The sequence below is a fragment of the Variovorax dokdonensis genome, assembly GCF_030316895.1.
GTDB classification, from domain to species: Bacteria; Pseudomonadota; Gammaproteobacteria; order Burkholderiales; family Burkholderiaceae_C; genus Variovorax; species Variovorax dokdonensis.
This window is the reverse complement of sequence record NZ_JASZYV010000001.1, coordinates 398,225-510,221: the sequence shown is the minus strand read 5'-3', so window position 1 is coordinate 510,221 and position 111,997 is coordinate 398,225. Positions and strand designations below refer to the sequence as shown.

The following is a 111,997-nucleotide window of genomic DNA, read 5'->3' as shown; positions in this document are numbered from 1 at the left end:
TCGGGCAAGTCCGTGTCGGCATTGGCGCGCTTCTTCAAGATCGCGCCCGAGGAAATCCTGGTCGTGCATGACGAACTCGACATCGTGCCCGGGCAGGCCAAGCTCAAGTTCGGCGGCAGCCACGCGGGCCACAACGGTTTGCGCGATATCCACGCTCAACTGGGCACGGGCGACTACTGGCGCCTGCGCCTGGGCATCGGCCACCCCGGCGCCAAGTCGGAAGTGGTGAGTTGGGTGCTGAAGAAACCGCTGCGCGAACACCGCGAGGCCATCGACGAAGCCATCGACCGCTCGCTACGCGCCGTGCCTCTGCTCGTCGACGGCGAAATGGACAAGGCCACCGTGCAAATTCACACCAGCAAGCCGCCGCGGCCCAAGCCTCCGAGAAAGCCTGCTCCAGACGACGCGCCGACCACCCCACAATAGGGGACATGCGCGGCACCGCTCGGCTGCCCGCATGCACAAGAAAACAAAGGGAGGAACTTCATGGACCAGCCGTCTCGCGGCTGGCCAGCGCGAGCATTCGCGCCGGCCATCGCCACATTGATCTGCATTGCCAGCCCCATCGCTCAAGCTGCCATCTGGCGCTGCGGCAACAGTTATTCCGACATACCGTGTCCGGACGCTGTCCGCATCGACCCCAGCGGAACGGCGCCCAGCGCCGAGCAAAAGCGCGAGGCCGACGAGGCCACACGCAAGAACGAGGCAGCGGCGCAACGCATGGAGCGCGAGCGTCTGCGCCTGGAAGCCGCAACAGTTGGCCGGGGCGCGACGATCATCGGCGAGGCGCCGAAGCCACCTTCAAGCCATAAGCACGAACTCAAGACGCTGGGTGCCGCGCCCATGAAAAAGTCAGGCAAGGCGCGCAGCCGGCCCGGCACTGAAGACTTCGTTGCAACGGCCGAGACGGCCGAAAGCAAGTCCGGCAAGTCCAGCAAGAAAAAGTCCAAGGCGAAGACGGAAGATTGATCGTCGGGCAACGCCGATCAGCCCTGGGACGGCAATGACGTCGCAGCGCCGGCGTCTGCCCGGCTGCCGGTCAGGCGATCGAACTTCTGCCACAGGGTCTCGCGCGTCTCGACGTGCTGCGGATTGACCGGAATGCAGGCAACGGGGCAGATCTGCACGCACTGCGGCTCGTCGAAGTGGCCCACGCATTCGGTGCACTTGTGCGGGTCGATCTCGTAGATCGACTCGCCCATCGAAATTGCATCGTTGGGGCACTCGGGTTCGCACACGTCGCAGTTGATGCACTCGTCGGTGATCATGAGGGCCATCTCGCGATTATCCCCGCCCGAGCGGTGGCGTGTACGAGGGGCAACCGAAAGGCCCGCCCCACCGGGTGCAATCCCCGGGCATGCTTGTTGCACGCCTCGGTTATGCTGCGCCCCGCCCTATGAGTCTGTTCCTGTTCAAGCGCATCCTCACGCTGGTTGCCACGCTCATTGCCACATCGGTCATCGTCTTCCTGGTGCTTGAGATCCTGCCCGGCAACGCCGCGCAGATGCTCATGGGGGCCGATGCTTCCCCAGATGCCGTCGCCGCACTGGCGACGAAGCTTGGGTTGGACCAGCCCGCCTGGACACGCTATTGGCACTGGGTCGCTGGTCTCCTGACCGGAGACCTGGGCAACAGCTATGCGTATGGCTCGCCCGTTTCCGAATTGGTGCTCGAACGCCTGTCGCTGACCATTCCTCTGGCCGTGATGGCGATGGGCCTGACCACGGTGCTGGCGCTGATCGTGGGCGTCACGGCGGCGGCGCGTCACAACAAGCTGGGTGATGTCGGACTCATGGGCCTGGCGCAGGTGGGCGTCGCGATTCCCAATTTCTGGTTCGCGATCCTGCTGATCCTGCTGTTCTCGGTGAAGCTGCAATGGTTCTCCGCAGGCGGCTTCGACGGGTGGGGTGAAGGTGTGGGCGCCGGGATCAAGGCGCTGCTGCTGCCCGCGCTGTCACTGGCTGTGGTGCAGGCGGCGATCCTGGCGCGCATCACGCGTTCGGCCGTGCTCGAAGTGATGCGCGAAGACTTTGTCCGCACCGCCCGTGCCAAGGGCGTGTCCCAACGCGCCGTGCTGTGGGGCCATGTGCTGCGCAACGCCATGATCCCGGTGGTCACGGTGATGGGCTTGCAGTTTTCCGAGCTGCTGGCCGGCACCATCGTGGTCGAGAACGTGTTCTCGCTGCCCGGCCTGGGCAAGCTCATCTTCCAATCGATTTCCAACCGCGACCTGATCGTGGTGCGCAACTGCGTGATGCTGCTGGCGGCGATGGTGGTCATCGTGAACTTCATCGTCGATGTGCTCTATGCGGCGATCGATCCTCGTCTGAAAGCCAGCGATCTATGAGCAGCGTGTTGCCTAACGGCTCGCAGGCCGCGCCGCTCATGGCCGCGCCTGGCTTCTGGCGGCGTGCCCTGCGCCATCGCAGTTTCGTGATCGGCGGCGTGCTCACGCTGCTGCTGATTCTGGCTGGCGCGTTGTCCTATGTGTGGACACCCTGGTCGCCCTACGAGATGGACATCGCCTCCAAGTTGCAGCCGCCCAGTGCTTCGCATTGGCTCGGCACCGACGTGTACGGGCGCGATGTGGTTTCGCTGCTGCTGGTGGGCGCACGCGCTTCGATCCTGGTGGGCGTCATTGCCGTCGGGATCGGGCTGGTCGTCGGCACAGCGCTCGGGCTGCTGGCATCGGCCCGGCGAGGCTGGGTCGAGGAAGGCATCATGCGCCTGACCGATTTCTCCCTGGCGTTCCCAGCCATTCTGTCGGCGATCATGATGACCGCGGTGTTCGGGCCCGGCATCGTCAACGCGATCATCGCGATCGGCATCTACAACATCCCCACCTTTGCGCGCATCACGCGGGCATCGGCAAACGCGGTCTGGGCCCGCGAGTACGTCGCCGCGGCGCGCGCCTGCGGCAAGGGTGCCTTCGCCATCACCATGCAGCACGTGCTGCCCAACATCTCGGCCGTGCTGATCGTGCAAAGCACCATCCGCTTCGCGATCGCCATCCTGGCGGAAGCCGCGTTGTCGTACCTGGGCCTGGGCACGCAGCCTCCGCAGCCCTCCTGGGGTCGCATGCTCGCCGAGGCACAGACGATGATGTGGCAGGCGCCTCTTCTTGCCGTCTTTCCTGGCGTGGCGATCGGCCTCGCCGTGCTGGGTCTGAATCTCCTTGGCGACGGCTTGCGCGACCTGCTCGACCCACGCCTGGCCAGGGAACGCTGATCTCTTCCGGACACCACCTCCACCGCATGCCTTTGCTCGAAGTCGACGATCTTCACGTTGCCCTGCGAACACCACGCGGCCCGGCCGAAGCGGTGCGCGGCATCGGCTTCACGCTCGAACGCGGCGAGACGCTGGGCATCGTGGGCGAATCCGGCTGCGGCAAGTCGATCACGGTGCAATCGCTGATGGGCCTGTTGCCGTCCAGTGCCAAGGTGAGCGGAAGCATTCGGTTCGACGGCCGCGAACTGGTGGGCTTGCCCGAGCGCGAAATGTGCAAGATCCGAGGCGACCGGATCGGCATGATCTTCCAGGAGCCGATGACGGCGCTGAACCCGGTGCACACGATCGCACGCCAAGTGGGCGAGCCCTTGCGTCTGCATCGCGGGCTTTCGGCCCAGGCCGCGCGCCAGGAGGCACTGCGGCTGCTCGAGCGCGTCGGCATCCCGGATGCAGCATCGCGCCTCGACGCCTATCCGCACCAGTTTTCCGGCGGGCAGCGCCAGCGCATCGGCATCGCGATGGCCTTGGCCTGCGGCCCCGACCTGCTGATCGCCGACGAGCCCACCACGGCGCTGGATGTGACGATCCAGAAGCAGGTGCTCGACCTGATCCGCGACCTCGTGGCCGAACGCGGCATGTCGCTGATCCTCATCTCGCACGACCTGGGCGTGATCGCGCAGACCGTTTCGCGCATGCTCGTGATGTATGGCGGCAGCATCGTCGAAAGCGGCGCGACGGGCGATGTGTTTGCACGCCGTGCGCATCCGTACACGCAAGGGCTGTTTGCCGCACGGCCCGCGCTGGGCGCGCCGCGCGGCCTTCGTCTTGCGACCATCCCCGGCAGCGTGCCCGAGCTGGTGGATCTTCCCGCCGGCTGCCCCTTTGCGGGGCGCTGCGCCTTCACCATCGACGCGTGCCACGCCGTCCGCCCGCCGGCCGAAATGGTGGGCGTGGACCATGCGGTGCGATGCATCCGGCTCGATGCCGTGGAAGCCGCGCAAGCATCGACACACACTGGCGCCGAGGTCGTCCGATGAGCAGCGCGCAGCCACATGTGCCGCTGCTCGAAGTGCAGGACCTGGTGCGCCACTACACGCTGCCGCGCGAAAGCCTGTTCGCGCCCGCACCGAAGGTACAGGCGCTCAATGGCGTGAGCTTTTCGCTCGAAGCCGGACGCAGCCTCGGCATCGTGGGCGAATCCGGCTCCGGAAAGTCCACCATCGCACGACTGGTCATGGCGCTGGATCGGCCCACCTCCGGCAGCGTCCGACTGATGGGGCGGGACCTGCACCGCTTGCCGCGCGATCAGCTGCAAGCGGCACGGCGCGACATCCAGATGGTGTTCCAGGACCCGTACGGCTCGCTCGACCCGCGCCAGACCGTGGAGCGCATCGTTGCAGAACCTCTGGCGGCGCTGTCGCAGAGCACGCGCGCGCAGCAGCGCGAACGCGCCGCCGAATCGTTGGCCGCCGTGGGCCTGCGCAGCAGCGACCTGCACAAGTACCCGCATGAGTTCTCGGGCGGGCAGCGCCAGCGCATTGCCATTGCCCGAGCGCTCATCACCAGGCCCAGCCTGATCGTGGCCGACGAGCCCGTGAGCGCGCTCGACGTCTCGGTGCAGGCCCAGGTGCTCAACCTGATGCAGGACCTGCAGCAGCAGTTCGGCATCAGCTACTTGCTCATCAGCCACGACCTGGCCGTGGTCAACCACCTGTGCGACGACGTGTGCGTGCTGCATCGGGGCCTGGTGGTCGAGCGAGGCGCGCCCGGCGACCTGTTCGCCCATGCGGAGCACCCGTACACGCAGGCCTTGCTGGCGGCCGTGCCGCGCGCCGAACCTCCGTCGGTTCGCAAGATGTTGTAACTTTCGCCCAACCCCACTCGACGATTCTGGAGTCCATGACATGTTGAAACGCCGTACCCTCCTTGCTTCCGCCGCCATCGGCGCCTTGCCCCTGACGGCCGTCCCGGCCTTCGCGCAATCCGACAAGAGCTCGATGGTGCTGGGCATGACGCTGGAGCCGCCAGGGCTGGACCCGACCGCCAACGCAGCAGCCGCAATCGGCGAGGTCGTGCTCTACAACGTGCTGGAGACGCTGACCAAGATCCATGCCGACGGCAAGGTCACGCCGCTCCTGGCCGAAAGCTGGGAAGTCTCGCCAGACCTGAAGACCTACACCTTCAAGCTGCGCCGCGGCGTCAAATTCCAGAACGGCGAGCCGTTCAACGCCCAGGCGGTCAAGTTCTCGTTCGACCGCGCTGGCGGCGAGAAGAGCACCAACAAGGACAAGCGCACCTACGCCAAGCTGAGCACGCAGGTCGCCGACGACTACACGGTCGTGCTGATCAACAAGGAGATCGACCCCAATCTGCCCTTCCTGCTGGGCCAACCCACCGCCGTGATCGTCGAGCCCAAGAGCGTCGACACCAACGCCACGCAACCGGTGGGCACCGGCCCCTACAAGCTGCAGAACTGGGTCAAGGGCTCCTCGCTCGTGCTCACGGCCTGGGACGGGTTTCGCAATCCGTCGTCGATCAAGCTCAAGCGGGTCACCTTCCGCTTCATCTCCGACTCGGCCGCGCAGGCGTCCGCGCTGCTGGCCGGCGACGTCGACGCCTTCCCGCGCTTCACCACGCGTGCAGTACCGCAGTTCCAGAACAACCCGCGCTACCAGGTGATCCTGGGCGGCTCGCGCGCCAAGACCATCATGTCCATCAACAACAGGAAGAAGCCGCTGGACGACGTGCGCGTGCGCCGCGCGATTGCGGCAGCCATCGACCGCAAGGCCGTGATTGCCGGGGCAGCCGATGGCTTCGGCGTTCCCATCGGCAGCCACTACGTGCCAGATGCGGCCGGCTATGTGGACACCACCGGCATCAACCCCTTCGACCCCGAAAAGGCCAAGAAGCTCCTTGCCGAGGCCGGCGTGAAGACGCCGCTGGAGCTGACCATGACGCTGCCGCCCCCGCCCTATGCGCGCCAGGGTGGCGAAGTGATTGCAGCCATGCTCGCCAAGGTGGGCATCGTGGTGAAGCTGCAGAACGTCGAGTGGGCGCAGTGGCTGAGCGGCACCTATGGCGGCGCGCACAACTACGACCTGACCATCGTCTCGCACGTCGAGCCCTTCGACCTCGACAACTACACCAAGCCCGACTACTACTGGGGCTACGACAGCAAGGCCTTCCGCGACCTGTACGACAAGATCATGACCACCGCCAACGAGGCCGAGCGCAACAAGCTGCTGGGCGACGCGCAGCGCATGATCGCCACCGACTCGGTCAACGCCTTCCTCTACCAGCCGCAGTTCCCGACCGTGGCCAAGAAGGGCGTCAAGGGCCTGTGGACCGCGATGCCGATCTTCTGCAACGACCTGTCCTCGATGAGCTGGTGAGCGCGACGTGCATGAATTGAGTGCAACCGAGCTGGTCGCGGCCTATGGCCAGCGCCGGCTGTCGCCGGTCGAAGTGACCCAGGCCGTGCTCGACCACATCGAGCAATGGGAACCCCAACTGCAGGCCACCTGGCTGCTGCGGCCCGAGCAGGCGCTGGCGCAGGCACGCGATGCCGAGGCCCGCTGGCAGCGCGGCGAGCCGCTCGGGCCGCTCGATGGCGTGCCCTTGTCCATCAAGGAGAACATCGCGACGCGGGGCGACCCGCTGCCTGCGGGCACGGCGGCGGTCGACCTGCAGCCGGCCGCGGCCGATGCGCCGCCAGCGGCGCGCGTGAAGGAAAGCGGCGCGGTCGTGTTGTGCAAGACCACCATGCCGGACTACGGCATGTTGTCGTCCGGGTTGTCGAGCTTTCACAAGCTGGCCCGCAATCCCTGGGACTTGACGCGGACGCCCGGCGGTTCGAGCGCCGGTGCGGGCGCTGCAACGGCGGCAGGCTACGGCCCGCTGCACCTGGGCACGGACATCGGCGGCTCGTTGCGCCTGCCTGCCAGCTGGTGCGGCGTGTTCACGCTCAAGCCCAGCCTGGGCCGCATTCCGATCGACCCGCCCTACATGGGGCGCGCCGCCGGCCCGATGACGCGCACCGTCGCCGATTCGGCGTTGGCCATGCAGGTGTTGTCGCGGCCCGATGCACGGGACAGCATGAGCCTGCCCGCGCAGGACATCGACTGGGCCAGCGTCGCCAGCGTCGGCCCCGAACATCTGCGCGGCGTGCGCTTTGGGCTTCTGCTCGATGCCGGCTGCGGCCTGGCCGTCGAGCCCGTGGTGCGTGCCGCCGTCGAGCGCGCCGCCCGCCAGCTCGAAGAGGCCGGCGCCATCGTCGAGCCGATGCTGCCCTTCATGTCGCAGGCCATGCTCGACGGCATGGACCACTTCTGGCGCATGCGTTCGCTGATCGACATGCGCGCCTTGCGGCCCGAGCAGCGCGCCAAGGTGCTGCCCTACATCCGCCAGTGGGCCGAGAGCGCAGCGGAGTTCAGCGGCGAGCATGTGTTCCGCGGCTTCAGCCAGTTCCATGCGACGCGCGTCGCCGCCGTGTCGGCCTGCGCCCGGTTCGACTATGTGCTCTCGCCGGTGTCGCCGAACATGCCGGCGCCCGCGGACTGGCCTTCGCCCACCAACGACCCGCTGCGGCCGCTGGAGCACATCGGCTTTACCGTGCCGTTCAACATGTCGGAGCAGCCTGCTGCGTCCATCAACTGCGGCTACGACAAGGGCGGCCTGCCCATCGGCCTTCAGATCGCGGGCAAGCGCTTCGACGATCTGGGCGTGCTGAAGGTGTCGCGCGCCTACGAACAGGTGCGCGGCGAGCAGGCGCCCTGGCCGCAGCCGCCGCGCGGCTGAGCGGCGTCCGTCGTCGGCGTGGCGGCGGGTCCTCTCAGATCACCCGCGCTTGCGCAAGCGTCGACAGCTGAGCCTCGTCCAGGCCCAGCGCGCGGTACACCTCTTCGTTGTGCTGCCCGGTGCGCGGGCCGGTGCCGGCAGGACGAACGCCTTCGCGTCCCACGAAGCGGGGCACGGGCGCAGGTGCCGGCACGTTGCCGAACTGCTCGTCGGGCAGGTCGATGAAGGCGCCGCGCGCCTGCATGTGCGGATCGGCCTGCAGGTCGACGATCGAATACACCTTGCTGTAGGGAACCTCCTCGCGGTCCAGGCGCTGAGCCAACTCGGCGAAAGGCATCGAGACACACCAGTCGGCAATGATCCGATCCAGCGCTTCCAGATGGGCCAGGCGCGCAGCGTTGTCCGAGAAGCGGGGGTCGGTAAGAAGGTCTTCGCGGCCGATCGCACGGCAGATGCGCGCGAAGATCGGTGCGCCGGTGCCGACCAGGGTGATCCACACGCCGTCTGCCGAGCGAAACACGTTGGACGGCGCCGTGTAGGTCGCGCGAGAGCCGGTGCGTTCGCGCACCACGCCGCCGATGCGGTGTTCGGCGGCCAGCGGATCGAGCAGTCGCGACATCGCCTCCGTGGCCGACAGGTCGATCTCCACCCCCTTTTGACGATCGTGGGGCAAGGCGTTGCGCTCGGCCAGCGCGGTCGCGATGGCGAACGCGCCGAACAGCCCGGCGACCACGTCGCCCAGCGGATAGTTCATGTGCTGCGGCGGGCCGCTCGCCTCGCCGGTCAGGTGCGTGAAGCCGCTCATCGCCTCGAAGATGCGCGCGAAGCCGGGGCGCCGCGCATACGGCCCCGTCTGGCCGAAGCCCGTCAGGCGCAGCACGATCAGGCGCGGATTGGCTTCGTGCAATGTGGCGATGTCCAGGCCCCAGCCGTCGAGCGTGCCGGTGCGGAAGTTCTCCACCAGCACATCGAAGCCGGCGATCAGCTTGAGGAACAGTGCGCGGCCCTCGGGCTTGCGCACGTCCAGCGAAATGCCCTTCTTGCCGCGGTTGGCCGTCTTCCAGAACAGCGGGTGGCCCTCATGGACCGGCGTCAGTCCGCGCAAGGGGTCACCCCCGCCCGGCAGTTCCAGCTTGACCACCTCGGCACCCATGTCGCCGCACAGCGTGGCCGAAAACGGCGCCGCCAGCACGGTCGCCATGTCGAGAATACGCACCCCGTGCAGGGGTGCCTGGGCTGTCGTGGCGTTCATCAATTGCTCTTGAGGTCCACGCGCTTGAGCACCGGGTCCCAAGCCTGGCGATCGGCAGCGACGCGCTTGGCATAGGCCGCCGGCGACGGATCCTGCGGCGAGGCGCCCAGCTTGGCGAGCTTGTCCTTCAGCGCCGACGACTTCATCGCCTTGGTCAAGGCAGCGCGCAATGCGCTCATCACATCGTCGGGCGTCGCCTTGGGAGCCACGATGCCCATCCACAGGCCGCTGTCCAGGCCCTTGAGGCCGAGTTCCGCGAAGGTCGGCACATCCGGCACCGCTGGGGATCGCGTCAGGCCGGTCTGCGCCAGGATGCGGATCTGGCCGCTGCTCATGTAGGGCAGCGTGCCGCCGAGGTTGTTGCACATCACCGGGATGTGCCCTGCGATGACATCGTTCACCGCCGGAGCGTTGCCCTTGTAGGGCACGTGCTGCAGCTTGATGCCCGCCTGCTCGTTGACCATCTCGCACACCAGGTGCGACGGCGTCGCGACGCCTGCCGATCCGAAGGACAGCTGGCCCGGCTTGGCCTTGTCGGCGGCGATCAGGTCAGGAAGCTTCTGGTAGGGCGTCTTGGCATTCACGGCGATCACGTTCGGCAGGTCGGCCACCAGCCCCACCGGGGTGAAGTCGTCCACGGGGTTCCAGCTCAAGCCCTTGTGGACATAGGGCAGGAAGATGTTGGTCAGCCCCGCCATCAGCAGGGTGTAGCCATCGGGCGCGGCCTTTGCCACGACCTCGGAGCCGATCAGGCTGCCAGCACCCGCACGGTTTTCCACGACGATGGGTTGGCCCAGGGCGTTGCCCATCTCGACGGCCACTTCGCGGGCGACGAGGTCGGTGCTGCCGCCGGCCGCGAAGGGCACGACCAGCTTCACCGGCCGGTCCGGATATGCGGCCAGCGCGATCGAGGCGGCCAGGCCCAATGCCAGGCCTGCCGCCAGGCGCGAGAGTGTCTTGTTCAGTGGTTTCATCTTCAGTCTCCAGGTCTAGGTTTCAGGTGCTCTTGAGAAAGCGGCGGCCGAGCGTCGCGCGATGCAGTTCCGACGCGCCGTCGTAGATCCGGAAGGGCCGCAGTTCGCGCAGGATCAATGCGACCGGCGAGTCGTCTTCGGACATGCCCAGCGCGCCGCACAGTTGCGCGGCGCGATCGGCGATTCGGTGGAGTGCCTCCGACACGAACACCTTCGTCATGGCCGACTCGGTCTTCACCGACGTTCCTTCGTCCATGCGGCGGGCGCAGTCCAGGCTCATCAGGCGGCTGGCGTGCAGGTCGATGTGGCAGTCGGCCACCATCGCCTGCACCTGCTGCAGGTCGGCCAGGCGATCCCCGAAGGACGAGCGCTCGCACACATAGGCTTGCGCCGCCTCCAGCGCTCGGCGCGCGCGTCCCATCAGGCGCAGGCAGTGCGACAGGCGTGCCGGCTCCAGTCGCTGCTGGGCATAGGCGAAGCCCTGCCCCACTTCGCCAAGCACGGCATCGCCTTCGACGCGGCAGGCACGGAACCGAAGCTCACCGTGCCCGCCCACCGCATAGGGGTCGATGGCCTTGATGGCGCGCACCAGCGAAAAGCCGGGGTTGTCCGCATCGACGATGAACTGCGTGGGACCATCTTCCGTCTGCGCGAGCACGATGCAGAACGCCGCGCCGATGGCGCCGGTGATGAACCACTTGTGCCCGTCGATGACCCAACCGCTTCCGTCGCGCCGGGCCGTGGTGCGCAGCATGGACGGATCGGAGCCCGCACCGGGCGCCGGCTCCGTCATCGCGAAGCATGAGCGGATGCGCCCCTCCGCCAGCGGAGCCAGGTAGCGTTGCTGCTGCGCGGGCGTGCCCTGGCGCAGCAGGCTGATCATGTTGGGTTGGTCGGGCGCGGCGCAGTTGAGCGCGGCCGGGCCCAGGTAGCTGCGGCCGGCTTCCTCGAAGACGGCGGCACGCTCGACCCAACCCAGGCCAAGCCCGCCCTGCGCCACCGGCATCTGCGGCAGGTACAGGCCCAGTTCCCGGGCGACGGGCCGCAGCCGGGCCAACGCGGCATCCATGGCCTCGGGGTCGTGCACATGCGCGGGCGACTCCATCGGTATGCAGTGCCGATCGACGAAGTCGCGCACATGCGCAACGTTCACGTTGCCTTGCGTCATTTCGCGCCCGCTTCGCGCAGCGCCAGCTTGGCGATGTTGAGCTGGTGGATCTGGCTCGTGCCTTCGTAGAGGCGGAACAGGCGCACATCGCGGTAGTAGCGCTCGATCGGGCTGAAATTGGCCACGTAGCCCGAGCCGCCGAACATCTGCACCGCGCGGTCGGCCACGCGTCCGCACATTTCCGATGCGAAGTACTTGCACATCGATGCGGTCAGGGCGACGTCTTCGCCTCGATCCCGGGCCCGCGCCGCCTCGAGGATCATCGATCGCGCCGCGAAGATGTCGGTGCGGCTGTCGGCGATCATCGCCTGCACCAGCTGGAACTCGGCGACGGCCTGGCCGAACTGATTGCGCTGCGAAGTGTGTGCAATCGCCAGGTCGAGCATGCGGATCGCCGGTCCCGTGCACAAGGCGGCCAGGTGGAGGCGCTGCTTGTTCAGCACCTTCATCACCGTCTGGAAGCCGGCGCCTTCGCGCCCGCCGATCAGTTGGTTTTCGTGCACGCGGCAGTCGTTGAAGTGAACGTCCGAAACGAACGAGCCCGCCTGGCCCATCATCCGGTACGGGTCGCCGGTCGTGAGCCCAGGGCCGCGCTCCACCAGGAAGGCCGAGACGCCCTTGCTGCCCTTTGATCCCTCTTCCGTGCGGGCGATGACGGTGAACACGTCGGCCACCGGTGCGTTGGTGATGAAGCGCTTGCTGCCGTTCAGCACGAAGTGGTCGCCATCGCGTCTGGCGGTGGTCTGCACGTTGCTCGCCTCGGAGCCGGCCTGCACTTCCGTCAGCGCAAGACAGCCCGTCAGTTCACCGGTCGCCATGCGCGGCAGCCAGCGCTGCTTCTGCGCTTCGGTGCCGTCGGCCACCAGTGCCTCCGAACCGATGCCGGTGTTGGTGCCCACCCGGGCGCGCAGGGCCACGGACGACTGCGACAGCTCCATGGCGCAAAGCACCAGTTCTTCGGTGGTGAGCCCCAGGCCGCCGTAAGCCTCGGGAATGCTCCATCCGAAGTAGCCCTTGCGGCGAAGCTCATCCACCAGCTCCGGCGGAATGTCGTTCTCGCGGCCGACCTGATCTTCCAGCGGATGCCAGCGCTCGCGGACGAATTGGCGAATGTCGGCCAGCAGGGCCTGGAGTTGTGCGTTGTCTCGAATCATGGTGGGCGGACTGTATGAAGGAGGTTCACAATCGCCGGCACGGTGTTTCAAATATTGAAATCACGATTCAATCCATGGCGCGTCCCACCCAGAATCGCTCGCAGGCCTACTCACCCATTCAGAACATGAAGGATCACGAGGATCTGCGCCGCATTCGAGAAGACGACCCCTACTTCGCCGGTACGCTGGCCAAGGGCCTGCTCATCCTGCAGAGCTTCGTGGGCGATCCGCGCCCGCATGCCAACAGCGAATTCGCGGCCAAGCTGGGGCTGTCGCGCCCCACCGTCTCGCGCCTTTGCCGCACGCTGCTGACCATGGGCTTCCTGGATCACGACGAGCGGCTCGACCGCTACTTCATCGGCCCGGCCGCCGTCGCCTTGGGCTACCCCTATGCCATCAATACGCCGATGCTCGGCATGGTCCGGCCGGCCATGCAGCAACTGGCCGACCGCATCGAAGGCGCCGTGTCGGTGGGCGTGACGATGGATCTGGACGTGGTCTATCTGGAAACCTGCAGCCATGAGGACGGAACGCTCAAGCGCCCCGGCGTGGGCGCCGTGCGCAGCATCCTGGAAACCGCGATGGGGCGCGCCTGGCTGGCGCAGCTGCCAGCCGCCGAGCGGCAGCAGTTCCTGGAGAGAGCGCAGCGCGAGCGGCCCGACGAGTTCGAGCGCTGCAGCGAGGGGATGCGCGAAAGCCTCGCCCACCACACAGAGCGCGGCTTCGCGATCAACTGGGGCGATGCCGGCTTCGGCGTGCTTGCCGTCGGCGTGGCATCACGACTCCAGCACGGTCCGCGCAGGCTGCTGTTCAACTGCGCCGTGCCTGGTTTTCACTGGAAGCGCTCCGAGATGATCGACAAGATCGGCCCGAGCCTGGTGCAGCTCGTAGGCGCCGCCGATCGGCAGGCGGGGCTGCGCTAGCCGCCTTCGAACGCTGTCTTCAGCTTGGCGATGTCGAGCTTGATCATCGTCATCATCGCGTCCGATGCGCGCTTGGCCTTGGTTCGATCGGGGTCGGCCATCATGTCGACGATGACGGTCGGCGTGATCTGCCATGCGACGCCATAGCGATCGCGCAGCCAGCCGCAGGCTTCGGTCTTGCCGCCGCCGGCCAACAAGGCATCCCAGTAGCGGTCGATCTCTTCCTGCGTCTCGCAGTTCACGACCATCGAGATTGCGTGATTGAACGACTCGTCGTACGCGGCAGACATGGCGGTGAACGACTGCCCGAAGAGCACGAAGTCGACCACCTTCACCGAGCCGGCGGGGCCGCTGGGCGAATCGCTCGGCATGGTCACGACGCGCCCGATGTGCGAGTCCGGAAAGATGGAGACGTAGAACTTCGCGGCTTCTTCAGCGTCTTTGGCATACCAAAAAAACGGAGTGATCTTCTGCATGGGCGACTCCTTTGGCTTGGAGGTGGACATCGAATCTCCAACCCTCGAGCGTGCCACTGATTCGCCCCGAGCGCACCTGCTGCCGCGCGCCATGCCCGGGCGCTGGTTGTCGCGTCAGGCCAGCGCAGCAGCCTGCGGTTGCTCGGCGATCTCGTCGGTGACGATGTCGAAGCGCTCCAGCTTGCTGTTGCCAAAGAACATGGTGATCGGCACGTCGGCAGCATCGCGCCCGTGGGCAACCGGAATCCGTCCGATGCGGGGCGTGTTGTGGCGCGCGTCGAAGGTGTACCAGCGATCGCCCAGGTAGACCTCGAACCAGGCGCTGTAGTCCATCGGATAGGGCGCGATCGGGACGCCGATGTCGCCCAGGTAGCCCGTCACGTAGCGAGCCGGGATGTTCATGCACCGGCACAGGGCCACGGCCAGGTGGGTGAAATCGCGGCACACGCCTGTGCGCTCGCGGAAGCCATCCACCGCGGTGCGGGTGCTGCGCGCATTCTGGTAGCTGAAGCTCAGGTGGCCGTGGACGAAATCGCAGATCGCCTGCACGCGAGCCCAGCCAGCCGGCACATTTCCGAACTGCTGCCATGCGAAGGCCAGCAACTCGCTGTCCACCTCGCAATAGCGGCTGGGCAGGAGGTATTGCAAGGTGTTGGTTGGAAGCTGATCGAGCGGGCACTGCTGCGCGTCGGCGGCGACCACGTCATGAAGACCTGAATCGCGAATGACCGCCTGGCTGCGCAACCTGATGCGCCCGATGCCGGGGGGAACCTGCACACGTGCGCACTTGTTGTCGAAGCCGTCCCGGTAATGGTCGACCGAGAGCCCCGGCGTGATGCTCAGGTGCTCGCCATCGACAAGGTCGTGGGCGCGGGTGGGATGCACCTGCACCAAAAAGACCAGCGCACTGGGGGCAGTGCTGGCTTCAAGCGCAAGTTCGATGTCGTAGCCGATTTTGATCAACATGGTGGCCCAAGCATGCGCGCGGCCCGGCCACCGCGACATGGCCGCTCAGCCCGGATTCACGTAGTCCATTGCCGATGCACTTGTGTACTTGGCGGGCGCTTTAATGCACCAACCAGGCGCGCAGTGCGTCGTTGACCGCTTCAGGCTGCTCCAGGGTGCTCAGGTGCCCGCTGTCCGCGAAGACCACCAGTTGCGCACCAGGCACCCGTCGCGACATCTCTTCATGCACGGCCGGCGGCGTGAGCACATCCTGCGCGCCGCACGCGACAAGGGTGGGGCAGGTGATGCTCGCCAACGCCTCGCGCTGGTCGGGCCGACCGATGATGGCGTTTTCCTGGCGGATGAACGCCTTGGGCCCCACGTTGCGCGCCATGGTGCGCACGAGGGCGGCCAGCCGATCGTGATCGCGCGCCTGCGGCCACACCAGGCGCGGCAACAGCAGTTCGGCCACCGCCTGCATGCCCTCGACCGGCGCCAGGCGCATCAGGTCGTGCCGTTGGGCGGTGGCGGCCTCGGAGTCGGCTACGGCGTTGGTGTCGAGCAGCGCCAGTCGCTGCACACGCTCGGGCGCAAGATGGCACACGCGCTGGGCCACGTAACCGCCCATCGACAAGCCTGCGAGCGCAAAGCGCTCGAACGGACATTGCTCCAGCAGATGACGGGCCATGCCGTCGACCGTGTCCTGCCGAGTCGCATCCGCCACCCAGCAGTCGGCCACGTCGGCCAGGCCCTGCACCTGGGGCGACCACAGCAGCGCGTCGCAAAGAAGACCGGGAACGAGGACCAGGGGTTGGAGCGTGGGCGAAGTCATGCCGCGCAGTATGGCGGCAGAATGCCTGCATGCACCAGGACAGCCTCGGCAATCCCCTCACGCTCGACGATGCCGCGAGTCTCCTCGCGGTCAACGACTTCGTGGAAGGATTCATCGCGAGCGAGGCCCGCGCCGCGAACGTGCTGGCGGCGGCCCAGGACGAAAGCCCCATCGTGCAGGCGTATTGCGCGGCGCTGCACCTGTTCGCCGAGTCGCGCGATGCGGTGCCCAATGCCCTGCCCTATCTGCGCAAGGCGCAGGCAGGCGCGCAGCGGGCCACCGCGCGCGAACGCCGCTTCATCGCCGCGCTGGACGCTTGGGCCCAAGGCGACCTGGCGCTGGCGGTGGCGCTGCACCAGGAGCAGGCACAGGAATTCCCGCGCGACCTGGCATCGCTCAAGCTCGGCCAGTACCACGCATTCAACCTCGGCGACAACCCGGCCATGCTGCGCATGTCGCTCACCGCCCTGCCCGCCGCGGCCGATGTTCCCTATGTGCACGGCATGGCGGCCTTCGGCCACGAGCAGTGCCACCGGCTTCGCGAGGCGCGGGCCTGCGCGCTGCATGCCATCGCCATGTGCCGCAAGGAACCGTGGGCGCACCATGCACTGGCCCATGTGATGCTGACCGAAGGCCAACTCGAAGAGGGCCTGGGGTTTCTGCAGGATGTGAGCGACACGTGGACGGGCCTGAACTCGTTCATGTACACCCACAACTGGTGGCATGCGGCCCTGTTCCTGATCGACCTGGGTCGCGAGGACGAGGCATTGGCCGTCTACGACACCCACGTCTGGGGCGTCGAGAAAGCGTATTCGCAGGACCAGATCGGCGCCGTCTCGCTGCTGGCGCGGCTCGAGCTGGCGGGCCTGCAGGTCGGCGCGCAGCGCTGGGCCGAGCTGGCGGACTGGCTGGCCGTGCGCCAGCAAGACCACGTGTTGCCCTTCCTCGATCTGCAGTACCTCTATGGGCTGGGACGTGCCGGTCGGACCGAGGCCGACGTGCTGCTGGCCAACATCGAGCATTTCGCGCCGCGGGCGCCCGCCTCGCAACGCGACACCTGGGTCCAGGTGTGCGTGCCGGCGGCGCGCGGTCTGCTGGCGCATGCGCGGGGCGATCTGCGCACCGCCATCGACCAGCTTGGCCTGGCATTGCCCAGCCTGTCTCGCATCGGCGGCAGCCACGCGCAGCGCGACCTGTTCGAGCAGATCCACCTCGACGCGTTGGCGCGCGGCGGTAATCCGCGGGAACTCGGCGCGGCGCAATCGCTGTTGCAGCAGCGGCTCAATGCGCAGCCGATGTCGCGCCGGCTCGCGCGCCAGGCCGATGCGGCCTATGCGACGTTGGGCTTGCCCGCCTCGGGCGGCGCCACGTAGCGCTTCTGGTCGTACACCGGCTGCGGCGGCATGTCCGCCAGGTGCAGCGTGTCAGCCCAGGCGATCACCTCGATCCTGGCCGGGTCATCCGCATCCGGCAGCCGTATGCGGTTGAAGCCGGCGTTGGGGATGTCGCTCTGGCGCGGGCCGCCAAGGCCAAGCCCGCGCGCCGTGCGCCACACCATGTCGAGCACGCCGCCATGGGTGAACACCAGCACCGTCAGCCCCTGATGCTCGTGGGCGATGGACCGCAGGGCGTCCAGCACGCGCGCATGGAACTGCCGCGGCGATTCGCCCTGCGGCATGGAGAAGTCTTCCTGGAACTTGAGCCAGTCCTCCCAGGCGCGCGGATGCTGCGCCTGGATCTCGTCCGCCCGCATACCCTCGACCGCACCGAAGCTCTGCTCGCGCAGGCTCACCGTCGTCCTTACCGGCAGCGACAGTTGCAGCGCGGTCGGCGCAGCCGTCTGCTGGCATCGCATGAGGTCGCTGCAGACCAGGTGATCCGCAGACTCCTGCGCCATGCGCAGCCCCAGACGCCGGGCCTGCTCGTGGCCGATGTCGTTGAGGGGAACGTCGATGTGGCCCTGAAAGCGCAGTTCGCGATTCCAGTCCGTCTCGCCGTGGCGGATCAGGATCAGGTCGGTGGACATACAGTGGCATCCATTGTCCACTCGCCCGGGGCAGGCCCATGACGAATGCAACTGAATAGTCGGGCATTCGGTCGTCGAATGTGGCTTGCGCGCGCCACGGCGGCGCAGCCGCATGCAGCCTCAGCCTCTAGGAGCGAGCGTCCATCACCAATTGGGTCTGCGTCACGACCGCGCACAGCCGCCCGCCGGCATTGCGGATCGAGGTTTGCCAGACCTGCGTGGTGCGGCCCTTGTGCAGCGCAATCGCTTCGCCGGTGACGGTGCTGCCCACCGGCGCGCCGGCGATGAACTTGGTGCTCGAATCGGTGGTGGTAGTCATCTTGCCGGGCGGCAGGTTGATCACCGTGCCCACCGCGCCGAGCGTGTCGGCGAACGCCATGTACGCGCCGCCATGCAGGATGCCGCCGGCCGTGCAGAGGTCCGGCCGGACATCCAGCGTAGCCACCACGCGGTCGGGCTCCAGCACGGATATCTCCACCCCCATGAGACCGGGGAACAGGGGTTGCAGGCGCTCCTGCATGGCTTTGACGTCGAACATGCCTTGTGGGTCCTTTCGTTGGTACGCGCTGGCTATTGCTTGAGGATGAACTGGTTGCGCAGCAGCACCTGGGCGCCGCGCAGCTTGTCGCGCACCAGGGCGCGCATGGTCCAAGTGCCCGCGGGCTCGTCGGGTCGAGCCTCGAAGGCGATCACCGGCGCACTCATGTAGAGGCTGCGGGCGCCGCCGCTGACCGGTCCGCGCAGGCAGGCCAGATCGCTCTGGCGCAGGACGACCTGGCCATCGGGCCGGGTCAATTCGAGGGCGCAGCCGACGTCGGCCTGCTGTTCGTTCAAGGCCGGATTGCCGACCAGGATCAGCGCGAACAGCTTCTTGCCCCGACTGACCTCGTTGGCCTCGTTAAGGCTGGCGACGCCGTTGGCGGGCTTTTCCCACCTCTCCTTCCAGTCGGCATCGGGCGTGAACAACAGCCACGCGCCGAATCCGTTGCTGCTCTTGCGGTTGTCGGCATCCGGCACCGGACGACCTTGGGCGTCCTTCCAGAAGGTCTGGTCGGCGCCTATGGATGCGGGCGGCGTGGATGACACGGGCGCAGAAGATGCGCCTGGGCCCGCTGGCGCCGGCTTGGCCGACGCTGTGGAATCCGCTGCCTGGCGCTTGGCCGCATCTTGCGCGCAGCCCGCCAGTGCCACGGCGAAGGCCAGCGCACAGGCCTTTGCGATTCGGTTCATGGGCATGTCTCCGGATTCGGGACGCTCCAGCATAGACCAACTCGCGGCCTTATCCGACACGCCAGTGAGCCTTTGTGCGGCAGGCTCACAGGGTTTTGCCCGCCATGCCCACTCCATGAAAAAAACCGCAGCCGTCGACCACGGCGAATTCCAACGCCTCCTGCGGCGCAACATCATGCTGCCGATGATCGGCGGCATCATCGGTGCGATCGTCTTCGTCGCATTGATCGCCTATCTACTGTCGCTGATCGGCTGGGTGGAGCACAGCGACCGCGTGAGCCGCACGTCGGCCGACATCCAGCGCCGCATGGTCGACATGGAGACCGGCATGCGCGGCTACGTGATCAGCGGCGACACGACCTACCTGCAGCCCTACGAAAGCGCGCAGCCGCGCGTCGAGGCCGACCTGGGCACCTTGCGCGGCCTGGTGGCCGACAACAGCGCGCAGCAGGAGCGCGTCGAACGCATCCGCACGCTGAATCAGGCCTGGCAGAAGTTCGCGGCGGAGACCATCGAGCTGCGCCGATCGGGCGGCGATGCCAACAGCAGCGTCTCGCGCGGCCGCGGCAAGCGGTTGACCGACGACGTGCGCGAGGAGTTTGCCGCTTTCGACGACACCGAGCGGAGCCTGCGCAGCCAGCGCAGCGACCAGGCCAATCGCACCGCCATCTTCGTGGTCGGGTTGTTCGTGCTGCTTACCTTGGGCAGCACCGCGCTGCTGGCGATCTTCGGACGACGCCAGCTCATGACGCTGTCGCAGTCCTACGACGCCGCCATGAAGGAACAGCAACTGCAGTCCGAAGCGCTGCAGGAGCAGGCGTGGCTGCGCAGCGCGCAGGCCGAGCTGGTGGTCGATCTGGCAGGTGAACTGTCCGCAACCGAGATCGGGCGCAAGACGCTGGCATTCTTCTCGCGGCGCATGGGCAGCGCGGTCGGCGCCCTGTACGTGCGCGAGCGCGGCGGCATGCTTCGCCGCAGCGCCAGCTATGGCTTCTCCGATGAAGCCGAGGGGCGACCCCAGGTCTTCAGCGCCGACGCCAGCCTGATGGCCCGCGCCGCCGCCGAGCGCCGCCTCGTGATCATCGATCCCATCGAAGCCGACTACCTGCGGGTCAACACGGGCCTGGGCGAGATGGCGCCCAAGGCCGTCGCGCTGCTGCCGGTTTCGCATGAAGGCGTAGTCAACGGCGTGATCGAACTGGGTCTTCCGTCTGCGCCTGCCGCGCGCGACGAATCGCTGATGAAGCTGGTGGAAGGCTCGGTCGGCAGTTCGCTGTCCGCCGCCGTGTATCGGGAAAAGCTGCAGGGCGCCCTGGCCGAGACCCAGCAGCTCAACGAGGAACTGCAGGTGCAGCAGGAAGAGCTGCGCACCGCCAACGAAGAACTCGAAGAGCAGTCCCGCGCGCTGCGCGCGTCGCAGGCCCAACTGGAGAACCAGCAGGCCGAGCTGGAGCAGACCAACACTCAGCTTTCCGAGCGCACCGAAGCGCTCGACCTGCGCAACGCCGCACTGCGCCGCGCGCAGCAGGACCTGGAAGACCGCGCCGCCGAGCTCCAGCGGGCGAGCCGCTACAAGTCGGAGTTCCTGGCCAACATGTCGCACGAGCTGCGCACGCCGCTCAACAGCGCGCTCATCCTGGCCAAGCTGTTGGCCGACAACTCCCCAGGCAACCTGACCGGCGAGCAGATCAAGTACGCGGAGTCCATCTACAGCTCGGGCAACGACCTGCTGACGCTCATCAACGACATCCTGGACATCTCGAAGGTCGAGGCCGGCAAGATGGACCTGACGCTCGAGCCGCTGCCGCTGGAAGCGCTGGCCCAGCGGCTGCAGAGCACCTTCGCGCCGCTGGCAGCCAAGCGCGGCCTGAACTTCCGCATCAACCTGCGTCCGGGCGCGCCCGAGTCGTTGCACACCGACCGCCAGCGCGTCGAACAGGTGCTGCGCAATCTGCTGTCCAACGCCGTCAAGTTCACCGAGCGCGGCGAGGTCTCGCTCACCATCAGCGGCGAAGGTCATGGCGGCGCGCGCTTCGACGTGGCCGATTCCGGCATCGGCATTCCGGCCGAGCAGCAGGAGGTGATCTTCGAAGCCTTCCGCCAGGCCGACGGCACCACCAGCCGGCGCTATGGCGGCACCGGGCTGGGCCTGTCGATCTCGCGCGACCTGACGCACCTGCTCGGCGGCGCCCTGTCGGTGGCCAGCACGCCGGGCCAAGGCAGCACCTTCACGCTCAGCCTGCCGGCGGTCACACCCGATACGGCGCCGCATGTCGTCTCCACGCTGACGCCCCTGCCTGCACCCGCTCCGCGCGCCGCTGCGCCGACAGCGGCCGCCGCTGCGGCAACGGCGGCTGAAGCGGCGCATGGCCAGGTCGGCATCGGGCATGGCATTCGCAACATGCCGACACCGCTGGACTTCGAAGACGACCGCGCGCTGCCGCCCGACGACACGCGACGCGTGCTGGTCATCGAAGACGAGCCGCAGTTCGCCCACATCCTCTACAACCTGGCGCACGAGCGCGGCTATCGCTGCCTGGTCTCGCAGGGCGGCGCCGACGGCATCGAGATGGCGGCGCAGCATCGGCCCGACGCCATCCTGCTGGACATGCGCCTGCCCGACGGGCCCGGTCTGGGCGTGCTGGAGCGCCTCAAGAGCGACCCGCGCACGCGGCACATTCCGGTGCACGTGGTCTCGGCGCTCGACAGTTCCGAGGCGGCCCTGCACATGGGCGCCATCGGCTATGCGCGCAAGCCCATCTCCAGGGAGCAATTGCACGAGGTGTTCAAGCGGCTCGAAGAGAAGCTCACGCAGAAGGTCAAGTCGGTGCTGGTGGTGGAAGACGATCCGCTGCAGCGCGAAGCCGTCATGAAGCTCATCTCGGACGACGACGTGCAGATCACCGCCGTCGAATCCGGCGAAGAAGCGCTCGCGTTGCTGCGCGAACGGGTGTTCGACTGCATGGTGACCGACCTGCGCCTGTCGGACATGCAGGGCAGCGAGCTGCTCAAGCGCATGTCCGTGGAAGAGATCGTCTCGTTCCCGCCGGTGATCGTCTACACCGGCCGCAACCTGACGCGCGACGAGGAGATGGAACTGCTGCGCTACTCGCGCTCGATCATCATCAAGGGCGCGCGTTCGCCCGAGCGCCTGCTCGACGAAGTGACGCTGTTCCTGCACAAGGTGGAAAGCGACCTGTCGAGCGAACGCCAGAGCATGCTGCGCGCAGCGCGCGGGCGCGATCGCGTGTTCGAAGGCCGACGCATCCTGCTGGTGGACGACGACGTGCGCAACATCTTTGCCCTGACCAGCGCGCTGGAGCAGCGCGGCGCGGTGGTGGAGATCGGCCGCAACGGGCGCGAGGCACTGGAAAAGCTCGACCAGATCCCCGACATCGACCTCGTGCTGATGGACGTGATGATGCCGGAGATGGACGGTCTGGAAGCCACCCGCAGGCTGCGCCAGGACCCTCGCTTCACCAAGCTGCCGGTCATCACCGTGACCGCCAAGGCGATGAAGGACGACCAGGAGCAGTGCCTGGCCGCCGGCGCCAGCGACTTCCTGGCCAAGCCGGTGGACCTGGACCGTCTGTTCTCGCTGTTGCGCGTGTGGATGCCGCGCATGGAGCGCCTCTGATGTCGAGGCCGGACCGCTCCCGCGATATCGCCCACGCCGTTCGGCTGGATGCTGCGGCGGCCGAGCTGCGGGGCGGTGCGGCCACGCCGGGCGAAGACGACAAGGGCGTGCTCAGCGCGACCGACATCGAACTGCGCCTGCTGATGGAAGCCATCTTCCTGCGCTACAGCTATGACTTTCGCGACTACACCGGCGCCTCGCAGAAGCGGCGGGTGAACTACGCGCTGGGCCAGCTCGACGTGCCCAGCATTTCGGCACTCCAGGAGCGGGTGCTTCGCGAGCCGGCGATGTTCGCCCGACTCCTGCAATACCTGACCGTGCCGGTGAGCGAGATGTTTCGCGATCCGTCGTACTTCCTGGCGCTGCGCACGCAGGTCGTGCCGCATCTGTACACCTACCCCTCGGTCACGGTGTGGGTGGCTGGCTGCAGCACCGGCGAGGAGGTGTATTCGCTGGCCATCCTGCTGCGCGAAGAGGGCCTGCTGGAGCGCACGCGCATCTACGCCACCGACATCAACCCCGAATCGCTCGCTCAGGCGCGCCAGGGCATCTTTCCGCTCGAATCCGTTCGCCGCTACACCGAGAACTACCAGCGCTCGGGCGGCAAGCGGGCCTTCTCGGACTACTACACGGCCGCGTACGACGCCGCCCGCTTCGACCCCTCGCTGTGCGCCGACGTGATCTTCGCCGACCACAGCCTGGCCACCGACAGCGTCTTCGCCCAGACGCAGTTCATCAGTTGCCGCAACGTGCTCATCTATTTCAATCGCACGCTGCAGGACAGGGCCTTGGGCCTCTTTCACGAATCGCTGTCGCACCGCGGCTTCCTGGGGCTCGGCTCCAAGGAAAGCATCGACTTCTCCAGCAGCGCGGGGCGCTTCGACACACTGGCGCGCAGCGAGAAGATCTACCGGAAGGTCACATGAAGCCGCTCGCCCGGCCGACGAAGGCCCACCGATGAATGCCGTCCTGAATGCGCGCATGCGCGACATCGAACTGGTGGCGATTGGCGCGTCGGCGGGCGGCGTCGATGCGCTGCTGACCTTGCTGCAGGACCTGCCGTCGCCATGGCGCCTGCCGGTGGTGGTCGTCCTGCACCTGCCCGAGGGGCACGAAAGCCGCCTGCCCGCGCTGTTTGCAGAGCGCACCCGCGTGGCCGTGCACGAGGCGCACGACAAGCTGCCCATCGAGGCGGCCTCGCTCTATTTCGCGCCCTCGGGCTATCACCTGTCGGTGGAGCGCGACCGCTGCTTTTCGCTCAGCTGCGAGCCACCGGTGCTGTTCTCGCGGCCCTCGATCGACCTGCTGATGATCTCCGCCGCCGATGCCTACGGGCCGGCGCTGGCCGGCATCGTGCTCACCGGCGCCAACGAAGACGGGGCCCGAGGCCTGCTGTCGATCCGCAATGCCGGTGGCCTGACCGCCGTGCAGGACCCCGACACAGCCCTCTCCCCCACCATGCCGCAGGCCGCGCTCGCACTGCACGAACCCGATGTGGTGAGGCCGCTTTCGGGCCTGCGCGAATTCCTAGTTCAGATGGACCAAGCCCATGCCCAGTGAGGTCGAAAGCAAGCTGCTGATCGTCGACGATCTGCCCGAGAACCTGCTGGCACTCGATGCGTTGATCCGCGGCCACGGCCGCCGTGTCTTCAAGGCGCAATCTGCCGAAGAAGCGCTGGGGCTGATGCTGGCTCACGACTTCGCCCTGGCCATCCTCGACGTGCAGATGCCGGGCATGAACGGCTTCGAGCTGGCGGAACTGATGCGCGGCACGGAGCGCACGCGGCACATTCCCATCATCTTCGTCAGCGCAGCCGGGCGCGAGATGAACTACGCCTTCAAGGGCTACGAAAGCGGCGCTGTCGACTTCCTGCAAAAGCCGCTCGATCCGCATGTGGTGGCCAGCAAGGTCAATGTGTTCGTGGAGCTGTATAGCCACAAGAAGGCTTTGCGGCGCGAAGTGGACGCACTGGCCACTCTGCACCGCGAGCAGGAGGCGCTGGTGGAGCAGCTGCAGGCCACGCACCGCGAACTGGAGCGCGCGGTGCGCATGCGCGACGACTTCATGTCGATGGTGTCGCACGAGCTTCGCACGCCGCTCAACACGCTGTACCTCGAAACGCAGGTGCGCAAGCTTCACCTGAGCAAGGGCAACACGGTTCACTTCGGGCCGGACCGGCTGCCGGCCATGATCGAACGCGACCAGCGCCAGATCCAGAGCATGGTGCGCCTGATCGACGACATGCTCGATGTGACCCGGCTGCGCAGCGGCGCGCTCACCATCCAGCCCAAGCCGACCGACCTCGTCTTCCTTGCGAGGGCCGTGGTGGAGAACCTGTCGCAGCAGGCCGAGGCCGCCGGTTGCGCGGTGAGCCTGCACGCGCCGGAAAGTGCGCCGGGCAGTTGGGACGAGTTCCGCATCGAACAGGTCATCACCAACCTGCTGACCAATGCGTTGCGCTACGGCGGCGGCCTACCGGTGGAGGTCAGTGTCCATGCGGCTGGCCAATGGGCGGTCGTTTCCGTGCGCGACCATGGCTGCGGCATTGCCGAGGAAGACCAGCGGCGAATCTTCGAGCAGTTCGAACGCACCGAGGAAAGCCGGCGCAAGGCGCCTGGACTGGGCCTGGGCCTGTACATCACGCGCCAGATCGTGCTGGCCCACGGCGGCGAGATCGAGGTGCAAAGCGCCCCTGGCGAAGGCGCCACGTTCACGGTGCGGCTGCCGCTGGGCGCCGCGCTGCTCAAGCTGGCGCCTCCGGCACCACCGGTGCCTGCTGCGGAGCCCGCCAAACAGTAGGCGCGCTCCTACACCCGGTCAGCAACGCCGCGCTTACACTGATTCCATCCATGAGCCTGAATGTATTGATCGTTGACGACAACGAGGCGGCAGCCGATTTGCTGCAGGAATTGCTGCAGCTGCAGGACCACAGTGCCCGTTGCGCGTACACCGGTCAGCAGGCACTCGACGCGGCCGATGGTGTCGACTTCGACATCGCGCTCGTCGACCTTACCCTTCCTGACATGCCCGGCACGGCCGTCGCCCAGCGACTGCGCACCGCACCCCACAGCGGGCGGCCGATGCTGGTGGCCGTGTCCGGCTATGCGGCCAACGAAACGACCCGCGGCGTGTTCGACCACCATCTGCAAAAGCCGATCGACTTCGAGGCGCTCGACCGCATCCTCGCCAGCGTTCACTGATCGCTGATCAGGCGCGCGCCCCGCGCGCCCTGACCGTCGCCTCGATGCGGGTTCAGTGACCCGCCACACCTTCGGCCGCCGTGGCCTTCTGATGCAAGCCGAATTTGTCGACCATGGTCGACGTCGCTTCGCTCATGCCCACGACCTCGACCGCCGTGCCCTGGCGCCTGAACTTCATCACCACCTTGTCCAGCGCGTAGACGGCGGTGATGTCCCAGAAGTGCGCGTGGCTCACGTCGATGCGCACCGACTGCAGGGGCGCCTTGAAGTCGAAGCTCCTGGCGAACGACTCGGCGGAAACGAAGAAGACCTGCCCGTAGACCGTGTAGGTCAGGCCTTTGCCCTCGTCAAAGGGCTGGCTCTGCACGCGGAGCACCCGCCCCACCTTCTGCGCGAAGAAGATGCCGCTGAGCAGCACGCCGACGAACACGCCCTTGGCCAGGTCGTGCGTGGCCACGACGACGGCCACCGTGGCCAGCATCACGATGCTCGAGCTTGGCGGATGGCGGCGCAGGTTGCGGATGGACGCCCAGTTGAAGGTGCCGATCGACACCATCACCATCACCGCCACCAGCGCGGCCATGGGAATCTGCTTGACCCAATCGCCCAGGAAGACCACGAGCACCAGCAGGAAGCCCCCGGCAAACAGCGTCGACAGGCGCCCGCGTCCACCTGACTTCACGTTGATGACGGACTGCCCGATCATGGCGCAGCCCGCCATGCCGCCGAGCAGGCTCGACGCGATGTTGGACACGCCCTGACCCACGCATTCGCGGCTCTTGTTGCTGTCGGTGTCGGTCATCTCGTCGACGATGGCGGCGGTCATCATCGATTCCAGCAGGCCCACGACGGCCAGCGTGATCGAGTACGGGAAGATGATGCGCAGCGTTTCGAGGTTGAAGGGCACGTCGGGCAGCAGGAACACCGGCAGGCTGTCGGGCAGCGCGCCCATGTCGCCCACGGTGCGAATGTCCAGGCCCAGCACCATCGACACGGCGGTCAGCACCACGATGCACACCAGCGGCGACGGCACGGCCTTCGTCACGCGCGGAAAGAGATAGATGATGCCCAGGCCACCCGCCACCATCGCATACACCGACCACGGAACGTTGACGAGTTCGGGCACCTGCGCCAGGAAGATGAGGATGGCCAGCGCATTCACGAAGCCGGTCACGACCGAGCGCGACACGAAGCGCATCAAGGTTCCGAGCTTGAGCAGTCCTGCTCCGATCTGCAGCAGGCCGGTCAGCGCCGATGCGGCCAGCAGGTATTGCAGCCCGTGCTCCTTGACCAGGCCGGCCATCACCAGCGCCATCGCGCCGGTGGCGGCCGAGATCATGCCCGGCCGCCCGCCGGAGAAGGCGATCACCACCGCGATGCAGAAAGAGGCATACAGCCCCACCTTGGGGTCGACGCCGGCGATGATGGAAAAGGCGATCGCCTCGGGAATGAGGGCCAGGGCGACCACCGTGCCCGCCAGCAGATCGCCGCGGACGTTGGACAGCCAGTCCCGCCGGATGTTCTGAAGATTCATGATCAATGACGAGAGCGCAAGAGCACGTCGCTGCGGCTGGCAGCGAGCGCAGACGTGCGCGCTCAAACGAGAGAAGAAAAGACGCTTCGAGGGCGTCGCGGCACATCAAGGCCCCGCAAGAGGCCGAGGCCCATTCAAGGCGGTGTGACCGAGAAGAAGTAACCGAGCGGCAGCGTGCTCACCGGCGAAGGCGCCGGCTTGCGGTAGGTGTGGGGGCCCGAATGCTGCATTGCCGCATTTTATCCGGCCCCTGATTTCCACCGCTGGCGGTGCGGCATGCCTGATCCGCGCAGCTTCTTGCTCATTCATTGCCAGGCGTAGTTCGAAAGCGGCACGCAGGCGAGCTTGCCGCTACGCTCGGACCATGATCGAGCCAACGCCTCTTTCGCCGGCCTCGTCCCGCACGACGGCCGCCTTGCCGGGCAGCGACAACCCGACCCAGATCCTGCTGCGGCGCGCCGAACTCGCGGCCTGCATCGCGCGCATGACGACGGGTGACGGCGCCCACGAGACCGCCATTCCCCGCCTGCGGCTGATCCGGGCCACGTCGGCAAGCGAACTCAACCACACGCTGCACGAGCCGGCCATCTGCCTGCCCGTGCAGGGCCGCAAGCGCGTGTTGCTGGGCGACGAACTCACGGTGTACGACACCGAGGAGTTCCTCGTCGTCTCGCAGGACGTTCCCATCTCGAGCCAGGTGATGGACGCCACGCCCGAATCGCCCTACCTGTGCGTCAAGATCAGCTTCTCGCCCGGCGAGGTGGCCGCCCTCCTGCTGGACCTGGACCGCGAAGTCCAGCCCCGTGCATCGACTTCGACCGCGCCTTGCGCCCGCGCGCTCTACACGTCGCCGACCACGCTGCCGCTGCTCGACGCCATGCTGCGTCTGGTGCGCCTGCTCGACACCCCGCAGGACATCGGCGCCCTCGCCCCGTTGGCGGTGCGCGAAATTCTGTACCGCCTGCTCACCAGCCCCGAGGGCTGGCGGCTTGCGCAGATCGGCCGGCCGGATGGCCAGGGGCCGCGCATCGCCGAGGCCATCGGCTGGCTGCGCCACCACTATCGGGAACCGCTGAAGATCGACCAGCTGGCCCACAGCGTGCACATGAGCGGCTCGTCGCTGCATCGGCACTTTCGGGCCGTCACGGCGATGAGCCCGCTGCAGTTCCAGAAGGCCCTGCGCCTGCAGGAAGCGCGGCGGCTGATGCTGGTGGACGGCGTGGATGCCACCAGCGCCGGATACCAGGTCGGCTACGAGAGCGCCTCTCAGTTCTCACGCGAATACGCCCGCATGTTCGGTGCCCCACCGGCACGCGACATGCGCCGCATGCGGCAGGACGCGCTGGATGGCGCCACCGGCCAACCCTGAGGGCGCAACGCGCGCCAGGACAAACACCCATCGAACACACCCCCTGAAAGGAAGCACACCATGCGACTCAAACCACTCGGAAGCACCGGCCTCTTTGTCTCCGAACTCTGCCTGGGCACCATGACTTTCGGCGGCCAGGGGGAGATGTGGGGCAAGATCGGTACGCTGCAGCAGGCCGATGCCGATCGCCTCGTCGGCCGCGCGCTGGATGCGGGCATCAACTTCATCGACACGGCCGACGTGTATTCCGAAGGCGTCTCGGAGCAGATCACCGGCCAAGCCTTGCGCAACCTGAAGGTGCCGCGCGAGAACGTGGTCGTGGCCACCAAGGTCTACGGCGAAACCGGCACGCGCGCCGCCAACTCCCGAGGCATGTCGCGCTATCACATCATGGACGGCGTGAAGGCCAGCCTGAAGCGGTTGCAGCTCGATCACATCGACCTCTACCAGATCCACGGCTTCGATCCGGCCACGCCCATCGAGGAAATGATGCGCGCCATGGACACGCTCGTGCAGCACGGGCACGTGCGCTACGTGGGCGTGTCGAACTGGGCCGCCTGGCAGATCGCCAAGGCGCAAGGCATTGCCGAGCGGCTGGGCACGGCGCGCATCCAGTCGCTCCAGGCCTACTACACGATCGCAGGGCGCGACCTGGAGCGGGAACTGGTACCCATGATGCAAAGCGAAGGCGTGGGCCTGATGGTCTGGAGCCCGCTGGCCGGCGGGTTCCTGTCGGGCAAGTACGACCGCAAGGACAACAGCACGAGCGAGGCCGGCAGCCGCCGGGCCAGCTTCGACTTTCCGCCGATCAACCGCGAACGCGCCTACGACTGCATCGACGTGATGCGCGGCATCGGCGAGGCCAAGGGCGTTTCGGTGGCACAGGTGGCACTGGCGTGGCTGCTGCACCAGGATGCGGTGAGCAGCGTGATCATCGGCGCCAAGCGCATCGAGCAACTGGAAGACAACATCGCCGCCACCCGGGTGTCGCTGTCCGCCGATGACCTGGCGGCGCTGGACAAGGTCAGCGCGCTGCCGGCCGAGTATCCGGGCTGGATGTTCATTCGCCAGGGCGAAATGCGACGGGCGCAGTTGGCGGCGGCACGGGTGCGGCCGGCTGCCTGAGTGCGGCAATCGCGCTCGAACTTCGGTACGCCGCTTTCGGGCGCTCGTGTCAAATGAGGTAGACAGCCTTCGCCAGCGCTGCCATAGTGGCCGCAAGCACCCGCGCGAAGACAACGCGTCCCAGGGCCACCAGGGGCGTGCGACGCGGGCCGATGTCTCACTTGCGGACTGGGGTGAAGACCATGCGATCGCACGAAAAATTGCGCGCTGCGCTGCTCGATGACGGCCCCAACGCGCTGCTGTCGTATTTGAATGCCGGTGTTCCACACCGTTACACCGCCCTGTATCGCTTCGAGGGCGACCTGCTTCGCAACGTGGCCCTGTGCGACAAGCAGGGCAAGATCCGGCCGGACTTCCTTCTGGCCGTTCCATTCAGGCACAGCTTCTGCCAGTTCGTGCTGCGCGACCAGGCCTTCCGGACCGACGATTCGCGATTCGACAAGCGGCTCGACGGCAATCCGTATCAGGGCCTGGTCATCTCGTACCACAGCGTGCCCGTCTCGATCGACGGCAATGCCCTGTGGGGCACGCTGAGCCACTTCGACATGCGGCGGCATCCGCTGGCCGACTCGGAGTTCGACCTGCTGCAGGCCGCGGCGGGCCTGCTGGGCAGCTACATCACGGAGTCGGTGGAAGACTGACGCTCGCTCAGTCGGCGTAGACGCCCGCGGCCTTGATCACCGGGCCGAAGCGTGCCACTTCGCTTTCCACGAACTTCTTGTGCTCGGCCGGCTCCACGCGCTTGTCGCTCACCACCACGGCGCCCAGGCCTTCCTGCTTCTTCACGAAGTCCGGATCCTTCAGCGCCACCTTCAGCGCCTCGTTGATCTTCTTGGTCACCGCCTCGGGCGTGCCCTTGGGCGCATACAGGCCGTGCCAGATCGTCACCTGGAAGTTCTTCAGCCCCGACTCGTCCAGCGTGGGCAGGTCCTTGAGCGCCGGCGTGGTCAGCCGCTTCATCGTCGTGACCGCATAGGCCTTGACCTTCTTGCCCTCGATCTGGCCGGTGGTGTTGGTGGTCTGGTCGCACAGCAGGTCGATCTGTCCGCCGATCAGATCGGCAATGGCCGGCGCGGTGCCCTTGTACGGCACGGTCGTCATCTCCGCCTTGAGCTCGCTCTGGAACAGCAGCCCGCACAGGTGCGAGGCCGAGCCGATGCCCGCGTTGCCCAGGTTGACCTTGCCGCCGGACTTGGCGATCCATTCGCGCAGTTCCTTGAAGTTGTTGGCCGGCAGGTCGGGCTTGCCGATCAGCGTCATGGGCACGTCGTTGACCATGCCCAGGTACTCGAAGTCCTTCTGGTAGTCGTAGCTGAGCTTGCGGTACAGCACCGGGGTGGTGGCCATGCCCACGTGCGTGAGCAGCAGCGTGTAGCCGTCGGGCTTGGCGCGTGCGACCTTGGCGTTGCCGATGGTGCTGCCGGCGCCGGCGGCGTTGTCGATCACCACGCTGGTGGCGCCCAGGGGCTTGCGGATGGCTTCGGCCAGGTCGCGTGCCACGCGGTCGGTGGGGCCGCCCGCGGCAAAGGGCACCACGATGGTGACGACCTTGTCGCCGGGGTAGTCCTGCGCCTGTGCGGTGCCGAAGGCGGCCAGTGCCAGCGCGGCGCCGATGAGGGTCTTGTTCATGGTCATCTTTCAAGTCTCCAGTTGGTATTCGAACTTCAACGCGGCGGCACGCGCGCCGCGAGCGGCTGTGGCTTCCAGTCGGGGCGGATGTGGCAGCCGTTCTTGCCGTCGCCGTCCCAGCGCGGCTTGAGGGCTTCGCAACGCTGTGCCAGCGACTGCGGCGTCGGCTTTTCGCCGCGATCGATCCAGGCCAGCATCGCGTCGAACATGGCCACATATTCGGAGTCGCTCAGGTAGCTGTGCTCCTTCTCGTCGGAGAAGAGCTGCACCAGCTGGTCGGCGGTGCCCGCCCCTTCGCGCTGAGCACGGTACACACCTTCCAGTTCGACGAAGGCGGTAGGGTCATCGATGGCGTGCAGCGTCAAGGTCGGCAGCCGTGTGCGGCCGCTCGGACGGCTGTCGACCGCCAGCGCGCCTTGCGCCTGCGGATCGGCCGCATAGCGCGCCACCATGCCATCCAACGGCTTGCCGTTGACCTGCCCGGGGTAGAACACGCCCGTGTTGCCGAAGGGGGTTCGGCCGTCCAGGCGCCCCTGGGTCAGGTCCTGGAAGAGCCAGGTGGCCCAGTTCATGTGACCCTGGAGCGAACGCTCCGGGATCTTCACCGCGCCCAGGATGGTGGCCATGCGCGCGTTCTGCTCGGCGCTGCGCTGCGCCTTCGGCGTACCGAGCCCGGTGCATTCCTTGACGCGGGCGGCGAGCTCCTGGCGCGTGAGCTTCGAATCCTTGGGCAGGCCCATCCAAAGCGGGTACTGCGCTTCATCCGGGCGAGGATGGTTGGCGCACACGGCCTGGTAGACGGCGCGCAGGTCCAGCCTGAACTCGTAGGCGCTGTTGCCGCCGCCGAGCACGCCGCTGGTCAGCAGCACGCCGTCGTACGGGCTTGGCTTGCCGGGCACGGGCGCATAGAGCTCGGCACCGATCGACGCCACCGCGCCACCATAGCTCTGGCCATGCAGCAGCGTGTGTCGCGGCTGACCGAAATTTCGAACGAAGATCTGGCGCAGGCGCTCGGTGTCTTCGGCCGCCATGGTCACGCCATAGCCGCCGCGCCGGTAGGTGGATCCGGCCCAGGCATGGCCGGCCTGCACGGTGACGGCCCAGCGCTTGAGGTCCGCCTCGCTGCGCTCCAGGCGCGGCGCGCCGGTTTCGGGACCGCCATGGGCATGCATCACCAGCACGCCGGTGCTGCGCTGCCATTGCTGGGGAATGGCGATCCAGTAGAAGGCGCCTGCGCCGTCCGAGCCGGTGTAGCAGCGCGTGCCCTGCGGCACTTCCTTGGGGCAGGTGGCGGCCTTGGGTGCAGTGGCCGCCGCCGGCCGGGCCTGCGCAGCTTGGCGGGCCTGCACGGCCGCAGGCAGCAGCGCGAGCGGTGCGAGGGCAAGGCCCAGGACAAGCGCAACGCGCTTCGGTTTCGAAATCATCCGCAAGGTGTTCATGTCAGTGCCGCACTCCGAGTTCGAAAGCAGGATGGGTGGCGTCGCCCGCCGCAAAGGCCAGGATGCCGCCGTTGAAGATCATCTGGCCCGGCCGAGCCGCGTCGGCCTGCGCGAGGCCGAGCACCGGCGCGTCGTAGCTCAGCGTGGCTGCGGCGCCGCCCAAATCAAGGCTGGTGCCGGCCAGCGTGGCGTCGCGCAGATCGCCTCGGCTGCTGGCGACGGCGTAGCTGCCGTCGGCCGAACCTGGCGTCAAGGTCAGCTGCGTCGCCAGCAACCGCATGCCAGTGCGCGTGCCGTCACGCAGCAAGTGCATGTGAACGAGGGTGCTGCCCGCCATGCCGATCACCATCGACCCCGACAGGCTTCCCCCGCTGGTGGTGGCGCCGCCGGTGGGCGAGGTGGTGAAGGCATCGAAGGCCCGTCGGCCCGCGGCGCGGGCGATGTAGCCCTTCTCGGTCTGCGTGCAGGCGGCGTCGTAGATCATGGCGCCGCCAGTGACCGGATCGGCGCAGTACTGGTAGGTGCCGGCATTGCGCAGGCGCACGGCCAGCACCGTCGGCGTCTCCGCGGCGGCACCGGCTTGCTGGACGCCCACCGCGTTCGCGATGAGCGCGGCCGGGTTGAAGACGGTGGGGCTGGCCTCGTTGTCCCAGGTGTTCTGGAAAGCCAGCAGTGGCGCAAACGAGCCGCCCGAAGGTGCGGCCACGCCGCCCAGCAACACGCCCCCGGTGGCCAATGTGAACACCGCGCCGCCCTCGCCGCTGTCGTAGCTGCACTGGCCCCTGGGCATGAGCGTGCCGCTGCGGGTGGTGCCGGCGGAGCGTTGCGCACTGGCTTCCACGGTGATCGTGTAGGCCAGCGTGGCAGGGTCGATCTGCACGCTCAACTCTTCGCCCAGCGTGTTGCCGCCCTTGTAGCTGGCCACGGAACCAGGCAGATAAGGGCAGGCGAGCGGGTCGGGCGTTTCGCTCACGCAGCTGTAGTTGACGGCTGCGTCCTTGCTGCCGCTGCCGCGGTACTTGGGCCACGATGGGTAAAGACACAGCGGACGCGTGCGGCCGTAGGTGCCGGCCACGGCATCGACCGCCACCGCGGTGCCGGGCGCCAGTCCCTTCTCCACCCACGCTTCCAGCGCGGCCAACGAATCCCAGTTGGGAATGAACACGCCCGTGCCGTGGCCCATGCCGGGCACGGTGTAGAAGCGCACGTGGGCGTCCATCGCTGCCTGGCCCACGGTCGCGGCCAGACGCTGGTGGTAGTCGATGGTGGAGTTGGGGCTGATGACCTCATCGGCCAGCCCATGCAGGAGGATCAGGCGCCCGCCTCGTGCGAAGAAGGGCGAAAGATCCGCATCCAGCGCATCGGTGGCGGCAGACACGTCCTGCACGCGCTGGGTCCATGCGCCCGGGTTGACGGGATCGAAGCCGAGCGAATCGAAGGCCGCGTCACGGGTGACGAAGTACTTCGCCCACTGGTCGCCCGTCAGGTACATGTTGGCGTCGGCGGAAGTGGCAGGGTTGCCCGGCACTGGGCGCGTGCCGAGATCCCGCGTGGTGAAGGGGCCGGCCACGAGCGCGCCTTCGAGCAGGTTGTAGCCACCGGCGCGCGTCACGCCGTGGGCCAGCGGATAGCCCAGATCGAGCGGCGACTCGACGGTGCGAACGGTGGCCAGTTGCACATCCGACAGGCAATCGTTGCCCGTGTCGGCGCCGCCGGCGCAGCGCAGGCTTGCCAGCACCTGCGCGTTGAGCAGGCGGCAGCTTTCGACATTGCTGACGATGCCGTCGGCGACGCCATCGAGCCCGTCGCACGCCGCCAGCGCGGCCTGCTGCACGCGCAGCGTCTTGCTCAGGTTGAGCCAACCCGCACCGCCGTTGGCATAGAGCGCGCGGCCAAGCGCCACGTTCGACAGGCGCGTGCCCGAATAGTTGAGCGCCGGCTCGTTGGCGATCACGCCGTCGTAGTCCTGCGGCCAACGCTGGATGTAGCCCAGCGCGTCGCGGCCGCCGGTGGAGGTGCCCAGGAAGTAAGCCTTGGCCGCCGGCTCTCCGTAAAACGCGGCCAGCAGCTTGTGGGCCACATCGTGCGTCTTCTTGAGCGACAGGCCGCCGTAGTTGGCCAGTGCCTCGTCGTCGGCGGCGAAGCGCGCATCGGTGATGCTGGACGACTGGTGCCCGGAGTCGTCGCCGTACGTCGCATAGCCCAGCGCGAGCGGCGCCGGCTTGTCGATGGGGCCGAAGCGGATCTGCTCGGTCCCGTCGATCAGCCGGCCGTTGAAGCCGCCGCCACCGAACTGCATCGCCTTGCGATTCCATGCCTGGGGCAGGTTCAACGCGAAGTTGATGACGGGCGACGACGGGTTCATCGGCGCGATGGTGCCGCGCACCTTGCAATAGCCGCCGAGCGCATTGCCGGCGGCGTCGGCCGCGATGGCGGTGGCCTCGGTGACGGTGGCACTGCCGCTGGGCACGCCGATGTCCGCGCCGGCCACCTGCATGCCGGCCAGGTCGGCGCACGCGAGGCGCGCCGTCGGCGGCGGCGGCGCTGGCGGGGCTGCATCGGTTTCGTCCGGATCGCCGGGCGCGGGGGTCGGCGTTCCGGAGCCGCCATCAGCCACCGGCGATGCGGGCACGGATGCGCCGCCAGAGTTGCTGCTGCTGCCGCCGCAAGCGGACAGCAGCGCCAGGCAGGCGCCCATGCACAGGGCGGCCGAAGCGCGAAGCATGAATTCACTGGATGGCGCGTGGCGCATGGTCTTGTCTCGTCCTTCGTTGTTCTGTCGCGGCGATCCGCGCGGCCTCGCATGGGTCGCTTGTCACCGGGGCGGACGATAGGGGCGCATGTGACATCGGGTCAAATAAAATGATCGGGTAGTTCCAATACGAAAAACATATGGAGACGGGCGATGGACCTTCGTGCCCTGCGCTACTTCGCGGCGGTCGCCGAGACCGGCCACATGACCCGCGCCGCCGAACGCCTGGGCATCGCGCAGCCGCCGCTGTCGCAGCAGATCAAGCAGCTCGAACGCTCGCTGGGGCTTGTGCTCTTCAAGCGCCATCCACGCGGCGTCACGCTCACCGAGGCCGGCCGCCTGTTCCAGGCCGAGGCGCTTCGCCTGCTCGACGACGCTCAGGCCATGCGCGCACGCATGAAGCGCGTGGCCGAAGGGCAGGCTGGCGTACTGCGGGTGGGCTTTACCAGCTCGGCGGCGGCGCACCGCTTCGTGCCCGACGCGCTGCGCGCGTTCCGCCAGTCGCACCCGGGCATCGAACTTCAGCTGCGTGAAGCCAATGCGGCGGGGCTCACCGATGCGCTGGCCTCCGGCCGCCTGCATGCCGCATTGCTGCGCCGCCCGGTCGCACGCCCCGATGGCCTGCGGTTCGAAACCCTGCTGCGCGAGCCATTGGTGGCCGCGCTGCCCGTCGACCGCTTGCCGCCTCCATCCAACGGCCGCGCGAAAGCGCTGCCGCTCGCGCGGCTGTGCAACGAGCCGCTGATCCTGGTGCGCCGCCCTGGCGCGCCGGGCATGTACGCCGACCTGCTATCGCTGTGCCACGCGCAGGGCCTGGCGCCGCAGGTGGTCGCCGAAGTCGATCGCATGATGACCAACCTGAACCTGGTGGCGGCAGGCGTCGGCGCATCGGTGGTGCCGGCCTCGATGGCCGGCGTGCACCCGCATGCGGTGGCCTACCTGCCGCTGGCCGGCTGCGAGACGCTCGACGCGCCGCTCACCCTCGCCTGGCGCGAAGGCGAAGACAGCCTGCCCGCCCAGCAGTTCCATGCGTTGCTGCAGGCCCGGGCCAAGCCGCCGGCAGCCGGCTCGGCAAGCGGCCCGCGACGCAGGAAGGTGCCGGCATGAGCATGAGCCGCCGCGCCGTGCTGCGTGCCTGCCTCGCGCTGGGCGCGCCTTCGCTGCCTGCGGCTCGCGCGGCAGACTGGCCCAGCCGCCCCTTGCGGCTGCTCGTGGTCTATCCGCCTGGCGGTGTGTCCGACGTGATGGCACGCGCCCTGGCCGGCCCGTTGGCCGACGCGCTCGGCCAGCCCGTGGTGGTGGAGCATCGCGCGGGCGCCGGCGGCAGCGTCGGCCTGGATGTGCTCGCGCGGGCGAGTGCGGACGGCTACACGCTCGCGTTCTCCGCAATAAGCCCGATCGCCCTGCATCCGCTGGTCGCCCCGGCCGCCCTGTCGGACCGCGTGCAAGCCGTGGTGCCGGTGGCCGGCGTGATGCGAACGCCCGTCCTGGTGGTGGCCACGCCGGCGTTCAACGGACACGATTTCGCAGACGTGCTCATCCAGGCCCAGCACGCGGGGGGCCGCCTGCGCTGGGCCACATCGGGCGTGGCGACGACGGGGCATCTGGTGCTGGCGCAGGTGCGTGCGCTGGCCGGCGTGGACATCACGCACGTTCCCTACCAGGGCGGCGGCCAGCAACTCAACGACGCACTGGCTGGCCACTTCGAGCTGCTGTCGACCAATGTCGCCGCCCAACAGTTGCGCTACATCGAAGGCGGTCGGCTGCGAGCGCTCGCGGTCGGTGCGCCGCAGCGCCTGGCCGCGCTGCCGCAGGTGCCCACGCTGGCCGAGCTGGGCTTCGAGGCAGCGAACCGCGATTCGCTGTTCGGCATCTTTGCGCCGCCGGGCACGCCTGCATCGGTGGTGGGCCGGCTCAACGCCGAGGTGCGGCGCATCGTGGCGTCCGCGCCGATGCGCGACTACCTGCGCCGGTCGTACAACCTGCCGGCCGCCGGCAGCGCCGAAGCGCTGGCCCGCGAGATCGCCCTGGAGCGGGAGCGCAACGGGCAGCTCCTGGCGCGAGAGCCTCGGGCCTTCGAGTAGCCCGCTGGCCGTTGCTCAGTCCACCGTGCTGAGCAACTGGCCGAAGGTCTCCCACTGCGTGCCGGTGAACTTGGCCAGCTGCGCCTGCTTGACCAGGAAGTAGTCCTTGGGCGACGTGTTGAGCGTCATGCCCGGCAGCATCAGCGGCAGCTTGAGGCTCTTGATGCTGGCGGCCTGCTTCATCAGGTTCTCGCGCGAGAGGTCGTCGCCGCAGGCCTTGAGCACGTGCACCATGGTCTGCACGGCGATGTAGGCGTAGAGGTTCGACGCGTCCTTCGGGTCGCCATCGGTGTAGTAGCGGCCCATGAAGGCTCGCCATTCGAGCATGGCGGGATCGTCCTTCCACTGCGGGTCGTTCGGGTCCTTGTAGTACTGCACCGTCAGCAGACCCACCGACTTGTCCAGCCCCGCCGGCGTGAGCACCGAGCCCACCGAGGCACCCACGTTGTTGAGCAGGTGCAGCGGCTTCCAGCCCGAGTCGTAGGCCTTGCGCACCGCCTGCGCCGCGAACTTGGGCGTGGTGATGTTGATGAAGGTGTCGGCGCCGGAGCCCTGTAGCGTGACGATCTGCGAATCGACCGTCGGGTCGGACACCTCGTAGCTGGCCTCCGCGACGATCATCTTGGCGCCCTTGGCGCCCAGGCCGTCCTTCACGCCCTTGAGAAGGTCTTTGCCGTAGTCGTCGTTCTGGTAGAGGATCGCCACCTTGGCGTTGGGCTTTTCCTTGAGCAGGTACTTGGCATAGATGATGCCCTCGGCCTGGTAGCTCAGGTTGAAGCCGATCGTCCACGGAAAGTGCTCGGGGTCGGCCCACTTGGTGGCGCCGGTGGCCAGGAACAAGTGCGGTACCTTCTTGGCGTTGACGTACTTGTGGATCGCCGAATTGCTGGGCGTGCCCAAGGTCTGGAACAGCGCAAGCACCTGCTCCTGCTCCACCAGTCGGCGAACCTGCTCGACGGCCTTGGGCGGGCTGTAGCCGTCGTCCAGGCTGATCAGGTTGATCTTGCGGCCCTTGATGCCGCCCTGCTCGTTGAGCATCTTGAAATAGGCCTGCTGCAGCCTGCCGATGGTGCCGTAGGCCGATGCCGGGCCGCTGTAGGGCATGGTCTGGCCGAGCTTGATCTCGGTGTCGCTGGCGCCGGGCCCGTATTTCTTCTGCGCATGCACCGGAAGCGCGGCGGCCGCCAGGAGCGATGCGCCCGTGATGAGCGCGGTACGTCGATCAGGTCTTGATGTCATGGTGATTTGTCTCCTTCGATCTCAGACGACGATGCAATCGGGCCGGCCCATGACGGCCGCCCCGGGCCAGGAAATCACCGCCCTCGCCTCGCCTGCCACCGCGCGTTCAGGCCGCGCAGCAGACCGGCGACGCCAAAGGGCATCACGTACATGAACACGATCAGGAAGATGCCGTAGATCGCCCACGGCGCGGCCTTGGAGATATGGTCGGCCACGTTGGGAATGAACTGGATGAAAAGGGCGCCGTAGATCGCCCCCTGCATGGAGGCCAGCCCGCCCACCACCACGCCGACGATCAGCGTGATCGACAGGAACACGCTGAACGAATCGGGTGCGACGAACTGGATCACGATCGCCCCCAGCGCACCGGCGATGCCGGTGTACATGGCCGACACGCCGAAGGTGAGCGACTTGATCATCGCGGTGTTCACACCCATCGCGCGCGCGGCGATGGGCTGGTCGCGGATGGCCACCATCGCGCGGCCGATGCGCCCGCGCAGGATGTTCCAGGCCACCAGGAACAGCACCACCAGGCAGGCCAGCACGAAGAAATAGAGCCAGCGGTCTTGCGACAGGCCGGTCCATGCCGGTGCATCGGGCTTGATGATGACGATGCCCATCGCGCCGCCCGTCCATTCCTCCAGATGCTTGTACTTGAGGATCTGCGGCATCGCCACGCCCAGTGCAAAGGTGGCCAGCGCCAGGTAGAGCCCGTCGAGCCGCAGTGCCGGCAGGCCGAACAGGAAGCCCGCCAGCAGGCACACCGCGCCGGCCGCCGGCAGCGTGGCCCAGTAGGGCACGCCAAACTTGTCCATCAGGATCGCCGCCACGTAGGCACCGATGGCATAGAAGGCGCCGTGCCCCAGCGAGATCTGGCCGTTGTAGCCGGTCAGCATGTTCAGGCCCAGCAGCGCAATGGCATAGACCAGCGCCAGCGTGAGCTGGAAGACGCGGTAGTCGCTGAGCACGAAGGGCAGCACGCAGGCCACCAGCAGCGCCGCCGCCAGCAGCACTCGGGTGTGCGTTGCAGGACGCTCCAGTGCCGGGCGAGGCACCGGCACCGCTTTCTGCGAGGGCGACGCCGTGTGCGACGCAGCGCGAACCGTTTCGGATGGACTGGACATGCGTCAGACCCTCGTCACATGGACCTTGCCGAAAAGACCCGAGGGCCGGATCACCAGCACGCCGACGATGAGCACCAGGGCGACCGTCAGCTTGAGGTCGGTGCCCAGGAATGCGCCGACCAGGTTCTCCAGCACGCCGACGATGAAGCCACCGAGTACCGCGCCGCCGGGGCTGTCGATGCCGCCGAGCAGCGCCGCGGCGAAGGCATAGAGCAAGATGCCCGACATCATGTTCGGCTCCAGGAACACGGTGGGCGCCACCATGATCCCGGCGATGGCGCCGATGGCCGATGCCAGCCCCCAGCCCAGCGCCAGCATCCAGCCCACGCGCACGCCCACCAGCCGGCTCGACTCGGGGTTCTGCGCCGCCGCGCGCATCGCCAGGCCCAGGGGCGTGAAGCGGAAGAACACGAACACCGCCAGCAACACCAGCAGCGTGACGCTGATGGCGCCGAGCTCGTGCGAGGTGAACAGCCCGTTGCCAAACAGGGGCTGCTCGGGAAAGGGGCTTGGAAAGGGCTTGATCGTGTAGGTGAAGATCCAGCCCGCCAGGCTGTTGAGGATCACCAGCAAGCCGATGAAGACGATCACCACCGACAGGATGGATGCGTTCTCCACCGGCTGCACCACGATCCGCTCGATCAGCGCGCCCAGCACGAAGGCGATGGCCACGGTGATGAAGAAGGCGCCCCAATAGGGCACGCCGGCATGGATCAGGCTCCATGCGATGTAGGTCGAGAACATGGCCAGCTCACCCTGCGCGAAATTCACGAGGTGCGTGGCCTGGTAGATCATCACCAGCGCCAGCGCCATGCTGGCGTAGATGCCGCCCGTCGCTAGGCCCGACATCACCTGGTGCAAGAGCACGTTCATGGCGCCACCCCTTCCTCAGTAGCCCAGGTACGAACGCCGGATGGCTTCGTCGTTGCGGATGTCCTGCGCCGGCCCCGAGATGACGACGCGCCCGGTCTCCAGCAGATAGGCGGTGTCGGCCAGCCGGAGGGCCAGGGCCGCGTTCTGCTCCACCAGCAGCATGCTCACGCCGTCCTGGCGGTTGATCTCGCCGAAGATCTCGAACAGCTACTGCACGATGCGCGGGGCAAGGCCGAAGGATGGTTCGTCCAGCAACAGCAGTCGCGGGCGCAGCATGAGCGCGCGCGACACCGCCAGCATCTGCTGCTCGCCACCGGACAAGGTTCCGGCCTGCTGCCGGCGGCGCTCGGCCAGCCGCGGGAAGTAGCGGTAGATGCGCTCGTAATCTGCCTCGACCTGCGCCTTGTCGCGACGCGTATAGGCACCCATGCGCAGGTTCTCTTCCACCGTCAGGTTGACGAACGTGCCGCGGCCGTCCGGCACGTGGGCCACGCCCTGGCGCACGATCTGCTCGGTGCTGCGTCCGTCGATGCGCATGCCGCCCAGTTCGACCTCACCGCCGGTCTTGACCATGCCGCACACGGCGCGAAGCGTGGTCGTCTTGCCGGCGCCGTTGGCGCCCAAGATGGTGGTGATGCCGCCCTCCTTCACGCCGAAGTCCAGGCCGTGCAGCACCTTGACCGCGCCGTACTGCGCCTGCAGCTGACGGCAATCCAGCAGCCGCGTCATGCCGCCACCCCGCCCAGGTAGGCCTGCACCACGGTCTCGTTGGCCTGCACCTCGGCCGGCGTGCCGTCGGCGATGACGCGGCCGAAGTCCAGTGCCACCACCTGGTCCGACACACGCATGACCAGGTTCATGTGGTGCTCCACCAGCAGCATGGTCAGCTGCAGGCGTTCGCGGATCGCGCGCAGCAGTTCCATCAGCGCCTCCACCTCTTCGTGATTGAGGCCGCCGGCCGGCTCGTCGAGCAGCAGCAGCTTGGGCTGGCTGGCCAGCGCGCGGCCCAGCTCCACGCGCTTTTGCGTGCCGAAGGGCAGGTCCATCACGCGGGTCTGCGCCACCGATTCGAGATCGAGCAGATGCACCAGTTCATCGGTGCGCTCGGCCAGGCCAGCCTCTTCGCGGCCCACCCAGGGCAGGCGCAAGGCGTTCGACAGAAAGCCGCTCCTGGTGCGGCAATGTCCGCCCAGCATGATGTTCTGCCGCACGCTCATCGTGCGAAAGAGCGCCAGGTTCTGGAAGGTGCGCCCGATGCCGAGCGAGGCGATGCCGTGCGCCGGCGTCTGCTGCAGCGAGCGGCCTTCGAACAGGATGTCGCCTTCGCTGAACTGGTAGAGGCGCGACAGGCAGTTGAACAGCGTGGTTTTGCCGGCGCCGTTGGGGCCGATCAGCCCGACGATGCGCCCGGCGGGCACGGCAAAGCTCACATGGTCGAGCGCGGTGATGCCACCGAAGCGGACGGTGACGCCCTCGACGTTCAGCAGATCGGCACGGTTTGCAGACGAGGCGATGATCGACTCCTGGCAAGACCTGGATCCCGCCCATGCACGGGCGGCGCGATGCCGCTTTCGTGTGTCCGCGCACTGCCTCGTGAGCAGCTGCATCGAACGTCGCGTAACGGCGTGCTACTGGCGGGGCGAAGGTTAGAAGGCACTGCGCCGGGCCGAAACCCGGCAATACCCTGCCCCGGTCTGTCGCCTTGGCGACGCAAGCGGTTTCAGGCGGTGGCGAGGCGGCCGATGCGCCGCGTGCGCATCAGCAGGCCGAAGGCGATCGACATGTTCAGCAGGTTCCAGCCGATGCCGTTGATGAAGGCAGCCTGATAGCTGCCGGTCAGGTCGAACACCTTGCCCGACATCCATCCGCCCAGCGCCATGCCGAACAGCGTGCACATGATCACGGTGCCGACCCGTGCGCCCGCCTCGTGCGCGGGAAAGTGTTCGCGCACGATGATCGCGTAGCTCGGCACGATGCCGCCCTGGAACAGCCCGAACAGCGCCGACACCACGAACAGCGGCACGAGTCCGTCGAAAGGCAGGAACAGCATCAGTGCCAGGCACTGCAGCACCGAGCCGAGCAGCAAGGTGCGCAGGCCGCCGATGCGGTCGCAGATGACACCCGAGATCAGGCGACTCGCGATGCCGAAGGCCAGCATCACCGACAGCATCTGCGCGCCGCGCGCTGCGCCCAGTCCGAGGTCGGTGCAGTAGGCGACGATGTGCACCTGCGGCATCGACATCGCCACGCAGCAGGCGAGGCCGGCCACGCACAGCCATGCCTGCGCGGAGCCGGGGCTGAGGCCGAAGGGCTTGGCATCCGGCGCGGGCGCCTTCGATGGCGCCGAACCGGCCGGCACCGCGCCGCTCGCCGGCGAACGCGCGCGCATGAACAGCGCCAGCAGAACCATGCAGCCGCCGCAGAACAGGCCCATGCCGACGTAGGTCTGGCGCCAGCCGACGGTCTCGATGAAATGCTGGACGATGGGTGGCCACACCGCGCCGGCGATGTAGTTCCCGCTGGCGCACATCGCCACCGCGATGCCGCGCCGCCGCACGAACCACAAGGTGGTGTCGGCCACCAGCGGCGCGAAGGCGCAGGAGCTGCCCAGCAAGCCCACCAGCAGGCCCTGCACGAGTCCGAACGCGAAGATGCCACCCACCATCGCACTGCCGACGTAGCCTGCGGTCAGGCCCGCGGCACCGAGCAGCAGCGCCCACATGATCCCGAAGCGATCCGCCAGCTTGCCCATCAGCACGCCGCCGATGCCGAAGCCCAGCAGCAGCAATGTGTAGGGCAACGAGGCATCCGCACGCGTGGCGCCGAACTCGGCCTGCACCGCCGGCAACATGACCGAGACGACGTACATCCCGCTGCTGCCCACCGTCATGAACAGCATGGTGATGGCCAGCCGAACCCACGCATAGCGTGAATCGGGCAGGTGTTGGGCGGCGGGCATCGCGGTCGCGGACATCGGGGGGCATTGTGCCCCTTGGCCCCGTCAGGGCCGAGGCAGCGAGGCGATGGGCCGATCGTCGAAGGCCGCCAGCAGGACGGCGGTGAGGCCCGCCATCGGCATCGAAGCACCACGGGGGCCCAGCTTGCCGGCGACGCCCGCATCGGCAGCGGGCAGCAGGCCGCGCGAGAAGCCCAGTGCCTCGAAGCGCGCCAGCAGCGCCGCATCGCTGCTGATGACGTGCACGGGCACGTCCCACGACGCGCCTTCGCCGCTCACGGCTGCCCAGGGCTGATGGTCGCCCACCACCAGCGTCACCAATTCGCGCGGCGCCGGCCCCGCCAGATAGCTTCCCAGCCAGTCCAGCGTGGCGCCGATCGATTCCAAGTACGCCGGCCGAGCCTGCGACCAATCGGCCGGCTGCGCCAGCGCGGTCGCGATGTCCTCGGGCGTGTAGGCCTGCGACGTGGCCAGGCGAGCCCAATCGCCGTCGAAAGGCGGCAGCGGACGGAACGGCGCATGGCTGCCCAGCGTCGGAAAGACGATGAAGCGCGGCGCCTGCGAAGCCGTCCGGTGGGCCAGTTCCTGCCGGTGCAGCAGTGCCATGGAAGCCGGGTCGGGGATCTGCCAATAACCGAGTTCAAGGCCCTCGTAGCCGATGCCCTGTGCATCGGCGATGCGGTCGAAGCCGTAGAAGCCGCCCTCCGGCCAAGCGCGTTGCAGGCCCGGCATCCACCCCACGGTGTGCCAGCCTTGCCGATGGAACATCGACACCAGCGAGGGCCGGTCGCTGGACAGCAGGCGCTCGTAGTCGCCTGGGTCGCGCGTGTCCACGCCCGCCAGCAGTGCGGCATGCGCGAGCCAGGACGATCCGCCGAAGGTGGGGGAACGAACGCGCGTCGACACCACGCCCCGGCCTGCGGACTGCAGGCGCTGCAGCAGTTGTTCGCGCGCCGGTGCCAGGGCCTGACGCTGCGCCGCATCGTCCACCGTGCATGCGCCGTAGGACTCCAGAAACACCAGCAGCACATCAGCGCCGCGCAGTCCGGCCAGCGAATGCGCGGCGAAATCCGGGCTGGGCGACAGCGGCTCGGTGGCGCCGGGCCAGAGCTGCGCGGCCAGCACTTGCGCCTGCCGGGCGATGGCCGGTGCGACCGGCCGCGCGAGAGCCTCCGTTCGCCATGCTTGGAAGGCTTCGAGCCGTGTGGCTCCCGGCGCAAATGCCAGGACCAGCAGCAGGATCGAAGCCGCGGCCAGCACGCGTCGCGAACGCGGTTCGGCCAGCCCCGCCGCCACGCCTTGCCAGCAAAAAAGGATGGCCGCATACAACCCCGCCATCGCCAGCAGCAGCGCGAGCACCGCGGCCGCGATTGCCCCGCTCGACCAGCCGGCCAGCGCCAGCACGGACATGGCGTGGCGTCCGTCCCAATAGGGATTGAGTGGCCGGCCGAACACCGCCTGTACGGTCACATCCAGATAACGGGCCAGCACCCACAGCAATGTGACGGCCGCCAACGCGCGCAGCGCTGCCGCGCCCGGCCTGCCGCGCCAGAAGGCAACGATGCACAGCACCAGCAGCGCCAACGCCAGTTCCGGCGAGACTTGCGCCAGCGGACGGGGCCATGGGGTGGGCCACAGGTTGCCCATCGTCAGCAGGCCATTGAGCACGAGCAGGGCCGCCAGCAGCCGCCACCCGCGTCCAGAAGCGAACGCCGGCACGGCCCGAGAACCTGCCGGCCCAGGGTTCATCGGCGAACGGCCTCGAACTCGATGATCAGCGGCACCTCGTCACCCACCCAGCCGTTGGCCACGCCGTAGTTCATGCCGTAGGCGCTGCGCTTGAAGCTGCCGCGCGCCGACACGCCCATCCGGTAGTCCTTGTCGATGGGCGACGGGCCGCTCTGGTTGACGGTGGCTTGCAGGCTGAGCGGCTGCTTGCGCCCGAGCAACTCCAGTTCGCCGTCGATCTTGAATTGGCGATCGCCGGTGCGCTGGGCCGACTGCGCCGTGAAGAACATGCGCGGAAACTCGGTGGCATTGAGGAAGTCGGCGCTCTTGAGGTGCTGGTCGCGCTTGGCATGGTTGGTGAACACGCTTTGCGTATCGACCTCGATGCGCACGTCCGACAACGCGCCGCTGGCTTCGTCGAAGCGATAGCTGCCACGCGCCGCCCGGAACATGCCCAGCACCTTGGCATAACCCAGGTGATCGACCAGGAAGCCCATCGTCATGTGGTCGGGATCGATCTCGAAGCGGGCAGGCTCCGCACGCGCCGCCGACGGTGCCAGCACGAAGAGCGGCAACGAGGCGAGCAGCGCGAAGAGCCAGCCACGCGCCGAAGGCGAACGGGGCATGGCATGGCCGGTCGATGGGCGATGGCGCGGCAGGGTCGAGGTCATTCGGTCTCCTTCGTCGATACGCGTTGGCGGTGCTCCTGGATCAGCCACCGCACGTCGATGGCGAACGACAGCAGCAGCAGGGCCAAGCTGATCGCGGCGATGGCCTGGCTCCAGGGCCGCGCAATGATGGGCCCCAGGCAGACGATGAGGCAGGTGATCTGCACCACGCAGACCGTCTTCCGGCGCATGCTCGGTGGCAGCGGGCGAGACAGCCATGGCCAGGCCCAGGCGGCCGCGACGAAGAGGTAGCGTGCCAGTCCGGCAAGCAGGACCCAGGCGCCGGCCTTGTCCCAGTGCCACACCAGCAGGCTGAGCACCAGGATCATGAAGGCGTCGCTTTCCATGTCGAAGCGCGCACCGAAATCGCTGGCCAGGCCCTGGGCGCGCGCCAGTGGCCCGTCCAGCGCATCCAGCAGCGCGGCCGTGGTGGCGAGCACGATGGCCGCCCAGGCGACGACATCGGGCGGGTGCCAGGCTTGGCCGATGCCGCCGGCCAGCACCGCGATCATTGCCAGCCGAAGCAGCGTCACGCGGTTGGCGGCACCGAAGCGGCGATGCGGCATGTGGCGGGCCAGCCCCCACATCAGCAACGCGCAACCCAGCACGAAGACGGCCAGCGCCTTCAGCGCGAAGGCATGGGCCATCCACCCCGGCACGATCAGGGCGACGAGCACCAGGGCGAGCAGCGCGGCCGTGGCCAACGCCTCGCGCGCGGCGTCGAGGCGCAGGTCATGAAGCGCCTTGGCCTGCAACGACCCGGGTTGAGCGGAAGTGAACTGCACAGCCTATGATCGTTCGCGATGGCGCCAGGCCCAAGCGGCAGCGCATGCAAGTCCACACACGATGCCAGCATATTCATCCCCCGCCGATCGTGCACAGGCCCGCGCTTGCTGGATCGCCGCGCCCGGACGGGCGGAGATTCGCACCGAGCCCGTGGCCACGCCGGCCGAAGGCGAAGTGCTGGTCCGAACGCGCCACAGCGCCGTCAGCCGCGGCACCGAGATGCTGGTCTTCCAGGGCCGCGTGCCGGCCAGCGAGCATGAGCGCATGCGCGCGCCCTTCCAGCAGGGCACGTTCCCCGGGCCGGTGAAATACGGCTACGTCAACGTCGGATGCGTGGAGCAGGGCCCGGCCCACCTGCTGGGGCGCGACGTGTTCTGCCTGTATCCGCACCAGACGCGCTACGTGGTTCCCGCCACGGCGGTCCACCCCTTGCCCGAGGGACTGCCCGCCGCGCGTGCCGTGCTGGCAGCCAACATGCAGACCGCCATCAATGCGCTGTGGGATGCAGCCCCTCGCGTGGGCGACCGCATCGCGGTGGTCGGCGGTGGCGTGGTGGGCCTGCTCACGGGCTGGCTGGCCGCGCGCATGCCCGGATGCGCCGTTCAGTTGATCGACACGCAAGCCGATCGCGCGGCCGTGGCAGCGCGCCTGGGCATGGGCTTCGCCCTCCCCGAGGCGGCCGATCCGGACGCCGACCTCGTCGTCCACGCCAGCGGCCATCCCGAAGGCCTGGCCACCGCACTGCGACTGGCCGCCTTCGAAGCCACGGTGCTGGAGATGAGCTGGTACGGCGACCGGCCGGTCACGCTCCCGCTGGGCGAAGCATTCCACGCGCGGCGCCTTCGCATCCGCAGCTCGCAGGTGGGCCACATCGCGGCGTCGCAGCGTTCCCGCTGGACCCACGACCGACGCGCGGCGCTCGCGCTTTCGCTGCTGGTGGATGCACCGGAACTCGACGCGCTCATCACCGACAGCGCGCCGTTCGAAAACCTCCCGCAGGTGCTGGCCCGACTGTCCGGCGACGCGCCCGGCACCCTTTGCCAGCGCATCGACTATTCCTACGACCAGGATCCTTTCTGATGTACAGCGTCAACGTCCGCGACCATTTCATGATTGCCCACAGCTTCAAGGGCGAGGCTTTCGGGCCCGCCCAGCGCATGCACGGCGCCACCTATGTGGTGGACATGGAATTGCGGCGCCCCGAATTGGACCCCGACGGCATGGTGGTCGACATCGCCCGCGCCACCGATCTGTTGCGCGAGGTGCTGGCCGAGCTGAACCTGCGCAACCTGGACGAGGACCCTGCCTTTGCAGGGCACAACACGACCACCGAATTCATGGCACGCGTCGTGTTCGACCGCGTGGCCGCACGGATCTCGGCTGGCGCACTGGGGCCGAACGCCCGCGGCCTGGCCTCGATGCGCGTGTGCCTGCATGAATCGCACGTCGCCTGGGCGGCGTACGAGGCCGCCCTCTGAGGCTTTGCGCGGAGGCTCGGATGCAGACGGTTCACTTCCTCTACCCCGGCTCGCTGGCGATGCGCACGGGCGGAACGATCTACGACCGCCGGATCGTGGAAGGCCTGCGCGAGTCGGGCTGGCAGGTCCATGCGCAATCGCTGGGCGAAGGCTTTCCGTTTCCCGATGCGGCGACGATGACGCAAGCGCGTGCGCGGGTCGAATCGCTGCCCGACGATAGCCTGGTGCTGGTGGACGGCCTCGCCTTCGGCGTGCTCGACGCCACGGCGACCGAACATGCGGCTCGCCTGCGCTGGATCGCGCTGGTGCATCACCCGCTCGCTCTCGAAGCAGGCCTGCGCCCTTCGCAGCAGCAGGCCTTGCTGGGCAGCGAAAGGCGTGCGCTTGGAACAGCACGTGGCGTGATCGTCACCAGCCCGGGCACGGTGGATGACCTGACGCCCTACGACGTCGACCGGCAGCACGTGCGCGTCGTGTTGCCAGGCACGGACCGCGCCGCGCTGTCGGCAGGCACCGCGCAGGTCTCGCTGGAAACGCCGCTGCAGTTGCTTTGCGTGGCCAGCATCACGCCGCGAAAGGCGCACGCCGTGCTGGTGGAGGCGCTGGCGGGCCTGAAGGATCGGCACTGGCACCTGCACTGCGCCGGCAGCGAACAGATGGATGCCGCCTGCGCCGCGCAGCTTCGCGCCGCCATCGAGTCGCATGGCCTTGCCGAGCGCGTCACGATGCATGGCGAACAGGACGACGACGGCCTGGCTCGGCGCTATGCAGCCGCCGACGTGTTCGTGCTGCCTTCCTTGCACGAGGGCTACGGCATGGCCTTGGCCGAAGCCCTGGCTCGCGGCTTGCCAATCGTCAGCACGCGCGCGGGGGCGATTCCAGGCACGGTGCCACCGGATGCCGGCATGCTGGTTCCGCCGGGCGATGTCCCGGCGCTGCGAGCCGCGCTCGCGCGTGTCATGGACGATGCAGCCTGGCGATCCCGCTTGCACGCCGGCGCCGTCGCTGCACGCCATGCGCTGCCCGACTGGCGCCAATCGGCCGAGCGGTTCGCACTCGCCCTGCAGGACTTCGCGAAGGCACCGCTTCGTTCGGCAACGACCGGAGCAAACGCATGAGCGCGGCCGCCACCGGCTTCGATGCCAAGCCCTTCGACGGCGCCTGGCTGGCGCTGCGCGAACCCTTCGATCTGGCGGCGCGTGCCGGTGCGATGGCGCAGCTCGATCTGCATGCCGCGCTTGCCGGCCGGCGGCACGACGGCCAGCCGCTTCGCGTGCTCGAACTGGGCTGCGGCACCGCTTCCAACTTCCGGGCGCTGGCGCCATGCGTGGGCGCCCTCGAGGCTGGGCGCGAGCAACAGTGGCTGCTGGTCGATCACGACCCCTTGCTGCTGGCCATGATCGGCCCGGCCATGGCGCATTGGTGCGCCGCGCACGGCTTCGAGTGGCACGCCGAGGGCGCGTCACGCGCACGGATCGAAGCCAGGGGCTGGCGTGCCGCGCTGCACTGGCAACAAGCCGATCTGCTCGCGCAGCTCGATGCCCTGCCCTTTGCGGATTGCGACCTCATCACCGCCTCGGCGTTGCTCGACCTGGTCAGCGAAGAATGGCTGGATCGCGTGTTGACGCGCGCCGCCAAGGCCGGTGCGGCCCTTCTCTTTTCGCTGACGGTCGATGGCCGCCTGGCATGGACACCCGGCTTGCCCGGCGACGCGCGAGTGGCCGCGCAGTTCGCGGCGCACCAGCAGCGCGACAAGGGCTTTGGCGGCCGTGCGCTCGGCGCGCGCGCAACGGAGGTTGCCCGGCGCCGGCTCGCCGAACTCGGCCATGCGCAAGCGCAGGCGGCGAGCGACTGGCGGATCGACGCCGCCGACACGGCCATGATGAACGCCATGATCGCCAGCCTTGCCGATGCCGCCATCGAGCAGGCGCCGCCGGCGCGGGCGGAGTTCGAGGCATGGCGCACGCAGCGCTTGGCGCAGGCGACGTCGTCGACTCTGGTGGTCGGGCATGCCGATGTTCTCGCGTGGCCAGGCTGAACTTGCCCCGGCCCACGCAACGCTCAGCGTCTGGCCGCGCTCAGATCCAGATCCCAGAGCATGTCCTGCCCCAAGCTGAAGATGCGAGCCGGCGGGCGCGGGCAGTCGCGCATGCTGGCATGAAGCGGCAGTTGAAGCCCGGGTCTCCCGCCGCCGATGACGACCGGAGCCACGCTCAGGTGCAGCCGGTCCAGGCATGACTGCGACAGGAATCGCGACACCGTGACGCCGCCGCCTTCGACGAAAAGCACCGACAGGCCGCGCGCATGCAATGCCGCCACCAGCGGGGCCATGGCGATGGCGCCCTGCGCATCGACCAGACCCTCCACGCCCAGCACCTGATCGGCGCCCACCCGGCGGGCTGCCTGCGCCGCGCGCGTGGCGTCGCAAGCCAGCAGCGTCGGCGCCTGCCCATCGCTGAGTGCCTTGAGCGTGGTGGCGAGGCCGAGCCCCGGGTCGAGCAGCACTCGCACCGGGTTGGGACCGGGCACGCGTCGGGTGGTGAGTTGCGGGTTGTCCAGTGCGGCGGTTCCGGCGCCGACGATCACCGCGTCGCTCAGCGCGCGCAGCCGGTGCAGGTGGGTGAGCACCTCGGGCCCGTTGACAAAATTGGCGTCGCCGCCATGGGTGGCGATGCAGCCGTTCAGGCTTTGGCCCAGCTGGCCCAGCACCCACGAATCACCACCGGGAGGGCGATCGAGCAGGGGTTTGAGCAGCTCGAACACCTGGCAGGCTTCGTCATCCCAGCCTTGTCCGGCCCTCGACGCCAACTGCCAGCCCTGGCCCTCGGCGTAGACCAGCGCGGCGTCGTGGGCGGCTTGGCGTGCATCACCGCTGCGGCGCGCGTGCGCGACCGCAAGGCAGTCGGGCCAGAGCGCATCGATGCCGTGGACTCGTGTTCCGGTCATTTCCAGGTCGGTGCGTAGTAAGGGTCGCTCGGGTCCGCGCCGAAGGCCTTGCCGCCCCAATGCGCGAGTGCCAGGGCGGCGAGCACCCAAAGCACCGCGACGCCTGCGACGAGGAGCGTTTCGACCCAGGGCGGCGCTTCGCCGCGGCGCAAGCGCTGGCGCACGCCCCGCACCACCGCGCCGGAAGAGAACGACGCCGCCAGAAGCAGCACCGAGCCCGGTGGCGCGCCGGTGAGCAGGCCGGTCGATTGCGCCAGCGACAACCACGTCACCACCGCAGCGATCAACGCACTGGCGCCCAGTCGGATTCGGGAAACGGGCCAAAGCCAAAGACCTGCAGCCGCCACTGCCGCCGACAGCGCCAGCGAAAGCTCGAACAGCAGCGCCGAGCCGGAACGCATGGCCAGCGCCGCCAAGCCAAGTGCCGCCACGACGAGCATCGCAGCCGCGTTTGCGCGGGCCGGCGGCTCGGCCAGCACCGCGCCGATCACGGCCATGCCCACGATCCAGCTGCCGATGCGCGGCAGCATGGGCTGGTTGCCCAGCACGACGATGACGGCCAGGGCCCAGAGCGCGCCCGCGGCTGCCCACTGCAAGCGGGCCGATGCACGCAGCCATTCGGCCACGATCCCCGCAAGGGCCGCAGCGGCAATGATCCACGGGAGCTTTTCGGTGATGGAGAGCGGGCGGCCCACCCAGCCGATGGCGGCGATCGAAGAAAGCACGAGACCCAGCGAAACGCCCGCCGCAGCCCAGCGCGCACCGCTTTCCGGCCCGGCCAGCGTGCGAGCCAGCGCGGCCCAGACGAAAGCCAGCGCGAAGGGCAGCGCCAGGCTCTGAACGAGCGGATGGTGAAGACTCATTGCCCCCTTATGCCGGGGCAAGCGCCGCGCGTCAATCGTTGCGGATTGGCCATGCATGCGCTGCCCCGCGACGCCTACACCCGCGGAGGATCGGTGTCGCGCTCGTAATGGCGATGGCGCGCCAAGGCCTCGGCAAAGGGCTCGATGGTCTTCTTGATGGCGCCAGCGTCCGTGAGGATCAGGCCCGGGTCGGCACTGCCATCGGGCAGCGACATCGGCAGTTCGGCCTGGGTGAGCAAGGCCTGGCCTGCGCCGATGGCCAGGATGGTCTTGCAATGCCGGTACTGGTCCTTGACGAATTCCATCGTCTGCCCGATTTCCGCGAGCGCCTTGACCGCCGCTTCACCGTCGGGCAAGACCAGCGCGTCGAACAGGAAGCCGGGGTTGTTCTCCAGGCTGGCGTCCACTTCGATCCGGCCGCCGTCGCTGGTCGCGAAGGCGCCCAGGTGCGGCCCGACCAAGCGAGGCACGGCGCCCTGCTGCATCAACGCTTCGACCAGCGCGCGCAACGACGCGCCGTCGACGCCGTCGGCCACCAGCAACGCCACCTTGCGCGTGCGGATGCCGCCTTCGCCAGGCCGCGCCATGAGCGACAGCGAAGGCGACTCGTCCACCTCCGGCCGCGGTGGCGACGCCATGGCGCATGGCATGGTCTCCGGCAGTTCCATGCCCAGGCCCTTGGCGACCTTTTCGGCCAGGGCGTCCGAGACGTTGCGCAAGCTGGCCACCATGCGCGCACGAATTGCGGGCACCGTCACCTTCGACAGCTCGAAGCGGAAAGCGGCGGCAATGTGCGCCTGCTCGACCGGGGTCTGGCTCTCGTAGAACAGGCTGGCCTGCGTGTAATGGTCGGCAAACTTCTCGGGCTTGACGCGCACCTTGTCGCTGTCGGCTTCGGCATCCATGCGCGCCTTGACGCTCATGAAGCCCTGCGCGGCACCAGCCTGGAAGGGGCAGCCGCCGCCGAGCGAATTGGGCTCGTAGGCCACGCGCCCGCGATGGATGGCCTGGCGGTGCATGCCGTCGCGCTGGTTGTTGTGCACCGGCGCCAGCGGCGCGTTGATGGGCAGTTCGTGGAAGTTGGGGCCGCCCAATCGCGAGATCTGCGTGTCCACGTAGGAATGGATGCGGCCGGCCAGCAGCGGGTCGTTGGTGAAGTCGATGCCGGGAATCACATGCGCGACGCAGAAGGCGACCTGCTCGGTTTCGGCAAAAAAGTTGTCGGGGTTGCGGTCGAGCACCATGCGTCCGACGATGCGGATCGGCGCCAGTTCCTCGGGCACGATCTTGGTGGGATCGAGGATGTCGAAGCTGAAGCTGTCGGCCTCCTCCTGGGTGAAGACCTGCAGGCCGAGTTCCCATTCCGGATACTCGCCCGCGTCGATCGCCTCCCACAGGTCACGCCGGTGAAAGTCGGGGTCGGCACCGGAAATCTTCACTGCCTCGTCCCAGACCAGCGAATGCGTGCCCAGCTTGGGCTGCCAATGGAACTTGACGAAGCGCGCTTCTCCCTTTGCGTTGATGAGCCGGAAGGTGTGCACGCCAAAGCCTTGCATCATGCGCAGGCTGCGCGGGATGGCGCGGTCGCTCATCGCCCACATCATCATGTGGGTGGATTCGGGCATCAGGCTGATGAAGTCCCAGAAGGTGTCATGCGCCGAGGCTGCCTGCGGCATGCCGTGGTGCGGCTCGGGCTTCACGGCGTGGACGAGATCGGGGAACTTCATCGCGTCCTGGATGAAGAACACCGGCATGTTGTTGCCAACCAGGTCCCAGTTGCCTTCGTCGGTGTAGAACTTGACGGCAAAGCCGCGCACATCCCGCGCCGTGTCCTTGGAGCCGCGCTCGCCGGCGACGGTCGAGAAGCGCACGAACACCGGCGTGCGCTTGCCCTTCTCGGCGAACGGCGCGGCACGCGTCAGATCCGTCGCGGGGTCGGTGCATTCGAAGTAACCGTGCGCGCCAGATCCGCGCGCATGGACGATGCGTTCCGGGATCCGCTCATGGTCGAAGTGGGTGATCTTCTCGCGCAGGACGAAGTCCTCCAGCAGCACGGGGCCCCGTGCGCCGGCCTTGAGCGAGTTCTGGTTGTCGGCCACCGGCACGCCCTGGTTGGTCGTCAGGCGTTGTCCGCCGCCATCGGCGCGCACGCGCTCCAGCGAACCGTCGGGCCCGCTGGTGCCGGGCTTGGGCGGCCGGCCGGTCTTGTCGGAGGCGTTGCGTTCGGACAAGGTGCTGGACGCGGCCAGTCCGGGATCACCCGATGCGGTCTGGCCCGCTGGCGTCTCCAGCGCATTGGCCTCGCCATGCTCCTTCGCCTTGTTGGCGTTGAACGGCATCTCGGCGGCCAGGTCTTGCGTCTGCACGGCGCGTGTTGCGGGCAGGTCGCCCTTGGCGGCTGCGGGATCGGTCGGATGTGCGGGTGCGCTGTCGGTGTTGCGTGCGGCGGCGCGAGCGGCGGCGATGTCCGGCGTCGCGGCCGAGCTGGGCTTTCTGGGCATGAAGGGTCTCCGTGGGGGGTGAGCGGCTGGTTCGCCGAAATCGCTCTTCAGCCTAAGGACGACCCGATCCCCCGCGAGTAGGACGAGCGCTCACCCCGACGGCAACGGATGCCGCGTGCACGTGCGGTTACATGCTCGAAAAAGCCCCCGACGCGGCAGCGGTCAGAGCGCAGGCATGTCGGCCTCGCCGTCATGCAGCCATGCGTGGATCAGCGTGTACGAGACGGCCAGCAGCACCGGTCCGACGAAGACGCCCACGAGGCCGAACGCAAACAAGCCACCGATCACGCCGGCGAAGATCAGGAGCAGAGGCAGATCGGCACCCCGCTTGATGAGCCAGGGACGCAGGAAGTTGTCCATGGTGCCGACGATCAGCGTCCACACGGCCATGAAGACTCCCCAGCCGGTGTCGCCATTCCAGAACACCCAGATCGTGGCCGGCAGAAGCACCAGCGTGGGCCCGAGCTGGATGATGCACAGCATGAACATGACGGCCGTGAGCAGCGCCGCGAGCGGCACACCGGCCACGGCCAGCCCGATCCCGCCGATCACGGCCTGCACCAGCGCCGTCACGCCCACACCCAGGGCAACGCCGCGGATGGCCTTGCCGGCCAGCACGACCGCCTCCTGGCCGCGCGTGCCGGCCACGCGCCAGCCGAAGAGCTGGACCACGCGCGCGGCGGCTTCGCCGCTGGCGTACATCACGCCAGCGATCACCACCGTCAGCAGGATCTGCACAGTGAGCGCGCCCACCACCCCCGCCTGCGACAGCACCCATGTCGTGACCTGCGACAGATAAGGCGTGACGCGGTGCTGAAGGCCCGCCATGCCCGAGGCCACGAGCTCGTCCCACATGCTGCCGAGCTTCGCGCCCACCAGGGGCAGGTTGCGCAGCCAGTCGGGCAGATGCGGCGGGCCCTGATCGATCAGCGAGCGCACCCAGCGGTAGGCCACATCGGCATGCTCGGCCACGGTGGAGATGGCCATGGTGAGCGGCAGCGCAAACAGCAGCAGCAGGATCAGCACCATCGCCACCACCGCCAGCGCGCGGCTGCCCCAGAGCCTGGCCTGGAACCACAAGAGCGCCGGCCAGCTGGCCACCACCACCATGGCCGCCCAGATCGTCGCGCCAAGAAACGGCCGCAGGATCCACAGCGAGGAGCCGATCATCAACGCGATGCACAGCACGCTGAAGGTGATCTTGGCCAGGTCGGTACGGGGTTCTGTCATGGTGTTATGCGCTCCTCTTGCGGCAGCATCGTAGCCCAGCGCACAACGCAATTGGCCCCTTGCGATGAGGAGGAAGCGCGCGGGCGGCACAAGGCCGCCGCGCGCCAGCCAACCGCCTGGCTCAAGCCAGCGCGCGAAGCTCTCGCAGGGCGACCGAGAGCATCGCCGCGTCCGGTGTCGGAACGGCTCGCAGTTCCGTCATCAGCCGCTCGGCGCGCTCCAGCGGACGCGCATTGGCATCGAGCCACGCCTGCACCTTCGCGTCTGCCTCGACCGGCCCCTCGGCGGCGAGCACGGCGCCCGTGATGCTGCGTTCCAGCGCTGCCAGGTCGTCCTGCATGGCCCCGCGCGCGAGGATTTGCCAGTGCGCATCGCCCGGCAACGCGCCGATGCGATCGCGCAGCCATGCCGTTCCCAGGCGGTTGCCCAGGACGAAGAACACCTCCGCCACGGTCTCGACAGGGCTGCGCGCGCTGCCGGCCAACTCGGCAATGTCGAGCGTGGCGTTGAGCGAATCGAACGTGGCCACGCGCTCGGCCAGTTGGCGCGGCACACCCGCATCGGTGTACTGCGCCACCGCGGCCTCGTCACGGGCGCGCTCGCCCGCATCGAGCAATTGCGGCAGCCGGGCGGCCAGTGCCTCCACGTTGGGCTTGAAGTGCGCGATGACATCGGCGATGGGTTCGGCCAGGCGGCGCGAGCGCAGGAACCACTTGGTGGCACGCTCGAGCTGGCGGCTGCAATCGATCAGCAGGCGCGATTGCACGGCGTCTTCCACCTGGTTGTCGAGCTGGTCGACCGCCTCCCACAGGCCCACCATGCCGAAGATCTCGCGCGCCATCAGGTAGGCGCGCACCACTTCGTGCGCACGTGCGCCGGTCGTCTCGGACAGCCGGTGCACGAAGGTGCTGCCCACGCGGTTGAGCGCGCTGTTCGTCACGTGGGTGGCGATGATCTCGCGCTTGAGCGGGTGCCGCTGCATGTAGGCGGCAAAGCGCTCGCGCAGCAGCGTCGGGAAGTAGCGCGTCAGCGCGGTGGCCACCCAGGGGTCGTCGGGCAGCGGCGACTCGAGCAGTTCGTCGTACAGCCAGATCTTGCTGTAGGCCAGCAGCACGGCGCGCTCGGGCGTGGCCAGGCCCTGGCCCGCTGCGCGGCGCTCGGCCAGTTGCTCGTCGGAAGGCAGGAACTCGATCGCACGATTGAGCCGCCCCGCCTTTTCCAGGAACTGCATGAAGCGTGTCTGCGCGTCCAGCAACTGGGCGCCGAGGCGGCCGGTGACGGACAGCACCTGCGTCTGGTAGATGTTGTCCCGCAGCACGAGGTGCGCCACCTCGTCGGTCATCTCCGGCAGGATCGCGTTGCGCTGCTTCTCGGTCAGCTCTCCCTCCGCAATGGGCAGCCCCAGCAGGATCTTGATGTTGACCTCGTGATCGGACGTATCGACGCCGGCCGAGTTGTCGATGGCGTCGGTGTTGATGCGTCCGCCCGCGCGCGCGAACTCGATCCGGCCGAGCTGCGTGCAGCCCAGGTTGCCGCCTTCGGCGAACACCTGGCAGCGCAGCTCCCGGCCGTTGACGCGCAGCGCATCGTTGGCGCGATCGCCCACCTGCGCATGGCTTTCTTCCGTGGCTTTCACGTAGGTGCCGATGCCGCCGTTGTAGATCAGTTGCACCGGCGCCTTGAGGATGGCATTGACCAGCGCCGTGGGCGTCATGTGATCCACCGCGGCGTCGATGCCCAGCGCCTCCTTCACCTCGGCGGTGAGCGCGATGGACTTCGCACTGCGTGCATGCACGCCGCCGCCCTTGGAAATGAGCGACGCGTCGTAGTCGGCCCAGGAGGAACGCGGCAGCGCGAACATCCGCTCGCGCTCGGCAAAGCTGGTCGCCGCGTCGGGCGAAGGATCGAGAAAGATGTGCCGATGGTCGAAGGCCGCCACCAGGCGGATGTGGCGCGACAGCAGCATGCCGTTGCCGAACACATCGCCCGACATGTCGCCCACGCCGGCCACCGTGAAGTCCTGGCTCTGCGTGTCGATGCCCAGTTCGCGAAAGTGCCGCTTGACCGATTCCCACGCGCCCCGCGCCGTGATGCCCATCGCCTTGTGGTCGTAGCCGACCGAACCGCCAGACGCAAAGGCGTCGCCGAGCCAGAAGCCGTACTCGGCGCTGATGCCGTTGGCATAGTCGCTGAACGTGGCCGTGCCCTTGTCGGCCGCCACCACCAGGTAGGGATCGTCCTCGTCGTGGCGGCGCACGTCCGGCGGCGGCACGATGGCGCCACCCACGCGGTTGTCGGTGATGTCCAGCAGGCCGCGCAGGTAGTCCTGGTAGCAGGCGACGCCTTCTTTCATGAAGGCTTCGCGATCGGCCGGCGACGGCGCGCGCTTGAGCACGAAGCCGCCCTTGGAGCCCACCGGCACGATGACCGTGTTCTTGACCATCTGCGCCTTCACCAGGCCGAGCACCTCGGTCCGGAAGTCTTCCGGCCGGTCGGACCAGCGCAGCCCGCCGCGAGCCACCCGGCCGCCGCGCAGGTGCACGCCCTCGAAGCGGGTCGAGTAAACGAAGATCTCGAACATGGGCTTTGGCTCGGGCAGCTCGGGAACGCTGCGCGAATCGAATTTGAACGAAAGGAACGGCCTGCGCTTTCCGTCGGCGTCGCGCCGCCAGAAGTTGGTGCGCTTGGTGGCCAGGATCAGCGCGAGGTAGTGGCGCAGCACCCGGTCTTCCGACAGGTTGGCCACCTGCTCCAGCGAAGTTTCGATGGCGCTCACCTGCGCCATATGCGCGGATGGATCGGCGCCCTTTCCGCTGGCGACGCTCGGGTCGAAGCGCATCTCGAACAAGGCCACCAGCTGCTGCGCGATCGCCGCATTGGCCACGAGCGTCGATTCGATGAAGGCCTGCGACAGCGCAAAGCCGGTCTGGCGCATGTACTTGGCGTAGGCCCGCAGCACCACGATGCGATGCACCGGAATTCGGGCGGCCAGCACCAGGCGGTTGAAGTCGTCGTTTTCGACGCTTCCGTCGAAGACTGCGGCGAAGGCTTCCTCGAACACCGGGCGCAAGGCGTCGACGTCGAGCTCTCCGTCGCCCAGCGCGCTTTGCAGCCCGAAGTCGTGCACCCAGATCGGCGCTTCGCCCGGTGCGGCAATGCGGTGCGGGTGCTCGTCCAGCACCTTCATGCCCAGGTGCTCCATCATGGGCAGGCTGGTCGTCAGCACCAGAGGCGCGCCGCGCACGAGCAGCTTGAAGCGCAGATGACCGGGCGCCGCCTCCAGGGGGCGATACAGCGTCATGCGCAGCGACTGGCCTTCGCGCAATTCGTCCATCAGCGCGATGTCGCGCACCGCGGCGCGGGCGCTGAACTCATCGCGATAGCCCGGCGGAAACGCAGCGCCGAAGCGGCGCAGCAATGCGTTGCCGCGGGCCTCGCCCACCGACTCGATCAGCGCCGCCTTGAGGTCGTCCACCCAGCGCCGGGCGGCGGCCACGAGCTGCTGCTCGACCTCCCGCACATCGTAGGGCGGGATCTGGCCGGGCCGGGTCCGCACGGTGATGTGGATGCGCGCCAGCATCGATTCGGAGAAGTTGACGTCGAAGTCCGCGCCCACGCCATTGAAGGCCTGCTGCAGGATCACCTGCCACTTCTGGCGAAGCTCGGTGTTGTAGTTCTCGCGCGGCGCATAGATCAGGCACGAGATGAAGCGCTCATAAGGGTCGCGCCGCACGAAGAGGCGGAAGCGCTGGCGGTCTTCCAGGTGCAGGATGCCCATGGCCGTGGCCAGCAGTTCGTCTGGCCCCGTCTGGAACAGCTCGTCGCGCGGATAGGTCTGCAGGATGTGCTCCAGCGCCTTGCCCGAATGGCTGCCCGGCGCCTGGCCGGCACGCGCCAGCACATCGGCCACCTTCTTGCGCAAGAGCGGAATCTCGGCGGGGCTCGCGTTGTAGGCCGTGGACGTGAACAGGCCCAGGAAGCGATGTTCGCCGCACACGTTGCCCGCGGCGTCGAAGCGCTTGACCCCGATGTAGTCGAGGTAGCCGGGCCGATGCACGGTCGAGCGCGAGGTGGACTGCGTGATGATGAGCAGGTGCGGCAGCCGCGCCTGTGCCCTCACCTCGCGCGGCAGTGCCGCGAAGCTGGTGCCGGCGTCGTTGCTGGCAGTGCGCAGGATGCCGAGCGCCGAGCCAGGCACCACGCGCAGCCCGTCCTCGCCCTCCGGCGTCTGGACCAGGTCGTGGCTGCGATAGCCCAGAAAGGTGAAGTGCCCGTCGGCCAGCCAGCGCATGAAGGCCAGGTCCTCGGCCAGCTCGTCGGCCGGCACCGGCGGTGCCTTGGCTTCGACCTCGGCCAGGACCTCCTGGACGCGCGCCTGCATGGCCTGCCAGTCTTCGACCGCCGCGCGCACGTCGCCCAGCACGCGCCGCAGGTCGGCCTCGAGTTCATGCAGCTGGGCAGGATCGGCGACGCGGTCGACCTCGACATGGATGAAGGATTCGCGGCTCGTGCCTGCGCCGTCGAGCGCCACGAACTGGCCAGCGTCGTCGCGCCGCACAGGCAGAAGCGGGTGGATGATCAGGTGCAGCGTCAGGCCATGCCGGTTGACCTCCATCGTCACCGAATCGACCAGGAATGGCATGTCGTCGTTGACGATTTCGATGATGGTGTGCGTGGACTGCCAGCCGTGCTCGGCCACGCTCGGATTGAAAGCGCGCAGCTTGACGTGCCCCGGTTCGCGCTGCCGCGCGAAGCCCCAATGCGAGAGCGCCGCGCCATACAGATCGGCCGGCTCGCGATCTTCCAGGTCCTCGGGGTCGACGTTGCCGAAGTACTGGCGCGCAAAAGCCTCGAGTTGCTGCGCGGCCTGCGGATCGCCGATCTTGGCTTGGATGAGCGCCGCGACTTCATCGATGCGCGCGCTGGCGCCGGCCTTGTCCTTTTGCATTTTCAAGTTGCCTCCTGATGTTTTGAGTATTGAATCTACGTCGGGTTCGTGTCAGTTCGCCGAATTCCTTCGGCGCAAGCGCGAGCCCGGGCCGCCACTGTGAAAGGCATTGGCTCGAAAGGCAAGCTGCAGTGCCGCAGCCCGGGCACGCCTATGATCGCTCTCGCCTTCGCCACTTGCCATTCCCACTCCGGCCATGCAACGCTTCACCATTTCGCTGGATGACAATCTGGCCCACCAGTTCGACGAGTTCATCGCCGCGCGCGGCTATGTCAATCGCTCCGAGGCGGTTCGAGACCTCATCCGCTCCAGGCTGGGCGACGAATCCATCGCCGGCACGCAGGGGCCGCAGGCGGCAGGACGAAAGACAGGCGCTTCCTGGTGCGTCGCCAGCGTCAGCTACGTGTTCGACCACCATGAGCAGACCGTCACCAGCCGCCTCCTGGACCTTCAGCACGACCACCACGACCTGGTGGTGAGCAGCCTGCACACCCACCTGGACCACCACCACTGCATGGAGTCGGTGGTGCTGCGCGGCCCCACCGCGGCGGTGCGCGCCTGCGCCGACGCCGTGGTCGCGCTGCGCGGCGTGCGCCACGGCCAGGTGAACCTCATCCCGCTGGATGCCGACGGACAGGGGCCGCACCGGCACGACGAAAGCGGCGGCGTCGGGCGCCACGTGCACTTCAAGCCCATCAACTGAACATTCCTGGCACGCGGCCGGCGGCCTCGAAGGGGCCGATTGGCGTATAGCCTTTTGGCGCCAACGTAAGAATAATTTAAATAATGTCTTACATCACGCCTTTGCACCCTCGGCCCGTGCGCGCCATGCATCTGATGCTCGCCACCGCCGTCAGCAGCTCCGTGGCCATGGCGCAGAGCCCGACCGCCAGCCAATTGCCGGAAATCGAAGTGATCGGCCCGCGCGATGCCGCCATCGGCAGCGCCGACAGCGCCAGCGAAGGAGCGCTCGAGCGCGACGCTTTCCAGTCCCGGCCCAAGCTGCGGCCGGGCGACATCGTCGAAGCCGTGCCCGGCGTCGTCGCCACGCAGCACTCTGGCGACGGCAAGGCCAACCAGTATTTCTTGCGCGGCTTCAACCTCGACCACGGCACCGATTTCTCGGTGTCCGTCGACGGCATGCCCGTCAACATGCCCACGCACGGCCACGGCCAGGGCTATGCCGACCTGAACTTCCTCATTCCGGAGCTGGTCTCCGGCGTGCGCTACCGCAAGGGCCCGTATTTCGCCGAAAGCGGCGACTTCTCTCTGGCGGGCAGCGCATCGATGGACTACTTGAGCGTGCTGCCTGCGCCATTCGCACAGTTGGACCTGGGCCAGAACGGCTACAAGCGCATGCTTGCTGCCGGCTCGCGCGTCGTGAACGACCAGGTCTGGATGGCTGCCGTCGAACTCATGGGCAACGACGGCCCCTGGCAGGTGCCAGAGGACCTGCGCAAGGCCAACGCAGTGCTGCGCTTTTCCCAAGGCTCGAAGGCGCGCGGCTTCGCCGTCACCGGCATGGCCTACAAGAGCGACTGGACCGCGACCGACCAGATCCCGCAGCGCGCGGTCAGCAGCGGCGAACTCGATCGCTTCGGCTCGCTCAACCCCACCGATGGCGGCAGCAGTCGGCGCCTGAGCCTGTCCGCGCGTTGGCACGACGACAACGGCCCCGCAGGCCGCACCAACGTCAGCGCCTATGCCATCGACTATCGCTTTGACCTGTTCTCCGACTTCACCTATTTCCTGAACAACCCGATCGATGGCGACCAGTTCGAACAGACCGATCGCCGCCGGGTGTTCGGCGCCCAGGCCTCGCACAGCTTCGCAAACCGCCTGGGCGGCCTGGCCGGTGAGCTGAGCTTCGGCGCGCAGTGGCGCGGAGACCGGATCGGCGAAGTCGGCCTCTACGACACGGTGGCACGGACGCGCACCAACACCGTTCGCAGCGACAAGGTCTCGCAGGATCTGGTGTCGGTGTACGGCCAGCAACTTGTCGGCCTGAGCGATCGCTGGCGCGCCTACGTCGGGCTTCGGGGCGATGCGCTTGCCTACGATGTTCGCGGCCGCGAGCCCAATTACGGAGCCGCCAACAGCGGCAGCGGCGACGACGCCATGGTCAGCCCCAAGGCCGGCCTCATCTTCGCGCCGGCAGCGGCGCACGAGCTCTATTTCAACGTGGGCCGGGGCTTTCACAGCAATGACGTGCGCGGCGCCACCATCCAGACCGATCCCGCCACCGGCGAGCCGGCCGAGCGTGTCCCGGCACTGGTCAAGGGGCTGGGCAGCGAACTCGGCTGGCGATTCCAGCCCAGCGAGCGGCTCAGCCTGACGGCAGCCCTATGGCAGCTGAAGCTGGACTCGGAACTGGTCTATGTCGGCGATGCCGGCACCACCGAGCCCGGCCGCGCCAGCAGTCGGCGCGGCGTCGAAGCCACCCTGCGCTGGCAGCTCGATGGTGCATGGCGACTGGAAGCGGACGCGGCGCTGTCGCGCGCCCGATTCACAGGAACGCCGCCCGACGGCGAGGGGAACTACATCGACAACGCGCCCGAACGAGTTTTCTCGGCTGGTGTTGCGTACGAGAACGGCCCATGGAGCGGCTCGCTGCGATTGCGCTACCTCGGCTCACGTGCGCTGACGACGACCGACAGCGTTCGCTCGAGTTCGAGCACCGTGCTGAACCTGGGTGCCCGGTATGCCGTCACACCGCAACTCACGCTGGGGCTGGACGTGTTCAACCTCACCGACAGCGCAGACAACGACATCGAGTACTTCTATGCGTCCTGCACCTCCGGCGAGGTGGCCAGTGGCGCATGCGGCGGCGGCATCGACGACCGCCACATCCATCCGATGGAACCGCGCACGCTGCGGGTGAGCGCGCGCTGGACCTTCTGAAGACAGTGCTGCCTCAGCCTTTCCAGAAGCGCTTGGCCTGCGACAGGCGGGCCAGCGCATCGCAGCAGGCGCGCGCCTGCACGGGCATCTGCGCATCGAGCCAGCCCACGACGTACCAGGCATGCGGCTCGGCGTCGACGGCCTTGCGGTACAGCGCATGGGCCACCTGCTGGTCGTTGTACGCCCCCAGCTCATCCTGCGCGGGCAGCAGACGCTTCAGATAGCGTGCCAGCTTCTTCGAAGGGAACAGTGGCGCCGCGAACTCGCTGAGATAGCGCAGGCGTTTCGCCCGCTTGCGCACACGATGCTGGGCCTCGACCGGCAGCGATTCGAATCGGCGACCGTCGCGCACCACCTGCCGGTGCAGCTTGTTCAGGCGCTTTCGCACCACGGCGCGAACGGCGTCCAGATCGGCGGCCTGGCCAGGCGCCTCGACATCCGCGGCCCGACTCTCAACACCCGCGCAAAAGCCCAGCATGTCGACCAACGCAGCCTGAAACGCTGGATCGCGAGCAACCTCCGCGGCGGTCTTGGCCGGATCACCCCTCGACGCCACCGCGTTCTGCGCCACTTCGTGATCGAGGTCGACCGGCGGCGCCCCAGCGGCTTCGAGCCTTGGCTGAAGGGCCTTCTTTGCAAGGGCTTGGTCCCGCTGCGCGCCCAGGCACCTGAATGCCTCGACCAGCGGCGGCTCCCATCGAGTCGAGTCGAAGGCGCCGGGTGCCAGCACTTCGAGTTCCCGCAGCGCGGTTCGCGTGCGGCGAATGGCCACCCGAAGCTGATGGATGACGTCTTCGGCCTCGTTGCCACCGGCGACTTCGCTGGCATTGGGCAACAGATGATCAAGGCAGATGGTCAGCACGGCGCGCTGCAGCGCCGGTCCGTCCAACGTTGCTTGCTCACCGCCTCGGAGGTCCCTCGGCGGGCGCATCGGCGCGGCCTTGGTCGCCACGTCCAGCGGCAGTCCACGTTGCACCGCGCAGACGCGTTCTCCCCGCTCCGCCTTGCTTTGAGTGCTCAGCCACAGACCATGCCGCTCGCGCCATCGCGAGGCAGCGGCGACGAGCCCGGATACGGGGCCCTTCACCAGTTCCAGTTCCAGCTCGCACACGCTGGACGCCTGGCGCCGGCCGAGGGGGCCCTCCGGCGCGTAGACCTCGCCGGTGTCCAGCGCCAGTTCGACCGTTGCGCCGCCCACACGGGTGAGCCGCGCGATGCGCCAGATGTCGGTGCAGAAGGTTTCGATCAAAGCCTGCCCGGATTCGGCCAGCACGGCATCGAGCCGGTCGCCGGCTGGCGTCCCACGGTGCCTCGCCGCGTCCACCGCCGGGGCGCTGCTGGCGGGCGACATGCCCAGGTCCACGTTGTGTTCCAACCGCACCATCGGCCCGCCGTCGCCGATGGCCTTGAGCGTCTGCACCCAGCGCCGGCCCTCCTTGCGCAGCCGCAGCGCAATGCGGTTCCTGGCCAGGGCGCCGTCCGGGGTGTCGAAGTAGCGGGCGACCAGATGCGTGCGGATGGCGCTGGCAGTGCGCACTTCCTTTTCGAGTGCGGCAAGCCGCCCGGGCGGGACGTCGAACTTGAGCTCGATTTCGTTCATGGATGGGCAGGATCCGCGGCGGGATCGCGGGCTGCCCTCAATAGTGCCAACTTCGGCGCACAAAGCCATCCGGGTTCGTGTGCGGGCCGGCGCGAGTGCGGGTTAACATGGCATCGGCAGTGCCCGACACGCTGCCCATGCCCTACGGATGAGCCCCATACTTCGTACCTGGACTTTCTGGATTCACAGCGAGCTTCGTGAAGAATGCAGGCTTCACCTCGAGGCAACCAAGCTTCCGGAACTTCGCGCCCAGCCGGGCAACACGCGCGCAGCTGCCGTCTTCAGGGATCTGGACGATGGCACGACCGAGGTGGTCGTGATGTCTGTCTGGGACGACATGGCCAGTATCAAGGCGTTCACCGGCCAGGAGCCGTTGGCCCCCACCATCGATCCGAACGATCGTCCCAAGCTGTTCGACCACGAGCCCCAAGTCCGCCACTACCTCATGCATTCACCGGACAGCGTGCCGGCAGAATTGCTCCGAGGGCTCGGGCTTTAGCCTAAAGCGCGCCGCACAGGGCTACGGCGTAGGCCGCATCGCCGCGGCTATCGTCGAAGCCATTCTTGGAAGGAAGGCGCAGGTCAACCGCAGATCCGCCAGGCAAAGCGCTGCGATCGACCGTGTTGGCAAACCGACGCACTACACCCTTCATCCCCTTGAGCGCGGCGTCCATCGATTGCTGGGCGCTGCGCCGGCGCACCACAACCTCCCGGATGCGGGTGCGATCGTGCCGAACCCACAGTTGGTGATCGCCTTCGACCACGCACAGCGTGCCGTCCTCGCCCTTCAGGACGTTCTGAAATCGCTTCCACACGGCGGCCACCGACGGCTTGATCGCACCCAGTTCGCAACCGCATTCGCTGGCGAATTCGGCAAGTTCGCAGTGGAGTTCCGAGGAAATGCACGACACCAGCTGGCCACCGTCCGGAGAGGGGTCCGCGAAGGAAAAGGAAACGGTGCTCGAATCGGTCTTGTAGAGCTCTTCGTAGCGGGCGCGGGTGTAGGCGTCCCGGCTGGCCGGGTCGACCCAGGCCGGCGACCATGGCAGGACGAAGTACTGCGCTTCGGTCGGGCCGACGATCCAAACCAGGGAAGCCTTGGTCGGTGCGTCCTGGATCCAGTCACGCAGCGACGACATCGCCGTGGCGCGCTCGCCGGGGAAGAACTGGAAGCTCGCTTTTCGGGAAACCTTCGAGCGGCCCCAACTGCGCTGCACTTCGCATGCGATCAACGCCCCGGGTGCCAGATGCACGCGAATTTCGGCACCGCTCAGAAGTTCCTGTATTCCCATGTGCCCATTGGACCCGAGGCCGGCACTTTAGACAGCTCACAAAGTTGATAGGTCCGCAACACGGAAAGGCAAGGCAAGCTTCGGGCCTGGCCCTTTGCCGAGCGCAAGAAAAGCGCCTCGAACGGCCACGAACCTCAGTTGAGCAGCCCGGAAAGCAGGGCCCGCACCACTGCCGCCGTCTTGTTGGCGGCCTTCAATTTGTGAACGACGTTCTTGATGTGAAAGTTCACCGTCGGCACCGAGATCGACAGGATGTCGCCGATGTCCGCAGCGGTCTTGCCGTCGGCGGTCCATTTGAGCACCTCGATTTCGCGCGGCGTCAGCGGCGATTCGAGTTCCACGGCGTAGCGCGGCTTCATCAGGCGCGACAGCGCCATGTGCGCTGCCTGGACCAGCCAGCGCATGTCGCTTTCGATGCTGGCCAGCTCAACGGCGGTCAACGGCTGCGACGAGCGCGACAGCGTGAGCATTCCGCCCACGCCGAAGCCGTCCAGGCTCGATTGCGCCCAGCCGACGCGAAGGCCGTGATCACGGGCCTCGTCCCAAAGGTTGCGGGCGGATTCGAAAACGCCATCCGTCCAGACCAGGGGCTCCTGGCTCAGCCGGCCATGGCGCACGCTCGGGTCGACCTCCAGGTAGCCGGCGGCCTGATAGCGCGCCTGCCAGTCGACGGGGTAGTTGTTCAGCGTGATGACCTTCGGCGCCGACACCGGCACGACCAGCCGCAACCCATAGGCGCAATGCTCGAAGCCAAGCCGACGCGCCTCGGCCAGCAAGGCGTCGAAGACGACGTCTTCCGTCGGCGCGCGATCGAGGGCTCTGAGCAGGTTTTCAGACGATGGCTGCATGGCGGACAGGCTCGGCGCCAGTCTCCGCTACGTCGTGCCGATTCGGCCGGCACGGGCACAGGGAAGGAAGGTCGCCCGAGCAGTTCACGATTCAGGGTCAAACATCAATTTACTGGGATTGTGTTACCTGACTGACAGAAAGATATCAATGCGTCTTCCTCAACGTTGATGGGCCTACGACGAAGTTCATCCCAATTGAGCAATTCGACACGTTTGACAACTTTGAGAGCAGCCTACGACCGAGTCCGGCGATTCCAATCCACCTCTGCGCACAACTTTGTGTAAACAATCAATGCACGAAAGTCACCCGATGAATGTAGTTCAATCCGACGGTTACTTGAGGATGCACGCCCGAGAATTGGGGCGCATTCCACTCACCCACCTCATTTCAAGCCTCGACGACGAGCCTGCCGCCGCCAATGATCGTTGCGAAGGCGCAACGGTGCTGTGTGGATATACAGAGTGGGTGAGCCCCGCAGCGCCCATGCTCAGCATCGGGTGGGACTGGGCTTGGCGCGGTCTGCCCGGCAGAAGTGGCGTCGTACGGCTCGGATTGCCGAGAACCAACATCCTCTTGGTTTCCGAGACCAGTGTGCCCTTACCCTGGGACGACAGTCTGGAGGCCCTGGCGCAATACATCGACGGCATCGACTGGCAGGAAGTGGCGCTGGGCGCCGCCTTCGGCACCCAGCCTCCCGCGGCGACCTACAAGAACTGATAGTTTCCGCGGCACCGGCGGAGGGCTGAAATGTCCCGATACAACACGGGACCCAATGCCATGGAAGTACTTGCCGGACGACCACACGAACTCTCTGCCCAACTTCTTGAAAGCGTCGAGCGCTACCGCTACAAGGTGTTCGTCGAAATGCTCGGCTGGGAGCTGGATACGCCTCCCGGCCTGGAGCGTGACCAGTTCGACCACGCGGGCACGCTGTATCTGGCGGCGCGCGATGAGCAGCAGGAAGTCATCGGCACGGCGCGCCTCTTGCCGACGACGAGCAACTACCTGCTCGGGGACGTGTTTCCCCAGTTGATGGGCGGCGCCACACCGCCGAACGACCCCGAAGTCTGGGAGCTCTCGCGCTTCGCGGCCGTGGACTTCACCGCACCCAACGGCGGCGCGATGGGCCAGTTCTCGTCGCCGGTGGCCGTGGGGCTGCTGGAAAAGTCGATCGAGCTGGCGGCTGCCAATGGCGCCAAGCGTTTGATCACCGTCTCGCCCCTGGGCATCGAGCGCCTGCTTCGACGCGAGGGCTTCCGGGCGCACCGCGCAGCGCCTCCACTGATCATCGACGGCCACCCCATCTTTGCTTGCTGGATCGACGTCGCTCCCCGCAGCGTGCCTGAGCCGCGCCGTCAGGTGGCGCATTGATCGGCCTGTAGGCCCTCGGGCGCCCTACAGCCCCATCCACTGGGAGATGCGCTCGGCCAGCACTTTGGCCCGCGTCGGCTCCTTGCGCGCGCGCTGAGCGGCGACCCATTCGAGCGCCAATGCCACGCGTTCGGCGGCTTCGTCGCCGCGCTGGGCCAATGCGCGCCACTGGGCACTGATTTCGCGCAACTCCGAACTGGTGAGGCGCTGCAGCGGCGGGCCGTCGGGAATGGCCTGCTCTTCCGCGACGCGCCCACGCGGCCGGACGAACGAAGCCCGTTTGGCAGGGCTGCGTTCCTGGCCTTGACCTTGAACCTGCCCGGCCTGTTGCCCGGCGGAAGGGGTGAGCGCTGAGATCTGCATGAATCCTATTTTCTTACCTAGGATCTGCACACGTAACCGCCAAGACGATGTACGCCTAAAGCCATGCCCGGCCGGGCCGGATGCCTGCCATGTCGGTAGCATCGGTGCTTGACTCAAGCTCCAGCACGCCATGACCTCAGCCAGCGCCTCCCCCACTCCACCGACTGACGCACAGAAGTTGCTCATTCTGCGACACGCCGAAGTGCTGGTCACGATGGACGAGCAACGCCGCGAGATCCCGGACGGCGCCGTCGTCGTGCAGGGGCCGGCGGTCGCCTGGGCGGGCGCCACCGCCGACCTGCCCGTCACGTATCTCGATGCGCTGAAGGCAGGGCGCGCCGAGGTCATCGACCTGCACGGCCATGTGCTGATGCCAGGCCTTGTCAACACGCACCACCACATGTACCAAAGCCTGACGCGGGTGGTGCCCGAGGCGCAGGATGCGGAGCTGTTCGGCTGGCTGACCAACCTGTACCTGCTGTGGGCGCGGCTGACGCCGGAGATGATCCGCGTGTCCACTCAGACGGCCATGGCCGAGTTGATGCTGTCGGGCTGCACCACCACCAGCGATCACCTCTACCTGTTCCCCAACGGCAGCCGCCTCGACGATTCGATCGAGGCCGCCAGCGCCATGGGCATGCGCTTCCACGCTGCGCGCGGAAGCATGAGCGTGGGGCGCAGCAGCGGCGGCCTGCCGCCTGACGAGGTGGTCGAAAGCGAGGCCGACATCCTCGCCGACAGCGAGCGCCTGATCGCGCGCTGGCACAACCCGGGTCGATTCGCCATGCAGCGCGTGGTGCTGGCGCCCTGCTCGCCCTTCTCGGTGTCGCGCGACCTCATGCGCGAGTCGGCCGTGCTTGCGCGCGACAAGGGCGTGTCGCTGCACACGCACCTGGCCGAGAATGACAACGACATCGCCTATTCGCGCGAGAAGTTCGCGATGACACCTGCCGAGTATGCGCAGGACCTGGGTTGGGTGGGGCACGACGTGTGGCACGCGCACTGCGTGAAGCTGGACGATGCGGGCATCGCGCTCTTCGGGCGCACCGGAACGGGGGTGGCTCATTGCCCCTGCAGCAACATGCGACTGGCGTCGGGCATTGCCCCGATCGGCGCCATGCGGCGCGCTGGCGTGCCGGTGGGACTGGGCGTCGACGGCAGCGCCAGCAACGACGGTGCGCACATGCTGGGCGAAGCTCGCCAGGCAATGTTGCTCGCTCGTGTGGGCCACGGCCCGGCGGCCATGACTGCGCGCGAGGCGCTGGAGATCGCCACGATCGGCGGCGCCAAGGTCTTGGGCCGCGACGACATCGGCGCTCTGGCGCCAGGGATGGCGGCCGACATGGCGGCCTTCGATCTGCGCGGTGTGAGCCATGCCGGTGCCTGGCACGACCCGGTGGCGGCGCTGGTGTTTTGCCAGCCGGGCCAGGCAGCCCTGTCGGTCATCAACGGCCAGGTGCGCGTGCGCGGCGGCGAACTGGTGGACGTGGCGTTGCCGCCTCTGCTGCAGCGACATCGCGACCTGGCACGCACGCTGTACGACGCGGTGCGCCATCCGCACACGGCCGGATAGGCGGCTCCATCCGGCACCCGCCCGCGCGCTCGGCTCAGGCGCGGCCCGGATCGGCGGTCATTGCGATGCGGCAGGCGCCACGTCGCGCCGCACGCACCGGAAGCCGATGTGCGTGGTCGAGGTGTCCACCGGATGGGCGTGACGTGCCGCCGGGCGGTAGCGGCGGCAGTAGTTGGGCGCGCACAGGTGCGACCCACCCTTGAGCACCTTGCGCGGGATCAGGATGTCCGGCATGTTGGGGTCGTAGCTGGCCTTCTCCTGCCCGCCGCGCGGATTGAGCGGAATGCAGCAGGGTTTGGCGGCATCGGCCTCGTGGCGCGCCGTCCACCAGTCGTCCGTCCACTCCCACACATTGCCGATCATGTCGACCAGGCCGTAGGCGTTGGGCGGGTAGCTGCCGACGGGCGAGGTGCGATCCCAGCCGTCGGGCTTCTGATTCTTGTTGGGGAACTCGCCGTGCCAGGTGTTCGCCATGCGGCGCCCCTGCGGAATGAGTTGCTCGCCCCAGGCGAACTCCCAGTCGTCCTGCATGCCGCCACGCGCGGCGAACTCCCATTCGGCTTCGGTCGGCAGCTCCTTGCCCACCCAGCGGGCATAGGCCAGCGCGTCAGCATGCGACACATGCACCACCGGATGGTGATCCTTGCCCTCGATGCTGCTGCCCGGCCCGTAGGGACGGCGCCAGTCTGCGTCGCGGATGAACTGCCACCACTGCGAAACGTCGCGCCAGTCCGTCACGCGAAAGCGCGGCGGCACGAACACCATCGAGCTGGGCACGAGCATCTCGGGCAAGGCATTCGGATAGTCCTTGGCGTCGGGCGCCACTTCGGCCGTGGTGACATGGCCGGTGGCCTCGACAAAGGCAGCGAACTGCGCGTTCGTGACCAAGGTGCGATCCATGCGAAACGCGTCCACCTTCACGCGATGGGATGGCTTCTCTTCCGGGTAGTGATGATCGGAACCCATGCGGAACGTGCCGCCGGGAATGACGACCATGTCATCGTCGAGCACGGGGGAATCGGAAAGGTCTTTCAGGGTCGGCTCCTGGCGCTGTGTCAGGGCGATGGTGCCACGAACGCATTGCGCCTTGAAAGCAGTATGGACAATGCGCGGATGCACACCACATTGATCCAGGGTGGCCGCGTATGGCGCGGCATCGGCGATTCGACCACGCACACGCAGGACCTTCTTCTGGAGGCGGGCTGCATCCGGGCCATCGGCTCGCGCTTGCCGGTGCCGCCGGGCACGCAGGTGATGGACGCCACGGGGCTTCTGCTCCTGCCCGCCTTCGTCGACGGCCACGGTCATCTCGACAAGACGCTGTGGGGCAAGCCCTGGCAGCCTCACAGCGCCGGCCCGACCGTGGCCGAGCGCATCGCCAATGAACGAAAGCTTCTGGCCGGCATGGACCATGCGCCGCAGGCACAGAGCGAACGCTTGCTTCGTCATCTGGTCACACGCGGCACGACCGCCGTGCGCAGCCACGTGGACATCGGCCCCGAAGTCGGGCTGTCGCACCTGCACGGCGTGCTGGAAACGCGCGAGCGGTGCCGGGGCATCGCCGATCTGCAACTCGTCGCCTTTCCGCAAGGCGGCGTCGATCCACGAACGAATACGCTGGACCTGCTGGACAACGCCGTGCGCGACGGCGCCGAAGCCATCGGCGGCGTCGACCCAGCCACCATCGACGGCCATCCCACCGCGCAACTCGACGGCGTTTTCGAGATTGCCGGCCGTCGCGGATGCGGCGTGGATCTGCATCTGCATGAACTCGGACCGGTCGGCCTGGCGGCCGTCGAAGCCATCATCGACCGCACCTTGGCGCTGGGACTGGCTGGACGGGTGATCATCAGCCATGCCTTCTGCCTGGGCGAGCTTGAACCCGCGCGCCTCGATCCGCTGATGGAGCGGCTGGTCAAGGCCGGCGTCGCGATCATGTCGCACGGACCTGGCGGCAACACACCCAAGCCGCCAGTGCGGCGGCTGGCGGAACATGGCGTGCGCGTGTTCTGCGGCTCCGATGGCGTGCGCGACGCCTGGTCACCATTGAACAGCGGGGACATGCTCGAACGCGCGTTTCTCGTGGCCTACGTCAACGGATTGCGCGACGACGCCGGGCTTGAACTGACATTGCAGATGGCCACCTCGCGCGCTGCCGACGTGCTCGCTCTGGACGCAGGAAAACTGGAACCCGGCGCGCCCGCACACATCGTCGCCGTCGAAGCCGAGACCGCCGCCGAAGCCGTGGCCGCGCATCCGCCGCGCCGCTGGGTGATGCGCGCCGGCCGCGTGATTGCACGCGACGGCAAGCTCGTTGACGGCGTCTGAGCAGGCGGCGCGCAAAACAACAAAGCCGGACTTGCGGCGGTCGCGAGTCCGGCTTCAAAGGTCTGGCCCAACTGCAGCCCGCGAGGCGGGCCACAGGGGCACAAGCCCTGAGGATTACAGGTCGAGCTTCGTGACCTTGGTTCCGTCGATGCTCACATTGGCCATCAGGCCAGCGTTGCTGAGCACGTAGCCCACGACCGGCGCACGGGCGGTCTGCGAATCGATACCGACGTTGGCGCCGGTCTTGAGCAGCGTGACATTGGCATCGGCGCCAGCCGTCCATCCCTTGCTGTTCCTGAACTTGTCCAGGGCTTCTTGCGTCATGAAGAGCACATAGACGGCCTTGGAATCCGCGCCGGCGAGCAGGCCCACCGATGCGGCAGCCGTGCTGTAGTAGCCGTTGGTGGCCGTGCCGACCCGCAGCGCGCCCTCGCCGTAGGAGCCACCGATGCCCAGACCTGCCGACAGGACCGACGGGAACACCAGGACACCCTTGGCCTTGCCCACCATTTCGCGCGAGCCCGGGACCTGCGAATACAGCTTGGACATGGCCGCATCGACGGAGCTGTTGATGCTCTGGCGCTTGGTGGCCGGATCGGCGTCCTTGCCCGCGCTCGTGGTCGTGGTGCATGCGGTCAAGGCGAGCAGCGAGGCTGCGCCAAGGGCAATGAATGTTCTCTTATACATCTGGCTTCTCCTGCGATGAACGTTATGTAGACAGCCGCGTGCGTATGCCGCCGTTATTGGCAGCACGCCCCTCCCGCCCACCTTCGGATGACGGACTTGGCCGGTGCGGCAGGCCGTTTATCGTTCAATCCGGACACAACCGCAAGGGAGCAAACCGAGGACGCGGTGCGCTCCTACGTAAGGACAAGTATCTTGGCCGGGATCAGCTTTCGCGGGCCCGGTCGAGGTTCTCCTGCACCCGGGTCAGCAGCGCCAGCAACTGCTGCTTCTCTTCCTCGCCCAAGCCGTCGGCCGCCACTTGCGCGAGCTTGCGACGCCGGCGCTGCAGCTTCTCGTGCAGCGCCTTGCCTTCGTCGGTCAGCGCAAGCCGCAGGTTGCGCCGGTCGCTGGCGTCGGCCTGCGCTTGCAACAGCCCGCGTTCGCGCAACCCGCCCACCAGGCGCGCCAGCTGACCCTTGTCGCGGCCGGAATGCGTGGCCAGATCACTTTGGGTAGCGCCAGGGTTTCGCGCAAAGAAGCCAAGCACCTTGGCGTCCATGGGAGTGGGCGATCCGGGCAGGTCCTCGACCACACGGTGCTGGAAGGCGCGCACGCGATGCATCACGGCATGAATGGCCTCCAGCACATCATCGGCAGGTCCACGGCCTTTTTGGTTGACATTGTCAAATGTATGTCGCATGATAGATGACATTATCAACCATACATCAGTTTTCCGATCATCCATGTCAAGCAACCCATCCGCAGATCTCGCCGCCGACGCAGCGGCCCTCACCTCACCGTCCGACTCAAGACCCGCCCGACGCGTGCAACGCGTTCGGCACGAATTGCGTCGCCGCGACGTCCGTCTGCTGCGCAAGCAGGCGGTCGGAGACAGCTTTCTGTCCCTGACCTTCACGGGCGATTCGCTGGCGGACTTCGTATCCGACTCTTTCGATGACCACGTCAAGTTCATGTTCGACGACGGTGGCGAAGACATGGTCCGACGGGACTACACGCCACGGCGCTTCGACCGCTCGACCTGCGAGCTGACCATCGAATTTGCACTGCATGGCCATGGCGCCGCAAGCCAATGGGCGCTGCGCGCCGAACCCGGCGTGCAGGCCGTGATCGGAGGTCCTCGTGGCTCGATGATCATCCCGGCGGACTACCACTGGCACCTGCTCGCCGGCGATGCAAGCGCTCTGCCCGCCATCCACCGTCGGGTGGAAGAGTTGCCGGCCGGCACCCGCGCGATCGTGCTCGTACAGGTGCCTGACGCCAGCGACGTGCGCGAGATGAACAGCGCGGCCGACTGCCACTTTCAATGGGTTCATTCAGACGCCGACTGGCTCTCGGCCCTGGCCGCATTGAAGCTGCCCGCCAGCGAGGGCTTTGCGTGGTGCGCCGGAGAGGCGCGCCTGATGCCGCAGGCCCGCGAGATCGTGCTGCAAGGCCATGGCATCCCGCGCGAGTCCGCCCGCGTGGCAGCCTACTGGAAGCAGGGCGCCAGCGAATTCCACGAGCGCCTGGAAGGCTGACAGCCTACGTGCCGCAGAAAGTCTGGTAGCAGGCCGTGACCGAAGGCGGGGCCGCCTCGGCATAACGAGAGCGGGCGGACACCTCGTCGAAGGGGTGGCGCAGGGCTTCCAGCAGATCGTTGAACGGTTGCAGGTCGTCCTTGTCGCTGGCCGCTGCCAGAGCCTCTTCGACACGCTCGTTGCGGGCGATGATCCACGGGTTGACCCCGCGCATTCGCTCGGCGCGTGCATCGGGGCCGCTTTGGCCCGGCGCACGGCCGACATCGTCCTGCGCGCACCGGTTCCGCCACCGTGCCAGCCAAGGCTGCAACGCTTCGGGGTCGGCGAACAGCGTGGTCAACGCCGCTTCGTCGCCCCGGGCCGCATCGCCCAATCGGCGCCAGCCGAGGGTGAAGTCGACCGCCTGTGCGTGCAGCAGCGCCAGCCAGTCCGCCGCCAGCGCGGCGTCGGTTTCATCATGCTCGGGCGACGCCACAACCGTCAGGCCGAGTTTGGCCCGCTGCCCCTCCAGGTGCGCGGCGGCGAACCACTGCGGGAAGGCATCGATCACCTCCGTGACCTGGGCGACCGCCTCTTTCACGCTGGCCTCGTCTTCGGTGTCGGTGGCCAGAAGCGGCAGCAGGGTTTCGCCAAGCCGTGCCAGGTTCCAGCGCGCGATGAGCGGCTGGTTGCCATAGGCGTAGCGCCCGCCTTGGTCGATGCTGCTGAAAACGGCAGCCGGGTCGTATGCCTCCATGAATGCGCAAGGACCGTAGTCGATGGTCTCGCCAGACAGCGTCATGTTGTCGGTATTCATCACCCCGTGGATGAAGCCCACGTTCATCCATTGCGCGACGAGCGACGCCTGGCGACGGGCCACGGCGCGAAGCATCCCGAGGTAGCGGTCGGGCGTGTCGAGCAGTTGCGGATCATGACGGGCCAAGGTGTAGTCCGCCAATTGGCGCAAACGCTCCCATTCGCCGCGTGCCGCAAAGAACTGGAAGGTCCCCACGCGCAGATGGCTGGCCGCAACGCGGGTGAGCACCGCACCGGGCAGCATGCGCTCGCGCTGAACGGCATCGCCCGTGGCGGCCACTGCCAATGCACGCGTCGTCGGAATGCCCAGCGCATGCATGGCCTCACCGATCAGCACCTCGCGCAGCATGGGACCGACGGCCGCCTTGCCGTCGCCACCGCGCGAGAAAGGCGTGCGCCCGGAGCCCTTGAAGGCGATGTCGCGCCGCTGCCCGTGGCGATCGATCAACTCACCAAGCAGCAAGGCGCGGCCATCTCCCAACTGCGGCGAGAAGCCGCCGAACTGGTGGCCGGCATAGGCTTGCGCGATGGGTTGTGCTCCGGGAGGCAAGGCATTGCCTGCAAAGAGTTGCGCGCCGGCTTCGCCACGCAACGCCGAAACAACCAAACCGAGCTCCGCGGCGAGCGCTTCGTTCAGATAGAGCAGCCGGGGCTGAGGTGCAGCCGCCGGCTTCCAGGGCAGATAGAAGCCCTGTAGATCTCGGGCGTAGCTGTTGTCAAAATCAAAGCCGGCGACGGTGTCGAGCGGTGTGGTGGGCGCATCCATACCGGCAGTGTGCCTGCAATCGAGCGCCCTGTCGGGTGCAGGGAAACCAAGCCGCGAACACCGCCCGCTCGGGTGCGACTACCTGGCCGCGAAGCAGTAGAAGCGCCCCGCCCCACCCGTCTTGATGAGGGCTTCCTGACTGCAGCCGGCGCTCTGGTGCGAGAAGTTCCAAGACTTCGCCCATGCCTCGGGCATCGGCCCTTCTCGATCGTGGTGACCCACCACGGCCGACCCGTCCGCCCCGCTCTTGGTCCATGCCCCGCAGGTCGTATCGGTCTGGGGCGCGAACGCGGTGCCGTCGGCGCGAGAGCCTGTCAGGATGTCATGCTCATTGGGCTTGTCGGCTCGGCCGCGAACCGGATTGCCTCTTTCGTCGAGTGCGGTGGCCTTGCTGATGTTGTTGCCGTTGTGCAGGTGGTCGACGTCGCGTGCAATGAGGTCGCCCTTGGCGTTGTACCAAGGACCGCTGCCAATGCGGTCTCGCGCATTGATGGCCGGAACGCCCGCGGACCCGCCAGACGGGAAGGTGGGCGGCACGCTGAGGTAGGCACGCCAGGTCTTGCCGCCCGCGCCGGCCGCGGTCGCCAGTTTCTGGCACTGCGCGTCGGCGCCCGCCAGACCGCCCAGATCGGCGCCCTTGCCGCTGCCCGCGCTGGTGATGAAAAAGCTCATGGGGCCAGATGCCGGTGTCGAGGCACAGGCCGCCAAAAGGGCCGCTGCGCTTGCGCCGAGGACCAAGGCAATCGTCTTCTTCTTGCTGCTTCTGCTCATCATGCTCCTCATGGTTTGTGGTGGAACGCGGCGCAAATGTCGCACCGACACGCCAGCGTGAACGCAATAGGCCCAGACGTTGTGAGCCTTTAGGTTGGTCTGTGGACCTCGTTGGGCGCTCGACCTTCGGACGTCAGACAGTGCGCGGGATGGCCTACGTGCCGAGGGACCTCTTGCACCGCACAGCAGGCGCCGGCTCCTACGCGGAAGTTGAATCGGCCCGTGGATGCTATGAACTCCTCAAAGCAACTTACGGAGATTTCTCATGCGCAAGCTTCTTTCCATTGCAGTGGCCGGCATGTTCGCAGCTGGCGCGGTGCACGCTCAGACCAATCCGCCCGGCTCGGCCGCACCGCCGCACAGCCCTGGCGTTGCCAATAGCAAGTCGCAGCAAGCGGCGGAGATGCACAAGGACCAGCGTGCCGACAAGCCGGTGAATCAACCGGGTGGCGACATGCCCAAGTCGGCGGAATCCACCGGCATGAAGACGGACAAGGCCACCATGAACGCGGACCAGCGCGTCATGACCCGCGATGCCAAGAACCCGGCAGCCGCTCCGGTGAAACAGGGAAGCACGCCGAAGTAAGCGTGTGCCAGCCGTTCTAAGAGGCGGCCGTGGCGATCGAAATCGCCCGGCCTCTCGCGGCTCGGCGCAGTGGCAGTTCACCGGCCTGCGTGGCCCGTGCTCGCAACTGCCCGCATCCGCCCTCCACATCCTGGCCGGCGGAATTTCTGAGTTTGGTCAAGATGCCGCGGCGATGAAGCTGCGCCGCCATTTGCCTGCAACGCTCCCAAGATGGTCGACCGTAGGGTGTGTCAGCGACAACATTGAACGGGATCAGATTGAGAACGCCGTATTTGCCGGAAAGCAGGCTCACCAAGCCTTCGATCTCATCGTTGCCGTCATTCACGCCATCCAACAGCGTCCATTGATATTGAATGGGGTAGCCCGTGGTTCGCGCATAGCGTTCGGCCGCATCTACGAGCTGCTCAGGCGTCAGCCTCGCAGCTCGGGGCAGCAACTCGGCGCGCAGGTCGATCTTGGTCGTGTGCAGCGAAACCGCCAGCGCTGGACGCACACTTGCCTGCAATAGACGGTCGAAGACTCGCGGATCTCCCACCGTGGAAAACACCAGATTCTTGTGGCCGATGCCGCCTGCAGTGCCGAGCAATTCGATTGCCTCGATCACGTTGTCAAGGTTGTGTGCTGGCTCTCCCATGCCCATGAAAACGATCTTGCGAACCGATCGCCGTGCTCTGGCCAGAGCCACCTGCGCGACGATCTCGGCGCTGCCGACCTGCCGCAGCAAGCCATCGCGACCGGTCATGCAGAAACGACACCCCACCGCGCAGCCAACCTGCGAGGAAACGCAAAGTCCTCCACGGGGCAGCAGCACGCTTTCGACCGTCTGGCCGTCATTCAAGGCAATCAGCAGTCGCTCCGATCCATCTTCCGCCTTTTCGACGGTATGGATGCTCGCCAGTGACGCCAACTGTGCCTCGATGTCTGGCATGGCTGCCAGCAGCGACGCCGGAAAGAATGTCGAAGGAAGGCGCCTTCCGCTCTCGCGCGGCAAAGCGTTGGACCAAAGACGCAGGATGCGATGTTCATGCAGCGGTCCCGCACCTGCCTCGCGCAGGCGTGTTCGGAGTTCGTGGAGCGTGACCGGGGCCGAGGTGGGCGAATCTTGTGCCATTTTTGAAGAAGGCCTGGTGCGGCCGAGAGCGAACGAATTCTCGCCGACAGCCTCTCCCGCGTGCTCAAACCTGGTCCGGCTAACGCAACAACGGGGCACCCCATGAATCTGCAACCCTTCAAGTTCAAGCGAATCGCCGCCGTGTGCACCGACTGCGAGGAACGGTCTGACGGCCCGAAACGGCTGGACAGCAAGGGCGTCGTGAAGGACCTGCGACGACGCGCCGTGGAAGCGCCCGAGCGCACGCGTGTGACGCGTACGCGCTGCCTCGGCCTGTGCCCACACAAGGCACTGGCGGCCGTGGTCGTCGGCGAGTCTTTGCCCGCAACGTGTGCGGAGTTGAAGGATGACGCAGACGTAAAGGGCTTTGCACAGTTCGCCTTCGGCCCCGATGTCACGCGCGACTGAGCGCCGCGGGATGTGGGCGGACGGGGACGACGTCGCTTTGGATTGCGGACTACAGGCACAAGGCGCGGCGTTCCACATCGCCCGGCGTTGCAACTCCTTAGCCTTTGCCCGTACTCAACTTCAACGGGAAAACGACGTGGCCAAAGACGAACACACCCAGCTCTGGAAACTTATCCGCAGCGCGAAATTTGCGATGCTCACGCATCGGCACGGCGACGGGCACCTGCACAGCCAACCTCTCACCACACAGAACAAGGAGGCCGATCAGCAGTCGACGCTCTACTTCTTCGTGGCCAGAGATGGCGACATCGTGCGCCACCTGTCGAGCGATCCGAACGTGAACGTGTCGTACGCCAACCTGGATGACGACGACTACGTCTCGATCTCCGGCGTCGCTGCCGTGAGTGAAGACTCAGCGAAGAAGACCGAGTTGTTCAACCCACTCGTGAAGGCATGGTTCCCCGGCGGCGTGGACGATCCCAACCTGGCTTTGCTGGAGGTGCGCATCCAGGCTGCCGAATATTGGAAAGCCAAGGACAGCAAGGTGGTGCAGCTCATCAAGATGGCGGCCGCAGCGGTCACGGGCAAGCCGCCCGCGGATATGGCGGAGCATCGCAAGCTGTGATGCGGCCCACCGAAGCGGCGACTGCGCGAGCCTAGCCGGGCCGGTAAGGAAAAAAAGCGGCCCCCGCCCCTTACTCGACCGTGACGCTCTTCGCCAGGTTGCGCGGCTTGTCCACATCCGTCCCGCGAGCGCAGGCCGTGTGATAAGCAAGCAACTGCAGCGGCACGACATGCAGTAGCGGGCTGAGCGCTCCGTAATGTTCAGGCATGCGAATCACGTGCATGCCCTCGCTCGTCTCGATGCGCGTATCGGCATCGGCCAGCACATAGAGCACGCCGCCTCGCGCACGCACTTCCTGCAGATTGCTCTTGAGCTTTTCCAGCAAGGCGTCGTTTGGCGCGACGGTCACGACCGGCATCTCGCTCGTGACCAGCGCCAACGGGCCGTGCTTGAGCTCGCCGGCGGCGTAGGCCTCGGCATGGATGTAGGTCACTTCCTTGAGCTTGAGCGCACCTTCCATCGCGATCGGATAGTGCAGGCCGCGGCCCAGGAACAACGCGTTTTCCTTGCGAGCAAAGTCCTCGGCCCAACTGATGATCTGTGGCTCCAGCGCCAGCACGGACTGCAAGGCAACCGGCAGGTGGCGCATCTGCTTGAGGTATTGCGCTTCTGATTCCTCGCTCAGGCGGCCCTTCGATTGCGCCAGCGCCAAGGTGAGCAGGAACAGCCCCGCCAGTTGCGTGGTGAAGGCCTTGGTCGATGCCACGCCGATCTCGACGCCGGCCCGGGTGATGTAGGCCAGCTTGCATTCGCGGACCATCGCGCTGGTGGCCACGTTGCAGATCGTCAAGGTCTGTTCCATTCCCAGCGAGCGGGCGTGCTTCAGGGCCGCCAGCGTGTCGGCCGTCTCGCCAGATTGGGAGATGGTGACCACCAGCGTCCTCGGGTTGGGCACCGAGTCGCGGTAGCGGTATTCGCTGGCGATCTCCACTTGCGTAGGCACTTTGGCAATGCCTTCCAGCCAGTACTTCGCGGCGCAGCCGCTGTAGTAGCTCGTGCCGCAAGCCAGGATCAGGACCTGGTCGATGTCCTTGAAGACCCGGTGCGCGCTGGCCGCGGTCTTGCCGTCGGCGCCAACGCCGTCGAACAACTCGGGCACCACGCTTTCGACGCCTTCGAGCGTGTCGCCGATGGCGCGCGGTTGCTCGAAGATTTCTTTCTGCATGTAGTGGCGGTAGGGGCCCAGTTCCGCGGCACCGCTGTGCGCCTGCACGGTGCGCACGGTGCGGGTCACGTTCTTGTGCGCGCGATCGACGATCCAGTACTTGCCCGGCTGCAAGTCGACCACGTCGCCCTCTTCCAGGTAGACGATCTGATCGGTCACGCCGGCCAGTGCCATCGCATCGCTGGCCAGGAAGTTTTCTTCGCCGTTGGTGCCCACGCCGAGAATCAGCGGCGACCCGGCACGCGCGCCGACCACCCGATGCGGTTCGTCGCGGCAGATGGCAGCGATCGCATAGGCGCCCTGCAACTGCCGCACGGTGGCCTTCACCGCCTCGAACAGGTCGCCGTCGTAGTGGCTGTCGATCAAGTGCGCGATGACCTCGGTATCGGTCTGGCTCGAGAACACATAGCCGCGCGCAGCGAGTGCATCGCGAAGCGCTTCGTGGTTTTCGATGATGCCGTTGTGGACGATGGCCACGCGAGCCGGCTTGTTGCTGCTGCCGTCCACCGCCTCGCCCAGGCCGTGGCTGAAATGCGGATGCGCGTTGTGGACCGCCGGCGCGCCATGCGTCGCCCAGCGCGTGTGAGCGATGCCGGTCAGGCCCTCGACGTGGTCGCTCTCCACTTGGCTGAGCAGGTCGGCCACACGCGAAGTGGTGCGTGTGCGGGCGAGTTCGCCCGAATGCACGGCCACGCCGCAGGAGTCGTAGCCACGGTACTCAAGCCGCTGCAGACCCTGGACGAGGATGGGAACGATGTTGCGATGAGAACTCGCGCCGACGATGCCGCACATGTGTTGCCTGCCTTTTTCTATAGCGAGCTTGCGCCCAAAAATTTCTGAATGGGCGGATGGTAGGCTTCACGTCGAGACCATTGCTTTCATTGATAGACCCTCTGCGCAATAATATTTCCATGAACCTCAGAGTTTTTCATTTATTTCCTTTTTGACCACCTGATGGAATCATTCGTCATTGATTCGATCGATTTGCGCTTGTTGCAAGCGCTGCAAGACGACGCCTCTCGCACCAACCAGCAATTGGCAGCGCTCGTGCATGTGTCGCCACCGACTTGCCTGCGAAGAGTCCAGAAGCTGCGGGCAGCCGGCCTCATCGAGCGGGAGGTCGCGCTGCTGTCGCCCGACCGGCTCGCGCCCTTGCTGGGGCACGGCTTGCAAGCGGTGGTGGAAGTGTCGATGGACCGGCAAGACGCCCAGTCGCTGGATGCCTTCGAGGCGCGCGTCGTGGAAGACGACGCGGTTCAGCAGTGCTACCGCGTCTCTCCGGGGCCGGATTTCGTGCTGATCGTGGGCGCGCGCGACATGCCCGACTACCTGGCACTGGCGCAGCGCCTGTTCACGCAAGACGCCAACGTTCGCAACGTGAAAGCCTTCTTCAGTCTCAAGCGCGCCAAGTTCCAACCGCGCCTGCCGTTGCCCGCGGCCGTGCCATAGCCGCTGCAGCTAGGGGGGTTGCTCAGGCAGGCTTCTTTTTGACCGGCCGCGTCCAGTTCGGGTAGTACGACTGGCGCGCGCGCGCAACCGCGAGGCCGCCGGGCTCGGTGCTCTTGTTGATGGTCGAGCCGCCGCCCACCGTGCCGCCGGCGCCGATGGTCACCGGCGCCACCAGCACGCAGTTGCTGCCGATGTGAACGTCGTCGCCGATCACGGTGCGGTGCTTGTTCGCGCCGTCGTAGTTGGCCGTGATGCTGCCTGCGCCGTAGTTCACGCGCTCTCCGACGGTCGCATCGCCGATGTAGGCCAGGTGATTGGCCTTGGCGCCATGGGCCAGCGTGGCGTTCTTGATCTCGACGAAGTTGCCGATGTGCACCTCGGTGCCCAGCCGTGCGCCTGGCCGCAGCCGCGCGAATGGCCCGACGAGTGATGCGGCGCCCACCGTCACGCCCGCCTTCTCGCCGTCGATGTGGGTGAAGGGATGGATCACCGCGCCAGGTTCGATGCGTGCATTGGCAATCACGCAATTGGCGCCGATGCGCACGCCCGCGCCCAGCGACACGGCGCCCTCGAACACGCAATTGACGTCGATCTCGACATCGGCCGCGCAAACCAGCGTGCCGCGCAGGTCGAAGCGCGCCGGGTCGGCCAGCCGCACCCCCTGGGTCATGAGCATGTTGGCCTGGCGCAGCTGGTAGGCGCGTTCGAGCTGGGCCAACTGCGCCGGATCGTTCACGCCTGCGACCTGCAGCGCATCGGCGATGCGGGTGGCGACGACGGGCACTTCGTCCAGCGTGGCCAGCCGCACGATGTCGGTCAGGTAGTACTCGCCCTGGGCGTTCTTGTTGTCCAGGCGCGCCAGCCAGGGCTTCAGCAGACGGGTCGGCACGGCCATGATGCCGCTGTAGACCTCGCGCACCTGGCGCTGTTCGGGCGTGGCGTCCTTGTGCTCGACGATGGCTTGCACCTGCTCGCCGTCGCGCAGGATGCGCCCATAGCCGGTGGGGTCGTCGAACTCGATCGTCAGCAGCGCCAATCGGCGGCCGGCACTGGCGCGCACCAAGGCAGCCAGCGTGTCCTTGGCGATGAGGGGCACATCACCGCTGAGCACGACCGTGGTGCCATCGTCGTCCAGCGCGGGCACCGCCTGTTGGACGGCGTGGCCCGTGCCCAGCTGCGGCGACTGGCGAACGAAGGCCATCGGCGCCCCCTGTTCGGTGGCCGCGTGCAGCGCCTCTTCGACGTCAGGCGCACCGTGGCCGGTCACGATCACCACCTTGCGCGCGCGCAGTTCCAGGGCCGTGTCGACAACGTGCGAGACCAGTGCCCGTCCCCCGAGCCGATGCAGGACCTTGGGAAGGCTGCTCTTCATGCGCGTGCCTTTGCCGGCCGCCATGATGACGACGTCGATCGGTTCGCCGTCCTGCTCTGGGGTTGACTGCTTTTCCTGGGAGATCTGGGACATGGGGTGTTTCTTGCTTGAAAGCGGGAGACGGTGGCGAATTATCGGGGGGGCGCAACCGGCAGCCGACTGGCAGAAGAGGCCGTCGTCAGCGCGTGAGCCGCCAAGAATCCTCCTGCCGGCATAACTCTTGTGACCAGTGGTTACTTGTAGCTCAAAATGATTACACTGATCGTGTCCCAAGTCGCAGCCGGCGCCCTCGAGGCGGATTCATGAAGATCTCCCTTTGCACCTTGTACGAAGGCCACTACCACTATGGCGTGGCGGCGCTGGCCAATTCCTTGCTGAACAGCGGCTATGCCGGCGAACTGTTCGTCGGATTCCGCGGCCCTTTGCCCAACTGGGCGGCGCAACATCCGGGCTGGAATGCGGCGCAGAGCACGCTGGAACTGTCAGACCGCTTCAGCCTCCGATTTCTTCCCCAGACCACCGCCATCTTCTTCACCTACTACAAGGCGCACTTCATGCACGAGGTGATGCAGGTGCATTCGCCGGATGCGGACACGGTCGCCTACATCGACCCCGACATCGTGCTCAAGTGCAACTGGGTGGACGTCGATGCATGGTTCCACGACGGAATCGGGCTGATCGAGGACGTGAACTGGAACTTTCCCTCCCGCCACCCGAAGCGGTTGATGTGGAAGAACTGGTTCGCCCAGCACGGCGTGCACGAAGTGAAGGCGCTCGATCGCTACTACAACGCCGGCTTTCTCAGCGTGCCCCGTGAGCATGCCGAATTCCTGGTTCTGCTCGACCGCCTCTGCATGATGATCCTGGACTACAACGAGGGGCACAAGCACATCAAGGCTGGCGAGGCGGCCGATCTCTTCCACTCCACCGACCAGGATGCGATGAACTTCGCCCTCGGGGTGTACCAGGCGCCGCTGAATACGGCCGGCTGCGAGGCGATGGACTTCAGCAGCGGCGGGTTCTATTTCTCGCACGCCATCGGCTACAGCAAGCCGTGGCTGGGCCGCCACCTTCGACTGGCACTGCGCGGATGGCCGCCCTCCAATGCCACCAAGGCCTACTACCGGTATGCGAACAACCCGATCCAGGTGTTTTCGGGCTTCACGTTCGCGATTCGTCGCCTGAGCCTTTGGGTGGCTTCGGCGATGGGCCGCGTGTATCGCAAGGCTTGAGCCAGCGGGCGGCGCATCGCCGCAAGCGCTTGCCAGCTAGTCCCACAACCCGGACAGCCAGCGCGCGCTGCGCGCCAAGGCCTCGTCGGCATCCACTTCCGGCGCGTAGCCGAGCAGGCTCACGGCGCGATCCATCGGCAGGCGCGTCTTGCACGTGTGCAGTTCGCTGATCTCCCAGTCGGGCATCGGTGCGCCGGCCCGCGGAATGGCAAAGCCGTTGAGCGCCTCGGGTGCGCTGTAGCGCTGCAGGCCGGCCTTCACGGCGTCCTTGAGGCGCCGGCTGAACAGGGGCAGCACCATCCGGGCGGCGCCACTGTTCTTGACTCGCGCCGAGTGGCGTCCCACCACAGAACGCGAGGGCCGCGCCGCTGGTGCCACGTTTTGCATGTCATCCAGGCCGAAGCCCAGCGCCTCGACCACCGGGCGATAGAACTCGCGCCAGGTCAGGCAGGTGCTGTCGCTCACATAGAAGGGCTTGTCGGTGGCCTGTGGATGGACCAGGCCAAGTTCGATGGCCTGGATCAGGTTGTCGACATAGATGTGGTTGCACCAGCCGTTCCCGCCGTCGACGAGAAACGCCCGCCCCGAGCGCAAGGCACGCGGCAGATCGGTGAACCACTGGCTGCGCGGGCCGTAGACGATGCCGGGCCGCAGGATGACGACTTCCACGTCGGTGGAGCCAGCAAGGGCGCGCTCGGCCAGCACCTTGGCGTTGTTGTATTCGATGGGCTGGTCGTCGCGCAGCGCGGTGAAGTCGTCCGTACCCGGCGCAGGATTCTGTCCGTGCACCGAGGCGCTGCTCAGGTACACGAGCCGTTTCACGCCGGCCAGGCGGCAAGCCTGCAGGGCTGCACGCGCCGCGATCACGATCTGGTCGGGATCGCCGACCACCGCATGCACCATCGCATCGCACCCGCGAATCGACTGGGCCAGGGCCTGCGCATCGAAGATGTCGCAAGCCGCCCACGAAGGCAGTTGGAAGCGCGCGACGCGCGCCAGGCTGCCGGGCCCGCGCACGACCAGATGAAGGTCGTGGCCGCCCCCAAGAAGCCATCGCTCCACCAGGCGCGTGCCCACGAATCCCGTACCGCCAAGCAGTGCCACGCGCATCTCAGTTCACTCCCGAAAGTTCGACGGCGCGTTGCCGCTGCGCATCGCTCAGATGCGGCATGTCCAGCAACTGCCGTCCGGCGTACATGGCCTCGACCAGCGACAACGCGGCGCCGGCGGTGGTCGTGCCGACGCGAGGCGCGCGGCCGGACGCCACCGCTTCGGCCACATCGGCCCACTGGGCCGTGAAGGCGCCAAGGTAGCCGTGGGTCGGCAGGGCGTATTCCGCGCCTTGTCCATGGCGCTGCCTGCACGACAGCAACTGGGGATCCGGCATGCCTTCGATCTCGAGCAGCAGATCGGTGGCCTGGCCGGTGCGCCACGTGACAGTCGCATGCTCGAACTCGATGCGATAGCGGTTGGCCAGGGCAACGTCCCAACTCAGGCGGATATGGCCTTCGGCGCCGTTCTTCCAACGCAGCCGTGCCTGACTGTTGATCTCCACGCCGCCCATGGCATCGTCGGCGTAGCTCAGCAGTTCCGGCTCGCCCATCCACGAGATCAGGATCTCCAGCATGTGGATGCCGATGTCGAGTGTGACGCCTCCGCCGCCCTCTTCCCGCGTGAAGAAACCCGCCGAGGCGGCAGGCCAGCGAAACAGCCCGCCCTCATCGGCCACGATGCGTCTGACCGCGCCCCAGGTGCCGTTGGCGATCATGGCGCGCACGGCCTCGAGCGCCGGAAAGAAGCGCCGGAAGTGCCCCACCGCCAGCACGCGCGATGCTGCGTCGGCCTGCGCCTGCAAGGCGCGCACGTCGGCGGTCGTGGCGCACACCGGCTTCTCGATCAGCAGATGCTGGCCGCGCCGCAGCAGCGAAGAAGCCAGCGGAAAGTGGCTGCGAGCCGGTGTCGCGATCAGGGCCAGGTCGGCATCGCACGACGTCTCGACGTCGGTAAAGCAGCGGGCTTGCGGAAAGAGCTTGCTGCAGCGGGCCAGGCGTTCCTCGCTGCGATCGACCAGTCCCACCACCTTCAGAAGGCCCATGCGCTCGGCTTCCATGGCGGACGGCCCCTGGTATTCCTCGACCACCGCGCCGCATCCCACGATCAGCACCCGCATCGGCGCCCTGGCCGGAGTGCCGGCCCACGTTGCATCAACCAAGACTTGACCTCATTTGCCAATAGAGCTGCCAACCCAGCAGGCTCGGATTTCGAAGCAGGATGCCCAGGGCCTTCTTCGGCCCGCCCGGGCTCCTGACCAGATCGCGAAACAGCGGACGCATGGACAGTGCCAGCCCGCCCATTCCCGCCGAGCGCGCGTGGCCGCAGTCCGGACAGGCGGGCCGCAGGCAGTGGCTGCGAAGCAGCACGCGCCGGCCGTTGCGCCACATCGGCTCCACGTTCTTGCTCATGCTGCCGGCAACGACCCGGTAGACGCTGCGCATCTCGCTGGCGAAGCGAAAGCGCGCCCCGGCAGCGGCCATGCGCAGCCACAGGTCCCAATCCTCGCAGCTGCGCAGGCTGACGTCGAAAACGCCAACGCGCTGCAAGGTCTCGCGTCGGACCACGAAAGTGTTCGGTGGTCCGATATTGCTGCGAAGAAGGCGATGAAACGGATCGACAGACAGGTCGGCGCCGCCGAACTCGCCCACCACCGCCTTGCCTTCCTCGTCCACCACGTCGGCCAGACCATGCACCACGTCGGCCGACGGATCCTGTTCGAAGGCACGCGCAGCCGCGGCCAGCATGCCCGGACGCAAGGCGTCGTCCGAATCCAGAAAGAGCAGGTAGGTGCCGCTGGCGTGGGCAATGCCGGTGTTGCGGGCGCCGCACAAGCCGGCGTTGGCCTGACGGATGACGGTCACGCCTTCGTAGCGGCTGGCGATCTCGGCGGAATCGTCGGGCGAGCCATCGTCGACCGCAATGATCTCGACATCCACATCAGCACGTTGCGCCAACGCGGACTCGAGCGCCGTCGGCAGAAAGCGCGCCTGGTTGTAGCAGGGGATGATGATGCTGAATTCCGGCATCAGGTCCTCGTGCGCCTGAACAGGGTGGCGAAGCCGTCGCGCAGGATGATCGGCCAGAACCTGGCCGGCAGGCGGGCCGCCTCGCGCAGCGCTGCCCAGGCGCCTCCTGCGGCGGCCGTATGCCGGAGCATGGGTCGAAGGGCCATGCCGTACACGTAGTTGGCGGCGCCGGCCAAGCCTTTGCGCAGGGCAGCCTGGCGCTCGACCTGCGAGCCGACCGGCATGCAGCCCGCCGACGCCATCACCTGGCGGATGCCTCGCCACATCGCGGGGCCGTTCTTGCTGAGCGAACCGCTGCGCAAGCGATAGACGGCCAGCTTGTGGTCCATGCGCACCCATCTGTCGCTGGCCGCGGCAAGGCGCAGCCACAGGTCCAGGTCTTCGGCGTGATGCAGTCCGGGGCGGAACAGGCCGGCGCGCGCCAGCAGATCGCGGCGGATCACGATGCCGTTGGTCGGCACGGGCTCACCGCGAAGCAGGCTGAGAAAAGGCGACGGCGAAAGGCTGGGCGCCGCGTGCTCGTCCACCTTGGCCCCTGCTTCGTCGACGACCTGCATGCCGCAAATGAACACGTCGGCCTCGGGATGCGCAGCGAGCGCGGTCTCGAAGGCCTGGCGAAAACCGGGACGCAGGAGGTCGTCGCTGTCCAGGAACATGACGAAACTGGCCGAACTTTCGAGGACTGCCCGGTTTCGAGCGACTGACGGGCCGGCGTTGCGCTGGCGAATCACACGCACGCCGTCGCGCCGCTCCGCGTGGGCCACCGAGCCATCGGTCGAGCCATCGTCGACCAGCAAGACGGGGATCTGGTTGTCGACCCAGGCCGAGTCGAGCGTCTGCGGCAAGGTCTGCTCGGCGTTGTAGCAGGCGGTCAGGGCCTCCAGCACGCGCGCCGGTTGCGGCTGTGCCGTGCTTGGGGAGGCGCCGTTCGCGGGCGTGGAAAGAAGCATGTCTGTCTGAAAGCTGCGCAATGCTCCCCGAACAACTACACAACACTGGTTTCAGGAAGATACAAAAGTGATTAGAACCTAATCACTCATTTCCCGGCAACCGAGCAATCTGCCGATCCGATATGGCGGTTGGCCGAGGCCGGACGGCGTGTTGCCATCCGCGCCGCCTTGGCGTTCAGACGAGCGGCGTCGGGCGCACCGGCCGCTCGAAGTAATCGCCCAGCGTTTCCAGCGCCTGCGGATCCTGGATGCGCAGCCAGCCACGCTCGATCCGGTACAGGCCGAGGTGGTGCAGGCGGCGCATGGTCTTGTTGGTATGCACCAGCGACAAGCCCAGCGCGTCGGCGATGTGCTGCTGCTGGAAAGGAAAGTGCACCCAGCCCTCCCGCTCCAGCCCCGCATGGCGGGCGCGCCGGTAGATGTGCATGAGCAACATGGCCACCCGCTCCGAGGCGTTGCGGCGGCCAGCGGTCACCAGGTTGTCGTCGACCAGTTTTTCTTCGCGAGCGGCCAGCCAGGTGATGTCGTAGCCCAGGCGCGGCTGCGTGTGGAACATGGTCCACAGGTCGGCCCGGTCGAACACGCACAGGTGGACCTCGCTCGCCGCCTCGACGCCGTGGGTCTGTCCATCGGCGAATTCGTCCTGCAGGCCGATGAAGTCTCCGGCAAGCAGGAACGAAAGGATCTGCCGGCGGCCATCGCTCAATGTCTTGAAGCGAAAAGCCCAGCCGGAATAGATGGTGAACAGTTGCGTGCTGGCGCGGTGCTCCCGAATGATGGCGCCGCCCGCATCGACACGTCGCGAGCCGCGCCGGAACGACTGGATGGCGTCGCGCTGTTCCTGCGGTATGTCGATGAACGCGGGGTTCGTGCGCAACGCGCAGCGCTCGCAGGGATTGGGGCCCTCCGGGGGCCGCAGAGCAATGGGCAGTTCAAATGCTTTCACGCCGCGAAATATAAGCAGCGCCGCGGCGGCGGGCGTGTCTTTTGACATTTGCAACCCAAATTTGCACACCTAGACTGGGGCGAAAGTCATGTCCCAGCAACATTCCGCACTCTTCCAATATTTCTATGTCAGCCAACTTGCCAGCGATGCCAGTGCCTCCACGGTGCCGGCCATCCTCGCGCAGGTCAGGCAAGGCAACGCCAGGAACGGCATCACCGGGGTGCTGGTCTTCGATGGCCAGAGCTTCATGCAATATCTGGAAGGGCCGTCCGGCGTCCTGCAAGGGCTGATGGGGCAGATTGCGATCGACCCTCGGCACGCCCGGCTGCAGATGTTGCACGAGGGCGCGTTGCAGGAGCGGCGATGCTCACGCTACGAGCTGGGCTACGCGGACCCCACGGCAGATGGCGCACTCGACCAGGTCCTGGAGCAGTTGTCGGTTTCGTCGCAAGGCGGGCCGCCTGGCGAAGCGGCGGTGCAGCTTTTTCTGTCGCTGCGGCCGCGCTTCGACATCGAGGGTTGAGACAACCCGTTCAGACGGCGTCCCAGGTGTAGGTGGCGCCGTAGCAGTCCCACGGCTCCATCACCAGTCGCTGACCCGCGGCCACCTTCAGCGATTCGCCGGGGCCGAGCACCAGGTCCTCGCTGCCCCAGGTGGAGGTGGCGTTGCAGGTCACCCACACGCGTCCCTGGCGCACCTTCAAGACGCTCTGTCCGGCCGCTTGCAGTGTGATGGCCTGGCCCGCTTCGAGCTGCCACGCGCCGCGACGCACGCTGGGTGGCACGTGAACGGGACGGCTGAGCGGAAGGTGCGAACGGGCGATGGTGGCGGTCATGGTGGGCTCCTGGCGGTGTCCTCGTTGGCGCAGGAATTGCGCTTTCCGGGAATGAATGATCTTTGCGCCCACCTTTTCGGTCCAATGAAAACGCGCTAGCCTACTGATTCGCATATCGCATCAATCGACCGTGCAACACTCCCAGACCCACCTGCGTTCGCGCCCGATCTCGGCCGGCTACCTGCGCGCCTTCGAGGCGGTGGCGCGGCACCTGAACTTCCGCGCCGCCTCCGAGGAAATGGCGCTCACCCAGTCGGCGGTCAGCCGGCAGATCCAGTCGCTCGAAGACGAAGTGGGCGTTTCGTTGTTCCTTCGCCACACGCGGGCGGTGGAGTTGACCAGCGCCGGCGCGCAACTGCTGCTCGCGGTCCAGCAATCGCTTCCGCGCATCGATGGCGCCGTTCGCCAGATCCGCCAGAACGCCGGACGCAAGAGCGTGGCGGTCACCACCTTTGCGTCTTTCGCATCGATGTGGCTCATTCCCAGGCTCGAGGCCTTCCAGCGCGAGAACCCGGAAATCGACATCCGCATCGACGCCAGCGATTCCGCGGTCGACCTCGACGTGGCCGACGTCGACCTGGCCCTGCGCTATGCCCCGCCCACCAGCATGCCGGCCGGCGCCGTACGCCTGTTCGGCGAGACGCTCACGCCGGTCGCCAGCCCATGGCTGCTCAAGAGCAACCCTTCCATCTCGAAGCCGGCCGACATCGCCAACTTCACGCTGATCGAAGCCGGCGACGCGCATCGCACGCATCTGGAGTGGCTGACGTGGCGGCGCTGGTTCGACCAGCACGGACTGTCCCGGGCCCAGCCGCGCCGCTGGCTTTATTTCAACTACGCCTACCAGATGGTCCAGGCGGCGCTCACCGGACAGGGGGTGGTGCTCGCGCGCAGTTGCCTCGTCTCGGAAAGCCTGGCCAACGGAGACCTGGTGGAGGTGCTGCCCAGCCTGCGCATGGATTCGCCCATGGCCTATTGGCTGCTCCTGGCGCCGCGCAGCACGCTGCGCCCGGAGGTTCAGGCCTTCGCGACCTGGCTGCAGGCGCAAGCGGCCGTCACACGCCAGACCATCGGCGAAGGTCCCGATCCGGACTTCGACGACAACATCGACTGAGAAGAAACGCCGAGCGGCTCAGCCGATCGGCCAGACCACGCCCTCGTCGTTGAGGATGGCGTCCAGCGGCACGTCGTGGGGCAGCGGTTCCAGGCTCTCGACCAGACCGTTCGCAAAGCCCAGCCCCACCGTCACCGGGCGTGGCTCCAGGGCCGCCAGCGTGCGGTCGTAGAAGCCGCCGCCGTAGCCCAGGCGAAAGCCACCCGGCCCATAGCCCACACAGGGCACGAACAGCAGCGTCGGCACCACCAGTTCGGTGTCCTTGGGCTTGGGGATGCCGAAGGCGTCTTCTTCCATCGGACAGCCCGGATACCAGGCATGGAAGGTCAGCGTCTTGTGCACCTTGTCGATCACCGGCAGACCGATTCGGCGCCGCGTGGGCTCGCCGGTGAGTTCGCCGTCTTCCTTCCAGCGGTGCAGCGCGGGCAGCGGGTCGAACTCGCCCTTGATCGGCCAGTAGGCGCCGATGACGGCATCGGGCCGCCCGACCAGCCAGATGCGCATCACGCGCTGCAGCAGGTCGGACCGGGCCAGCCGATCGGTCATGTTCAGGCGCTGCTCGATCAACGCTGCCCGCAGCTGATTCCTGAGAAACGTGGTCGTGCTCGATGGCTCAATGCCCTGTGACTTGTCCATAATGCCCCGGATGCGATTGCAAGGCATTTTGGCATCAGGGCGGACCCGGCTGTTGGCGTCGGTGATCTGGGGCGCATTCATGTGCACGGGGGCGCAGGCCCAGAGTTCGTCAGCGGACGAGGTACTGCTCGACATGAAGCAGGCTTTCCAGCGGGGCGACAAGACGCGCCTGACGGCCATGCTGCCGCAGGTGCAGGGCCATCCGCTCGAAGCCTGGGGCGCCTATTGGGAGCTCAAGGCTCGCTTGCAGGAGGCCAGCCCGCTCGAGGTGCAGGACTTCCTCGCCCGCTATGCCGGCAGCTACCAGGAAGACCGCCTGCGCAACGACTGGCTGCTGGTGCTGGGCAAGATGCGCGACTGGGACGGCTTCCTCGCTGCCTACCCCGCCTTCCGCATGCGCGACGACCGCGAGGTGCGCTGCTACGCCACCGTCGCCGGCGCCATGAAGGGCCAGCCGATCACCCGCGAGCAGGCTGCCGAAGTGCGCGCCGACTGGATGGCGCAGCGCGATTCCGACGACGGCTGCCTTACCGCCGCCGAACTGCTGCTGGCCAACAAGCGCATGTCGCCCAACGACGCGTGGATCAAGGCCCGCCTGGCCATGGAGGCCAACCGCCCGCGTGCCGCGCGCAATGCCATCAACCTGGTCGAGCCCGACGTGCTCCCGATGTTCGACCAGCTCAATGCAAGCCCCGCCAAGTTCCTGTCAAGCAAGGCGGTCGTCGCGGCCCGCTCGCGCAAGGAAATGGTCGTGCTGGCGCTGATCAAGATCGCCAAGTCCGACCCGGACGTCGCGGCGCAGCAGTTGGACAGCAAGTGGAGCCCGATGCTCAGCGCGGAGGAGCGCAACTGGGTCTGGGGCGTGATCGGGCAGCAGGCGGCCGGCAAGCTGTCGCCGCAGGCCGCCGGTTACTTCGCCAACGTCACCAAGCTCAAGGATCTGACCGACGAGATGCTGGGCTGGAAGGTGCGCGCGGCGCTGCGCATGGGCCAGTGGCGCGAAGTGCAGCCGGCCATCGACGCCATGGACCCGGAAACCCAGCGCGAACCGATCTGGGTCTACTGGAAGGCGCGCGCGCTGATGCAGCGCGGCGGCGACAGCCGGCGGGAAGAGGCCAACGAGCTCTACCGCACGATCGCCGGCACCCGCGGCTTCTACGAGATGCTGGCACTCGAGGAACTGGGCCAGCTCAGCGCGGTGCCCACGCGACCAGCCCCCCTGACGCAGCAGGAGCGCGACGCCGCTCGGCGCGACCCCGGCCTGCTGCGCGGCCTGCTGGCCATCGGCATCGGCCTTCGCTCCGAAGGCGTGCGCGAATGGAACTACGCCGTCGCCCTGCACCGCCCCGGCGGCATGAGCGACCGCGAGTTGCTGGCCGCCGCCGACCTGGCCTGCCAGCAGCAGGTGTGGGACCGCTGCATCAACACCAGCGAACGTACCCAGGGCGTGGTCGACGTCGAGCAGCGCTTTCCGATGCCCTTCCACGATGCGGTCATCAGCAAGAGCCGCGAGATCGGGCTCGACCCCGCCTACGTCTACGGCCTGATCCGGCAGGAAAGCCGCTTCATCATGAGCGCACGCTCCGGCGTCGGCGCCTCGGGCCTGATGCAGGTGATGCCGGCCACCGCGCGCTGGACCGCCCGCAAGATCGGGCTGGCCGGATTCACGCCCGACCAGATCTACGACCGCGACACCAACATCGTCATCGGCACCAACTACCTCAAGCTGGCGCTGGACGACTTCGACGACTCCATGCCGCTGGCCGCTGCCGCCTACAACGCCGGCCCTGGGCGCCCGCGTTCCTGGCGCAACGGCCCCGTCATGGAGGGAGCCATCTGGGCAGAGAACGTGCCTTTCAGCGAAACGCGCGACTACGTCAAGAAGGTGCTGGCCAACGCGACCATGTACGCGGCCGTCATCAGCGGCAAGCCGCAGTCGATCAAGGAGCGCCTGGGCACCGTGGGACCACGCGCCGCCAGCGAACCCGAAACCAACAAGGATCTGCCTTGAGCCTGCCGCGCCCATCGCACCTTCCGACGCCGGCCGGCATCGCATGAGCGAAGGCGCCTGGGCCACCTTCACGGCCACACTGGCCGCCGAGTTCTCCGACGTCGACGACGTCGAGCATTTCACCCGCGTCGCGGTGCGCCTGATGTTGGCCGGGGCGCTCGGATTCGCGCTGGGGTTCGAGCGCGAATCCCAGGGCAAGGCGGCCGGCGCGCGCACCCACATGCTGGTATCGATGGGCTCGGCCATGTTCGTGCTCGCGGCACAGACATCGGGCATTTCCGTGGCCGACATGAGCCGCGTGGTGCAGGGGCTGGTGGCGGGCGTGGGCTTTCTTTGCGCCGGCGCCATCCTCAAGAACAATGGCAGCGACGCGCAGGTGCACGGCCTGACCACGGCCGCCGGCATGTGGATGACGGCGGCCATCGGCATGGCCTGCGGCCTGGGCCGCGAAGTGACCGCCATCATCGCCACCGTGCTGGGATTGGTGGTCCTGGCTCTGGTGCCGCATTTCTCCAAGAGCATCAGCGGCGTGCTCGGCGGCGGCAAGGACGCCGAAGCCGACAAGGCCGACAAAGCCAGCCCGGACGACCGAGGATGACGATGCGCCTTGCGCATCAATGAAACCGCCATCGAGCATCGCTCGCCCGGGCGCCAGCCGCTAGCATCGTCCGCTTACCCCTTCCATCGAAAAGAGGCGCCATGCTCAAGCTCTACATCGGCAACAAGAACTACTCCTCCTGGTCCATGCGGGTCGGCGTCCTGATGACCCAGGCGGGCATCGAGCACGAAGAGATCTGGGTGCCCTTCGACGCCTTCACCCAGGGCTCGGCATTCAAGTCGAAGATGGCCACCCTTTCGCCGACGGCGCTGGTGCCGCTGCTGGTCGACGGCGACCTGCACGTCTGGGATTCGCTGTCCATCGCCGAATACCTGGCCGAGCGCTTTCCGGACCTGCAACTGTGGCCCGCCGATACCGCGATGCGCGCCGTGGCGCGCAGCGTCTGCGCGGAGATGCATGGGGGCTTTCGGGCCCTGCGCAACCACTGCGCGATGAACATCGAGGCCGACCTCGCCACCCAGGGCGCCATCATCTGGCGCGACCAGGCGGAAGTGCGCTCCGACGTCGATCGCATCGTCGCGATGTGGTCCGAACTGCTGGCCAAGCATGCGGCCAGCCACGCGGACGGCATGCTGTTTGGCCGCTTCAGCATCGCGGATGCCTACTTCGCGCCGGTCGTGATGCGGCTGGCGCGCTATGCCCTGCCCGTCTCCGCCGACATCCAGGCCTACCTGGAGCGCGTGCAAGCCTTGCCCGGCGTCAAGGCCTGGATCGATGGCGCCATGGCCGAAAAGCAGTTCGTGGCATTCGACGAGCCCTATCGCATGTCGCGCTGAGGCGGCGGGGGCGCACGCCTAAACTCGCCCCATGCAAACTTTCCTGGTTGGCGGCGCAGTGCGCGACCGCCTGCTCGGGCTGGCCGGCTCCGATCGCGATTGGGTGGTCGTCGGCGCCACGCCCGAGGCGATGGCGGCGCAGGGCTACCTGCCCGTGGGGCGTGACTTTCCCGTTTTCCTCCATCCCGAAACGCGGGAGGAATACGCGTTGGCCCGCACGGAGCGCAAGAGCGCCCCGGGCTACCGCGGTTTCGTGATCCATGCCGATCCTGAAGTGACGCTGGAGCAAGACCTGTCTCGGCGCGACCTGACCATCAACGCCATCGCCATGCCTGCCGATGCAGTGCCTCAGGACGATGCAACACCCCTCGACGAAGCGCGGCTCGTCGACCCCTACAACGGCCGCGCCGACCTGAGCGCGCACGTGCTGCGGCACGTGACCGAAGCCTTTCGCGAAGACCCGGTGCGCATCCTGCGGCTGGCCCGCTTCGCCGCTCGCTTCGACGATTTCGCCGTCGCGCCCGAAACCATGGCTTTGATGCGCGAGATGGTCGATGTCGGCGAAGTCGACGCTCTGGTGCCCGAACGCGTCTGGCAGGAACTGGCGCGCGGCCTCATGACCGACCGGCCGTCTCGCATGTTCGAGGTGCTGCGCCAATGCGGCGCGCTCAAGAAGTTGCTGCCCGAAGTCGACCGCCTCTGGGGCGTGCCGCAGCCCGAGGCGCACCATCCCGAGGTCGACACCGGCGTGCACTTGATGATGGTGCTGGACATGGCGGCCCGCCTGCAGGCGCCCTTGCAGGTGCGATTCGCCTGCCTCATGCACGACCTGGGCAAGGGCACGACCCCCGCCGACGTGCTGCCGCGACACATCGGGCACGAGCAGCGCAGCGCCAAGCTGTTGCGTGGCGTCTGCGATCGCTGGCGCGTGCCAGTCGAATCGCGCGAACTGGCCGAGGTCGTCGCGCGCGAGCACGGCAACATCCACCGCAGCGCCGAGCTCAATGCCGCCGCAGTGGTTCGCCTGCTGGAGCGCTGCGACGCGATCCGAAAGCCCGATCGATTCGACGACGTCCTGCTCGCCTGCGAATGCGATGCGCGGGGGCGCCTGGGCTTTGAATCCCGCCCCTACCCGCCGCGCGAACGGCTGTGGCGAGCCCTGCAAGCCGCGCTGGCGGTGCAGACCGAACCGCTGGCGTTGGCCGCACAGCAGCGTGGCGCCACCGGGCCCGCCATCGGCGCCGCCATTCGCGATGCCCGCACTGCGGCGGTTGCGCATGCGCTGGACGAAGGCGACGGCGCAGCCTCCGGTCGATAGCCGTCCCGGACCACGGCCGTAACGAGCGCAACGTCAGTCATCGGCTGACGTGTTGTTACGAGGGAGTCTGCTAAGGTTTACCCGTGACGCCCATGCCGACTTCCACCCCAAAAGCACCGCCACCGCTGACCGCCGACTCGGCGCTGTTTCTCGACTTCGACGGCACGCTGGTCGCGCTGGCCGAAACGCCGGAGGCCATCGAAGTGCCGTCCGGCCTGGTCGGGCTGCTGACCGACCTGCACGATTGGCTCGGTGGTGCGGTCGCGATCGTTTCGGGTCGCCAGATCGACATGCTCGACCGTTTTCTCGCGCCGCTTCGGCTTCCGTCCGGCGGCGAACACGGCGTGCAGCGGCGCGACGCCCAAGGCAAGATGCGCGAGCAACCGCCCCCTGACCTGACGCTGGTGCTCGACGTGGCCAACCGGCTGGCTGGCGAATATCCGGACCTTCTGGTCGAGCGCAAGCACGCCGCCGTCGCACTGCACTATCGGCGCGCGCCCCAGCTCGAATCGCTGTGCCATCGGGTTCTGGCCGATCTCGTCTCGCCCTGGCCAGGGCTCGAACTGCTGCACGGCAAGTCGGTGTTCGAGGTCAAGCCCGCAGGCGTGAACAAGGGCGTGGCCATTGCCGCCTTCATGCAGGAAGCGCCGTTTGCCGGCCGCACGCCGTTCTTCGCGGGCGACGACACGACCGACGAGACCGGTTTTGCCGCCGTGCAACCCATGGGCGGCGTGGCCATCAAGGTGGGCAGCGGCGAGACGCTCGCCAGGCACCACCTGGAATCGCCCAAGGCCGTCTTCGAATGGCTGGCCTCGGTGCTGCCCGCGAGCCAGCAGGGCCAGGGCAACCAACAATAAGGAGGGAATCGCAGATGAACGATCGAGCCGCGGCACTTTCAGCCGCGCCCCCAGGCCCTGCGCAGGACGCCGCCGGCCCATCGACCCAACGCAATCACTTTCCTCCCAGCGCCGAACCCTCTCTTGCCGTCGGCGTGATCGGCAACTGCGCATTCAGCGCCGTGGTCGATGCGCGGGCGCGCGTCGTCTGGTGCTGCCTCCCACGCTTCGACGGCGATCCGGTGTTCAACGCGCTGCTCGATCCCGGCCCCGACGCCAGCGACTGGGCCATCGAGCTGGAAGATTGCGTGCGCTCCGAGCAGCACTACGAGCACAACACGGCCGTGCTCCGCACGCGGCTCTACGACTCCGCCGGCCAGGCCATCGAAGTGACCGACTTCGCGCCGCGCTTCTTCGCCCGTTCGCGCTACTTCCGGCCGCTGACGCTGGTGCGCCGCGTCAGGCCCATCGCCGGCGCGCCGCGGATCCGGGTCTGCCTGCGGCCGCGATTCCAGTGGGGCGCACTGGCGCCCACGCTCACGCGCGGCAGCAACCACATCCGATACGTCGGACCCGAGTTCACGCTGCGCTTGAACACCGATGCGCCGGTGGCCCACATCCTTTCTCGCGAGGCCTTCGTGGTGGCGCGCGAATACAACTTCCTGCTCGGCGCCGACGAAACGCTGACCGACGGCATTGCCGACACGGCCCGGCACTTCGAGCAGGAGACCATCGCCTACTGGCGCACCTGGAGCAAGCGGCTGCACATTCCGTACGAGTGGCAGGAAGCCGTGATCCGCGCCGCCATCACGCTCAAGCTCTCGCTGTACGAAGACACCGGCGCCATCGTGGCGGCCATGACGACCAGCATCCCCGAGGCGCCGGGCAGCCAGCGCAACTGGGACTACCGCTACTGCTGGCTGCGCGACGCATTCTTCGTGGTGCGTGCGCTCAATTCGCTGAGCGAAGTGGGGACCATGGAGGACTACCTGCGCTGGCTGACCAACGTGGTGGTCGGCTCGCATGGCGAGCATATCCAGCCGCTCTACGGCATCGGCCTGGAGCGTCAACTGCCCGAGTCCTTTGTCGATGGCCTGCCTGGCTACCGCGGCATGGGCCCGGTGCGCGTGGGCAACCAGGCGCAGGAACACTTCCAGCACGACGTGTACGGCAACATCGTGCTGGGCGCCGCGCAGGCATTCCACGACCACCGGCTGCTGCGACCTGGAACCCGCGCCGACTTCATCCACCTCGAAGCGGTAGGCGAGCAGGCCATCCGTGTCTACGGGACGCCCGACGCGGGCATGTGGGAGCTGCGAACCCGGGCACGGGTGCACACCAGCTCCGCGCTCATGAGCTGGGCGGCCTGCGATCGGCTGGCCAAGATTGCCGTGGCGCTCGAATTGCCCGACCGCGCAGACTATTGGCGCGGCCATGCCGACCGCATGCGCGAAGAGATCCTGACCAAGTCGTGGAGCGAAGAGCGACAGGCCTTCGCGGAAAGCTTCGGCGGCAACGAGCTCGACGCCAGCGTCCTGCTGATGGTGGAGGTGGGCCTGATCGACGCGCGCGACCCGCGCTTCGTCTCCACCGTCGACGCCATGGAAAAGACGCTGTGCGACGGCCCGTACATGCGCCGCTACGAAGCCGCCGATGATTTCGGCAAGCCCGAGACCGCCTTCAACATCTGCACCTTCTGGCGCATCGACGCGCTGGCCAAGATCGGGCGCAAGCAGGAAGCGCGCGAGATCTTCGAGACCATGCTGGCCGCCCGCAATCCGCTGGGCCTGCTGTCCGAGGACACGCATCCGGTCACCGGAGAGATGTGGGGCAACTTTCCGCAGACGTATTCGATGGTCGGCATCATCAACGCGGCAGTGCGCCTGTCGGCGCCTTGGGACGCGGCCGTATGAGCCGCCTGGTCGTCGTTTCCAACCGCGTTGCCGACCCGCGCAAGGCGGCCGCCGGCGGGCTTGCCGTCGCCCTGGGCGATTCGTTGCAGCAGACCGGCGGCATGTGGTTCGGCTGGAGCGGCACGATCGTCGAGGACGGCCCCACCGGCGAAGGCGAACTGCATCAGCAGCAGGCCGGGCAGGTGCTGCTGGCCACCATCGACCTGTGCCGCGATGACCACGACAGCTACTACCTGGGCTACAGCAACAACGTGCTGTGGCCGGTGTTCCACAACCGGCTCGACCTGGCATCGTTCTCGGCCGGCTACGTGACCGGCTACCGGCGCGTGAACCAGCTGTTCGCTCGCAAGCTGATGCCGCTGCTCCAGCCCGACGACATCGTCTGGGTGCACGACTACCACATGATCCCGCTGGCGGCCGAGCTGCGCGCCATGGGCTGCAAGAACCGAATCGGCTTCTTCCTGCACATTCCGCTGCCGCCCCAGATCATCTTTGCGTCGATCCCGCAGCACGACTGGCTGATGCGCTCGCTCTTCGCCTATGACCTGGTGGGCCTGCAGGCGCAACAGGACGTGCAGCACTTCGAGCACTACGTGCGCAACGAGGCCGCGGGCGAAGTGCTTGGCGACAACCTCTACCGCGCCTACGGCAGCATGCTGCGCTGCGCGGCCTTTCCGATCGGCATCGACGTTCAGGAGTTCGAAGCGCTCACGCAGGCCAAGGACGCCCGCGACATGTACGAGACCATGAGCCGCGAATACTCCAGCCGCAGGTTGCTTCTGGGCATCGACCGTCTCGACTATTCCAAGGGCATTCCGCAGCGCGTGCAGGCCTTTCGCGAACTGCTCGCCAACTACCCCGAGAACCGTCGCAGCGCCACGTTGATCCAGATCGCGTCGCCCACGCGCGAGTCGGTCGACGCGTATGCCGACATCCGCCGCGAGCTCGAATCGCTGTGCGGCGCGATCAACGGCGACTACGGCGAACTGGACTGGATGCCGGTGCGCTACATCCACCGGGTGGTTGCGCGCCGGAGGGTCCCGGGCCTGTGCAGGGCCTCGGCCGTCGGACTGGTGACGCCGCTTCGAGACGGCATGAACCTGGTGGCCAAGGAGTACGTGGTCGCCCAGAACCCGGATGACCCCGGCGTGCTGGTGCTTTCACGCTTTGCCGGCGCAGCCGAGCAGTTGAAGGAGGCGTTGCTGGTCAACCCCTACGACGTCCATGGCACGGCCGAAGTCATCCAGCACGCGCTGAGCATGCCGCTGGAAGAACGCAAGCTGAGGCATCAGCGCCTGCTGGCGCGCATTCGCGAATTCGATGTGCATTGGTGGCGCAATGCCTTCATGGAGGCACTGCGCAATGCGCCAGGGGAACACCGGGTCGCGCGCTGACGCAAGGGGCGCGAAGGCGCCCCGGCCTCAATCCAGCAGCGCCAGCGCTGCGTAGTCGCCCACCCGGTCGCCCAAACCCGCCGGCACGATCTGAGCGCCGCTCGTGAGGGCAGGCAGATGGGCCTGTACTTCTTCGCGCAGCCGAGGCAACAGCAGGTCGCGGTTGTGCCAGAACACGCTGCCGCCCAGGCTGATGCGCTCCAGGTCCAAAGTGGCTACCAGGTTGTAGAGCAGCCGGCCCATGATGCGGCACAGCGCATCGGTCACTTGCAGCGCAGAGGGTTCGCCGCGCTGGGCTGCCGCCATCAGTTCGGCTGCCGATTGCCCGAGGCGGTTGGCCACCCCGCTGCCAGCCACCAGGGCCTCGACATCGCCGACATTGCCGCAGCCGCAGGTGCTGCTGTCGTCGTCCACCACGAAACTGTGGCCGGCGTGACCCGCATTGCCGTTCTTGCCGCGCAGGATGCGGCCATCCACGCACAGGCCAACGCCGACGCCGGTGCTCCAGGTGACGTAGGCGCAATGCGCCAGCCCCTGCAGCGCGCCCCAGCGACGCTCTGCCTCCAGGGCGGCGATGCCATCGTTTTCCACACGCACACGGCCGAAGCGTTGTTTGAGGGGTGCTTCCAGCTGCGCCGTCAGCCATCGGTTGGGTGCGTCCCGCTCCGGGCCAGCCAGTCCTCCGCAGATGTTGGGCGTGGCCAGTTCGACCATGCCGTCACGCAACTGGAAAGGCCCGCAGGTGGACACGCCCACGCACGCGACGTCGGCCACATCCACGCCCTGCTGCGCGCAGGCCTGGTCGATCAGTCGAATGATCTGCCGGGCCAGCGCATCGTTGTCGCCGGTCTTGGCGGTGGGCTCTGTCAGGCGCCCCACCAGTGGCTCACCGGCCTTCGGCGACAGGCTCACCGCAACCTTGGTTCCGCCGACGTCGACGCAAGCTCGCATCAAGAAGTTCCTTGTCAGATCCAGTGCGCGATCGCCGCAGCGACCAGGCTCAGGAGGACGGTGCTGCCCAGCGGCAGATCCCATTGGCGCCCGAAGGCGCGGAAAACGAAGTCACCGGGCAGGCGGCCGAAGCCGAGATAGCGGCGCAGCCACGCGGTCAGCCCTTGGAAGACCAGCAGCGCGATGACGACGACCAGCATCCAGCGAATCATGATGGCAGTCTACGCGCCCAAGGCCTGCAGCGCAGCGCGGTGCAATTGAGGGGTTGCAGCCGCGACCACCCGGCCGTCGGACTGCAGGCCCAGCGGCCGGCCCTGCCAGTCGGTGATGACCCCGCCCGCCGCCTCGATCAGGCCGGCCGGGCCGAGGTAGTCGTAAGGCTGCAGGCCGGTCTCGACCACCAGGTCGATGGTTCCGCCAGCCAGTTGTGCGTAGCCATAGCAGTCGCCGCCGAAGCGCCGCATCGCACAGCGCTTGCTCAGCGCATCGAACGCCTGCCAGTCGTCGGGCGCAAAGATGTCGGGTGAGGTGCAGACGATGCGCGCGTCCTCGATGCGCGTGCATTCGCTCGCTTGCACCGGCTGGCCGTTGCGCAGCGCGATCGCACCGCCGCCGTCTGCATCGCGCAGGCCCCACCAGCGCTCGCGCAGCACGGGCATGTCGACCATGCCCAGCCGCACGCGGCCACCTTCGAGCACGCCGATCAGCGTCCCCCACAGCGGCGAGCCGGTAATGAAGCTGCGCGTGCCGTCGATCGGGTCGAGCACCCAGACGCGGCCGGCATCCAGGCGCTCGCTGCCGTGTTCCTCGCCGTAGATGCCGTCGGACGGGCCGCGCTCCGCCAGGATCGCGCGCATGGCGGCCTCGGCGTCGCGGTCGGCCAGCGTCACGGGGCTCTGGTCGTTCTTGGTGATGATGGGCAGCGGCGTGCGGAAATAGCGCATCGAATGCGCCGCCGCCGCGTCGGCCAGCGCGCAGGCCAGTTGAAGAAGGTCGCGCGAATTCGTATCGGTCATTCCCGCATTAGACTTGAATCTCCCTCCCTTCCCTGCATCCCCGACCCATGTCCCTGCGCTGGTCTTCCGCCATCGACGATCTCGACTGGAATGCGCTGGCGGCGCTCTACCGCGTGGCGCCGTTGGGCGACAAGCGGCCCGAAGGCCTGCGCACCGCTTTCACCCACAGCATGTTCCGCTTCCTGGTCTACGAGCGCGACGTGCTGGTGGGCGCCGGCCGCGCGCTCGCCGATGGGGTCGACTGCTCCTACATCTGCGACGTGGCGGTGCTGCCCACTCACCAGGGCATCGGGCTGGGGCGGCAGATCGTCGAGCGACTGGTGGAGGCATCCCGCGGGCACCGCAAGATCATCCTGTACGCCGTTCCGGGCAAGGAGGGCTTCTACGAAAAGCTCGGCTTCGCGCGGATGAGCACCGCCATGGCCATCTTCCAGAACCAGGCGCAGGCGCTGGCAGACGGCTACCTGCGGCCCAGCGTGCAAGGACAAGGCGCGTGACGGCGGGAGATCCCGGCGCGCTGCTGGACAACCTGTTCTGGAACGCGCTCGCCGGTTCGCAGCGTCACATGGCCCTGGGCGACGACCAAGTCCGCCGCTATGCGCCGGGCTTTCCGCCCATCGCAGGCTTTGCCGATCCGAGCCATCCCCGGCTGGATCTCCTTGCAACGCTGGTGGCACCGGGCGAATCGCTCTACTGCGACGGCTGGACCGGCGCACCGCCTACAGGCTGGCAAGTGCAGTTCGAGGCGCCGATGTTGAAGATGATCTGGCGCGGACCGGCGCCATCGCAAGACGCTCAGCTCAATCTCGTCCGCTTGGGTGCCGAATATCTGCCGCAGGTGACGACGCTGATCGACATCACCCGCCCCGGACCATTCGGCCCGCGCAATCTGGACATGGGCGAATACGTCGGCCTGTTCGAGGGCGAAGGCCCTTCGGGACGCCTGGTGGCCATGGCGGGCGAACGCAGCGCGGCCGGGCCGCTGCGCGAAATCAGCGCCGTCTGCACCCACCCCGAGATGCAGGGCCGCGGGCTGGCACGCCGGCTGATCCTCCATCTGGTCGGGCACCAGATGGAGCGCGGCGAAGTCCCGGTACTGAACGTTCTCAGCCGCAACGCCGCCGCCATCGGGCTCTATCGACGCATGGGTTTCGAGGATCACCTGGAAACGTTGGTCCGCGTCATCGCCAGGGACTGAAGCCGGGATGAACCTATCGGCCGCCCCTGTCATCCGGCTCGACGATCTGCGCGGCGAGCCGATCAGACTGCTGCTCGAGGAGCATCTGTCCCACATGCGCAGCCTGTCCCCGCCGGAGAGCGTCCATGCGCTCGATCTCGATCGCTTGCGTCGGCCTGAAATCAGCTTCTGGACGGCCTGGCGCGGCGACGAGCTGGTCGGCTGCGGTGCGCTCAAGATGCTCGATGCGCGGCATGGCGAGATCAAGTCGATGCGCAGCGCGCACGCACACCGCGGGACGGGCGTGGGGCGAGCGCTGCTCCAATACATCGTGCAAGAGGCACAGCGCCGCGAGCTCGCACGCCTGAGCCTCGAGACCGGATCTCAGCCCGAATTCGCGCCCGCGCGCCAGCTTTACGCCAGCTTCGGATTCGAGGTCTGTGGCCCATTTGCGGACTACACCGATGACCCGAACAGCGTCTACATGACGCGCATGTTGCGCGCCTGACGCCGCCCGCGCGTCGGCCGTCGCTGACACCCTCCCACCACCTGCGCGCAGGCGCCTACACCGCATCGGCCATGCCGCCGATCGGCTTTTGCCGCGTGCGGGGCGATAACCGGGTCACTGGGCAATCGACAACCCGAAGGCCCTCTGCTGACCCAGCAGCGACGGACCATGGAGAACGCAGCAATGACGACGACAACCACCCGCAACGACGTGATTTCCTCCGACCGCGTCGAAGGCACCGACGTGTATGACGTGCTGGGCGAAAAGCTCGGCAGCATCGACGACCTCATGATCGACAAGATCTCCGGACAGGTGCGCTACGCCGTGATGGAGTTCGGAGGCTTCCTGGGCATTGGCTCGGACCGCTACCCGATCCCCTGGCCTATGCTCAAGTACGACACCGAGCGCGAAGGCTATGTCGTGAACCTCGACAAGCCCACCATCGACGGCGCTCCGCGGTATGCCTCCGACCAGACGCCGGACTACGACGACGCGTACGTGATGGGCGTCAACCGCTACTTCGGTGTTTGAGCGGGCATGAGCCCATGAGCCGCTGAAGGCTCTCCAAAGGTGCGCCGCCCACAGCGGCGGCGCACCTTGATCACGGAATCTGAATTCACCGCACCAGCGGACTGCGATTCAGTCGCCAGCGCATTGGCGTCACCACTTGCGCAACTTGTTTTCTCATAACTCCCCGTTTCAACTGGCTGACGCTCGTTCGTGCGCAAGCAAAACGCGTTGGTAGGCTTGGTGTCGAAGAACATCAAGGGAGGGGACCCCTATGACCAAGCGTGAATGCGAAACGCATCTGGGCGGCTTTTGCTTGCCGCTTCTGCTGCTTGTTCCTGGGGTGCCGACTTGAACTCGAACTCCGCCAACACATCGGGCGGCGTCGCAACGACCGCCGCGCCTCGAACGATCCTGGGGCATCCCGACAGTCTGTTCGTCCTGTTCTTCACCGAGATGTGGGAGCGCTTCTCCTACTACGGCATGCGCGCACTGCTGGTGCTGTTCCTCGTCTCGACCGCTGCCAAAGGCGGCTGGGGCTGGACCCGGGAAGAAGCCACGTCCCTGTACGGCTGGTACACCTGGATGGTCTACCTGACCCCCGTCCTCGGCGGCTATCTGGCCGACCGCCTGCTCGGCACGCGTCGCGCGGTCGTCCTGGGCGGATTCCTGATCGCAGCTGGCCACACAACGCTGCTCTTGGGGTCTCAGAGCGCCTTTTATATGGGCCTGGGCCTGGTGATCGCCGGCACCGGCCTGTTCAAGCCCAACATCTCCGCCATCGTCGGGCAGCTCTACGACAAGGGCAACGAGAGTGCCCGCGACGGCGGCTTCACCCTGTTCTACATGGGCATCAACGCCGGTGCATTCTTCGGCATTTCGCTGTGTGGCTACATCGGCGAGAAGATCAGTTGGCACTACGGCTTCGGCCTGGCCGGCATCTTCATGATCCTGGGCGCCGTGCAGTTCTACTTCAGCCAGGGCATCTTCGGCGACATTGGCCTGAAGCCCGGCAAGGCGCGTACCGAAACGGCCGGTGCGGCCGCGGACGATACCCCGGCCCATGTGGTGCGCGATCGCCTGATCGTCATCGGGGTGTTCTCATTCTTCACGATCTTCTTCTGGTTCGCCTTCGAGCAGGCGGGCGGCTCGATGACCATCTTCGCAGCCGACTACACCAACCGCACCCTGGTCGGCGCAAGCGGATTGCTGTTCAAGGTGGTCAACAGCCTGATGACCTTGGTCCCCGTGGCCATCCTGTCCTGGCTGCTGGTCAAGCTGGCAATGAGCCGCCGCGGCTACCTGCTCTCGAACCTGCTGCTGGCCGCCGCGCTGACCCTGATCTGGAGCCTGTCGCTGTGGATGCTCGGTCGCGAATTCCAGATGGAACAGACCGAGATCCCGGCCACCTGGTTCGGCGTGCTGAATTCCTTCTTCATCGTGGTGCTGGCGCCGCTTTTCTCGAAGACCTGGGAGAAGTGGTGGAACCCTTCCGGCCCGGTGAAGTTTGGTCTCGGCCTGATTCTGCTGGGCCTGGGCTTCAGCGCCCTGGCGTACGGGGCATCCAACATTCCCGCCGGCGCCAAGACGGCCCAGGTCAGCATGATCTTTCTGTGCCTGGCCTATCTGCTGCACACCATGGGCGAGCTCTGCCTGTCGCCGGTCGGCCTTTCCTACATCTCGCGTCTTGCGCCGGCCCGCCTGCTGGGCCTGATGTTCGGGGTCTGGTTCGTCAACGCCGCCTTTGCCAACCTGCTGGCCGGCTTGACCGGCAGCTACATCGACAAGATTTCATCGGCCTACTCGATGTCGGCGTTCTTCCTGATCTTCGCGGTCATCCCATCGACCGCGGGCTTGGTCCTGATTGCGATGAACGGCTGGATGCTGAAGAGGATGCACGGCATACGCTGAGGGTGCCTGTGCTGTCAGGCGCCGGACGACATCGTGATCGGTGCGTTCCGGCCGAGGCTCACAACGTGTGAGAGCGATCGCCTTCGCTGAAGCCGACAGCGTCCCACGGCTCGCCGTTGCAAAACCCGATGACCTTGAAGAGTTCGCCCATCTCGTGTTCATGCACGAGCCGGGCCGCCATGGCACGTTGCTGCACGTCGGCCCCTTCCAGCCTTTGCACCAGTCCGCAATTGATCAAGAAGCGGGCCTGGCTGCAGTAGCCCAGCACCGACATGCCAGCGTCCTGGCCAGCCAGCGCCACGCCCGTGAAGTTGACATGCGCCGTGATGTCCTTCAAGCCGACGTCGACCAAGGCATTGCCATCGGCCTGATGGCCCCGGTGGCACATGACAGTGCCCATGTGGCGCTGCGGGTGGTAGTACTCCGACTCGGGAAAGCCGTAGTCGAGGAAGAAGGCGGCGCCATTGCCCAGGTGCTCCGCGAGCGTGGCGACAAACGCCTCGGCCGGCAGATGGATTTCGGTCAGGTAGTCGTGCGCGCCGGGGATGTCTACCGGCGGTCGAAGATCGGTCGGCTGGTCGGCATGCGCCAAGGTACCGTCGGGCGCGCGTGCGACGCCGCGTTCGAACCATTCGCCGCCAACCCGCGCCAGCAGCTTGACCGGCATGGCGTCGAGCACCTCGTTGCCAACGACCACGCCGTCGATCACGTCGGGCAGCGCATTCACCCAGCGGACCCGCTCGGCCCAAGGCGCGAGCCTGTGCTGCTGCCGTTCGCGCAGCGTGCCCGAAAGGTCGACGATCGTGTAGGTGCTCACGCGGTCGCCCAGTGCGCCGAGCAACTGTTCCGCGAGCGCGCCCGAGCCGGCGCCGAATTCCCAGACGTCCGAAGTGGCGGTGTGGTCCAGCGCGTCGGCCACCGCGACGGCCAAGGTCTGGCCGAACAGCGGCGACAGCTCCGGCCCGGTGACGAAGTCGCTGCCCGAACGCGGCATGTGGCCGAACTTCGCCAGCGTGTTGGCGTAGTAGCCCAGTCCGGGGGTGTAAAGAGCGATATCCATGAAGCGGTCGAAGGGCATCCAACCCCCGCTGCGCGCCAGTGCGGCATCGATAATCGGGTCCATCGGCTGGGCGTCGTCGCGCTCGGCGAGCTCTTTATTCATCGCAAGGAATCTATCAGGTGCGGCAATCCCCACGCAGGCAGGTCTTGGTCACGGGCGGCGGCCGTCGGCTCGGCGCGGCGATCTGCGAAGCCTTCGCCCACGCGGGCTGGCAGGTCTGGTGCCAATATCTTCGCTCGAAGACCGAAGCCCCTGCGCTGTGCGAGCGCCTGCGCGCAGAAGGACTGGCGGCCACTGCCGTCGAAGCCGACATCACCACCGACGAGGGCCGCCGCCGCCTCATGGCACACGTCACGGCCGAGGCGCCGCTGGACGCCGTGGTCAACAACGCGTCGGCATTCGAGCCGGACAGCGCGCAGAGCTTCACCACCGAAGGCGCGGGGCGACAGCTCAACGTGAACCTGATCGCGCCGATGGACTTCGCGCGCCTGCTGGCGGCGCAGGCGCCCGCCAACGCGGATGGCACCGGCCCCGACCGATGCGCCATCCACATCCTGGATCAGAAGGTCTACAACCTGAATCCGGACTACTTCAGCTACACGGTCTCGAAGCTGGCGCTGGAGCGCGCGGTGGCCCTGCAGGCCCAATCGCTGGCGCCGGCGGCCCGGGTGTGCGGGGTGGCGCCGGGCATCCTGTATGCGAGCGGACCGCAGACCGGGGATAATTTCGCCCTGGCGGCGCGGGCGAACCTGATGCGCCGGCCGATCGACCCGGCAGACGTGGCCCGAAGCTGCGTCTTCCTTGCCCAGACTCCCAGCATCACCGGCCACACGCTCGGCGTGGACAACGGACAGCACCTCGTGCCCTTGCCGCGCGACATCATGTTCGTGGTCGACGAATTGCTGGCCGCCGCCAAGACACCTGCACCATGACCCACGCCATGCTCGACCCTCTTCTTTCCACCTGCCGCCGGGTGTTCCTACGCAACTACGAGGTGTGGATCAACATCGGCGTTCACGAGTTCGAGAAGAAGGCGGAACAGCGCGTGCTGATCAACGTCGACCTCTACGTGCCGCTGGACATCTCCACCCCGAAGGCCGACGAGCTGGACGAAGTGCTGGACTACGACTTCATCCGCCGCACGGTGGGCGAGCGCATCAAGCGCGGCCATGTGCAACTGCAGGAAACGCTGTGCGACGACATCCTGGCGCGGCTGATGGAGCACCCAAAGGTCCAGGCCGCGCGCGTGTCGACCGCCAAGCCCGATGTGTACCCCGACTGCGACGCCGTGGGCGTCGAAGTCTTCCGGAGCAAATGATGAGTGCCGTGATGCAGGACGCACCCCTCACCGCCCGCGCCAAGGCCGAGCGCGAGGCCAAGAAGCTCGAGAAGCGACTTTGCCGCCTGGTAGGCCAGGCGATCAGCGACTTCAACATGATCGAGGCCAACGACAAGGTGATGGTGTGCCTGTCCGGGGGCAAGGACAGCTTCGGGATGCTCGACATCCTGCTGAAGATGCGCGAACGCGCGCCGGTGCCCTTCGAGCTGATTGCCGTCAACCTCGATCAGAAGCAGCCCGGCTTTCCGCAGGACGTGCTGCCCAACTACCTGCGCGAGCAGGGCGTGCCGTTTCACATCGAGGAACAGGACACCTACTCCATCGTCAAGCGGGTGGTGCCCGAGGGCAAGACCACCTGCGGCCTGTGCAGCCGGCTGCGTCGGGGCATCCTGTACCGGGTGGCCGACGAACTGGGCGCCACCAAGATCGCGCTGGGCCACCACCGCGACGACATCCTGCAGACCTTCTTCCTGAACATGTTCTTCGGCGGCAAGCTCAAGAGCATGCCGCCCAAGCTGGTGAGCGACGATGGCCGGCACGTGGTGATCCGTCCGCTGGCCTACGTGCCCGAAAAGGAGCTGATCGCCTGGGCGGACCACCGCGCCTTTCCCATCATTCCGTGCAACCTCTGCGGCAGCCAGGAAAACCTGCAGCGCCAGGTGGTGGGCGACATGCTGCGCGAGTGGGACCGCAAGCAGCCTGGCAGGCTGGAGAACATGTTCAACGCCCTGCAGAACGTTGCCCCGTCGCACCTGCTGGACGGAACGCTGCACGACTTCCGCAATCTCAAGGCCACGGGCGTGCCCGATGCGGATGGCGACACCGCCTTCGATCCGCCCAGTTTCCCGGCACCGGCGGTCGCGGTGCGCATCGTGCAGAGCTAGATGCGCGCCTCGGGCGCAGGGCCGATTTTGTCGAGGGAGAGATGGAGAAACATCCAATGAAGATGACCAAGACGACTCGCTGGCTTCAACTGGTTTTGCTCGCCGCACTGGCAGGCGTGCTGTCGGGCTGCGCCACCAGCTGGACGATCGAGAACGACGTCACCAGCTACGTGCGCGGCCAGGGCGCCACGACACCGGCCACGTATCGTTTCGAGCGCCTGCCTTCGCAGCAGGCCCAGGAGGCGCGGCAGCTCGAACTGGAAGCGGTGGCGGCCATCGCCATGGCAAAGGTCGGTCTGCAGCGCGACGAGCAGTCGCCGCGCTACGCCGCGCAGATCA

106 protein-coding genes and 1 pseudogene (2 of these 107 cut by a window edge) are annotated in these 111,997 nt (G+C 67.2%); 55 read left to right on the top strand and 52 right to left on the bottom strand.

Going from position 1 to position 111,997, the window contains the following annotated elements; genetic code table 11:
- Positions 1 to 426, top strand: partial view of an aminoacyl-tRNA hydrolase gene (gene pth, locus QTH91_RS02325; protein ID WP_286658425.1) — the 3' portion only. It extends 207 nt beyond the left edge of the window; 426 of the gene's 633 nt are visible here — the last part of the coding sequence; its start codon lies off the left edge, out of view; its stop codon occupies positions 424 to 426.
- Between the two features lie 60 nt (positions 427 to 486).
- Positions 487 to 969 (top strand): hypothetical protein, encoded by a 483-nt coding sequence (locus QTH91_RS02320; protein WP_286658424.1) that lies wholly within the window; start codon positions 487 to 489, stop codon positions 967 to 969.
- 17 nt (positions 970 to 986) lie between these two features.
- Here QTH91_RS02320 and QTH91_RS02315 read toward each other — a convergent pair whose 3' ends face one another.
- Positions 987 to 1,277, bottom strand: coding sequence for a YfhL family 4Fe-4S dicluster ferredoxin (locus QTH91_RS02315; RefSeq protein WP_286658423.1), 291 nt, complete (start codon positions 1,275 to 1,277; stop codon positions 987 to 989).
- Between the two features lie 119 nt (positions 1,278 to 1,396).
- Between QTH91_RS02315 and QTH91_RS02310 the strand changes: the two genes are divergently transcribed.
- The 6 genes from QTH91_RS02310 to QTH91_RS02285 are packed head-to-tail and all read left to right on the top strand — an operon-like array spanning position 1,397 to position 8,025.
- Complete coding sequence (locus tag QTH91_RS02310; RefSeq protein WP_286658422.1) at positions 1,397 to 2,347, top strand: ABC transporter permease; 951 nt, start codon at positions 1,397 to 1,399, stop codon at positions 2,345 to 2,347.
- A complete protein-coding gene (locus tag QTH91_RS02305; protein ID WP_286658421.1) occupies positions 2,344 to 3,228 on the top strand; it encodes an ABC transporter permease in 885 nt (294 codons plus the stop codon). Before QTH91_RS02310 ends, QTH91_RS02305 begins: the two co-directional genes overlap by 4 nt.
- A 26-nt stretch (positions 3,229 to 3,254) precedes the next feature.
- Positions 3,255 to 4,265: an ABC transporter ATP-binding protein gene (locus tag QTH91_RS02300; protein WP_286658420.1), complete on the top strand. Its 1,011-nt coding sequence runs from the start codon at positions 3,255 to 3,257 to the stop codon at positions 4,263 to 4,265.
- On the top strand, positions 4,262 to 5,092 hold the full coding sequence (locus QTH91_RS02295; protein WP_286658419.1) for an ATP-binding cassette domain-containing protein: 831 nt from the start codon (positions 4,262 to 4,264) through the stop codon (positions 5,090 to 5,092). Before QTH91_RS02300 ends, QTH91_RS02295 begins: the two co-directional genes overlap by 4 nt.
- A 40-nt stretch (positions 5,093 to 5,132) precedes the next feature.
- Positions 5,133 to 6,620, top strand: a complete 1,488-nt coding sequence (locus QTH91_RS02290) for an ABC transporter substrate-binding protein (protein ID WP_286658418.1) — start codon at positions 5,133 to 5,135, stop codon at positions 6,618 to 6,620.
- Between the two features lie 7 nt (positions 6,621 to 6,627).
- Positions 6,628 to 8,025, top strand: a complete 1,398-nt coding sequence (locus QTH91_RS02285; protein WP_286658417.1) for an amidase — start codon at positions 6,628 to 6,630, stop codon at positions 8,023 to 8,025.
- A 34-nt stretch (positions 8,026 to 8,059) separates the two neighbouring features.
- Here the strand turns inward: QTH91_RS02285 and QTH91_RS02280 are convergent, their stop codons facing one another.
- Genes QTH91_RS02280 through QTH91_RS02265 form a run of 4 tightly spaced genes read right to left on the bottom strand, consistent with a single transcriptional unit; the run spans position 8,060 to position 12,573 of the window.
- Positions 8,060 to 9,277 (bottom strand): CaiB/BaiF CoA transferase family protein, encoded by a 1,218-nt coding sequence (locus QTH91_RS02280; RefSeq protein WP_286658416.1) that lies wholly within the window; start codon positions 9,275 to 9,277, stop codon positions 8,060 to 8,062.
- On the bottom strand, positions 9,277 to 10,251 hold the full coding sequence (locus QTH91_RS02275) for a Bug family tripartite tricarboxylate transporter substrate binding protein (protein ID WP_286658415.1): 975 nt from the start codon (positions 10,249 to 10,251) through the stop codon (positions 9,277 to 9,279). Before QTH91_RS02275 ends, QTH91_RS02280 begins: the two co-directional genes overlap by 1 nt.
- A 22-nt stretch (positions 10,252 to 10,273) precedes the next feature.
- On the bottom strand, positions 10,274 to 11,419 hold the full coding sequence (locus tag QTH91_RS02270; protein ID WP_286658414.1) for an acyl-CoA dehydrogenase family protein: 1,146 nt from the start codon (positions 11,417 to 11,419) through the stop codon (positions 10,274 to 10,276).
- Positions 11,416 to 12,573 carry an acyl-CoA dehydrogenase family protein gene (locus tag QTH91_RS02265; RefSeq protein WP_286658413.1) on the bottom strand — a complete coding sequence of 386 codons (1,158 nt, stop codon included), beginning with the start codon at positions 12,571 to 12,573 and terminating at the stop codon, positions 11,416 to 11,418. The genes QTH91_RS02270 and QTH91_RS02265 overlap by 4 nt, the downstream gene beginning before the upstream one ends.
- A gap of 74 nt (positions 12,574 to 12,647) precedes the next feature.
- On the opposite strand from QTH91_RS02265, the gene QTH91_RS02260 reads away from it, so the two are divergent.
- Positions 12,648 to 13,496 (top strand): IclR family transcriptional regulator, encoded by an 849-nt coding sequence (locus QTH91_RS02260; protein ID WP_286658412.1) that lies wholly within the window; start codon positions 12,648 to 12,650, stop codon positions 13,494 to 13,496.
- Here QTH91_RS02260 and QTH91_RS02255 read toward each other — a convergent pair.
- The 3 genes from QTH91_RS02255 to QTH91_RS02245 form a co-directional block, all read right to left on the bottom strand.
- Positions 13,493 to 13,972, bottom strand: a complete 480-nt coding sequence (locus tag QTH91_RS02255; RefSeq protein WP_286658411.1) for a VOC family protein — start codon at positions 13,970 to 13,972, stop codon at positions 13,493 to 13,495. The genes QTH91_RS02260 and QTH91_RS02255 overlap by 4 nt on opposite strands.
- 114 nt (positions 13,973 to 14,086) lie before the next feature.
- Positions 14,087 to 14,938, bottom strand: a complete 852-nt coding sequence (locus tag QTH91_RS02250) for a transglutaminase-like domain-containing protein (protein WP_286658410.1) — start codon at positions 14,936 to 14,938, stop codon at positions 14,087 to 14,089.
- Between the two features lie 100 nt (positions 14,939 to 15,038).
- Positions 15,039 to 15,749: an alpha/beta fold hydrolase gene (locus tag QTH91_RS02245; protein ID WP_286658409.1), complete on the bottom strand. Its 711-nt coding sequence runs from the start codon at positions 15,747 to 15,749 to the stop codon at positions 15,039 to 15,041.
- 29 nt (positions 15,750 to 15,778) lie between these two features.
- On the opposite strand from QTH91_RS02245, the gene QTH91_RS02240 reads away from it, so the two are divergent.
- A complete protein-coding gene (locus QTH91_RS02240; RefSeq protein WP_286658408.1) occupies positions 15,779 to 17,122 on the top strand; it encodes a tetratricopeptide repeat protein in 1,344 nt (447 codons plus the stop codon).
- On the opposite strand, the gene QTH91_RS02235 is transcribed toward QTH91_RS02240, so the two are convergent.
- From QTH91_RS02235 to QTH91_RS02225, 3 genes are all read right to left on the bottom strand, one after another.
- Entirely contained in the window at positions 17,080 to 17,775 is a 696-nt protein-coding gene (locus tag QTH91_RS02235) for a histidine phosphatase family protein (RefSeq protein ID WP_286658407.1), read from the bottom strand. The genes QTH91_RS02240 and QTH91_RS02235 overlap by 43 nt on opposite strands.
- 127 nt (positions 17,776 to 17,902) lie before the next feature.
- Complete coding sequence (locus QTH91_RS02230; RefSeq protein ID WP_286658406.1) at positions 17,903 to 18,313, bottom strand: PaaI family thioesterase; 411 nt, start codon at positions 18,311 to 18,313, stop codon at positions 17,903 to 17,905.
- 32 nt (positions 18,314 to 18,345) lie between these two features.
- Positions 18,346 to 19,005 (bottom strand): hypothetical protein, encoded by a 660-nt coding sequence (locus QTH91_RS02225; protein ID WP_286658405.1) that lies wholly within the window; start codon positions 19,003 to 19,005, stop codon positions 18,346 to 18,348.
- 115 nt (positions 19,006 to 19,120) lie between these two features.
- Here QTH91_RS02225 and QTH91_RS02220 point away from each other — a divergent pair, with 115 nt between their 5' ends.
- From QTH91_RS02220 to QTH91_RS02200, 5 genes are read left to right on the top strand one after another with little or no spacing between them, the layout of a single operon-like run.
- The gene (locus QTH91_RS02220; protein WP_286658404.1) at positions 19,121 to 22,642 is read left to right on the top strand and encodes a response regulator; all 3,522 of its coding nucleotides are present in this window, start codon (positions 19,121 to 19,123) and stop codon (positions 22,640 to 22,642) included.
- A complete protein-coding gene (locus tag QTH91_RS02215; RefSeq protein WP_497032526.1) occupies positions 22,642 to 23,568 on the top strand; it encodes a CheR family methyltransferase in 927 nt (308 codons plus the stop codon). Before QTH91_RS02220 ends, QTH91_RS02215 begins: the two co-directional genes overlap by 1 nt.
- A 31-nt stretch (positions 23,569 to 23,599) precedes the next feature.
- Positions 23,600 to 24,202: a chemotaxis protein CheB gene (locus QTH91_RS02210; RefSeq protein WP_286658403.1), complete on the top strand. Its 603-nt coding sequence runs from the start codon at positions 23,600 to 23,602 to the stop codon at positions 24,200 to 24,202.
- The gene (locus QTH91_RS02205; protein WP_286658402.1) at positions 24,192 to 25,442 is read left to right on the top strand and encodes a hybrid sensor histidine kinase/response regulator; all 1,251 of its coding nucleotides are present in this window, start codon (positions 24,192 to 24,194) and stop codon (positions 25,440 to 25,442) included. The genes QTH91_RS02210 and QTH91_RS02205 overlap by 11 nt, the downstream gene beginning before the upstream one ends.
- 50 nt (positions 25,443 to 25,492) lie before the next feature.
- Positions 25,493 to 25,843 carry a response regulator gene (locus QTH91_RS02200; protein ID WP_286658401.1) on the top strand — a complete coding sequence of 117 codons (351 nt, stop codon included), beginning with the start codon at positions 25,493 to 25,495 and terminating at the stop codon, positions 25,841 to 25,843.
- A gap of 52 nt (positions 25,844 to 25,895) precedes the next feature.
- Here the strand turns inward: QTH91_RS02200 and QTH91_RS02195 are convergent, their stop codons facing one another.
- Entirely contained in the window at positions 25,896 to 27,377 is a 1,482-nt protein-coding gene (locus QTH91_RS02195) for a SulP family inorganic anion transporter (RefSeq protein WP_286658400.1), read from the bottom strand.
- A 364-nt stretch (positions 27,378 to 27,741) separates the two neighbouring features.
- On the opposite strand from QTH91_RS02195, the gene QTH91_RS02190 reads away from it, so the two are divergent.
- The 3 genes from QTH91_RS02190 to QTH91_RS02180 all read left to right on the top strand — a co-directional run bounded on the left by QTH91_RS02190 (position 27,742) and on the right by QTH91_RS02180 (position 30,512).
- Positions 27,742 to 28,746 carry an AraC family transcriptional regulator gene (locus QTH91_RS02190; RefSeq protein ID WP_286658399.1) on the top strand — a complete coding sequence of 335 codons (1,005 nt, stop codon included), beginning with the start codon at positions 27,742 to 27,744 and terminating at the stop codon, positions 28,744 to 28,746.
- Between the two features lie 60 nt (positions 28,747 to 28,806).
- Positions 28,807 to 29,871, top strand: coding sequence for an aldo/keto reductase (locus QTH91_RS02185; protein WP_286658398.1), 1,065 nt, complete (start codon positions 28,807 to 28,809; stop codon positions 29,869 to 29,871).
- Positions 29,872 to 30,053: 182 nt separating this feature from the next.
- Positions 30,054 to 30,512: a GAF domain-containing protein gene (locus QTH91_RS02180; protein ID WP_286658397.1), complete on the top strand. Its 459-nt coding sequence runs from the start codon at positions 30,054 to 30,056 to the stop codon at positions 30,510 to 30,512.
- Between the two features lie 7 nt (positions 30,513 to 30,519).
- Here QTH91_RS02180 and QTH91_RS02175 read toward each other — a convergent pair whose 3' ends face one another.
- Genes QTH91_RS02175 through QTH91_RS02165 form a run of 3 tightly spaced genes read right to left on the bottom strand, consistent with a single transcriptional unit; the run spans position 30,520 to position 35,691 of the window.
- Positions 30,520 to 31,500, bottom strand: coding sequence for a tripartite tricarboxylate transporter substrate-binding protein (locus QTH91_RS02175; protein WP_286658396.1), 981 nt, complete (start codon positions 31,498 to 31,500; stop codon positions 30,520 to 30,522).
- Positions 31,501 to 31,535: 35 nt separating this feature from the next.
- On the bottom strand, positions 31,536 to 32,924 hold the full coding sequence (locus QTH91_RS02170; RefSeq protein ID WP_286658395.1) for a hypothetical protein: 1,389 nt from the start codon (positions 32,922 to 32,924) through the stop codon (positions 31,536 to 31,538).
- Positions 32,925 to 32,940: 16 nt separating this feature from the next.
- On the bottom strand, positions 32,941 to 35,691 hold the full coding sequence (locus QTH91_RS02165) for a tannase/feruloyl esterase family alpha/beta hydrolase (protein WP_286658394.1): 2,751 nt from the start codon (positions 35,689 to 35,691) through the stop codon (positions 32,941 to 32,943).
- 153 nt (positions 35,692 to 35,844) lie between these two features.
- Here QTH91_RS02165 and QTH91_RS02160 point away from each other — a divergent pair, with 153 nt between their 5' ends.
- Complete coding sequence (locus QTH91_RS02160) at positions 35,845 to 36,798, top strand: LysR family transcriptional regulator (protein WP_286658393.1); 954 nt, start codon at positions 35,845 to 35,847, stop codon at positions 36,796 to 36,798.
- Positions 36,795 to 37,775, top strand: coding sequence for a Bug family tripartite tricarboxylate transporter substrate binding protein (locus tag QTH91_RS02155; RefSeq protein ID WP_286658392.1), 981 nt, complete (start codon positions 36,795 to 36,797; stop codon positions 37,773 to 37,775). Before QTH91_RS02160 ends, QTH91_RS02155 begins: the two co-directional genes overlap by 4 nt.
- Positions 37,776 to 37,790: 15 nt before the next feature.
- On the opposite strand, the gene QTH91_RS02150 is transcribed toward QTH91_RS02155, so the two are convergent.
- From QTH91_RS02150 to QTH91_RS02110, 9 genes and pseudogenes are all read right to left on the bottom strand, one after another.
- On the bottom strand, positions 37,791 to 39,014 hold the full coding sequence (locus QTH91_RS02150; protein ID WP_286658391.1) for an ABC transporter substrate-binding protein: 1,224 nt from the start codon (positions 39,012 to 39,014) through the stop codon (positions 37,791 to 37,793).
- Positions 39,015 to 39,088: 74 nt separating this feature from the next.
- Positions 39,089 to 40,138, bottom strand: coding sequence for a branched-chain amino acid ABC transporter permease (locus QTH91_RS02145; RefSeq protein WP_286658390.1), 1,050 nt, complete (start codon positions 40,136 to 40,138; stop codon positions 39,089 to 39,091).
- A 3-nt stretch (positions 40,139 to 40,141) separates the two neighbouring features.
- Positions 40,142 to 41,011: a branched-chain amino acid ABC transporter permease gene (locus QTH91_RS02140; RefSeq protein ID WP_286658389.1), complete on the bottom strand. Its 870-nt coding sequence runs from the start codon at positions 41,009 to 41,011 to the stop codon at positions 40,142 to 40,144.
- A gap of 15 nt (positions 41,012 to 41,026) precedes the next feature.
- Positions 41,027 to 41,740 (bottom strand): annotated as a pseudogene (locus tag QTH91_RS02135) (ABC transporter ATP-binding protein).
- Positions 41,737 to 42,618 carry an ABC transporter ATP-binding protein gene (locus tag QTH91_RS02130; RefSeq protein WP_286658388.1) on the bottom strand — a complete coding sequence of 294 codons (882 nt, stop codon included), beginning with the start codon at positions 42,616 to 42,618 and terminating at the stop codon, positions 41,737 to 41,739. Before QTH91_RS02130 ends, QTH91_RS02135 begins: the two are co-directional and overlap by 4 nt.
- Before the next feature lie 113 nt (positions 42,619 to 42,731).
- Positions 42,732 to 43,985: an MFS transporter gene (locus QTH91_RS02125; RefSeq protein WP_286658387.1), complete on the bottom strand. Its 1,254-nt coding sequence runs from the start codon at positions 43,983 to 43,985 to the stop codon at positions 42,732 to 42,734.
- Positions 43,986 to 44,012: 27 nt separating this feature from the next.
- Positions 44,013 to 45,686, bottom strand: a complete 1,674-nt coding sequence (locus QTH91_RS02120) for an LTA synthase family protein (RefSeq protein WP_286658386.1) — start codon at positions 45,684 to 45,686, stop codon at positions 44,013 to 44,015.
- A 26-nt stretch (positions 45,687 to 45,712) separates the two neighbouring features.
- Positions 45,713 to 46,366, bottom strand: coding sequence for a YceI family protein (locus QTH91_RS02115; RefSeq protein WP_286658385.1), 654 nt, complete (start codon positions 46,364 to 46,366; stop codon positions 45,713 to 45,715).
- Positions 46,363 to 47,148 (bottom strand): CDP-alcohol phosphatidyltransferase family protein, encoded by a 786-nt coding sequence (locus tag QTH91_RS02110; RefSeq protein ID WP_286658384.1) that lies wholly within the window; start codon positions 47,146 to 47,148, stop codon positions 46,363 to 46,365. Before QTH91_RS02110 ends, QTH91_RS02115 begins: the two co-directional genes overlap by 4 nt.
- 61 nt (positions 47,149 to 47,209) lie before the next feature.
- Between QTH91_RS02110 and QTH91_RS02105 the strand changes: the two genes are divergently transcribed.
- The 4 genes from QTH91_RS02105 to QTH91_RS02090 are packed head-to-tail and all read left to right on the top strand — an operon-like array spanning position 47,210 to position 50,665.
- The gene (locus tag QTH91_RS02105) at positions 47,210 to 48,229 is read left to right on the top strand and encodes a zinc-dependent alcohol dehydrogenase (RefSeq protein ID WP_286658383.1); all 1,020 of its coding nucleotides are present in this window, start codon (positions 47,210 to 47,212) and stop codon (positions 48,227 to 48,229) included.
- Entirely contained in the window at positions 48,229 to 48,627 is a 399-nt protein-coding gene (locus QTH91_RS02100; RefSeq protein ID WP_286658382.1) for a 6-pyruvoyl trahydropterin synthase family protein, read from the top strand. Before QTH91_RS02105 ends, QTH91_RS02100 begins: the two co-directional genes overlap by 1 nt.
- 20 nt (positions 48,628 to 48,647) lie before the next feature.
- Complete coding sequence (locus QTH91_RS02095) at positions 48,648 to 49,745, top strand: glycosyltransferase family 4 protein (RefSeq protein ID WP_286658381.1); 1,098 nt, start codon at positions 48,648 to 48,650, stop codon at positions 49,743 to 49,745.
- A complete protein-coding gene (locus QTH91_RS02090) occupies positions 49,742 to 50,665 on the top strand; it encodes a class I SAM-dependent methyltransferase (protein WP_286658380.1) in 924 nt (307 codons plus the stop codon). The genes QTH91_RS02095 and QTH91_RS02090 overlap by 4 nt, the downstream gene beginning before the upstream one ends.
- A 23-nt stretch (positions 50,666 to 50,688) precedes the next feature.
- On the opposite strand, the gene QTH91_RS02085 is transcribed toward QTH91_RS02090, so the two are convergent.
- The 5 genes from QTH91_RS02085 to QTH91_RS02065 form a co-directional block, all read right to left on the bottom strand.
- Positions 50,689 to 51,573 (bottom strand): RibD family protein, encoded by an 885-nt coding sequence (locus tag QTH91_RS02085; RefSeq protein WP_286658379.1) that lies wholly within the window; start codon positions 51,571 to 51,573, stop codon positions 50,689 to 50,691.
- On the bottom strand, positions 51,570 to 52,436 hold the full coding sequence (locus QTH91_RS02080; RefSeq protein WP_286658378.1) for a hypothetical protein: 867 nt from the start codon (positions 52,434 to 52,436) through the stop codon (positions 51,570 to 51,572). Before QTH91_RS02080 ends, QTH91_RS02085 begins: the two co-directional genes overlap by 4 nt.
- A 74-nt stretch (positions 52,437 to 52,510) precedes the next feature.
- Positions 52,511 to 54,937, bottom strand: a complete 2,427-nt coding sequence (locus tag QTH91_RS02075; RefSeq protein ID WP_286658377.1) for a catalase — start codon at positions 54,935 to 54,937, stop codon at positions 52,511 to 52,513.
- A gap of 162 nt (positions 54,938 to 55,099) precedes the next feature.
- On the bottom strand, positions 55,100 to 56,167 hold the full coding sequence (ydiK, locus tag QTH91_RS02070) for an AI-2E family transporter YdiK (RefSeq protein ID WP_286658376.1): 1,068 nt from the start codon (positions 56,165 to 56,167) through the stop codon (positions 55,100 to 55,102).
- Positions 56,168 to 56,288: 121 nt separating this feature from the next.
- The gene (locus tag QTH91_RS02065; RefSeq protein ID WP_286658375.1) at positions 56,289 to 61,115 is read right to left on the bottom strand and encodes an NAD-glutamate dehydrogenase; all 4,827 of its coding nucleotides are present in this window, start codon (positions 61,113 to 61,115) and stop codon (positions 56,289 to 56,291) included.
- A gap of 196 nt (positions 61,116 to 61,311) precedes the next feature.
- Between QTH91_RS02065 and nikR the strand changes: the two genes are divergently transcribed.
- Entirely contained in the window at positions 61,312 to 61,818 is a 507-nt protein-coding gene (nikR, locus tag QTH91_RS02060; RefSeq protein WP_286658374.1) for a nickel-responsive transcriptional regulator NikR, read from the top strand.
- A gap of 134 nt (positions 61,819 to 61,952) precedes the next feature.
- Positions 61,953 to 64,016, top strand: coding sequence for a TonB-dependent receptor (locus QTH91_RS02055; protein WP_286659585.1), 2,064 nt, complete (start codon positions 61,953 to 61,955; stop codon positions 64,014 to 64,016).
- 13 nt (positions 64,017 to 64,029) lie between these two features.
- Here QTH91_RS02055 and QTH91_RS02050 read toward each other — a convergent pair whose 3' ends face one another.
- Positions 64,030 to 65,616 carry a CYTH and CHAD domain-containing protein gene (locus tag QTH91_RS02050; protein ID WP_286658373.1) on the bottom strand — a complete coding sequence of 529 codons (1,587 nt, stop codon included), beginning with the start codon at positions 65,614 to 65,616 and terminating at the stop codon, positions 64,030 to 64,032.
- A gap of 148 nt (positions 65,617 to 65,764) precedes the next feature.
- Between QTH91_RS02050 and QTH91_RS02045 the strand changes: the two genes are divergently transcribed.
- Positions 65,765 to 66,115, top strand: a complete 351-nt coding sequence (locus tag QTH91_RS02045; protein ID WP_286658372.1) for a putative quinol monooxygenase — start codon at positions 65,765 to 65,767, stop codon at positions 66,113 to 66,115.
- 1 nt (position 66,116) lies between these two features.
- On the opposite strand, the gene QTH91_RS02040 is transcribed toward QTH91_RS02045, so the two are convergent.
- Positions 66,117 to 66,908 carry a hypothetical protein gene (locus tag QTH91_RS02040; protein ID WP_286658371.1) on the bottom strand — a complete coding sequence of 264 codons (792 nt, stop codon included), beginning with the start codon at positions 66,906 to 66,908 and terminating at the stop codon, positions 66,117 to 66,119.
- 134 nt (positions 66,909 to 67,042) lie between these two features.
- Complete coding sequence (locus QTH91_RS02035; protein ID WP_286658370.1) at positions 67,043 to 67,756, bottom strand: autoinducer binding domain-containing protein; 714 nt, start codon at positions 67,754 to 67,756, stop codon at positions 67,043 to 67,045.
- A 292-nt stretch (positions 67,757 to 68,048) separates the two neighbouring features.
- On the opposite strand from QTH91_RS02035, the gene QTH91_RS02030 reads away from it, so the two are divergent.
- Positions 68,049 to 68,474 carry a DUF4902 domain-containing protein gene (locus tag QTH91_RS02030; RefSeq protein WP_368389452.1) on the top strand — a complete coding sequence of 142 codons (426 nt, stop codon included), beginning with the start codon at positions 68,049 to 68,051 and terminating at the stop codon, positions 68,472 to 68,474.
- A 30-nt stretch (positions 68,475 to 68,504) separates the two neighbouring features.
- Positions 68,505 to 69,128 (top strand): acyl-homoserine-lactone synthase, encoded by a 624-nt coding sequence (locus QTH91_RS02025; protein ID WP_286658368.1) that lies wholly within the window; start codon positions 68,505 to 68,507, stop codon positions 69,126 to 69,128.
- A gap of 24 nt (positions 69,129 to 69,152) precedes the next feature.
- On the opposite strand, the gene QTH91_RS02020 is transcribed toward QTH91_RS02025, so the two are convergent.
- Positions 69,153 to 69,491 (bottom strand): hypothetical protein, encoded by a 339-nt coding sequence (locus QTH91_RS02020; protein WP_286658367.1) that lies wholly within the window; start codon positions 69,489 to 69,491, stop codon positions 69,153 to 69,155.
- 130 nt (positions 69,492 to 69,621) lie between these two features.
- On the opposite strand from QTH91_RS02020, the gene QTH91_RS02015 reads away from it, so the two are divergent.
- Entirely contained in the window at positions 69,622 to 71,064 is a 1,443-nt protein-coding gene (locus QTH91_RS02015; protein ID WP_286658366.1) for an 8-oxoguanine deaminase, read from the top strand.
- Positions 71,065 to 71,121: 57 nt separating this feature from the next.
- Here the strand turns inward: QTH91_RS02015 and QTH91_RS02010 are convergent, their stop codons facing one another.
- Positions 71,122 to 72,183 (bottom strand): formylglycine-generating enzyme family protein, encoded by a 1,062-nt coding sequence (locus tag QTH91_RS02010; RefSeq protein ID WP_286658365.1) that lies wholly within the window; start codon positions 72,181 to 72,183, stop codon positions 71,122 to 71,124.
- Here QTH91_RS02010 and QTH91_RS02005 point away from each other — a divergent pair.
- Complete coding sequence (locus tag QTH91_RS02005; RefSeq protein WP_286658364.1) at positions 72,178 to 73,392, top strand: amidohydrolase; 1,215 nt, start codon at positions 72,178 to 72,180, stop codon at positions 73,390 to 73,392. The two genes, QTH91_RS02010 and QTH91_RS02005, sit on opposite strands and share 6 nt — an antisense overlap.
- A 114-nt stretch (positions 73,393 to 73,506) precedes the next feature.
- On the opposite strand, the gene QTH91_RS02000 is transcribed toward QTH91_RS02005, so the two are convergent.
- Both QTH91_RS02000 and QTH91_RS01995 read right to left on the bottom strand, forming a co-directional pair.
- On the bottom strand, positions 73,507 to 74,079 hold the full coding sequence (locus QTH91_RS02000; RefSeq protein ID WP_286658363.1) for a BPSL1445 family SYLF domain-containing lipoprotein: 573 nt from the start codon (positions 74,077 to 74,079) through the stop codon (positions 73,507 to 73,509).
- Positions 74,080 to 74,281: 202 nt separating this feature from the next.
- Complete coding sequence (locus tag QTH91_RS01995) at positions 74,282 to 74,803, bottom strand: MarR family winged helix-turn-helix transcriptional regulator (protein WP_286658362.1); 522 nt, start codon at positions 74,801 to 74,803, stop codon at positions 74,282 to 74,284.
- Positions 74,804 to 74,882: 79 nt separating this feature from the next.
- Between QTH91_RS01995 and QTH91_RS01990 the strand changes: the two genes are divergently transcribed.
- A complete protein-coding gene (locus QTH91_RS01990) occupies positions 74,883 to 75,596 on the top strand; it encodes a siderophore-interacting protein (protein WP_286658361.1) in 714 nt (237 codons plus the stop codon).
- 4 nt (positions 75,597 to 75,600) lie between these two features.
- Here QTH91_RS01990 and QTH91_RS01985 read toward each other — a convergent pair whose 3' ends face one another.
- Together QTH91_RS01985 and QTH91_RS01980 are read right to left on the bottom strand one after the other, a co-directional pair.
- Entirely contained in the window at positions 75,601 to 77,157 is a 1,557-nt protein-coding gene (locus QTH91_RS01985; RefSeq protein WP_286658360.1) for a protein adenylyltransferase SelO, read from the bottom strand.
- A gap of 78 nt (positions 77,158 to 77,235) precedes the next feature.
- Entirely contained in the window at positions 77,236 to 77,928 is a 693-nt protein-coding gene (locus QTH91_RS01980) for a hypothetical protein (protein ID WP_286658359.1), read from the bottom strand.
- A 265-nt stretch (positions 77,929 to 78,193) separates the two neighbouring features.
- On the opposite strand from QTH91_RS01980, the gene QTH91_RS01975 reads away from it, so the two are divergent.
- Positions 78,194 to 78,514, top strand: a complete 321-nt coding sequence (locus QTH91_RS01975) for a hypothetical protein (RefSeq protein ID WP_286658358.1) — start codon at positions 78,194 to 78,196, stop codon at positions 78,512 to 78,514.
- Between the two features lie 16 nt (positions 78,515 to 78,530).
- On the opposite strand, the gene QTH91_RS01970 is transcribed toward QTH91_RS01975, so the two are convergent.
- Positions 78,531 to 79,625, bottom strand: a complete 1,095-nt coding sequence (locus QTH91_RS01970) for an RNA methyltransferase (protein WP_286658357.1) — start codon at positions 79,623 to 79,625, stop codon at positions 78,531 to 78,533.
- A gap of 102 nt (positions 79,626 to 79,727) precedes the next feature.
- Between QTH91_RS01970 and QTH91_RS01965 the strand changes: the two genes are divergently transcribed.
- Together QTH91_RS01965 and QTH91_RS01960 are read left to right on the top strand one after the other, a co-directional pair.
- Positions 79,728 to 80,033, top strand: coding sequence for a hypothetical protein (locus QTH91_RS01965; RefSeq protein WP_286658356.1), 306 nt, complete (start codon positions 79,728 to 79,730; stop codon positions 80,031 to 80,033).
- Positions 80,017 to 80,658 carry a pyridoxamine 5'-phosphate oxidase family protein gene (locus tag QTH91_RS01960; RefSeq protein WP_368389451.1) on the top strand — a complete coding sequence of 214 codons (642 nt, stop codon included), beginning with the start codon at positions 80,017 to 80,019 and terminating at the stop codon, positions 80,656 to 80,658. The genes QTH91_RS01965 and QTH91_RS01960 overlap by 17 nt, the downstream gene beginning before the upstream one ends.
- 70 nt (positions 80,659 to 80,728) lie before the next feature.
- Here QTH91_RS01960 and glmS read toward each other — a convergent pair whose 3' ends face one another.
- Entirely contained in the window at positions 80,729 to 82,615 is a 1,887-nt protein-coding gene (glmS, locus tag QTH91_RS01955; RefSeq protein ID WP_286658355.1) for a glutamine--fructose-6-phosphate transaminase (isomerizing), read from the bottom strand.
- A 162-nt stretch (positions 82,616 to 82,777) separates the two neighbouring features.
- Between glmS and QTH91_RS01950 the strand changes: the two genes are divergently transcribed.
- Positions 82,778 to 83,272, top strand: a complete 495-nt coding sequence (locus tag QTH91_RS01950; protein WP_286658354.1) for an Lrp/AsnC family transcriptional regulator — start codon at positions 82,778 to 82,780, stop codon at positions 83,270 to 83,272.
- 22 nt (positions 83,273 to 83,294) lie between these two features.
- On the opposite strand, the gene glmU is transcribed toward QTH91_RS01950, so the two are convergent.
- Positions 83,295 to 84,737 carry a bifunctional UDP-N-acetylglucosamine diphosphorylase/glucosamine-1-phosphate N-acetyltransferase GlmU gene (gene glmU, locus QTH91_RS01945; RefSeq protein WP_286658353.1) on the bottom strand — a complete coding sequence of 481 codons (1,443 nt, stop codon included), beginning with the start codon at positions 84,735 to 84,737 and terminating at the stop codon, positions 83,295 to 83,297.
- A 209-nt stretch (positions 84,738 to 84,946) separates the two neighbouring features.
- Between glmU and QTH91_RS01940 the strand changes: the two genes are divergently transcribed.
- On the top strand, positions 84,947 to 85,876 hold the full coding sequence (locus tag QTH91_RS01940; protein WP_286658352.1) for a hypothetical protein: 930 nt from the start codon (positions 84,947 to 84,949) through the stop codon (positions 85,874 to 85,876).
- Between the two features lie 36 nt (positions 85,877 to 85,912).
- Here the strand turns inward: QTH91_RS01940 and QTH91_RS01935 are convergent, their stop codons facing one another.
- From QTH91_RS01935 to QTH91_RS01915, 5 genes are all read right to left on the bottom strand, one after another.
- Complete coding sequence (locus tag QTH91_RS01935; RefSeq protein ID WP_286658351.1) at positions 85,913 to 86,986, bottom strand: NAD-dependent epimerase/dehydratase family protein; 1,074 nt, start codon at positions 86,984 to 86,986, stop codon at positions 85,913 to 85,915.
- Between the two features lies 1 nt (position 86,987).
- A complete protein-coding gene (locus QTH91_RS01930; RefSeq protein WP_286658350.1) occupies positions 86,988 to 88,088 on the bottom strand; it encodes a Gfo/Idh/MocA family protein in 1,101 nt (366 codons plus the stop codon).
- Positions 88,081 to 88,956, bottom strand: coding sequence for a glycosyltransferase (locus QTH91_RS01925; protein ID WP_286658349.1), 876 nt, complete (start codon positions 88,954 to 88,956; stop codon positions 88,081 to 88,083). Before QTH91_RS01925 ends, QTH91_RS01930 begins: the two co-directional genes overlap by 8 nt.
- Complete coding sequence (locus QTH91_RS01920) at positions 88,956 to 89,906, bottom strand: glycosyltransferase (protein WP_286658348.1); 951 nt, start codon at positions 89,904 to 89,906, stop codon at positions 88,956 to 88,958. Before QTH91_RS01920 ends, QTH91_RS01925 begins: the two co-directional genes overlap by 1 nt.
- Before the next feature lie 175 nt (positions 89,907 to 90,081).
- Complete coding sequence (locus QTH91_RS01915; protein WP_286658347.1) at positions 90,082 to 90,852, bottom strand: Crp/Fnr family transcriptional regulator; 771 nt, start codon at positions 90,850 to 90,852, stop codon at positions 90,082 to 90,084.
- Between the two features lie 88 nt (positions 90,853 to 90,940).
- Here QTH91_RS01915 and QTH91_RS01910 point away from each other — a divergent pair, with 88 nt between their 5' ends.
- Complete coding sequence (locus QTH91_RS01910) at positions 90,941 to 91,375, top strand: BLUF domain-containing protein (RefSeq protein WP_286658346.1); 435 nt, start codon at positions 90,941 to 90,943, stop codon at positions 91,373 to 91,375.
- 10 nt (positions 91,376 to 91,385) lie between these two features.
- On the opposite strand, the gene QTH91_RS01905 is transcribed toward QTH91_RS01910, so the two are convergent.
- Positions 91,386 to 91,688 carry a DUF2917 domain-containing protein gene (locus QTH91_RS01905; protein WP_286658345.1) on the bottom strand — a complete coding sequence of 101 codons (303 nt, stop codon included), beginning with the start codon at positions 91,686 to 91,688 and terminating at the stop codon, positions 91,386 to 91,388.
- A gap of 130 nt (positions 91,689 to 91,818) precedes the next feature.
- Here QTH91_RS01905 and QTH91_RS01900 point away from each other — a divergent pair, with 130 nt between their 5' ends.
- The gene (locus tag QTH91_RS01900; RefSeq protein ID WP_286658344.1) at positions 91,819 to 92,802 is read left to right on the top strand and encodes a LysR substrate-binding domain-containing protein; all 984 of its coding nucleotides are present in this window, start codon (positions 91,819 to 91,821) and stop codon (positions 92,800 to 92,802) included.
- 18 nt (positions 92,803 to 92,820) lie between these two features.
- Here the strand turns inward: QTH91_RS01900 and QTH91_RS01895 are convergent, their stop codons facing one another.
- A complete protein-coding gene (locus QTH91_RS01895; protein WP_286658343.1) occupies positions 92,821 to 93,438 on the bottom strand; it encodes a 5-formyltetrahydrofolate cyclo-ligase in 618 nt (205 codons plus the stop codon).
- A 79-nt stretch (positions 93,439 to 93,517) separates the two neighbouring features.
- Between QTH91_RS01895 and QTH91_RS01890 the strand changes: the two genes are divergently transcribed.
- The 7 genes from QTH91_RS01890 to QTH91_RS01860 all read left to right on the top strand — a co-directional run bounded on the left by QTH91_RS01890 (position 93,518) and on the right by QTH91_RS01860 (position 102,305).
- Complete coding sequence (locus tag QTH91_RS01890; protein ID WP_286659583.1) at positions 93,518 to 95,449, top strand: lytic transglycosylase domain-containing protein; 1,932 nt, start codon at positions 93,518 to 93,520, stop codon at positions 95,447 to 95,449.
- A gap of 43 nt (positions 95,450 to 95,492) precedes the next feature.
- A complete protein-coding gene (locus QTH91_RS01885) occupies positions 95,493 to 96,047 on the top strand; it encodes an MgtC/SapB family protein (protein ID WP_286658342.1) in 555 nt (184 codons plus the stop codon).
- Positions 96,048 to 96,148: 101 nt separating this feature from the next.
- Complete coding sequence (locus tag QTH91_RS01880; protein WP_286658341.1) at positions 96,149 to 96,844, top strand: glutathione S-transferase family protein; 696 nt, start codon at positions 96,149 to 96,151, stop codon at positions 96,842 to 96,844.
- A gap of 31 nt (positions 96,845 to 96,875) precedes the next feature.
- Positions 96,876 to 98,162 carry a multifunctional CCA addition/repair protein gene (locus QTH91_RS01875; RefSeq protein ID WP_286658340.1) on the top strand — a complete coding sequence of 429 codons (1,287 nt, stop codon included), beginning with the start codon at positions 96,876 to 96,878 and terminating at the stop codon, positions 98,160 to 98,162.
- Positions 98,163 to 98,254: 92 nt separating this feature from the next.
- Entirely contained in the window at positions 98,255 to 99,019 is a 765-nt protein-coding gene (gene otsB, locus QTH91_RS01870) for a trehalose-phosphatase (RefSeq protein ID WP_286658339.1), read from the top strand.
- A 14-nt stretch (positions 99,020 to 99,033) separates the two neighbouring features.
- The gene (locus QTH91_RS01865) at positions 99,034 to 100,911 is read left to right on the top strand and encodes a glycoside hydrolase family 15 protein (protein WP_286658338.1); all 1,878 of its coding nucleotides are present in this window, start codon (positions 99,034 to 99,036) and stop codon (positions 100,909 to 100,911) included.
- Complete coding sequence (locus QTH91_RS01860; RefSeq protein WP_286658337.1) at positions 100,908 to 102,305, top strand: alpha,alpha-trehalose-phosphate synthase (UDP-forming); 1,398 nt, start codon at positions 100,908 to 100,910, stop codon at positions 102,303 to 102,305. The genes QTH91_RS01865 and QTH91_RS01860 overlap by 4 nt, the downstream gene beginning before the upstream one ends.
- A 27-nt stretch (positions 102,306 to 102,332) precedes the next feature.
- Here the strand turns inward: QTH91_RS01860 and QTH91_RS01855 are convergent, their stop codons facing one another.
- From QTH91_RS01855 to hisN, 3 genes are read right to left on the bottom strand one after another with little or no spacing between them, the layout of a single operon-like run.
- Positions 102,333 to 103,256 (bottom strand): ROK family protein, encoded by a 924-nt coding sequence (locus QTH91_RS01855; protein WP_286658336.1) that lies wholly within the window; start codon positions 103,254 to 103,256, stop codon positions 102,333 to 102,335.
- A gap of 14 nt (positions 103,257 to 103,270) precedes the next feature.
- Positions 103,271 to 103,468, bottom strand: coding sequence for a DUF2905 domain-containing protein (locus QTH91_RS01850; protein ID WP_286658335.1), 198 nt, complete (start codon positions 103,466 to 103,468; stop codon positions 103,271 to 103,273).
- A 9-nt stretch (positions 103,469 to 103,477) separates the two neighbouring features.
- Entirely contained in the window at positions 103,478 to 104,272 is a 795-nt protein-coding gene (hisN, locus tag QTH91_RS01845) for a histidinol-phosphatase (RefSeq protein WP_286658334.1), read from the bottom strand.
- A 47-nt stretch (positions 104,273 to 104,319) separates the two neighbouring features.
- Between hisN and QTH91_RS01840 the strand changes: the two genes are divergently transcribed.
- From QTH91_RS01840 to QTH91_RS01820, 5 genes are all read left to right on the top strand, one after another.
- Positions 104,320 to 104,769 (top strand): GNAT family N-acetyltransferase, encoded by a 450-nt coding sequence (locus QTH91_RS01840; RefSeq protein ID WP_286658333.1) that lies wholly within the window; start codon positions 104,320 to 104,322, stop codon positions 104,767 to 104,769.
- Positions 104,766 to 105,470: a GNAT family N-acetyltransferase gene (locus QTH91_RS01835; RefSeq protein ID WP_286658332.1), complete on the top strand. Its 705-nt coding sequence runs from the start codon at positions 104,766 to 104,768 to the stop codon at positions 105,468 to 105,470. The genes QTH91_RS01840 and QTH91_RS01835 overlap by 4 nt, the downstream gene beginning before the upstream one ends.
- Positions 105,471 to 105,477: 7 nt before the next feature.
- Entirely contained in the window at positions 105,478 to 105,957 is a 480-nt protein-coding gene (locus tag QTH91_RS01830; RefSeq protein ID WP_286658331.1) for a GNAT family N-acetyltransferase, read from the top strand.
- 183 nt (positions 105,958 to 106,140) lie between these two features.
- Positions 106,141 to 106,488: a PRC-barrel domain-containing protein gene (locus tag QTH91_RS01825; protein ID WP_286658330.1), complete on the top strand. Its 348-nt coding sequence runs from the start codon at positions 106,141 to 106,143 to the stop codon at positions 106,486 to 106,488.
- Between the two features lie 327 nt (positions 106,489 to 106,815).
- Complete coding sequence (locus QTH91_RS01820; RefSeq protein ID WP_286658329.1) at positions 106,816 to 108,375, top strand: peptide MFS transporter; 1,560 nt, start codon at positions 106,816 to 106,818, stop codon at positions 108,373 to 108,375.
- A gap of 58 nt (positions 108,376 to 108,433) precedes the next feature.
- Here QTH91_RS01820 and QTH91_RS01815 read toward each other — a convergent pair whose 3' ends face one another.
- The gene (locus tag QTH91_RS01815) at positions 108,434 to 109,498 is read right to left on the bottom strand and encodes a class I SAM-dependent methyltransferase (RefSeq protein ID WP_286659582.1); all 1,065 of its coding nucleotides are present in this window, start codon (positions 109,496 to 109,498) and stop codon (positions 108,434 to 108,436) included.
- A gap of 56 nt (positions 109,499 to 109,554) precedes the next feature.
- Between QTH91_RS01815 and QTH91_RS01810 the strand changes: the two genes are divergently transcribed.
- The 4 genes in view from QTH91_RS01810 to QTH91_RS01795 are tightly spaced (at most 56 nt apart) and all read left to right on the top strand, a layout consistent with a single transcriptional unit that may run on beyond the window.
- Positions 109,555 to 110,367, top strand: a complete 813-nt coding sequence (locus tag QTH91_RS01810; RefSeq protein ID WP_286658328.1) for an SDR family oxidoreductase — start codon at positions 109,555 to 109,557, stop codon at positions 110,365 to 110,367.
- On the top strand, positions 110,364 to 110,753 hold the full coding sequence (locus QTH91_RS01805) for a dihydroneopterin aldolase (RefSeq protein ID WP_286658327.1): 390 nt from the start codon (positions 110,364 to 110,366) through the stop codon (positions 110,751 to 110,753). Before QTH91_RS01810 ends, QTH91_RS01805 begins: the two co-directional genes overlap by 4 nt.
- Positions 110,753 to 111,658, top strand: coding sequence for a tRNA 2-thiocytidine(32) synthetase TtcA (gene ttcA / locus QTH91_RS01800; RefSeq protein WP_286658326.1), 906 nt, complete (start codon positions 110,753 to 110,755; stop codon positions 111,656 to 111,658). Before QTH91_RS01805 ends, ttcA begins: the two co-directional genes overlap by 1 nt.
- A gap of 56 nt (positions 111,659 to 111,714) precedes the next feature.
- Positions 111,715 to 111,997 carry the 5' portion of a DUF4136 domain-containing protein gene (locus QTH91_RS01795; protein ID WP_286658325.1) on the top strand. It continues 464 nt past the right edge of the window, so only the first 283 of its 747 coding nucleotides appear in the window; it begins with the start codon at positions 111,715 to 111,717; its stop codon lies off the right edge, out of view.

Coding starts and splice junctions, on each gene's coding strand:
- QTH91_RS02025 (WP_286658368.1), top strand. CDS start 68,505: ATGTCCCGATACAACACGGGACCCAATGCCATGGAAGTACTTGCCGGA.
- QTH91_RS02165 (WP_286658394.1), bottom strand. CDS start 35,691: ATGCGCCACGCGCCATCCAGTGAATTCATGCTTCGCGCTTCGGCCGCC.
- QTH91_RS02270 (WP_286658414.1), bottom strand. CDS start 11,419: ATGACGCAAGGCAACGTGAACGTTGCGCATGTGCGCGACTTCGTCGAT.
- QTH91_RS01965 (WP_286658356.1), top strand. CDS start 79,728: ATGAATCTGCAACCCTTCAAGTTCAAGCGAATCGCCGCCGTGTGCACC.
- otsB (WP_286658339.1), top strand. CDS start 98,255: ATGCCGACTTCCACCCCAAAAGCACCGCCACCGCTGACCGCCGACTCG.
- QTH91_RS01985 (WP_286658360.1), bottom strand. CDS start 77,157: ATGGATGCGCCCACCACACCGCTCGACACCGTCGCCGGCTTTGATTTT.
- QTH91_RS02275 (WP_286658415.1), bottom strand. CDS start 10,251: ATGAAACCACTGAACAAGACACTCTCGCGCCTGGCGGCAGGCCTGGCA.
- QTH91_RS02185 (WP_286658398.1), top strand. CDS start 28,807: ATGCGACTCAAACCACTCGGAAGCACCGGCCTCTTTGTCTCCGAACTC.
- QTH91_RS02080 (WP_286658378.1), bottom strand. CDS start 52,436: ATGAGTCTTCACCATCCGCTCGTTCAGAGCCTGGCGCTGCCCTTCGCG.
- ydiK (WP_286658376.1), bottom strand. CDS start 56,167: ATGACAGAACCCCGTACCGACCTGGCCAAGATCACCTTCAGCGTGCTG.
- QTH91_RS01855 (WP_286658336.1), bottom strand. CDS start 103,256: ATGCGAGCTTGCGTCGACGTCGGCGGAACCAAGGTTGCGGTGAGCCTG.
- QTH91_RS02220 (WP_286658404.1), top strand. CDS start 19,121: ATGAAAAAAACCGCAGCCGTCGACCACGGCGAATTCCAACGCCTCCTG.
- QTH91_RS02085 (WP_286658379.1), bottom strand. CDS start 51,573: ATGACCGGAACACGAGTCCACGGCATCGATGCGCTCTGGCCCGACTGC.
- QTH91_RS02280 (WP_286658416.1), bottom strand. CDS start 9,277: ATGAACGCCACGACAGCCCAGGCACCCCTGCACGGGGTGCGTATTCTC.
- QTH91_RS01925 (WP_286658349.1), bottom strand. CDS start 88,956: ATGCCGGAATTCAGCATCATCATCCCCTGCTACAACCAGGCGCGCTTT.
- QTH91_RS02210 (WP_286658403.1), top strand. CDS start 23,600: ATGAATGCCGTCCTGAATGCGCGCATGCGCGACATCGAACTGGTGGCG.
- QTH91_RS02125 (WP_286658387.1), bottom strand. CDS start 43,985: ATGTCCGCGACCGCGATGCCCGCCGCCCAACACCTGCCCGATTCACGC.
- QTH91_RS02140 (WP_286658389.1), bottom strand. CDS start 41,011: ATGAACGTGCTCTTGCACCAGGTGATGTCGGGCCTAGCGACGGGCGGC.
- QTH91_RS02055 (WP_286659585.1), top strand. CDS start 61,953: ATGCTCGCCACCGCCGTCAGCAGCTCCGTGGCCATGGCGCAGAGCCCG.
- QTH91_RS02320 (WP_286658424.1), top strand. CDS start 487: ATGGACCAGCCGTCTCGCGGCTGGCCAGCGCGAGCATTCGCGCCGGCC.
- hisN (WP_286658334.1), bottom strand. CDS start 104,272: ATGACCGATACGAATTCGCGCGACCTTCTTCAACTGGCCTGCGCGCTG.
- QTH91_RS01950 (WP_286658354.1), top strand. CDS start 82,778: ATGGAATCATTCGTCATTGATTCGATCGATTTGCGCTTGTTGCAAGCG.
- QTH91_RS02005 (WP_286658364.1), top strand. CDS start 72,178: ATGCACACCACATTGATCCAGGGTGGCCGCGTATGGCGCGGCATCGGC.
- QTH91_RS01980 (WP_286658359.1), bottom strand. CDS start 77,928: ATGAGCAGAAGCAGCAAGAAGAAGACGATTGCCTTGGTCCTCGGCGCA.
- QTH91_RS02240 (WP_286658408.1), top strand. CDS start 15,779: ATGCACCAGGACAGCCTCGGCAATCCCCTCACGCTCGACGATGCCGCG.
- QTH91_RS01815 (WP_286659582.1), bottom strand. CDS start 109,498: ATGGACCCGATTATCGATGCCGCACTGGCGCGCAGCGGGGGTTGGATG.
- QTH91_RS01935 (WP_286658351.1), bottom strand. CDS start 86,986: ATGCGCGTGGCACTGCTTGGCGGTACGGGATTCGTGGGCACGCGCCTG.
- QTH91_RS01970 (WP_286658357.1), bottom strand. CDS start 79,625: ATGGCACAAGATTCGCCCACCTCGGCCCCGGTCACGCTCCACGAACTC.
- QTH91_RS02200 (WP_286658401.1), top strand. CDS start 25,493: ATGAGCCTGAATGTATTGATCGTTGACGACAACGAGGCGGCAGCCGAT.
- QTH91_RS02260 (WP_286658412.1), top strand. CDS start 12,648: ATGGCGCGTCCCACCCAGAATCGCTCGCAGGCCTACTCACCCATTCAG.
- QTH91_RS02190 (WP_286658399.1), top strand. CDS start 27,742: ATGATCGAGCCAACGCCTCTTTCGCCGGCCTCGTCCCGCACGACGGCC.
- QTH91_RS02075 (WP_286658377.1), bottom strand. CDS start 54,937: ATGCCCAGAAAGCCCAGCTCGGCCGCGACGCCGGACATCGCCGCCGCT.
- QTH91_RS01865 (WP_286658338.1), top strand. CDS start 99,034: ATGAACGATCGAGCCGCGGCACTTTCAGCCGCGCCCCCAGGCCCTGCG.
- QTH91_RS01910 (WP_286658346.1), top strand. CDS start 90,941: ATGTCCCAGCAACATTCCGCACTCTTCCAATATTTCTATGTCAGCCAA.
- QTH91_RS01830 (WP_286658331.1), top strand. CDS start 105,478: ATGAACCTATCGGCCGCCCCTGTCATCCGGCTCGACGATCTGCGCGGC.
- QTH91_RS02255 (WP_286658411.1), bottom strand. CDS start 13,972: ATGCAGAAGATCACTCCGTTTTTTTGGTATGCCAAAGACGCTGAAGAA.
- QTH91_RS01850 (WP_286658335.1), bottom strand. CDS start 103,468: ATGATTCGCTGGATGCTGGTCGTCGTCATCGCGCTGCTGGTCTTCCAA.
- QTH91_RS02300 (WP_286658420.1), top strand. CDS start 3,255: ATGCCTTTGCTCGAAGTCGACGATCTTCACGTTGCCCTGCGAACACCA.
- QTH91_RS02015 (WP_286658366.1), top strand. CDS start 69,622: ATGACCTCAGCCAGCGCCTCCCCCACTCCACCGACTGACGCACAGAAG.
- QTH91_RS02030 (WP_368389452.1), top strand. CDS start 68,049: ATGCACGAAAGTCACCCGATGAATGTAGTTCAATCCGACGGTTACTTG.
- QTH91_RS02225 (WP_286658405.1), bottom strand. CDS start 19,005: ATGAACCGAATCGCAAAGGCCTGTGCGCTGGCCTTCGCCGTGGCACTG.
- QTH91_RS02065 (WP_286658375.1), bottom strand. CDS start 61,115: ATGCAAAAGGACAAGGCCGGCGCCAGCGCGCGCATCGATGAAGTCGCG.
- QTH91_RS01995 (WP_286658362.1), bottom strand. CDS start 74,803: ATGGATGATCGGAAAACTGATGTATGGTTGATAATGTCATCTATCATG.
- ttcA (WP_286658326.1), top strand. CDS start 110,753: ATGAGTGCCGTGATGCAGGACGCACCCCTCACCGCCCGCGCCAAGGCC.
- QTH91_RS02115 (WP_286658385.1), bottom strand. CDS start 46,366: ATGACCTCGACCCTGCCGCGCCATCGCCCATCGACCGGCCATGCCATG.
- QTH91_RS02290 (WP_286658418.1), top strand. CDS start 5,133: ATGTTGAAACGCCGTACCCTCCTTGCTTCCGCCGCCATCGGCGCCTTG.
- QTH91_RS02170 (WP_286658395.1), bottom strand. CDS start 32,924: ATGATTTCGAAACCGAAGCGCGTTGCGCTTGTCCTGGGCCTTGCCCTC.
- glmU (WP_286658353.1), bottom strand. CDS start 84,737: ATGTCCCAGATCTCCCAGGAAAAGCAGTCAACCCCAGAGCAGGACGGC.
- QTH91_RS02100 (WP_286658382.1), top strand. CDS start 48,229: ATGTACAGCGTCAACGTCCGCGACCATTTCATGATTGCCCACAGCTTC.
- QTH91_RS02195 (WP_286658400.1), bottom strand. CDS start 27,377: ATGAATCTTCAGAACATCCGGCGGGACTGGCTGTCCAACGTCCGCGGC.
- QTH91_RS02265 (WP_286658413.1), bottom strand. CDS start 12,573: ATGATTCGAGACAACGCACAACTCCAGGCCCTGCTGGCCGACATTCGC.
- QTH91_RS02040 (WP_286658371.1), bottom strand. CDS start 66,908: ATGGGAATACAGGAACTTCTGAGCGGTGCCGAAATTCGCGTGCATCTG.
- QTH91_RS01860 (WP_286658337.1), top strand. CDS start 100,908: ATGAGCCGCCTGGTCGTCGTTTCCAACCGCGTTGCCGACCCGCGCAAG.
- QTH91_RS02295 (WP_286658419.1), top strand. CDS start 4,262: ATGAGCAGCGCGCAGCCACATGTGCCGCTGCTCGAAGTGCAGGACCTG.
- QTH91_RS02180 (WP_286658397.1), top strand. CDS start 30,054: ATGCGATCGCACGAAAAATTGCGCGCTGCGCTGCTCGATGACGGCCCC.
- QTH91_RS02310 (WP_286658422.1), top strand. CDS start 1,397: ATGAGTCTGTTCCTGTTCAAGCGCATCCTCACGCTGGTTGCCACGCTC.
- QTH91_RS02130 (WP_286658388.1), bottom strand. CDS start 42,618: ATGCAGCTGCTCACGAGGCAGTGCGCGGACACACGAAAGCGGCATCGC.
- QTH91_RS01805 (WP_286658327.1), top strand. CDS start 110,364: ATGACCCACGCCATGCTCGACCCTCTTCTTTCCACCTGCCGCCGGGTG.
- QTH91_RS02215 (WP_497032526.1), top strand. CDS start 22,642: ATGTCGAGGCCGGACCGCTCCCGCGATATCGCCCACGCCGTTCGGCTG.
- QTH91_RS01825 (WP_286658330.1), top strand. CDS start 106,141: ATGACGACGACAACCACCCGCAACGACGTGATTTCCTCCGACCGCGTC.
- QTH91_RS01890 (WP_286659583.1), top strand. CDS start 93,518: ATGTGCACGGGGGCGCAGGCCCAGAGTTCGTCAGCGGACGAGGTACTG.
- QTH91_RS01960 (WP_368389451.1), top strand. CDS start 80,017: ATGTCACGCGCGACTGAGCGCCGCGGGATGTGGGCGGACGGGGACGAC.
- glmS (WP_286658355.1), bottom strand. CDS start 82,615: ATGTGCGGCATCGTCGGCGCGAGTTCTCATCGCAACATCGTTCCCATC.
- QTH91_RS02175 (WP_286658396.1), bottom strand. CDS start 31,500: ATGAACAAGACCCTCATCGGCGCCGCGCTGGCACTGGCCGCCTTCGGC.
- QTH91_RS02205 (WP_286658402.1), top strand. CDS start 24,192: ATGCCCAGTGAGGTCGAAAGCAAGCTGCTGATCGTCGACGATCTGCCC.
- nikR (WP_286658374.1), top strand. CDS start 61,312: ATGCAACGCTTCACCATTTCGCTGGATGACAATCTGGCCCACCAGTTC.
- QTH91_RS01905 (WP_286658345.1), bottom strand. CDS start 91,688: ATGACCGCCACCATCGCCCGTTCGCACCTTCCGCTCAGCCGTCCCGTT.
- QTH91_RS02020 (WP_286658367.1), bottom strand. CDS start 69,491: ATGCAGATCTCAGCGCTCACCCCTTCCGCCGGGCAACAGGCCGGGCAG.
- QTH91_RS01940 (WP_286658352.1), top strand. CDS start 84,947: ATGAAGATCTCCCTTTGCACCTTGTACGAAGGCCACTACCACTATGGC.
- QTH91_RS02155 (WP_286658392.1), top strand. CDS start 36,795: ATGAGCATGAGCCGCCGCGCCGTGCTGCGTGCCTGCCTCGCGCTGGGC.
- QTH91_RS01880 (WP_286658341.1), top strand. CDS start 96,149: ATGCTCAAGCTCTACATCGGCAACAAGAACTACTCCTCCTGGTCCATG.
- QTH91_RS01975 (WP_286658358.1), top strand. CDS start 78,194: ATGCGCAAGCTTCTTTCCATTGCAGTGGCCGGCATGTTCGCAGCTGGC.
- QTH91_RS02105 (WP_286658383.1), top strand. CDS start 47,210: ATGCCAGCATATTCATCCCCCGCCGATCGTGCACAGGCCCGCGCTTGC.
- QTH91_RS02315 (WP_286658423.1), bottom strand. CDS start 1,277: ATGGCCCTCATGATCACCGACGAGTGCATCAACTGCGACGTGTGCGAA.
- QTH91_RS01840 (WP_286658333.1), top strand. CDS start 104,320: ATGTCCCTGCGCTGGTCTTCCGCCATCGACGATCTCGACTGGAATGCG.
- QTH91_RS02045 (WP_286658372.1), top strand. CDS start 65,765: ATGAGCCCCATACTTCGTACCTGGACTTTCTGGATTCACAGCGAGCTT.
- QTH91_RS02230 (WP_286658406.1), bottom strand. CDS start 18,313: ATGTTCGACGTCAAAGCCATGCAGGAGCGCCTGCAACCCCTGTTCCCC.
- QTH91_RS02245 (WP_286658409.1), bottom strand. CDS start 15,749: ATGACTTCGCCCACGCTCCAACCCCTGGTCCTCGTTCCCGGTCTTCTT.
- QTH91_RS02235 (WP_286658407.1), bottom strand. CDS start 17,775: ATGTCCACCGACCTGATCCTGATCCGCCACGGCGAGACGGACTGGAAT.
- QTH91_RS02305 (WP_286658421.1), top strand. CDS start 2,344: ATGAGCAGCGTGTTGCCTAACGGCTCGCAGGCCGCGCCGCTCATGGCC.
- QTH91_RS02035 (WP_286658370.1), bottom strand. CDS start 67,756: ATGCAGCCATCGTCTGAAAACCTGCTCAGAGCCCTCGATCGCGCGCCG.
- QTH91_RS01920 (WP_286658348.1), bottom strand. CDS start 89,906: ATGCTTCTTTCCACGCCCGCGAACGGCGCCTCCCCAAGCACGGCACAG.
- QTH91_RS02050 (WP_286658373.1), bottom strand. CDS start 65,616: ATGAACGAAATCGAGCTCAAGTTCGACGTCCCGCCCGGGCGGCTTGCC.
- QTH91_RS02000 (WP_286658363.1), bottom strand. CDS start 74,079: ATGTATAAGAGAACATTCATTGCCCTTGGCGCAGCCTCGCTGCTCGCC.
- QTH91_RS01895 (WP_286658343.1), bottom strand. CDS start 93,438: ATGGACAAGTCACAGGGCATTGAGCCATCGAGCACGACCACGTTTCTC.
- QTH91_RS01885 (WP_286658342.1), top strand. CDS start 95,493: ATGAGCGAAGGCGCCTGGGCCACCTTCACGGCCACACTGGCCGCCGAG.
- QTH91_RS02160 (WP_286658393.1), top strand. CDS start 35,845: ATGGACCTTCGTGCCCTGCGCTACTTCGCGGCGGTCGCCGAGACCGGC.
- QTH91_RS02090 (WP_286658380.1), top strand. CDS start 49,742: ATGAGCGCGGCCGCCACCGGCTTCGATGCCAAGCCCTTCGACGGCGCC.
- QTH91_RS02095 (WP_286658381.1), top strand. CDS start 48,648: ATGCAGACGGTTCACTTCCTCTACCCCGGCTCGCTGGCGATGCGCACG.
- QTH91_RS02150 (WP_286658391.1), bottom strand. CDS start 39,014: ATGACATCAAGACCTGATCGACGTACCGCGCTCATCACGGGCGCATCG.
- QTH91_RS01875 (WP_286658340.1), top strand. CDS start 96,876: ATGCAAACTTTCCTGGTTGGCGGCGCAGTGCGCGACCGCCTGCTCGGG.
- QTH91_RS02250 (WP_286658410.1), bottom strand. CDS start 14,938: ATGTTGATCAAAATCGGCTACGACATCGAACTTGCGCTTGAAGCCAGC.
- QTH91_RS02145 (WP_286658390.1), bottom strand. CDS start 40,138: ATGTCCAGTCCATCCGAAACGGTTCGCGCTGCGTCGCACACGGCGTCG.